Annotated in this window: 108 protein-coding genes, 1 tRNA gene and 4 pseudogenes (2 of these 113 cut by a window edge); 21 read left to right on the plus strand and 92 right to left on the minus strand. The window is 41.0% G+C overall.

What is annotated here, in order from left to right; genetic code table 11:
- The 7 genes and pseudogenes from D0466_RS00275 to D0466_RS00300 all read right to left on the minus strand — a co-directional run.
- Positions 1–202, minus strand: partial view of an ABC transporter ATP-binding protein gene (locus D0466_RS00275; protein ID WP_199484473.1) — the beginning only. 506 nt of this gene lie to the left of the window's left edge; the window shows 202 of its 708 coding nt (coding positions 1–202); it begins with the start codon at positions 200–202; its stop codon lies beyond the left edge, outside the window.
- A gap of 11 nt (positions 203–213) precedes the next feature.
- A complete protein-coding gene (locus tag D0466_RS00280; protein ID WP_117320559.1) occupies positions 214–951 on the minus strand; it encodes an ABC transporter ATP-binding protein in 738 nt (245 codons plus the stop codon).
- A complete protein-coding gene (locus tag D0466_RS00285; protein ID WP_142919860.1) occupies positions 948–1994 on the minus strand; it encodes an ABC transporter permease subunit in 1047 nt (348 codons plus the stop codon). Before D0466_RS00285 ends, D0466_RS00280 begins: the two co-directional genes overlap by 4 nt.
- The gene (locus tag D0466_RS00290; protein WP_117320561.1) at positions 1984–2859 is read right to left on the minus strand and encodes an ABC transporter permease subunit; all 876 of its coding nucleotides are present in this window, start codon (positions 2857–2859) and stop codon (positions 1984–1986) included. Before D0466_RS00290 ends, D0466_RS00285 begins: the two co-directional genes overlap by 11 nt.
- A gap of 85 nt (positions 2860–2944) precedes the next feature.
- On the minus strand, positions 2945–4225 hold the full coding sequence (locus D0466_RS00295; RefSeq protein WP_199484474.1) for an urea ABC transporter substrate-binding protein: 1281 nt from the start codon (positions 4223–4225) through the stop codon (positions 2945–2947).
- 1139 nt (positions 4226–5364) lie between these two features.
- Positions 5365–5487, minus strand: a complete 123-nt coding sequence (locus tag D0466_RS23230; RefSeq protein WP_267897358.1) for a hypothetical protein — start codon at positions 5485–5487, stop codon at positions 5365–5367.
- A gap of 454 nt (positions 5488–5941) precedes the next feature.
- Positions 5942–6528: pseudogene (locus D0466_RS00300) on the minus strand (DUF4153 domain-containing protein); the annotation flags it as partial.
- A 158-nt stretch (positions 6529–6686) separates the two neighbouring features.
- Between D0466_RS00300 and D0466_RS22685 the strand changes: the two are divergent.
- Positions 6687–6895 (plus strand): annotated as a pseudogene (locus D0466_RS22685) (IS21 family transposase); the annotation flags it as partial.
- A gap of 562 nt (positions 6896–7457) precedes the next feature.
- On the opposite strand, the gene D0466_RS00310 reads toward D0466_RS22685, so the two are convergent.
- Entirely contained in the window at positions 7458–7568 is a 111-nt protein-coding gene (locus D0466_RS00310) for a YjcZ family sporulation protein (protein WP_117320563.1), read from the minus strand.
- 603 nt (positions 7569–8171) lie between these two features.
- Positions 8172–8303 (minus strand): hypothetical protein, encoded by a 132-nt coding sequence (locus D0466_RS23235; protein WP_267897359.1) that lies wholly within the window; start codon positions 8301–8303, stop codon positions 8172–8174.
- A gap of 230 nt (positions 8304–8533) precedes the next feature.
- Here D0466_RS23235 and D0466_RS22465 point away from each other — a divergent pair, with 230 nt between their 5' ends.
- Positions 8534–8800: a hypothetical protein gene (locus tag D0466_RS22465; protein ID WP_199484482.1), complete on the plus strand. Its 267-nt coding sequence runs from the start codon at positions 8534–8536 to the stop codon at positions 8798–8800.
- Positions 8801–9115: 315 nt separating this feature from the next.
- On the opposite strand, the gene D0466_RS00320 is transcribed toward D0466_RS22465, so the two are convergent.
- The 10 genes and pseudogenes from D0466_RS00320 to D0466_RS00365 all read right to left on the minus strand — a co-directional run bounded on the left by D0466_RS00320 (position 9116) and on the right by D0466_RS00365 (position 18486).
- Complete coding sequence (locus D0466_RS00320; protein WP_233522476.1) at positions 9116–9370, minus strand: hypothetical protein; 255 nt, start codon at positions 9368–9370, stop codon at positions 9116–9118.
- A gap of 15 nt (positions 9371–9385) precedes the next feature.
- Positions 9386–10114: pseudogene (locus D0466_RS23425) on the minus strand (ParA family protein).
- A 196-nt stretch (positions 10115–10310) separates the two neighbouring features.
- Entirely contained in the window at positions 10311–10481 is a 171-nt protein-coding gene (locus tag D0466_RS00330) for a YjcZ family sporulation protein (protein ID WP_233522492.1), read from the minus strand.
- A 314-nt stretch (positions 10482–10795) separates the two neighbouring features.
- A complete protein-coding gene (locus D0466_RS00335; RefSeq protein ID WP_117320728.1) occupies positions 10796–11317 on the minus strand; it encodes a hypothetical protein in 522 nt (173 codons plus the stop codon).
- Between the two features lie 376 nt (positions 11318–11693).
- Positions 11694–12983, minus strand: a complete 1290-nt coding sequence (locus D0466_RS00340) for an MFS transporter (protein WP_117320566.1) — start codon at positions 12981–12983, stop codon at positions 11694–11696.
- A gap of 145 nt (positions 12984–13128) precedes the next feature.
- Positions 13129–14100, minus strand: coding sequence for a sugar phosphate isomerase/epimerase family protein (locus D0466_RS00345; RefSeq protein WP_117320567.1), 972 nt, complete (start codon positions 14098–14100; stop codon positions 13129–13131).
- 2 nt (positions 14101–14102) lie between these two features.
- On the minus strand, positions 14103–15275 hold the full coding sequence (locus D0466_RS00350) for a Gfo/Idh/MocA family protein (protein WP_117320568.1): 1173 nt from the start codon (positions 15273–15275) through the stop codon (positions 14103–14105).
- A gap of 174 nt (positions 15276–15449) precedes the next feature.
- Positions 15450–16634: a levoglucosan dehydrogenase gene (locus D0466_RS00355; protein WP_117320569.1), complete on the minus strand. Its 1185-nt coding sequence runs from the start codon at positions 16632–16634 to the stop codon at positions 15450–15452.
- Between the two features lie 70 nt (positions 16635–16704).
- A complete protein-coding gene (locus D0466_RS00360; protein WP_117320570.1) occupies positions 16705–17514 on the minus strand; it encodes a sugar phosphate isomerase/epimerase family protein in 810 nt (269 codons plus the stop codon).
- 774 nt (positions 17515–18288) lie between these two features.
- On the minus strand, positions 18289–18486 hold the full coding sequence (locus tag D0466_RS00365; RefSeq protein ID WP_117320572.1) for a hypothetical protein: 198 nt from the start codon (positions 18484–18486) through the stop codon (positions 18289–18291).
- A gap of 300 nt (positions 18487–18786) precedes the next feature.
- Here D0466_RS00365 and D0466_RS00370 point away from each other — a divergent pair, with 300 nt between their 5' ends.
- Positions 18787–19371: a biotin transporter BioY gene (locus D0466_RS00370; protein WP_117320573.1), complete on the plus strand. Its 585-nt coding sequence runs from the start codon at positions 18787–18789 to the stop codon at positions 19369–19371.
- A gap of 21 nt (positions 19372–19392) precedes the next feature.
- Complete coding sequence (bioB, locus tag D0466_RS00375; protein ID WP_117320574.1) at positions 19393–20394, plus strand: biotin synthase BioB; 1002 nt, start codon at positions 19393–19395, stop codon at positions 20392–20394.
- Between the two features lie 230 nt (positions 20395–20624).
- Here the strand turns inward: bioB and D0466_RS21990 are convergent, their stop codons facing one another.
- The gene (locus tag D0466_RS21990) at positions 20625–20771 is read right to left on the minus strand and encodes a hypothetical protein (RefSeq protein ID WP_158555762.1); all 147 of its coding nucleotides are present in this window, start codon (positions 20769–20771) and stop codon (positions 20625–20627) included.
- 365 nt (positions 20772–21136) lie between these two features.
- Here D0466_RS21990 and D0466_RS00390 point away from each other — a divergent pair, with 365 nt between their 5' ends.
- Positions 21137–21691: a TetR/AcrR family transcriptional regulator gene (locus D0466_RS00390; RefSeq protein WP_117320578.1), complete on the plus strand. Its 555-nt coding sequence runs from the start codon at positions 21137–21139 to the stop codon at positions 21689–21691.
- Positions 21692–21786: 95 nt separating this feature from the next.
- Here the strand turns inward: D0466_RS00390 and D0466_RS00395 are convergent, their stop codons facing one another.
- The 34 genes from D0466_RS00395 to D0466_RS00555 form a co-directional block, all read right to left on the minus strand.
- On the minus strand, positions 21787–22707 hold the full coding sequence (locus D0466_RS00395) for an FAD synthetase family protein (RefSeq protein ID WP_117320580.1): 921 nt from the start codon (positions 22705–22707) through the stop codon (positions 21787–21789).
- Between the two features lie 403 nt (positions 22708–23110).
- The gene (locus D0466_RS00400) at positions 23111–24637 is read right to left on the minus strand and encodes a 4-hydroxyphenylacetate 3-hydroxylase N-terminal domain-containing protein (protein ID WP_117320581.1); all 1527 of its coding nucleotides are present in this window, start codon (positions 24635–24637) and stop codon (positions 23111–23113) included.
- The gene (locus D0466_RS00405; protein ID WP_117320583.1) at positions 24634–25554 is read right to left on the minus strand and encodes a polysaccharide deacetylase family protein; all 921 of its coding nucleotides are present in this window, start codon (positions 25552–25554) and stop codon (positions 24634–24636) included. Before D0466_RS00405 ends, D0466_RS00400 begins: the two co-directional genes overlap by 4 nt.
- Entirely contained in the window at positions 25555–25989 is a 435-nt protein-coding gene (locus D0466_RS00410; protein ID WP_117320584.1) for a RidA family protein, read from the minus strand. It lies immediately after the preceding gene.
- A gap of 131 nt (positions 25990–26120) precedes the next feature.
- The gene (locus tag D0466_RS00415) at positions 26121–27563 is read right to left on the minus strand and encodes a purine-cytosine permease family protein (RefSeq protein WP_117320585.1); all 1443 of its coding nucleotides are present in this window, start codon (positions 27561–27563) and stop codon (positions 26121–26123) included.
- A 483-nt stretch (positions 27564–28046) separates the two neighbouring features.
- Positions 28047–29180, minus strand: a complete 1134-nt coding sequence (gene ald, locus D0466_RS00420) for an alanine dehydrogenase (RefSeq protein WP_117320586.1) — start codon at positions 29178–29180, stop codon at positions 28047–28049.
- A 180-nt stretch (positions 29181–29360) separates the two neighbouring features.
- Entirely contained in the window at positions 29361–29552 is a 192-nt protein-coding gene (locus tag D0466_RS00425) for a tautomerase family protein (protein ID WP_117320588.1), read from the minus strand.
- Positions 29553–29637: 85 nt separating this feature from the next.
- A complete protein-coding gene (locus D0466_RS00430; RefSeq protein ID WP_117320590.1) occupies positions 29638–30864 on the minus strand; it encodes a M20 metallopeptidase family protein in 1227 nt (408 codons plus the stop codon).
- Positions 30865–30997: 133 nt separating this feature from the next.
- Positions 30998–31504, minus strand: coding sequence for a flavin reductase family protein (locus D0466_RS00435; protein ID WP_117320591.1), 507 nt, complete (start codon positions 31502–31504; stop codon positions 30998–31000).
- Positions 31505–31584: 80 nt separating this feature from the next.
- A complete protein-coding gene (locus D0466_RS00440; protein ID WP_117320592.1) occupies positions 31585–33111 on the minus strand; it encodes a 4-hydroxyphenylacetate 3-hydroxylase N-terminal domain-containing protein in 1527 nt (508 codons plus the stop codon).
- Between the two features lie 3 nt (positions 33112–33114).
- Positions 33115–34026, minus strand: a complete 912-nt coding sequence (locus D0466_RS00445; RefSeq protein ID WP_117320593.1) for a polysaccharide deacetylase family protein — start codon at positions 34024–34026, stop codon at positions 33115–33117.
- A 16-nt stretch (positions 34027–34042) separates the two neighbouring features.
- Complete coding sequence (locus D0466_RS00450; protein WP_117320594.1) at positions 34043–34468, minus strand: RidA family protein; 426 nt, start codon at positions 34466–34468, stop codon at positions 34043–34045.
- Positions 34469–35146: 678 nt separating this feature from the next.
- The gene (gene pssA, locus D0466_RS00455) at positions 35147–35638 is read right to left on the minus strand and encodes a CDP-diacylglycerol--serine O-phosphatidyltransferase (RefSeq protein ID WP_199484475.1); all 492 of its coding nucleotides are present in this window, start codon (positions 35636–35638) and stop codon (positions 35147–35149) included.
- Positions 35639–36093: 455 nt separating this feature from the next.
- Entirely contained in the window at positions 36094–37272 is a 1179-nt protein-coding gene (locus D0466_RS00460) for a substrate-binding domain-containing protein (RefSeq protein ID WP_117320596.1), read from the minus strand.
- 498 nt (positions 37273–37770) lie between these two features.
- Positions 37771–38742 carry a sugar phosphate isomerase/epimerase family protein gene (locus tag D0466_RS00465; RefSeq protein WP_117320597.1) on the minus strand — a complete coding sequence of 324 codons (972 nt, stop codon included), beginning with the start codon at positions 38740–38742 and terminating at the stop codon, positions 37771–37773.
- A 16-nt stretch (positions 38743–38758) separates the two neighbouring features.
- Positions 38759–39919: a Gfo/Idh/MocA family protein gene (locus D0466_RS00470; protein WP_117320598.1), complete on the minus strand. Its 1161-nt coding sequence runs from the start codon at positions 39917–39919 to the stop codon at positions 38759–38761.
- Between the two features lie 121 nt (positions 39920–40040).
- Positions 40041–41033 carry an ABC transporter permease gene (locus tag D0466_RS00475; RefSeq protein ID WP_117320599.1) on the minus strand — a complete coding sequence of 331 codons (993 nt, stop codon included), beginning with the start codon at positions 41031–41033 and terminating at the stop codon, positions 40041–40043.
- On the minus strand, positions 41014–42537 hold the full coding sequence (locus D0466_RS00480; protein ID WP_325048656.1) for a sugar ABC transporter ATP-binding protein: 1524 nt from the start codon (positions 42535–42537) through the stop codon (positions 41014–41016). Before D0466_RS00480 ends, D0466_RS00475 begins: the two co-directional genes overlap by 20 nt.
- Positions 42538–42584: 47 nt before the next feature.
- Positions 42585–43775 carry a levoglucosan dehydrogenase gene (locus D0466_RS00485; protein WP_117320600.1) on the minus strand — a complete coding sequence of 397 codons (1191 nt, stop codon included), beginning with the start codon at positions 43773–43775 and terminating at the stop codon, positions 42585–42587.
- Between the two features lie 44 nt (positions 43776–43819).
- A complete protein-coding gene (locus D0466_RS00490; RefSeq protein WP_117320601.1) occupies positions 43820–45001 on the minus strand; it encodes a substrate-binding domain-containing protein in 1182 nt (393 codons plus the stop codon).
- A gap of 39 nt (positions 45002–45040) precedes the next feature.
- Complete coding sequence (locus D0466_RS00495) at positions 45041–45847, minus strand: sugar phosphate isomerase/epimerase family protein (RefSeq protein WP_117320602.1); 807 nt, start codon at positions 45845–45847, stop codon at positions 45041–45043.
- Positions 45848–45966: 119 nt separating this feature from the next.
- Positions 45967–46968 (minus strand): LacI family DNA-binding transcriptional regulator, encoded by a 1002-nt coding sequence (locus D0466_RS00500; RefSeq protein ID WP_117320603.1) that lies wholly within the window; start codon positions 46966–46968, stop codon positions 45967–45969.
- Positions 46969–47512: 544 nt separating this feature from the next.
- A complete protein-coding gene (locus D0466_RS21830) occupies positions 47513–47827 on the minus strand; it encodes a hypothetical protein (protein WP_142919861.1) in 315 nt (104 codons plus the stop codon).
- A gap of 156 nt (positions 47828–47983) precedes the next feature.
- Positions 47984–48409 (minus strand): OsmC family protein, encoded by a 426-nt coding sequence (locus tag D0466_RS00505; RefSeq protein WP_117320604.1) that lies wholly within the window; start codon positions 48407–48409, stop codon positions 47984–47986.
- Between the two features lie 138 nt (positions 48410–48547).
- Positions 48548–48988 (minus strand): OsmC family protein, encoded by a 441-nt coding sequence (locus D0466_RS00510; protein ID WP_117320605.1) that lies wholly within the window; start codon positions 48986–48988, stop codon positions 48548–48550.
- A 98-nt stretch (positions 48989–49086) separates the two neighbouring features.
- The gene (locus D0466_RS00515) at positions 49087–50208 is read right to left on the minus strand and encodes an NADH-dependent flavin oxidoreductase (protein ID WP_117320606.1); all 1122 of its coding nucleotides are present in this window, start codon (positions 50206–50208) and stop codon (positions 49087–49089) included.
- A 72-nt stretch (positions 50209–50280) separates the two neighbouring features.
- Positions 50281–50574, minus strand: a complete 294-nt coding sequence (locus D0466_RS00520) for a putative quinol monooxygenase (RefSeq protein ID WP_117320607.1) — start codon at positions 50572–50574, stop codon at positions 50281–50283.
- A gap of 145 nt (positions 50575–50719) precedes the next feature.
- Positions 50720–51115 (minus strand): IDEAL domain-containing protein, encoded by a 396-nt coding sequence (locus D0466_RS00525; protein ID WP_117320608.1) that lies wholly within the window; start codon positions 51113–51115, stop codon positions 50720–50722.
- A gap of 61 nt (positions 51116–51176) precedes the next feature.
- On the minus strand, positions 51177–51596 hold the full coding sequence (locus tag D0466_RS00530; protein ID WP_117320609.1) for an RrF2 family transcriptional regulator: 420 nt from the start codon (positions 51594–51596) through the stop codon (positions 51177–51179).
- Positions 51597–51951: 355 nt separating this feature from the next.
- Positions 51952–52203 carry a DUF2535 family protein gene (locus tag D0466_RS00535; RefSeq protein ID WP_117320610.1) on the minus strand — a complete coding sequence of 84 codons (252 nt, stop codon included), beginning with the start codon at positions 52201–52203 and terminating at the stop codon, positions 51952–51954.
- A 179-nt stretch (positions 52204–52382) separates the two neighbouring features.
- The gene (nspC, locus tag D0466_RS00540; protein WP_117320611.1) at positions 52383–53510 is read right to left on the minus strand and encodes a carboxynorspermidine decarboxylase; all 1128 of its coding nucleotides are present in this window, start codon (positions 53508–53510) and stop codon (positions 52383–52385) included.
- A 1-nt stretch (position 53511) separates the two neighbouring features.
- On the minus strand, positions 53512–54750 hold the full coding sequence (locus D0466_RS00545) for a saccharopine dehydrogenase family protein (RefSeq protein ID WP_117320612.1): 1239 nt from the start codon (positions 54748–54750) through the stop codon (positions 53512–53514).
- An 887-nt stretch (positions 54751–55637) separates the two neighbouring features.
- A complete protein-coding gene (locus D0466_RS00550; protein WP_117320613.1) occupies positions 55638–57002 on the minus strand; it encodes an MFS transporter in 1365 nt (454 codons plus the stop codon).
- A 44-nt stretch (positions 57003–57046) separates the two neighbouring features.
- Positions 57047–58162, minus strand: coding sequence for a 5-methyltetrahydropteroyltriglutamate--homocysteine S-methyltransferase (locus tag D0466_RS00555; RefSeq protein ID WP_117320614.1), 1116 nt, complete (start codon positions 58160–58162; stop codon positions 57047–57049).
- 364 nt (positions 58163–58526) lie between these two features.
- Here D0466_RS00555 and D0466_RS00560 point away from each other — a divergent pair, with 364 nt between their 5' ends.
- Entirely contained in the window at positions 58527–59438 is a 912-nt protein-coding gene (locus tag D0466_RS00560; protein WP_117320615.1) for a LysR family transcriptional regulator, read from the plus strand.
- A gap of 263 nt (positions 59439–59701) precedes the next feature.
- Here the strand turns inward: D0466_RS00560 and D0466_RS00565 are convergent, their stop codons facing one another.
- Positions 59702–60004: an NUDIX hydrolase gene (locus tag D0466_RS00565; RefSeq protein ID WP_117320616.1), complete on the minus strand. Its 303-nt coding sequence runs from the start codon at positions 60002–60004 to the stop codon at positions 59702–59704.
- 159 nt (positions 60005–60163) lie between these two features.
- Between D0466_RS00565 and D0466_RS00570 the strand changes: the two genes are divergently transcribed.
- On the plus strand, positions 60164–61405 hold the full coding sequence (locus D0466_RS00570) for a sensor histidine kinase (protein ID WP_117320617.1): 1242 nt from the start codon (positions 60164–60166) through the stop codon (positions 61403–61405).
- A gap of 4 nt (positions 61406–61409) precedes the next feature.
- On the opposite strand, the gene D0466_RS00575 is transcribed toward D0466_RS00570, so the two are convergent.
- Positions 61410–62462 (minus strand): AbrB family transcriptional regulator, encoded by a 1053-nt coding sequence (locus tag D0466_RS00575; protein WP_117320730.1) that lies wholly within the window; start codon positions 62460–62462, stop codon positions 61410–61412.
- Between the two features lie 284 nt (positions 62463–62746).
- On the opposite strand from D0466_RS00575, the gene D0466_RS00580 reads away from it, so the two are divergent.
- The 4 genes from D0466_RS00580 to D0466_RS00590 are packed head-to-tail and all read left to right on the plus strand — an operon-like array spanning position 62747 to position 64128.
- A complete protein-coding gene (locus D0466_RS00580) occupies positions 62747–63106 on the plus strand; it encodes a CidA/LrgA family protein (protein WP_117320618.1) in 360 nt (119 codons plus the stop codon).
- Positions 63103–63792: an LrgB family protein gene (locus D0466_RS00585; RefSeq protein ID WP_117320619.1), complete on the plus strand. Its 690-nt coding sequence runs from the start codon at positions 63103–63105 to the stop codon at positions 63790–63792. Before D0466_RS00580 ends, D0466_RS00585 begins: the two co-directional genes overlap by 4 nt.
- Before the next feature lie 23 nt (positions 63793–63815).
- On the plus strand, positions 63816–63974 hold the full coding sequence (locus tag D0466_RS22470) for a hypothetical protein (protein ID WP_199484476.1): 159 nt from the start codon (positions 63816–63818) through the stop codon (positions 63972–63974).
- A 1-nt stretch (position 63975) separates the two neighbouring features.
- Entirely contained in the window at positions 63976–64128 is a 153-nt protein-coding gene (locus D0466_RS00590; protein WP_158555763.1) for a Fur-regulated basic protein FbpA, read from the plus strand.
- 388 nt (positions 64129–64516) lie between these two features.
- Here D0466_RS00590 and D0466_RS00595 read toward each other — a convergent pair whose 3' ends face one another.
- Both D0466_RS00595 and D0466_RS00600 read right to left on the minus strand, forming a co-directional pair.
- Positions 64517–64807 carry a Dabb family protein gene (locus tag D0466_RS00595; RefSeq protein ID WP_117320621.1) on the minus strand — a complete coding sequence of 97 codons (291 nt, stop codon included), beginning with the start codon at positions 64805–64807 and terminating at the stop codon, positions 64517–64519.
- A gap of 85 nt (positions 64808–64892) precedes the next feature.
- Positions 64893–66332, minus strand: coding sequence for a pyridoxal phosphate-dependent decarboxylase family protein (locus tag D0466_RS00600; RefSeq protein WP_117320622.1), 1440 nt, complete (start codon positions 66330–66332; stop codon positions 64893–64895).
- Positions 66333–66415: 83 nt separating this feature from the next.
- Between D0466_RS00600 and D0466_RS23520 the strand changes: the two are divergent.
- Positions 66416–66544 (plus strand): annotated as a pseudogene (locus D0466_RS23520) (hypothetical protein); the annotation flags it as partial.
- Between the two features lie 227 nt (positions 66545–66771).
- Here D0466_RS23520 and D0466_RS00610 read toward each other — a convergent pair.
- The 16 genes from D0466_RS00610 to D0466_RS00685 form a co-directional block, all read right to left on the minus strand.
- The gene (locus D0466_RS00610; protein ID WP_233522480.1) at positions 66772–67221 is read right to left on the minus strand and encodes a C40 family peptidase; all 450 of its coding nucleotides are present in this window, start codon (positions 67219–67221) and stop codon (positions 66772–66774) included.
- Between the two features lie 292 nt (positions 67222–67513).
- On the minus strand, positions 67514–69040 hold the full coding sequence (locus tag D0466_RS00615) for a glycine betaine uptake BCCT transporter (RefSeq protein ID WP_117320624.1): 1527 nt from the start codon (positions 69038–69040) through the stop codon (positions 67514–67516).
- A 244-nt stretch (positions 69041–69284) separates the two neighbouring features.
- Positions 69285–71069: an L-lactate permease gene (locus D0466_RS00620; protein WP_117320625.1), complete on the minus strand. Its 1785-nt coding sequence runs from the start codon at positions 71067–71069 to the stop codon at positions 69285–69287.
- A 407-nt stretch (positions 71070–71476) separates the two neighbouring features.
- On the minus strand, positions 71477–72253 hold the full coding sequence (locus tag D0466_RS00625) for an IclR family transcriptional regulator (RefSeq protein WP_117320626.1): 777 nt from the start codon (positions 72251–72253) through the stop codon (positions 71477–71479).
- A 78-nt stretch (positions 72254–72331) separates the two neighbouring features.
- Positions 72332–73108, minus strand: a complete 777-nt coding sequence (locus tag D0466_RS00630) for a fumarylacetoacetate hydrolase family protein (protein ID WP_117320732.1) — start codon at positions 73106–73108, stop codon at positions 72332–72334.
- Between the two features lie 238 nt (positions 73109–73346).
- Positions 73347–75524, minus strand: a complete 2178-nt coding sequence (locus D0466_RS00635) for a malate synthase G (RefSeq protein WP_117320627.1) — start codon at positions 75522–75524, stop codon at positions 73347–73349.
- 286 nt (positions 75525–75810) lie between these two features.
- The gene (locus D0466_RS00640) at positions 75811–77274 is read right to left on the minus strand and encodes an FAD-linked oxidase C-terminal domain-containing protein (protein WP_117320628.1); all 1464 of its coding nucleotides are present in this window, start codon (positions 77272–77274) and stop codon (positions 75811–75813) included.
- On the minus strand, positions 77274–78632 hold the full coding sequence (locus D0466_RS00645) for a (Fe-S)-binding protein (RefSeq protein WP_117320629.1): 1359 nt from the start codon (positions 78630–78632) through the stop codon (positions 77274–77276). Before D0466_RS00645 ends, D0466_RS00640 begins: the two co-directional genes overlap by 1 nt.
- Positions 78633–78634: 2 nt before the next feature.
- On the minus strand, positions 78635–79960 hold the full coding sequence (locus tag D0466_RS00650; protein WP_117320630.1) for an FAD-binding oxidoreductase: 1326 nt from the start codon (positions 79958–79960) through the stop codon (positions 78635–78637).
- 66 nt (positions 79961–80026) lie between these two features.
- Positions 80027–80713 carry a FadR/GntR family transcriptional regulator gene (locus tag D0466_RS00655; protein WP_233522481.1) on the minus strand — a complete coding sequence of 229 codons (687 nt, stop codon included), beginning with the start codon at positions 80711–80713 and terminating at the stop codon, positions 80027–80029.
- Positions 80714–80995: 282 nt separating this feature from the next.
- A complete protein-coding gene (locus D0466_RS00660) occupies positions 80996–83704 on the minus strand; it encodes a M14 family metallopeptidase (RefSeq protein WP_158555764.1) in 2709 nt (902 codons plus the stop codon).
- Positions 83705–83829: 125 nt separating this feature from the next.
- Entirely contained in the window at positions 83830–85338 is a 1509-nt protein-coding gene (locus D0466_RS00665; RefSeq protein WP_117320632.1) for an aminotransferase class V-fold PLP-dependent enzyme, read from the minus strand.
- An 860-nt stretch (positions 85339–86198) separates the two neighbouring features.
- Positions 86199–87332 carry a dihydrolipoamide acetyltransferase family protein gene (locus D0466_RS00670; RefSeq protein ID WP_117320633.1) on the minus strand — a complete coding sequence of 378 codons (1134 nt, stop codon included), beginning with the start codon at positions 87330–87332 and terminating at the stop codon, positions 86199–86201.
- A gap of 15 nt (positions 87333–87347) precedes the next feature.
- A complete protein-coding gene (locus D0466_RS00675; protein ID WP_117320634.1) occupies positions 87348–88370 on the minus strand; it encodes an alpha-ketoacid dehydrogenase subunit beta in 1023 nt (340 codons plus the stop codon).
- A gap of 26 nt (positions 88371–88396) precedes the next feature.
- Positions 88397–89407, minus strand: coding sequence for a thiamine pyrophosphate-dependent dehydrogenase E1 component subunit alpha (locus tag D0466_RS00680; RefSeq protein ID WP_117320635.1), 1011 nt, complete (start codon positions 89405–89407; stop codon positions 88397–88399).
- A 187-nt stretch (positions 89408–89594) separates the two neighbouring features.
- The gene (locus D0466_RS00685; protein ID WP_325048658.1) at positions 89595–91544 is read right to left on the minus strand and encodes a sigma-54-dependent Fis family transcriptional regulator; all 1950 of its coding nucleotides are present in this window, start codon (positions 91542–91544) and stop codon (positions 89595–89597) included.
- A 243-nt stretch (positions 91545–91787) separates the two neighbouring features.
- Between D0466_RS00685 and D0466_RS00690 the strand changes: the two genes are divergently transcribed.
- A tRNA-Pro gene (locus D0466_RS00690) sits at positions 91788–91861 on the plus strand.
- Between the two features lie 61 nt (positions 91862–91922).
- Here the strand turns inward: D0466_RS00690 and D0466_RS00695 are convergent.
- Together D0466_RS00695 and D0466_RS00700 are read right to left on the minus strand one after the other, a co-directional pair.
- On the minus strand, positions 91923–93038 hold the full coding sequence (locus D0466_RS00695; protein WP_117320636.1) for a mandelate racemase/muconate lactonizing enzyme family protein: 1116 nt from the start codon (positions 93036–93038) through the stop codon (positions 91923–91925).
- A 272-nt stretch (positions 93039–93310) separates the two neighbouring features.
- The gene (locus D0466_RS00700) at positions 93311–93502 is read right to left on the minus strand and encodes a hypothetical protein (protein WP_117320637.1); all 192 of its coding nucleotides are present in this window, start codon (positions 93500–93502) and stop codon (positions 93311–93313) included.
- A 575-nt stretch (positions 93503–94077) separates the two neighbouring features.
- Here D0466_RS00700 and D0466_RS00705 point away from each other — a divergent pair.
- Entirely contained in the window at positions 94078–94977 is a 900-nt protein-coding gene (locus D0466_RS00705) for a DMT family transporter (protein WP_117320638.1), read from the plus strand.
- A gap of 233 nt (positions 94978–95210) precedes the next feature.
- On the opposite strand, the gene D0466_RS00710 is transcribed toward D0466_RS00705, so the two are convergent.
- The 3 genes from D0466_RS00710 to D0466_RS00720 all read right to left on the minus strand — a co-directional run bounded on the left by D0466_RS00710 (position 95211) and on the right by D0466_RS00720 (position 98227).
- Positions 95211–96314: an NADH:flavin oxidoreductase gene (locus D0466_RS00710; RefSeq protein WP_117320639.1), complete on the minus strand. Its 1104-nt coding sequence runs from the start codon at positions 96312–96314 to the stop codon at positions 95211–95213.
- Positions 96315–96361: 47 nt separating this feature from the next.
- Positions 96362–96832 carry an SDR family NAD(P)-dependent oxidoreductase gene (locus D0466_RS00715; protein WP_233522482.1) on the minus strand — a complete coding sequence of 157 codons (471 nt, stop codon included), beginning with the start codon at positions 96830–96832 and terminating at the stop codon, positions 96362–96364.
- Between the two features lie 597 nt (positions 96833–97429).
- Entirely contained in the window at positions 97430–98227 is a 798-nt protein-coding gene (locus D0466_RS00720) for a carbon-nitrogen hydrolase family protein (protein WP_117320641.1), read from the minus strand.
- A gap of 508 nt (positions 98228–98735) precedes the next feature.
- Between D0466_RS00720 and D0466_RS00725 the strand changes: the two genes are divergently transcribed.
- The 3 genes from D0466_RS00725 to D0466_RS00735 are packed head-to-tail and all read left to right on the plus strand — an operon-like array spanning position 98736 to position 101082.
- Positions 98736–99656: a polysaccharide deacetylase family protein gene (locus tag D0466_RS00725; RefSeq protein ID WP_117320642.1), complete on the plus strand. Its 921-nt coding sequence runs from the start codon at positions 98736–98738 to the stop codon at positions 99654–99656.
- A gap of 60 nt (positions 99657–99716) precedes the next feature.
- Positions 99717–100043 (plus strand): hypothetical protein, encoded by a 327-nt coding sequence (locus tag D0466_RS00730; RefSeq protein ID WP_117320643.1) that lies wholly within the window; start codon positions 99717–99719, stop codon positions 100041–100043.
- Between the two features lie 25 nt (positions 100044–100068).
- A complete protein-coding gene (locus D0466_RS00735; protein WP_117320644.1) occupies positions 100069–101082 on the plus strand; it encodes a CobW family GTP-binding protein in 1014 nt (337 codons plus the stop codon).
- 32 nt (positions 101083–101114) lie between these two features.
- Here the strand turns inward: D0466_RS00735 and D0466_RS00740 are convergent, their stop codons facing one another.
- Together D0466_RS00740 and D0466_RS22700 are read right to left on the minus strand one after the other, a co-directional pair.
- Positions 101115–101300 (minus strand): hypothetical protein, encoded by a 186-nt coding sequence (locus tag D0466_RS00740; protein ID WP_117320645.1) that lies wholly within the window; start codon positions 101298–101300, stop codon positions 101115–101117.
- 13 nt (positions 101301–101313) lie between these two features.
- Positions 101314–101517, minus strand: a complete 204-nt coding sequence (locus D0466_RS22700; protein ID WP_233522483.1) for a hypothetical protein — start codon at positions 101515–101517, stop codon at positions 101314–101316.
- Positions 101518–101530: 13 nt separating this feature from the next.
- Between D0466_RS22700 and D0466_RS22705 the strand changes: the two genes are divergently transcribed.
- Positions 101531–101758: a hypothetical protein gene (locus D0466_RS22705; protein WP_233522493.1), complete on the plus strand. Its 228-nt coding sequence runs from the start codon at positions 101531–101533 to the stop codon at positions 101756–101758.
- On the opposite strand, the gene D0466_RS00750 is transcribed toward D0466_RS22705, so the two are convergent.
- The 4 genes from D0466_RS00750 to D0466_RS00765 all read right to left on the minus strand — a co-directional run bounded on the left by D0466_RS00750 (position 101755) and on the right by D0466_RS00765 (position 104356).
- Entirely contained in the window at positions 101755–102549 is a 795-nt protein-coding gene (locus tag D0466_RS00750; protein WP_117320647.1) for a hypothetical protein, read from the minus strand. The two genes, D0466_RS22705 and D0466_RS00750, sit on opposite strands and share 4 nt — an antisense overlap.
- Positions 102550–103130: 581 nt before the next feature.
- Positions 103131–103469: a phosphatase PAP2 family protein gene (locus tag D0466_RS23525; RefSeq protein WP_117320648.1), complete on the minus strand. Its 339-nt coding sequence runs from the start codon at positions 103467–103469 to the stop codon at positions 103131–103133.
- 149 nt (positions 103470–103618) lie between these two features.
- Complete coding sequence (locus D0466_RS00760) at positions 103619–103819, minus strand: hypothetical protein (protein WP_117320649.1); 201 nt, start codon at positions 103817–103819, stop codon at positions 103619–103621.
- Between the two features lie 204 nt (positions 103820–104023).
- On the minus strand, positions 104024–104356 hold the full coding sequence (locus tag D0466_RS00765) for a hypothetical protein (protein ID WP_117320650.1): 333 nt from the start codon (positions 104354–104356) through the stop codon (positions 104024–104026).
- A 189-nt stretch (positions 104357–104545) separates the two neighbouring features.
- On the opposite strand from D0466_RS00765, the gene D0466_RS00770 reads away from it, so the two are divergent.
- Together D0466_RS00770 and D0466_RS00775 are read left to right on the plus strand one after the other, a co-directional pair.
- Positions 104546–105097 carry a hypothetical protein gene (locus tag D0466_RS00770; protein ID WP_117320651.1) on the plus strand — a complete coding sequence of 184 codons (552 nt, stop codon included), beginning with the start codon at positions 104546–104548 and terminating at the stop codon, positions 105095–105097.
- Between the two features lie 71 nt (positions 105098–105168).
- On the plus strand, positions 105169–105687 hold the full coding sequence (locus tag D0466_RS00775) for a hypothetical protein (protein WP_117320652.1): 519 nt from the start codon (positions 105169–105171) through the stop codon (positions 105685–105687).
- A 1511-nt stretch (positions 105688–107198) separates the two neighbouring features.
- Here D0466_RS00775 and D0466_RS00780 read toward each other — a convergent pair.
- From D0466_RS00780 to D0466_RS00790, 3 genes are all read right to left on the minus strand, one after another.
- The gene (locus tag D0466_RS00780) at positions 107199–108200 is read right to left on the minus strand and encodes an NADPH:quinone oxidoreductase family protein (protein ID WP_117320653.1); all 1002 of its coding nucleotides are present in this window, start codon (positions 108198–108200) and stop codon (positions 107199–107201) included.
- Positions 108201–108308: 108 nt separating this feature from the next.
- Positions 108309–108614: an iron-sulfur cluster assembly accessory protein gene (locus D0466_RS00785; RefSeq protein WP_117320654.1), complete on the minus strand. Its 306-nt coding sequence runs from the start codon at positions 108612–108614 to the stop codon at positions 108309–108311.
- 30 nt (positions 108615–108644) lie between these two features.
- Positions 108645–109295, minus strand: a complete 651-nt coding sequence (locus D0466_RS00790) for a DsbA family oxidoreductase (protein WP_117320655.1) — start codon at positions 109293–109295, stop codon at positions 108645–108647.
- 461 nt (positions 109296–109756) lie between these two features.
- Between D0466_RS00790 and D0466_RS00795 the strand changes: the two genes are divergently transcribed.
- Positions 109757–111019, plus strand: a complete 1263-nt coding sequence (locus D0466_RS00795) for a YheC/YheD family endospore coat-associated protein (protein ID WP_158555765.1) — start codon at positions 109757–109759, stop codon at positions 111017–111019.
- A gap of 113 nt (positions 111020–111132) precedes the next feature.
- Here the strand turns inward: D0466_RS00795 and D0466_RS00800 are convergent, their stop codons facing one another.
- The 4 genes from D0466_RS00800 to D0466_RS21995 form a co-directional block, all read right to left on the minus strand.
- Positions 111133–112128: a Gfo/Idh/MocA family protein gene (locus D0466_RS00800; RefSeq protein WP_117320657.1), complete on the minus strand. Its 996-nt coding sequence runs from the start codon at positions 112126–112128 to the stop codon at positions 111133–111135.
- Between the two features lie 144 nt (positions 112129–112272).
- Positions 112273–113466 (minus strand): LL-diaminopimelate aminotransferase, encoded by a 1194-nt coding sequence (locus D0466_RS00805; protein WP_117320658.1) that lies wholly within the window; start codon positions 113464–113466, stop codon positions 112273–112275.
- A gap of 291 nt (positions 113467–113757) precedes the next feature.
- Positions 113758–114921: a phosphoribosylglycinamide formyltransferase 2 gene (gene purT / locus D0466_RS00810; RefSeq protein ID WP_117320659.1), complete on the minus strand. Its 1164-nt coding sequence runs from the start codon at positions 114919–114921 to the stop codon at positions 113758–113760.
- A gap of 356 nt (positions 114922–115277) precedes the next feature.
- Positions 115278–115343, minus strand: partial view of a hypothetical protein gene (locus D0466_RS21995; protein WP_158555766.1) — the end only. The gene runs 549 nt beyond the window's last position; only the last 66 of its 615 coding nucleotides appear in the window; the start codon falls outside the window, past its right edge — the gene reads right to left on this strand; its stop codon occupies positions 115278–115280.

The following is a 115343-nucleotide window of genomic DNA, read 5'->3' on the forward strand; positions in this document are numbered from 1 at the left end:
TGTCTTGTTCTTTGAAAAAAATAGAGCCTTCCTTGTTAGGTAAGATACCCACCAATGTTTTTACAAAGGTGCTTTTGCCAATACCGTTTCGTCCAATGATTGATACGATTTCACCTTTTTCAATTTCAATATTAAAATCACGAACAACAATAACTTTTCCATATCCTGAAACAATATTATTGACTTTTAAAATGGCGATCACCCCCTTAAAGTTTAAGAATTGCCTAGATATATATCTACGACATCCTGATTCGCTTCTATCTCTTCAATAGTGCCTTCAGCAAATTTTTTACCTAAATGTAATACCGTGACCTTCTCCGCAATTTTTCTAACAAAATCCATATCATGGTCGATAAAAAGGATTGTAACTCCCTCACGGTTTAATTTCTGGACTAGCTCTGCGGTAAACTCAGTTTCAGTCGGCCCCATTCCTGCGGCTGGTTCATCCAATAATAAGAGCTCTGGTTTACTTGCTAAGGACATTCCGATTTCTAGCCATTGCTGTTGTCCATGTGATAAGTTATTGACGATTTCATACTTTAAATGGATAATGTCTAAAAATCTTAAGAGATTATCAATCTCTTCATCTCGTTCAGAGGATTTCATATGTTTCTGTGCTGAAATTCTCATGTTATCGTAAACAGAAAGTTCTCCAAATACCCCTGGAACCTGCATTTTAATGCTCAATCCCAAATTTGCCCTGTCCCAGTTTTTCATTTTGGTAATGTTTTTTCCATTATAGAAAACCTCTCCTACCGTTGGTTCATAAACGCCCATGATCATTTTGAATATCGTGCTTTTCCCAGCTCCATTGGGACCAATTAAACAGTGAAGTTCTCCCTTTTTTATGGATAAATCGATATTATCTACAGCTTTAAGACCACCAAAATGCTTTCCGACTCCCTTTAAGGTAAGAATAGCATCACTCTTCTCAACCAATCCTTTGCTCATGTAAACTCTCCTTCTGCTTTAACTTGGGTTGCTTTCTTCCTATTAAAAAATAAATTGTCACCTAACTTAAATAAGGAAACAATGATTCCTTCTGGTACGAAAAGAATTACTAGAATCAAAGCAGCCCCTAGAATTACTAGAGCATACTCATTTCCACTTGCAGAAAGGGTTTGTGAAAACCAATAATAGATGAAAGTGAAAATCATCGCGGCTGTAAGGTTCTTTCTTCCGCCTGCAGCGGCAAGTACCACCGGAAGAGTTGCAGCAGTTAATCCAGCTGCGGAAGGAGTCATATATCCTCCCCAAGTGGCATACAGAATCCCACTTAGCGATGCTAAAGCTCCTCCTAATGCAAAAATAAGGGTTTGAAAACGTGGCACATTGTAGCCAAGCAACTTAGTTCTTTCTCGGTTTTCCCGAATAGCAATAGCCGTGTAGCCAAAACGTGAGACAACAAAAAGTCTTAGTCCGATATAGACCACTAGTAGAACAATTAAAATAAAGTAATAAAAATTAACATCCGCTAGAGCGAAAGATCCAAGCGAAATGGTAGGAATCCCATTGATTCCGTTATACCCACCAAGCCCGACAGTCCCGATCTTCCATTGAGATCCTGCTGTCTGAGCCATAAACGTCTCTAAGCTCACGGTTATACACAGCGTAATTAACCCTACAAATACATCGTTGATTCCCCCATAAAACATAAAGTAACCGATTATTCCAGCAACTAGGCCGCCAACAAGTACCCCAAGCAACAATCCAATAGGGGTTATTGTTGAAATACCGCTATTCATGGTAAAAATGGCATAAAAATATCCACCAACTCCAAAAAATGCAGCCTGCCCGAAGCTGAAAATTCCACCATATCCCCAAATTAGCGATAAACTTAGCGTTAGAAAGACCATGGAAATAAAATAAGATAGATTTAAAATCTGATAAGGCGTTACGAATAACGGATATATAAAAAGAAACAAAAATAACCCAATGCCTATTACATTTTCTGTATTTAATTTCATTTTTAAATTTCTCATATCAAATCCCACGCCCACGCATTAATTTTTTTTCAACCAGACCCGAGAAACCTAGAGGCAATAATCGAATAACAATGATGGCAACAACAAGGAGGCCAAGCCTTCCATAAAAAGTTCCCCATAAAATGTCTAAGATGCTATTCACAACGCCAAGAACACCGCCAGATAACGAGGTGCCAATTAATGGATTTGCACCCCCGACAATTACGGTAACGAAGCTTGGCATTAGAAAAGCTGATCCAAATGTCGGGGAAACGGCCATTGTCGGAGCGTATAAACCACCAGTAAGACCCGCTAAAGCAGCACCTAGCATAAAAGTCAGGGAATACATTTTATTGGTATTGATCCCCATTGTATTTGCGATATCATGCTTTTGCATGGTGGCTCTTGAATATAGGCCGAATTTGGTATGCATAAATAACCAATAGATGATCCCTAACATAACTATGGCGATGAAAAAGAGTAGGATGCGGTATGTAGAATAAGTAGCACCAGCAATAGAAATAGATCCTAAAGGAGTAGAGGATCCTTCCAGTGAAGGACCGAATATAATTAAAATCCCTTGGCTTAAAATCATACTGATTCCCCATGTCACTACTACGGAATCCAAGGTTCTTCCATATAAACGGTTAATGATTAAACGATCGACAATAAGACCAAAGACTCCTACACCTGCTGCGGCCAATAATATTGCTAGAGGAAGAGGAACGCCTGAAGCAGTAGCTAAGGTTGTAATATAAGCACCTAGCATAATGAATTCCCCATGCGCTAAGTTAATAATTCCCATCATTCCAAAAATAATGGCAAGACCAACTGCAGAGAGAATTAAAAAAGAAAAATTATTCATAAACTGATAAATCAATTCAAATATAGCCATATAAAACCTCCTAATTAATTTAGGGGCTGGGGAAACTAAAGAGGGGGTCTAGCGCAAACTCCCTCTTTAATTGCCAACCAATCCTTTAGTCCAATGGAGTATATTGCTTAAATTCGTCTTTCTTAGTTAGATCCACTCCCTTTTCTTTAGAGAGCCAATCGGGTACAACCGCTTCCCATTGTTGTGGGAAGGTAATTTTATGCTCCTTATCTGCATAAGCAAGGTATACATTTCTCACAGCATGATGTGTTGCTGGATCAATCTTGGCAGTTCCAGCTGGACCGTCATAGCTTATGCCGGTTTCCAGTGCGTCAATAACAGCCTCAACTTCAGTTGTTCCTGCCTTTTCTACAGCTTCAGCCCATAGCATTACTCCTGTATATTGGGTTTCCGCTTCCATACCCACGTATTTATCATCGGGGAATTTCTTATAAAACTTGTCAACAAACTCCTTTGCACTTGGCAGGATATCGCCTAACTCTTCCATAAATGTAACTGTTACATACATGTTCGCTAACGAAGGAGGATCAAATCTCTTATGTTCATATGCTTGCGCCATATTTACGGTTGTGGCCATTGGAAGTTTAGTGTTTCCTGACTTTGCCCATTGTCCATAGAATGAGGATTGCTCTTGTCCTACCAATAATGTCACAAGCACATCTGGATCTGCCGCCTTTATTCGGCTGATTGTACTAGCAAATTGTGAAACTCCAAGTGGGATAAATTCCTCACCAACAATTTCACCGCCTAGTCTTTCTGTTTCAGTTCGCACCCAATCGGCTGAAATTTGACCAAAGTTATAATCGGCAGCAATTGTATATACCTTTGGACCATATTTTTTAATAACAGCTTCCATTAATGTTCCTATTTGGTGATCAGGAATAGCTCCGGTGTTAAATGAGTATTTACTAGCTACTCCACCTTCATATTGGTTATTGTAAAAATAGAGCATTTTGTTTTTTTCCATAATTGGTCGAATGGCTTCGCGTGATGCACTTGAAAAACCACCCATAACAACATCGACTTGATCTTCTAAAATTACCTTTCTAGCCATTTCCTGAAAACGTTTATTATCTGATTGTGTATCTGGTGCAACAATTTCCACCTGACGACCTAATAAACCGCCATTGTTATTAATTTCTTCAACAGCTAACTGTGCAGCGTGTAATTTTTGAATACCCACTAGGGAAAAATCTCCTGATTGATCTTCAAGAATCCCTATTTTGATAGGTGCATCTTTTTTACTCCCGCCTGCGCCAGATCCAGTAGATGTTTCAGCACTTTGACAAGCTGATAACAATAACATGAAAATCATAGTTAGTATTAGACCTATGTAATTTTTGGTTTTCTTTTTAGTTAAATGCATATTTACCTCCCTAAGAATCCTTTTTTTTATTTTGGTCAGTTGGTCTGACCAGAGGAAATCTCTTAACTAATTCTACTGAAAGTCAACATTAATCATTGGACTATTGGTCAGACCAAAGGCATTGCAATTATCCCTTTTTTACTTGGATTGATGGTCAGACCAAAAGACTTATACTATCACACACCTTCCTTCTTGTTTATGTTTTTATTTAAATTAAATCGCTAACTATATTGTGTATATTCTATATATAATAAATATTTTGAAAATTTAATCATATTATCTATAAAGTTTTTCTGTGTGTCAAGTCAATTTAATCTCTTTTTCTTTTTTATATAGGATTTTATGGGAAATTTTAAAAATTAAATTTTTAAAGGTTATTATAAACATGTTTATAGAAATGAATGTTTTATGTATTTTTTATGTATGATTAGTCACAGGCTTTCACATATCAAGATTAATTCCATTAAGTTGTCAGATTTTCTAACTAAAATAATAAATAAAAAAACTTATTGAAGGGTCCCTGCAAAATTCAAGTTAAAATATTGCATAAAAGTAGTTTTACTATCGAACAGTTGTAGACGAACTAAAAAGAGCATATTTTCACACCCTTAAATGAATGGAAAACATGCTTTTTATCTGTTATGACTCTTGATTTCCTACATCGTATAATTATTACACCTGCTTTAATTTTTCTTGAAGAATAATTTCACATTTCCATTCCTCAAATCGACCCACGTTTGGCACAAATCCCTTTTGATAAATAAGAGGATTTACTTTTCGCATCTCCTCCACTATCTCTGAACTTCTTCCTATAACTTTAGCTAGCCCATAACCCTCTTATGGATAGATATAGTATGTTTCATCTCAAAAAGCTGTATGATGGATTCATGGCATTGATCATTTTAAATCTCCATGCTAACATAGATCCATTCGATTAACAGCTGCGATAATTTAAAAGTATTATTCCAATAAATTATTATTAATATTACATAATACTAAAAATATAAATTTTACATTTTTTTATAATCGACCTGACTGGAACACTTCCCAATAATTGCTCATTATATTTTACGTCCTATGAATAGTCCTTAATTAATTTGATTTGGGTGAATTTTGAAATTCAATGTTTTTAAATCTTTTTATTTCCATCTTCCTGAATCATTTCGGGATAACGAAGACATAGAATCGTTCACTGTTTGCAGTTCCTCAACTTTTCGCCGAAGCTCTTCCTCACGCCTTTTTAAGTCTTGTTCTCTCGACACGTTCCTCCACCTCCATATTCCAGAATTAATATATTTCCTAATTCTATTTCAACACAGAACTGTAAATATCTCTTTTTGGAAAATATCAAATTTATTAAGCATTTCATTAAAATTAAAGACTAAATTGACCGCATTATCCAAAACGGAGTGCTTATTCCATTAATGCCCCCTTTAGTGTAAGTACATCTTTTCACATTTAATCAAACTTAAACTTAAAACGTACAAGTTTAGCTTATCAAAAACGTTTCATATAGTCCTTTTTCGTTGGGCACATGAAACTGGACATATTTTAAAGAATCCAGTTGCAAAAATATATTATGTCTTATAGTTTGAATACTGTATTTTTAACTTTGGTAATGAAAATAAGCCAAAAATATGCAACACTGTATAAAAAGCTGCATAATAACGGCACTAAGGATTTTATACGTTATAGAAGTACATTAACAGAGCCTTTCTAATTAAAAATTATAGGAAAAGTAAATGTAACGAAAGCTGCCCAAAGTCCGTAGACCGGCAAATACTTAGTAACGGCATCTTGGATGGGTGAAGGTCCGGATTTGTGATGTAGAAAACGCATATAGGAGAGCATAATCCAAACCAGATTTACCCAGATAAGTATGTTTACTCATAAAACAGCAAGTCTATTATGCGTAATCCCATAAGAAGAAAGCCTGAACACGATGGCTGACAAAGCCACACTGTCAATGATAAGCGCAAGAACAATTAAGAAAAAATTTATATAATCTCAAATGTTCTTTTTCTCGTCAGAGTCGCTCTCGATAATGGAAAATATGGTAACGGCCAATACAACAGGGAGTATTCCGTTGAAGGCTATCAGGAAATTGTGGTCCAAGAATGGATTTTTTCCTACCCATATAACCGTTATAAGATAGACCAAACATGTGATCATGATAAGAGGACTAAAAATTTAGCTATATATGGTGTAATATTCTTAGGAAGTTTAAGATTCAATGATACCAGGTATGCAGCCACAATAGCGAGAGCGGCAGCACCAAATAAAACGACATTACTAAAATAGAAGTAAAATAGAAGTCTTCTATATCCAAGCGACAATCTAGTAACACGGTGCTAATATAACACCGAGGTAGAAATGCTATTTTAAATATGTTCAATAACGCTTAAATAAAATATGTACATATTTGCTTTCATTTTACATACTAGTCATGGGGTGACTAGCTGTGTATCTATCCTTAAAGATTGATGTTGATTTTGGCATTAAGAGCCTTTTTGACTTGCCAAAATTCAAGCAGCTAATGGAGTATATGAAAATGAAAATTAATAAGAGTAAATTGCAGAGGAACTAGGGGTTGACCGGCGAACAGTTGATAAATATTTAAGTGGTTTTGTCGCTAAGAGGACGAGAAAGAATTCCTCAAAAATTGATGAATAACATGAAGTAATCGCAGCCCTTCTATCAGAGGATTCCAAGATTGATACGCCTTGAATTAAGCGCTACGATTAAAATATTGATCCTGTAGATGGAAGCCCCTAAAAAGCCGGAACTATGATTATTATATTGTAAGGAGTACGCTCACCTTCCAAAATTGGCAAATAGATAAGACCCTTACTTCCTCTTTCCACTTGAGAAGCTTGCTCATTAATTCGTCATACGATAACCCTTTATTCATTCCCACCTTGAACCAACGCAGCGATTCACCTGCCGACAAAGTTAAACCCTAACATACCACATGTCTGAAAGAGCATGACGAAAATATGTAATGTCGCATTCTGTTCCATGGATTGTTTGTATGAAGGGGTGATCCATACAGGAAATTACCACACCATATGTCCCGATTGTAAACAAGGCGTTGGCTTTCACTAGCACTCCCTTTCCAACTGCAGCTCCTGCTAGCACAAGTGTAACTTGCAAAAGGCCCGTGCTTCTTTTCTCATGCAATTCATAAAGCCCGAAACAGGTTTGACCCCATTATCAGGCTTTAAGAGATGAATTAATAAACGCCTCCACAAAATCCTGCGCAGCCAATAATCACCAATAATACGAAGATTACAAGGATAAAAGCAAATTGGCCGCCGTAGCCACCGCCAGTGTACTCACCCATATAGTTAGCCTCCTTTGTGTGTTAGTGGAAAAGCTATCTTACAATTTCTATAGTATGTACAAACCCTGTAATGGACAGGGTAAAGAGTTTGTCCTAATGAAAATGTGTCTTTTCATCAATTGAATAAAAGTCTTTTAAAAAGGCTGTCACTTTGATAGCTTGTACATATTATAAATTAAGCCGAAGCCAACCAGCATATTCGTCATTATTCTCCTTTCCGAAATGGCAAAAAAGAAGCCTGATAATTAGGAATCCCTGATTAATGGGCTTCTTTTGGCAAGCTTATAAAAACTTTATATGGCCGTATCTGGGTTAAAAAGCTAAATCTTTCTAGAGCAAGAAACTATGCTGGAAATTGGATTGAAAGCATTGGATCAACTAAAGCAGTATATCAAGCAAGGAAGCAACTGAGGAACAACTATGTAAAACTGGCCTATTCCATCTTATACAATCAATTGCAAGTGCAACGCAGAAAATTTCTCCCTGAAGATGTGTTTTACAAATAGTTAGAGGAATAACAAGTCCTGGAGGTAGAACTAGTGGTAAAAATTTATGATGCACTTAAACCCATAAGAAAACAACAACAAATTATCAATAACGCATTTAAACCGCCCGCAATCCGTTGAACAAGTCACCAAAACCGACTGATACACCTTGTTGTAATTCCTTTGCCTTCTTTTCCATACTCTTAAGTTTTTTGTTTAACTCCTTAAACCCCTTTAACTTAACAGCCACACTACCGCCTCCTTGTTTATCAGTAAAACAAGTTGAGACAGGATGAAATTCTATATGTACTTAATCCTATTTAATATAAAAAGTTTAGGTGATTTTGTATTTATTTGTTTAAATTGTCAAATAAAACAAACAAAGCAAAAGTGCGTCAAGGACATTTACCTATACACCTTATATAAAATAAACATATCCCTATAGAGAAAGATACTATAGAAAAACAAGGGAGGCCCATTTTGAATCCATATATTTATGTAAATCAAGATGACTACAGACTGCCTTTTGGCGGATTTGGACGGTCCGGTGGTTTCGACGGATTTGGCGGACCATTATTAGGAGGCTTAGCAGGAGGCTTGTTAGGAGGCCTTGCAGCTGGTGCGTTGTTTGGTGGGTACGGCGGCTATGGAGGGTACGGTGGTTTTGGGGGTTATGGCGGCTATGGAGGGTACGGTGGTTTTGGGGGTTATGGCGGCTATGGCGGTGGAGGTTATCCTTTTTATTAACTTAAGCCTTTAAAGAAAAAACACCTACCGTTAGGCACACGCTTAGTAAATACACATTAATTTTAGGAAACACTGGAATAATAGAACTCACCGTAATAATGTGAAAGGTATGTATGGTTTGGGCGCTTATAGAACGAAGGTATTATTCATTCGTTTTGCGCCCTTTTTATAATCCAATACCTTAACAACAGACTTTAACACCAGGATGCTCTTCGTTCATACCTTTTCACACGAACAGGAAAAAGCTCTTTTACCCGATAAAGGGTAATTAAAGCAACCCCTTGTCTATAAAAAGCGTTCGTAATGCATCATTTACTATCTGGATTTTACACCTCGGCCACCATTTTTTGCTAATTGATCAAGTATTTTTACAACTTCTTTCTGCAGATAAATACCTGTCAAAATAGTTTCATTTTCCTTCTTCTTTAGATTGCCTTTAACGAGATTATACAAGTAATCCCCTGATTCTCCTGCTTTAATAGTGGTTTTGGGCGTTTCATTAACAGATTCGTTAACATTAACATTAGCAATATGACCAAAATTAGCTAAGTTTCGGTTCTTCCTGGCCAATCCGTTCGACCTCCTTCAGTAATTCAAAATAACTTTTACTAATGGGTTTTTAAAGTCAGTTAGTGTAGCTGGCTTTCTATCATAAGCAACGCTTGCCGCGAATCTGACAGAACGTAGAATAACCGTTTCAAACATATGTATTCCATTTTCAAAACAATATTTTCTGCACTGCTGCAGCACCTCATCGTGAAGTGTTGTTCTCTGGTACACCAGGGCAGCAACTACCCCTGTAATCTGTAATTTTGGATTGTGCTGCTCTTTAAAATTATGTATAGCATTAAGTATTTTTTTTAAGGATCTCATATTGTAGCCTTCTGGTTGGAAAGGTATCAATACACTTTTGGCATATGAAAGAACATTCCCTTGGACTAAACCTAAGTTAGGCGGGCTGTCTATAAGCACATAATCGTATTCTTATCCAGGATCCCCATCACTTTTTTCAGTATTTTAAATGGATCCGGATATTCTTCGCTGTGTGTTAAAACGTCAAATTCCAAAAAATTCATATCGTCATTCCCCGGTAAAACATCAATATTCGGGTGGATCCAAGTCGTCAACTAAAACATTATATAAAGTCTGTTCAACTGAGTCAGGATTGTTACCTAATGAAACCAGCACATTACCTTGATTGTCCGTGTCGATTATCAAAACTTTTTTGTTAAGACTTAAAGCTCCAGCCAGGTTTGTCGTAATGCTTGTTTTTAATACCCCGCCCTTATTTGTGGGAATAGCTATAATCTGCATAATATCCCCCTTAATTCTGCACGGATAATCACTCTATCGGCATCCTAATAAAATACGCTGGTATTAAAATATTTTAGACAAGCTTCCTACATCAGGAGGACTTTTTTTTACGTAAACACAGAGTTTTGTATGGAGCGCAAAATGAAGTTGCCACTTTACCGTAATAAAAAAAGCCTCTAAAGGAGGCTTTTTCTTTTTAACAGTAGGCTCCGTATCCGTATGCTGGGCCGACTGGAGCAAACCCTCGATAACCGCCACAGAAACATGCTCCTATTATAACTAAAAGCACGAACAGTACAATTATCAATGCTAAACCATTACCATATCCTACTGGCGCTACACCATCTGTCATAGAACCACCTCCCATTATGTTATTGAAAAGGCATTTATACGGGTTACTGCATATTATGTTGATGATAACTAAAGGATACAAATACCTACCAGCTTTTTAAAATGTTTATCCTTACTGGGTAATTACCTATCCCATCCTATTTATGGACACATATACTACTTCTGCAAGTTCGAATGAGAAGGAAGTGCAGAATGGATAGACATTTTTTTGGTGGTTACACAGGAATGATGGGGTATGGGTATCAATAATCTCGTAAGGTTTGACTTTTTAATAATAGTAACCATTAATAGAGCCTATAAGGAGGAGAGATTCATTTTAAAAATCTCTCCTTAAGGATTATTTTTCTCTTCATCCTTCCGCCAAAAAAGGTCGTCTGATGATTTATCTTTGAATTCGTCCTTCCAAAGCAGCAAAACCGCTTTTCCGTCAGAAGGGGTGCCGCTTGGGTAATACATCGGAAAGATGGACCAGAAAAGGGCAATAAATGAAAAATAAACAAACTGATACCACCAAACGCTGGGTTCCAGCACTCTTATATAAATAAGGATATTGACAACACCGATACTTACCGCGTTAAAAATCGCCCCGCCAAGAAAAATAAAAGTGTCGCTAACCCTGCTATTAAACTTAATCTTCTTAAATTCACAGCCGCCTGCCCAAAAGTAATACTGGCGAATTTCGAATTTCCAAAAACTGAAAAGCTTTTTGCCATGCCCAATTACTACCTTCTTCTCTGTTCCTCCAAAAATGGCGACAAAAAACAAATGGCCCGATAAATGAATAATCGTGACAACCGGATAAATCAAGAAAAACGCGAGAAAAAATTTCCAAAAGTCATTAAACCCAAACATGCAAGTACCTCCTAGCTGAAGGCTTTCAGCCCACGGTTTCATATCTACCCGGTGCACATTGATATAACCTAGAATTTTTTTCTTTTTAGGTAAACCCATTCCATCTGTGGAATTCTGCCCATTTGCGCCTGGATTCGTCTTAGAGCAAGGCAAACTCAGCCGAATTGTTCCCGGATCCAGCCAAACAGCATATGAATACAGCGAAATGCCAGATGAAATCTGAATAACTATGAAGATAGTTAATAAAAGCAGCATTTTTTCACACAAAAAACCTTAACGGATAACCGTTAAGGTAAGCTTTGTTCACTATTAAGTTATTACGGAATCTTCCTGGAGGTCCTAACTTAGCGTTCTATAAATATAGTTACTGAGATTCTTAATTTACACTAGCCGTCCTTTTAGTTAGATCTTCTTTACCCTCTGCTTTGTTTTCTTCTTCAGGCAGCTTCATGAATTTCATTAAAACAGCACCACTAAAGTAGAAGATCGAGAATACCCATGCAAGCCCTTCTGCACCAATGCTATTGATGAACAAGCCAACAATTGCCGGTGCAATAAAGTAGGACATTCCCGCACCAAAGCTAACAATTGCCATCGCTGAGCCTTTTTGGTCCGGAGCCAAAGCCGTTACCAGGGCGGAAAGCGGGACGAAACCACAGAGAACGATTCCAAATATGATTGCAACCAATGTCATAGCCCAGAAATTATGTCCTACAACGTGCGGTGTATAAAATAATACGAGAGTCATTACACCACAGCCGACACTGCCAATCCACTGGATCGTCTTGCGCCAACCCAACCATTTGTCACTGATGTAGGGGATGACAAGGTTAAATGCGATGTTTGCCAGCCAGAAGGTTCCCCAAATAGTTAGCCATTCACCGGTTGAATAATTATATTCAGAAGCAAGGTAAAGCGGGAAAAAGATAGGAAGAGCCCCTACACCGACTGAATTGATGATACGCACCAGTCCGCCTATTGCCACTTTTGGTTTTTCGATACAAATCGTAAATCCGCTCAATAAGCTTTTGATTTTTTCCTTTGCGTCACCCTTGTCCTCGCTGACTCTGTCATTGCCGACAACTAAAAGTCCAACGATTCCGCCTACCAGTACCCAGGCAACAGCACTCCACAAGAGTCCCATATACCCAATTTTATCAGTCATGAAAGCCGGGAAATAACTCCCCACTACATATAGACCGCCGCTCCATGCAGCCCAGAAAAGGCCGACTGCTGTAGCCATAATTCGCTGAGGGCTGCGATAAGTTACCCAGACTAAAAATGAATAACAAAAGAAAGGATAGCCAATGCCTCGCAGCGCATAGGTTGGCAGCATCCACTCAAAGCTATGGAGCTTTAATCCCAATTCAATGAAAAGGATCTGGCCAACGAGCCAGGTAATCAAGCCGATAAGCATAACCTTTCTCGGCCCCCATATTTCCGTAAGCACGCCTGAAAAATAGGCGGATACTGCCAATACTGCTCCATACGCTGTAAACAGGGTTGCTGCCTGTTGTACAGTCAAACCCTTTTCAATTAAATAAGGAGATAGCCAAGCATGTTCAAGACCGTCGCCGGCCATAAAGATAAGCATCGCAACAAAGCCCCAAATCATTTTACCCGGAAGGCCCGCCTTATTTTGTTGCTGTTCTGCAATCGCATTCATTTTATTCACCCCAGAATCTCATGTTTTTCTTCTCAAGATGCCTGTTAATAATCCCAATCCTTTTTGCAAGGTGAGGCAGGATACCCTCTTGGGGATTCGAGACAGGCACCCTTTTTAAGGTACCTGTATCGAATCCCCAGAAATATTAGGCCCACCACATTTCCGTTAGCTGCTCTTTGAAAAGTGCTCCCTTTAATAAAGAGATGGCCTTGCCCAAGCCCTCATCTACGGAAGCCAGCATGTCCTCATGCTCAATCGAAATGACATAGTCATATCCAACGGCGCGAAGGGTGCTCACCATGTCTTTCCATGCCTTTTCATCCTGGCCATACCCAACTGACCTAAACGTCCAGGAACGATTTAATATATCACTATAATGCTTAGTATCTAATACGCCATTTACACTTATATTTGCTTTATCCAAATACGTATCTTTCGCATGGAAATGGAAGATCGCTTCCTCTTTTCCAAGCTTTTTAATGGCTTCCACAGGATTGATTCCTTGCCATAAAAGGTGGCTCGGATCAAAATTTGCACCAATGGAAGGTCCCGCTTGCTCTCTTAATTTTAAAAGCGTTTCGGGATTATAAACGACAAAACCAGGATGCATTTCAAACGCAATTTGGTTGATTCCATGCTGTTCGGCAAACTTTGCCTCTTCCTTCCAGTAAGGAATCACTACCTCATTCCATTGCCAATCCAAAACCTCTGTATATTCAGGCGGCCAGGAGCATGTGACCCAGTTCGGAAACTTCGCCTGGGGATGGTCACCCGGACAGCCGGAGAAGCCATTGATGACAGGGACTTCGAGGCGTTCCGCGAGCTTTACAGTTTTTCTCCATGTTTCATGTGCTGACACCGCAACCTTTTTATCAGGGTGAAGCGGATTTCCATGGTTACTTAACCCGCTGATGATCATTCCCCTGCTTTCAACAGCTCGTTTGAAGCCCTTTAATTTTTCCGGGCTTTCCAATAATTCATCAGGATTACAGTGGCTGTTTCCAGGATAATTGCCTGTACCAAGTTCAACAGCCTCTACACCCATCCCGGCCAATTTATCAAGCATTTCTTCAAAAGGAAGGTTTTGATAGAGAACAGTAAATACGCCTAATTTCATGATTAACCCTCCTGCTCTGTCCGGACTTTCACCCATTTTTGTTGTTCGTGGCTTTCTAAGATGGCGTCGGTAATGCACATCGATACATGCCCATCCGCAAAAGTAGCAAAATTAGCCTGATCACATTCAGGGTCTTTTTCGTCCCGAATGAAAGAATAGAAATTCAACATTCCGTTTTTCAACGCATCCGGCCAGCCTTCATTATGTCCTCCAGGATGGTGGATTCCACTTTTTGCTTCAGGCAGGAATAAGGCCGGATCAGCAAGAAGGGTTTCATTTGGTTTATCTCGATGTCCGATCCATAATTGTGAAGGTTCTTCCTGATTCCAGAAAGCAGAGCTTTTGCTTCCATTGATTTCAAAGCTTAGTCTGTTTTTGCGGCCCGCACTTACCTGGGAAACCGTAAACACACCCCTTGAGCCATCTTCAAACCGCACAAGAACCGACGCATAGTCTTCTGTGTTAATCGGAACATCTTCATATTCCACTTCCTGATCTTTTTGTGCGCCAAAAGTCGCTACATTAGATTTGGATTTTTTCCTTACCGGAATGACTGTAGCCAAATCGGCGAATACTTCGACAATTTTTTTACCCGTCACATATTGAACCGTATCACACCAGTGGGAACCGATATCCGCAATTGCACGTGACTTTCCTCCAACTTCTGGAGCCAGCCGCCAGTTAAAATCAGTTTGATACAAGAGCCAATCCTGCAAATAACTTCCGTGCACGAGATTTACTTTCCCCAGTTGCTCATGCTTGACCATAGCGGCTAACTGTTTCACAATCGGGAATTGGCGGTAGTTAAAGTTTACTCCGTGTACAACCTTGTGTTCTTTGGCTAAAGCAAGCAGCTCTCCAGATTCTTCACTGGACATTGCAAGCGGCTTTTCTGATAAAACGTGCTTTCCTGCTAAAATAATTTCTTTATTAATCGCAAAGTGCAGGTGATTCGGGGTACAATTGTGCACGACTTGAATTTCATCGTCTTTCAGCATTTCGCGATAATCACCATAGGCTTTCGGAATTCCTAGTTCAGTTGCCTTTTGTTCAGCTGCCTCCTGGCTTGATTCCGCAAGTCCGACCACTTCCACAAACCCGAGCCTTCTGATGGCTTCAATGTGTGTTGGCCCTATAAAACCCGTTCCAATGACACCAACTTTAATTTTTTCCATGGTTGTCCTCCTTAATTGACGATGTTTATGGCATATTTAACGCGACTTTTCTATACCTTTTGGCCTTTTTAATGAAGGCCGCCGCGAGGGTGCAGCAGCCTTCAAACTTAAATGAGCCAAGAATGAACAATATTTAATTATCCATGATTATTCTAGTTCAGTTTAAAAAACCCCTTATTTTTCCTCTAATTCGTTCACATTTACCCATTGGCCTTTTTCGGCTGATTCAAGAATAGCGTCAGCGATAAGCTCAATACGGTATCCGTCATTGAAGTTTGGAGAGAATTGGGTATCTTCTTCAACAATTGCTTTAAAGAAGTCATGAGTTTCGATGATTTTTGTTTCTCCATATCCGATACCTAATGCAGGAATCGGCCATAAAGCTTCTCCGTACGGTGTAGCGGGACCTGTATATACCGTTCTGAAGCCCTTCGCATCGCTTGGATCATCTGAGAAGCTCACTTGAAGTTCATCACGATTTTCATAGTTGAAGAATAAAGAACCTTTAGTCCCATGGATTTCAAAAGTCAGGAAGTTATTGCGTCCCCAAGCATTACGGGTTGCTTCAATGGTTCCGATTGCACCGTTTTCAAACTTGACCATTGTAATGACCTCATCATCCACATCGACTGTGCCTTTCGGTACGTCTGCGCCACTGTTTTTCACAGTACCCAGCTTGTCAATGCCACCCGTTTGCAGTGGTCTTTCCGGAATCCATGTTCTAGTGAGGGCGTTTACATCTGAAATTTCGCCAACCAGGTACCGTGCAAAGTCTACAACGTGTGTACCGATATCACCCAGTGCACCCGAACCGGCAATTTTCTTTTGGAAACGCCAAGATAGCGGCGAATTCGGATCGGCAGACCAGTCTTGCAGATATGTTCCACGGAAGCTAAGGATTTCTCCGATTCTTCCTTCTTGAATGTATTTTTTCGCAAGCGCAACAGCAGGAGTTCTTCTGTAGTTGAAAGCAACCGCATGTTTAACGCCTGCAGCCTTAACTGCCTCTAACATTTCTTTAGCTTCTGCAGCACCCAGCGCCAACGGCTTTTCAGAAATGATATGCTTGCCTGCTTTTGCTGCAGCAATCGCAATTTCAGCATGTGTATTGTTTGGAGTTACAATATCAATTACATCGATTTCCGGATTGTTTACTACCTCTCTCCAATCGGTGGAATAATGTTCAAACCCTAATCTTGCAGCTGCATCTTTGGCCAATTCTTCTTTTACGTCAACGACTGTGTGGCGGTGAGGGATCGCGGGAGCAGGCCAAAAGAACATTGGCATTGCTGCATATGCAAGTGAGTGCGCTTTCCCCATGAATCCTCCGCCGATCATACCTACGTTTAATTTTTTCATTTTCGTTATCCTCCTAAACTTGAATTAATATTTCTAAGTACTTTTAAACCGCTTTCAAAGCCTTGCTAATTTATTTCTCGTATTTTGATAAAAACCCTCGGCTGATTTCTGCACCTTTTTTAGGATCTGAATAGCTGTCAAGTTCAATGGTAATCCAATCATCATAATTATTTTCGTTTAACAGTTTGACCATTTCATCGAATTTTTGGTGTCCTTCTCCTAATGGCAAAAATTCTCCGTTCGCATAATCCTTGAAGTGCACGTATTTAATCCGATCTGCGTACTTTCTGATAACTTCCACCGGATCTCCGCCGCCTGCTTCGATATGAGCCGTATCCGGACATAAATTAATTTTTGTCAGGGCCATGAGCTTGTCCAGTTGGTCGGGAGCTTCCACATTTGTTCCTAAGTGCGGGTGATAGCTCGGGATGAGATGATTCTTTTCTGCAATCGCTGCCACTGTATCGAGGGCATTCGCCAAATCTGCGTAATCGCTTTCTTTAATGCCATTGCCACGGACAGCTCCTCCGCCGATAACCAGATGTCTTGCACCTAATTCAGAAGCAAGAACGGCTACTTCCTCAATTTTTTGCAATTCTTCTTCCAAAACATCCTGGTAGATGAAATTCGCTCCGGTGTATACACCGATGAACTCCAAAGAATATTGTTGAAGCAATGCTTTGAACTCTTCTTTTTTATCTTTATATTCCATTAAGTTTCCGTCGAAAATTTCAAACCCTTTGTACCCAGCTTCCGATATATCTTTCAAGGCTTCTTCTGTAGAGCCATTCGCAAGATAATAGAGATCCTTTATCGATGTAACCCCGGCCGGATGTCCTACAACACCGCCCCATGTATTGGTTTGATAGCCTAGTTTCATTGTTCTAATCCTCCGTTTCCAATTCATGTTTTAAGTACAAAATATCCTTCTCCAGTATTTCTTGGTATTAAAGTATGATTCTTACTTACTAGAAATACTAATTTTACTTGTAATCGATTACATCTTTTAATAAATAATATCAAAAATCTATTAATTTTGAAAGCATTTAATCTTCTGTTTTCTGTAATCGATTACATCATTGAATAAAAAAACCTTATGCTTTATAAGGTTTTCTATTCATTTGACTACGTTATTAGTGTAATCGATTACATTGTAATTTTCAACTCTTTTAAACTATTTTTTAATTTCTCATAGTTAGTAGTGATAAAATAAGTTAACACTTTAACTAAGGGCGTCAATTACATTCTACAATAGCTTTTCTGTTTGAATGACCTGGTACCCTCGGACATGCGGCTGTCGTTGGTTTTCTTCATGCATTCTTTAGCGTAAAGCGAAGTAGTCAGTGTTCTTATCCTCCCAATATCCAATACCTTCAATGGGAGAGCAGAATCTTCTAATTTAACCTTAAGGTTTAGTGTTGACATAATTTGTGAACTGAATTAAAAAAATTCGCTTATTAATTTAAAGCCAAGGTTTATCATGCTTTTCACAAATTTGTCCCAACCAAGTTAAATTACGACGACATCATCTATTCATTGGTTCCTTATCTTAACCATCCCCTGTGATACAGCCCAAACCGTTCGTTCATCGCAGAATCAACATTTTCACTTGACGTTTTGTTTGCCATGCCTTCCTAACCTCGACCTTAGTTTTTCACCATCGCCTCGTCCTGTTCCTTAAGTAATTCAATACATCAAGGGCACTCTTTACATCGTCCAGTGTGTTTTTCACTGTGCATATTTCAGTCTGATCGTTCCCATTATTTAACCGCCCTTTTATGTCAGATAATGTACTTTCGAGTTTATCATAAACCTCTTCCCCTTTAGCCAATAAAATAGTTGAAAAATCCACGATCCGTTCACCTCTGCATGAAAATATATAAAGCATTTATTTACGCAAATTCAGTTCTTTTGATTGAAATATAAAAAATATAGTAATTTTCATTTTCATTTATTTTTTTAAACCTGCTCAAGCAATTACACGAAAACCTCAATAAATGAAAACAAAGACCTACTCAGTTTTCCAACCAAATGCCTAAAATTGGCTGCTATAAATTTATATATGTAAACCATATATAAAAACTAGTTGACATTATTTTTATAATTCTATTATCCTGAATTTATAAAAAACTTTTCTGGAGGAGACAATTTCATGAAAGGCAAAATGAAAACAATTGATTTAACCCTGGTTGCCGTATTTGTGGCTTTGATGGCAGTTGGTGCCAATACGTCGTTCCTCGTAGTGGGTGGGGTTCCCATTACTTTACAAACCTTTTTCGCCATTTTGGCCGGGGCGATTCTAGGGAGCAGGCTTGGTGCCATTTCCATGGTTGTATATGCGCTGGTCGGAATGGTTGGGGCTCCTGTATTCGCCCAATTTACCGGCGGCATCTCCATCATTATAAAACCTACTTTCGGCTTTATCATTTCGTTTATTTTCACAGCATACATCGTTGGAAAAATGGTGGAAAGAAACAGAAGCTTGCCAAGTTATGTGACTGCTTCTTTAGTGGGTATGACAGTCAACTACTTATTTGGAACGAATTGGATGTACTTTGCTTATGATTTATGGGCGGGTGCTCCGGACGGATTCTCCTATAAAATGGCTTGGTTGTGGATGGTTGCGCCGCTGCCAAAAGATATCATCTTATCTGTATGCGCAGCATTTTTTGCCCACCGGATGGAGAGAACCGTGTTATCGAGAAGCACGTTCAGAAACGTAAAAAAAGCAGCCTAATTATGAGGGGAGTAATTTGGAATGGGAGATTGGAATCAGCTTGCATTAAGAGTTTTGGATGGCTACGAACTGACCGATGAAGAGGCTTTATCGATTTTGGAAAGTCCTGATGAACAGCTTCTGGAACTGCTACAGGGCGCCTATACCATACGCCGCCATTATTACGGCAATAAGGTAAAATTAAATATGATCATCAACACAAAATCCGGGCTGTGCCCAGAGAACTGCGGCTACTGCTCCCAATCCAGTGTATCCACAGCGCCGATCGAGAAATACCGCATGGTTGACAAGGATTCCATTTTAAAAGGCGCCGAGCAGGCCTATAATCTTAACGTGGGTACATATTGTATCGTGGCGAGCGGAAGAGGGCCCAGCAACAGAGATGTCGATACCGTCGTTTCAGCTGTAGAGGAAATAAAGGACAAATACAATCTGAAAGTTTGTGCCTGCCTTGGACTTCTAAAGCCTGAACAAGCAAGCAGGCTGAAAGAAGCAGGTGTTGACCGCTATAACCATAATATAAACACTTCAGAAAGCCACCATGAATCCATTACAACCTCCCATACTTACCAGGACAGGGTAAATACCGTGGAACTTATTAAAGAAGCGGGAATATCCCCTTGTTCAGGGGTTATTGTAGGCATGAGGGAAACCAAACAAGATGTCATTGACATGGCAAGAAGTTTGCGGGTACTGGACGCGGATTCCATCCCTGTTAACTTCCTCCATGCAATTGACGGGACACCTCTGGAAGGAACCGATGAGCTGGAACCAATATATTGCCTTAAGGTACTCTGCCTGATGCGTTTCATCAACCCGACAAAGGAAATACGCATCTCCGGAGGAAGGGAAGTAAACCTCCGAAGTCTGCAGCCGCTGGGACTTTATCCGGCAAACTCCATCTTTGTTGGAGATTACTTGACAACTGCCGGACAGGAAAGCACAGCTGACCATCAAATGCTTAAGGATTTAGGTTTTGAGATTGATTTCGTGAGGGAAGAAACAAATGCTGTTTTGAGCTAATGAATACCGGCTGCCGGAGAATTTCCGGCAGCCTTTTCCTTTTTAATATAAAATACATTTTGAATTTCGCCAGTGTCATCTGCAGCTCCTCGCAAGATGGGAAAACGCTTGTGCGGAGGATGAGACTTCTTCCATTGTTGCCAGGGATTCCTGGCTTGTCGATGCGGTTTGCTGGCTTGCACCGGCGCTCTCCACCGCAGTTGCTGTTTATGTATCCATTGAACCCACGGTCAGCCTGCTGCCAGTGACATTTGCTGGACGGCGGCTGAAACCTCTTGTACCTTGCCTGAAACGCTTGACACTGCCGTCTCTATTACTGAGAATGCTTCACTCACCTTTTCGGTGACAGAACCCCCCCTCCACTTTTTCAGTGCCACGGTTCATGGGAACCACAGCGTTTTGGGTTTCTTTTTGTTTATAATACTGAGGCAGGGTAAACAGCTTTTCATATGTGGTCCTAAACAGCTCATTTAAATCTTTTTTTACTTCGAGGGTTTTAAGGTCTTCTTCCCTTTGTACCATTTTTTGGAAACATTGTATTTAGGGGAATTCCGTGATTTTGTCTGCAAAGAAACCCAGAAAAAAATGCCGAAATATTTGTTGTGGAAATAAAAAGCCCTCACCCAAAAAAATATATTGCTATATTTAAATTTTGCGAAAATTCGTCAAAGCATTTGACTTTTCTTACAATAATACTTAGGATTATAAGTAAACAACTGGAAATTTTAAAAAGGAGGGAAAAGTGAGTAATCGTAGATCAACTCTAACTCGTGACCATATCTTATTGGAAGCCTGCCGACTTGTTTCAAGGGATGGAGTTTCAAATTTAACCCTGGAAAAAGTAGCGAAAGAAGCTGGTGTCAGTAAAGGGGGATTGTTATATCATTTTCCGTCGAAAGAAACCCTCATAAAGGGAATGATTGACGATATGTTAAAAAGGTCCTACCAAGACATCGACTATTATTTATCAAAAGAAAACGATGAACCAGGTAAATGGCTGCGGGCCTTTATCCAAACAACCTTTAAGGAAGTTGGCCGAAAAGACTTAATCAGCCCAGGTTTAATGTCTATGTTGCTTGCCAATACAGAATTACTAGATTCCTGGCGAAAAACATACGCTGATTGGACAGAAAACATAGAAAATGATAATCAGGATTTACTTATTGCTTCTATTGTTCGGTTAGCATGTGAGGGTTTATGGTTTACCGATTTACTTGGTTTTTCTCCAGTGCAAGGAGAGTTTCGCCAACAAATCCTAAACACCTTAGTCGAATTAACAAAGAAAGATCACTTATAAATATTACAATAGTTTTTTATAGTAAAAAATGGACATCGCCTAATCTAATTAGACTAGGGGATGTCCATTAACAATTCCAAACGATGAAGAGCATTCTATGCAAGTGTATATTCAAACATCTGGCTTTGATATTTGTTAATTATATCTAGAAATTCAATGCCTATCATCGTATTTTCCGCAACTATTCCCCTTGAATTGGTCATTTCCAATTCAAGTTGATCCGGTTTTTCAGAATATACCGTTCGTGGTTTAATCATCAATAGACCACTGCAAGTTCCTCGTTCAGTATATACCGTGACCTGAAAATGCCCTTTTTCAGGAAGCAGATAAGGTTTTGGGACCATGATTTTTACTATGTCTTTCTCTGATGCCCGTTTATCCTGAGCTAATCCTATGCTTTCTCCTTCTATGTAATATGGCCGTCCCAGCAACTCATTTACAACAGATACATTTCCTTGCTTTACATATTCCCGGATGAGCGTACTTCCTACCTTTGCATCATAGCGTTTTATGGGATTTATTATATATACTTCAAATCGGCCTCTACTCCACTGTTTCATATACTCGGGAGTCCCCGTTCCTTTTGATCCAAATTTATAATCAAAACCTGCTACAACATGCTTAATCTTTAATGGGATTAAAAAATTTTCTATGAAATCTTGGGGTTGTACTCTAGAAAGGGCTGGGCTGAATTGTACAACATAGGCTATATCAACTCCCATTCTTTCTAAGATTTGAAGTTTATCTTCCAGAGGGGTTAAATAGCTTGAATATCCACTTTTACCTAATACTTCCCGAGGATGGGGATGAAAGGTCATTACACCGCTTGCCAATTTTTTGTTTTTAGCATGATGAATGGCTGTTTCAACCACTTTCTGGTGCCCTAAGTGGACTCCATCAAAGTAACCCATAGCAACAGAGGATGGATCATATTTTTTCGATAAATCCAACGGGTAAGACAAATAACATACCTTCATTATAATCACGTCCTTTTTAGTTATTCCTGAAGAAGTCATTCTAAACTGGTAAAGAAAAAGGACAAAAAGAAGATCATGCCAACCCTGCCTCTGTCCTTTTATCCGAAAAGTAAGTTATACAACTGATTCTTGTTTGCTGAGTTATCTGTAAAACTTCCAACTAGTGATAAAAACGTAGCCAGAGGTTGGTTTGATCCTCCCAATAAAGCATGCTCCCTAATCACCTTTTTCGATTTCTCATTTTTATCAATTTCCACAAAATAAAACCGCCCCTGTTTTTTAAATAGATCGGTTACTTGTTCTACAGCGTCTTCCTCTTTCCCGGCTTTACTGTAGAAAATCTATAATGCTATTTCAAGATTGAAAGATTTATATCGGAAGGAAAAGAGCCTGCCTATCTATTATGATAAGGCCCGCCCTTCCGACCTGTACTTTCTAAACTTTATTTTAAATCATGTTTATATAAAGGTTTTACCTCTCCATTAGCTCTTGGTAATTCGAGATAATCACGGATAAAGTTAGCTGGCTCTGTACGATCATAAGATCTGTAAAGCTCAGACCGGATGATCGGAGCATTCGTAGCATTTAGGTTTTCAAACAAACCAACCCTGGAAGCATGGCTTGAACAAGTAAGATCCCAGATGAAGTTAAAGAATTTGTTTTTCTCACGAGCCGTAACACCAGCTCCAGGCAGATATTCTTCCAGTTTTGCACCGATTTCCGGATGGTCCCAGACCTTGCTCGGGAAGCGGCTGATTAGTCCCTGTCCGCTCATATCGCGAAGGATGTGCATGATTCGCGGATAGGTTTCGATTGAATATAAACGTCCTGCAGTTAAGAATCTGGTAGATGGAACTAACACACCATTCCACATCTCTGATTCTTCTTCAGCAGCAATAATCGCCGCTTTTAAATTAGAAGAATAAGTGATCACTTCTGCCACGGCATCCCTGACTCCCTGGAAGGAATCGATACCTAGGACATCAACGATCGTTTGCACTGCTCCCACCAACATTTCTGCACGGTACATCAGGCGGCCCAATATGTGCCAGTGGAATAGAGATCCTGAAACTCTATATAATCCTAACATCTTCATGTTATAAAGGCTGAAGACATATTCGCGTGGCACGAAAACATTATCAAACAAGATCATGTTATCAGTTTCCTCGCCGCGTGAATCGATAGGGTGGTCTTCAAAACTGGAATCAGGAGAAGTGACAGGCTCCCGAAGCACTAAAGTTATTCCAGGTGAATTCAACGGAACTGCACACCAAAGTGCTGCTTCCGGCTCTAAGTTAGCGGATGTAGCCGTTGAGATTGTTGCAAAGTGTGCTTGGACTCCTACAGATCCAACTGGTTTTGCGCCGCTTAAAACTATACCGTCCGGACGTTCTTCTACCACCCTTAAAGTACCTTTTTTCTGTGAAGGAGGCAAATTTTTATCTGTTTGGACATCTGGAATCAAATCTGCACTGATAATATTATGTTTCTGGCTAAATTCAACAAACCTTCGTACGTTTTGTGCATATTCAGGGTTTTCCTTTTCAATTTTATCAATAATGGAAAGGAAACCCATGGCCATCATGGAGCCGTAGTCATTTGGGCGGCCAAAGACGCCAAGAGTGCTGTAAGTACTCAACTTTAACATTTCGCGTCGAAGTTTATAGTCCTCTTTCGTTTTAGGAACAAGCCAATTAGTACTATATCTTTTGCCATCCTCTGGACTTATAAAAGTCGTAATATCCCTAGTGGCAGGGTCGAATTGCATATCATATATCTTCGCTAAATTTTCCACGCCACGCTTTATGGCAGGATGATTCGGTACATCACTCACTTCGTTTCCCTGGGAATCTATGACTCTCCTACCGTCTCTCAAGCTTTCTTTGTATTGCTCACCCGTCATTAAATGAGGCTCAGTTCCTTTGCTTAATACTTCCTTAAGTTTGTTTGAAGTCGTGATTACACTCATTTTCTTACCCCTTCCAATCTAAATGAATTTAATTCAGGAATCCGGCCGTTGTAATAAGGAAGCTGTACTTCACGCGGATTATATGTTCCGTTATCGATGCACTTTCTGACGTGCAATGCGATTTCTTCCATAGTCGCAAACCACACATTCCCTTTATCCATCATATACTGGATCATTTTATCGATTCTGCGGCATCTGGCTAACCTGCCTGATAAGAAAGGATGCCATACCGAAACCCACATGCCCCCAAATTCCCATGCAGCTTCAAATTCATCGATCCACACTTCCATGGCACGGTCTGGCGATTGGATTGGCATATCGTACGCGAAATCAGGATTGTGTGCGTACTGCGGCCAATCGTCCATAGCCCAATGAGTTGGCAATTCTATAACTTCATTAGATCCTTTACCTTTTAGAACATACGGTACGTCGTCTGCCATCAACGACGAGTCGTATATGAGCCCCTCTTCTGCTAAATAATTAACCGAATTTTTAGAAAAATTCCACCAAGGTGCTCTCCATCCTGCCGGTCGTTTCCCTACATGCTTTTCGAAAACTTCAATGCTGCGTTTAAACCAATACAGCTCTTCTTCTTCAGGCAGTTCATTAGGATGCTCATGCAAGTACCCATGATGAGCGATCTCGTGTCCGTCTTTAAGGATTGCTTCCACATAATGAGGATAACGTTCAATATTCCAGGCTGGAATGAAGAAGGTTTGTTTAATGCCATACTTTTTATACATATCAAGAATGCGGGGGATTGCCACCTCGTCATACCTTACCCAGGAATTTGATGAAATTTTTGTATCCGCTTTATCAGGATGATCTAAATGCAAGATGCTGTCGGTATCGACATCGAATGTAATGGCAACTGCGCATTTTGCCCCGTTAGGCCATGGAATAGGATTTTTTATCATTTAATTCTCCTCCTCTATGATTGCGATAGCTTCTATTTCTATTAATAGATCTTCCCACATAAGACCAGAAACACGAATGGCTGTTCCAACAGGACCCGGGTCAGCTAAGTATTCCAATCTCACTTTTGTCATCTTCTCCCAAAATTCTGTTGTCTCATTTTCATTACCTTTATATACATAGTAAGTATTTAGCTTTACGATATCTTTTATGTCAGAGCCCACTTCATTTAAAACCTTGCGAATATTTTCAAAAACCGTTCGGGTTTGCACTTCTATATCCCCTACACCTATAATCCCGTTTTCATCAGCGGAGATTTGTCCACCGACAAAAACCATGTTTCCAACCTTCCATCCTTGGGAAAAAGGTACCGGCATACTCCAATCCCAGTGGCCTTTAGGCATTATTCTCGTTTTTTCCATAATTGTCTTTTCCATAATTCACCTCAATTAGTACTTTGATTTCATTCACCGATATATTTAATCTGTAAGGAATCTGAAATGGTGTCCCAACAACCACCTCCTTAAAGGAAACTAAACGGTCGTTCCATATAACTTTCTCTCAATAGTTAAATTGTCTTTTCTACATTTTGTTCAGCTTCACTAAGTGCACTGCCATTTGTGATGCTGTTCTTGACCAGAAAGTAGTATAACACTGCCCCAACAATCGCCGATGATATGAAACTGACATCAATTCCTCCAAAAGAGTTTGCCAACGGCCCCACAAAGACAAGAGTATTAGTAAATAATAACCCTACGACTACTCCAATGACCCACGATAGAACGGCCGGAATATTATAACCCTTGGAGTACCAATACAATCCGCCTTTTTCTTTGTGTAATTCCAATGCTGAATACTGGCCTTTAAACAGGTATAGTCCAATTAATTTAATTGATAGCCATGGAGAAACAGCAACGATGATAAGGGTAACGAATGCATTGACAACATCAACTAGATCATAGACAAATACCGCCAAGAAAGCTGCAATGATACTAACCACGCTGATAATGATGGTTGTCATGATTCTATTCAATCCCCAGCCAAGTGTTTCTAACCCCAGACCTGCACCATATATTGCAAAACTTCCTTGTGTTAAACTTCCAACTATTCCTACTATAATCAATGGAAGGACAAACCATGTCGGGGACATTTCAATCATTCCCTGAACTAAAGGGGTATCAAGGCTTTTAAACATCGTGGTGAAATAGGCTGCAGTGATCATGGTAATCCAACAACCAACGAAGATCCCTGCTCCGGTTCCTAGCATGACAGACCGGGAACTAGTCGTTGTTGGGATGTATCGAGTATAGTCATTGATGTAGGGGACTAAAGAAACCGGGATAGATAGTGCCACACTGGCTGATAAAAGCCATGTAGCCCAATATCCCCCAAGGAGATAATCACCACCCTGGTAGGTTGCATCAAATTGAGGCAGAAACACGAAGATTGATAAAATTAGTGTTGCGCCAGCCACAACCGTTCCAAATTTTTCTATTTTGACAACGATTGAATGTCCATAAGTCGCAACAATACTGATAATGATTCCGATAATCAATGCACCGATGATGAGACTGATATCTCCCTTCGGCAAACCGAATAATTTATTTCCGCCATGTACAACGGATTCAGATCCGGTCCAAAGCACCAAGGCATAAAAGCCGATCCCCACGACTATCGTTAATATAGCCCCTATGGCTCTTCCTTTAGTGCCAAAGTGAGCACCACTGCTGACAATTCCATTCGTTCCAGTTCTTTGTCCAAATAAAGCTATTGGAGCTACTATAATGCATCCAACCAAAAGGCCTACAGTAATAGCAAAAAATGAATCCCACCAACCCATTCCGAACAAAATGGGCAGGGCGCCAATAAGCATGATCGGATAACACGTTTGCGCACCGGCTAAGACAAAGAATACATTCCATGGATTTGAGTGTCGTTCTGATTCAGGAATAAAATCAATACCTTGAACCTCCAGCTTACTTTCCTGCACAGAATTACCATTTACTTCCATACCCTTCACCCCTACTTATAAATTGGTTCAAACTTTAATAAAACAAAATTCTGTAAATTCTGTAAATTCAGTCTAAAGTGACCGTCCGGACTGTAAAGCAATAGGTAAAAGAATCTAAGCGACAAAAGGTTCAAACTCCGCTGTTAATTAACTGCTTTAAATTGGTTTATTACAACAAAGATCTACACCACCTATCGTATTATTATTCTGAATTATTAAACTATTAAAACCGTCTAGACTGTACAGTTTGATGCAAAAAATAATTTCATGGGTTACAACTTCCACAACTATAGGTCTTTTTCCTCCCTTTTTTTCAATATTTTTTTCAACTGAACAAACAGAACTTCGATCATTTTTGTTACCGTCTGTACCGTATATTTATAAGTGTAAATTATTCTTTTTATCTATGTTTACTTAGTGTAAGATCTTCTTACATATTTTTTGATCTTTTTGAATCTTTTGTCAGCATTTTCATACATATTTTTATATACATGCTGCTTGCTTTAGAAGGAAATCACCAATACTTTCGTAACTGTATCCAAGAGAATCCGCTACAGCTTTGTATGTTACTGACCCATCAACTACGTTGATTCCTTGAGCGATTGCACTATTTTCAAGAGCTGCTTTCTTATAACCTTTGTTTGCAATTTCTAAAGCATATGGAATAGTTACATTAGTCAAGGCAATCGTGGATGTGCGTGAGACCGCACCAGGCATATTCGCAACAGAATAATGAACGACGCCATGTTTTACGTAGGTCGGGTTACTGTGTGTCGTAACACGGTCGATGGTCTCAATGGAACCGCCTTGATCAATGGCAACGTCCACGATAACGGATCCAGGTTCCATTAATTTCACCATATCCTCTGTTACAAGGTGAGGTGCGCGTGCGCCTGGAATAAGGACTGCACCGACAAGAAGATCTGTATCCTTCACTGCTTTGGCAATGTTATAGCGATTGGATACAAGCGTTTGTACACGTCCTTGGAAAATATCATCCAGGTATCGGAGTTTATCAAGGCTTATATCAAGCAATGTGACTTGTGCACCCATTCCAAGTGCAATTTTCGCTGCGTTAGTACCAACAATGCCTCCACCGATTATAGTTACGCGTCCTGATTGTACCCCTGGTACACCCCCAAGCAATACTCCTTTTCCGCCATTGGATTTCTCAAGAAACTGGGCGCCAATCTGCACAGCCATTTGGCCAGCGACCTCACTCATTGGCGTTAAGAGCGGGAGAGCACCGTTGCTTAATTGAACCGTTTCGTATGCAATGGCAGTTACCTTAGTGTTCACCAGTGCTTTTGTAAGTGCAGCTTCTGGGGCCAAATGAAGGTAGGCAAACAGTATAAGTCCTTCTCTGAAGAACTGAAATTCTTCTTGAAGCGGCTCCTTTACTTTCAATACCATTTCGGCACCCCAGGCTTGTTCAGCTGTTAAAACGATCTCTCCTCCTTGTAGTAAGTATTCTTCGTCATTATAGCCGCTCCCAATCCCAGCCCCGCTCTGCACCAGTACTTTATGCCCTGCATCAACAAGTGCCGAGACCCCTGAAGGAGTTATGGCTACCCTTCTTTCATGATTTTTGATTTCTTTAGGTATTCCGATAATCATAGAATTTATTGCCCCCTATTTATTAGAAACATCTTTGTAAAGAAATATCCCTGATTTCATATTAATTGTATTCTGAATTTTCTTCATTATTAGAAAACACAAAAAGTTAGGCTTTTGTTGGTGAAATTTCACAAATGATCAAATTCACCTGAATCCATACCCCTATTAATAATAGCTAAATCATTCTTCTAGGTAGGAAAATAATTCTCCTTTTTTCCCGTAGTTATCCTTCGAAAAATCCTCAAAAAAAATAAAGATTACATTGGGATCGACTTCGAAAGTTTCTGAGATTACATTAGTCAGCTTTTTAACTAAAATCCGTTTTTGTTCTACTGTTTTTCCTTCAATGTTTTTAATTGTGATAAATGGCATAACGGTGTCCCCTCTCAATACAGCTTTGATTTCATTACCTTTGAGTATGAACAATGTATTTATAGCTTTTTATCAAAACGTTTTTTTATTTTTGCGAGAGTTCTCTTTCTTTACTTGATATTGACTCTAAGTTTCCTGGTGCTAAATTCTCTGAAACGAGGGAGATAAAAAGTTTTCCAATAATAAGCATGGCTTGCTCATCAACATCGAACCTTGAATTATGATGTGGATATGTGGCCTGAATTTGCGGATTTCCTCCACCAACGAAGAAAAAGCTTCCCGGTACCTTTTGCAGATAATAGGAAAAGTCCTCGCCTGCCATGATCGGTGCTAATTTTTTCACTTTATCCTCACCGACTATTTTTCTTGCTATATTTTCTACCTTCCTTGTTTCTGCAGCATCATTTAATACAGCTGGATATCCCCTGATGAAATCATATTTTGCTGTAGCCCCGGCACCTTCACATGTAGCGGCTGCAATTTGCCCGATGGAATCCTCAATTAAACCCCTGACACTCTCATCAAAGCTCCGAACGGTCCCGGTGATGTTTGCAGATCCTGGAATAACATTAAACGCCTCTCCTGATTCGAATGTCCCAACTGTTACAACGGCAGGTTTAAGCGGGTCTACACGGCGACTTACGATTTGCTGCAAATTAAGCACCAATTGGCTTCCAACGACCAATGAGTCTACAGTGGCATGTGGAGTTGCTCCATGCCCTCCCTTACCAATGATTTCAATCTCAAACGAGTCCATGGAAGCCATCATTGGGCCTTCTCCAACACCAACAGTGCCAATCGGTTCAGGGGCCCATACGTGCGCGCCGTATATCACGTCCACCCCGTCCAAACAACCATCCTCAATCATTGATTTAGCACCGCCAGGAATTTTTTCTTCCGCAAATTGATGGATAAATACTACGTTCCCCTGAATTTCATTTTTTACTTCGCTAAGTACCTTCGCCACTCCCAATAATGCCGCTGTGTGAATATCATGTCCGCAGGCATGCATTACACCTGGAACTCGCGACTTGTAGGATACATTCTTTTCATCCTGAATGGGCAATGCATCGAAATCTGCACGCAGCGCTACTGTCTTGCCTGGTCTTCCCCCTTTTAAATAACCAACAACACCCCTGCTCCCAACTCCTGTTCTCACCTCTAAACCCAGACCAATCAAATAGTCTGCGATTTTTTTGGGAGTGTTGATTTCTTCAAATGAAAGTTCCGGATACATATGAAGGTCTCTTCGAAACTCTACCAATTCTGGATAAATCCCATGTAATTTTTTAAATAAATGTTCTAAATTCAATCGTGACAACTCCTTTTTACTAAATCTTTATATGAAGCTAGCAGTTGTATCAGAAAATTCTCAAAGAAAAAGGACAAAAAGAAGATTTAGGTTAATCTTTCCATTGTCCTTTTAGTTTTGATGTTAATAGCATTTACACAACTGTTTCTTTTTGTTCCGTCTTATCCGTAAAACTTCCAAATTGACGGTGGAAATGTAATAATGGCTGCTTAAATTCACCCATTGTCACATGTTCAACCAATCCAATGAATATGGTGTGATCGCCTGCAACAACAATGTTATCAACTTTGCAATGTACATGCGCCAATGCGTCTTTGACCATATGGGTTTTTCCTGTTGGATCAAAGTCTACAAAGTCTTCAAAGAATTTAGGTGTACCAGGTTTCGCACCAGCTTTTGCTATGTCTGTTTGATCATTGCTTAATATGCTGACACCAAATCGCTGCTGTTTTTTTATCGCCTCAGTGCTGACGTTTTTTGTGAATAAACTGATCATCAGCAACGGAGGCTCCATTGATATCGAACAGCATGCACTAACGGTCGTACCCCATGGACGGCCGTCCACTTCTGCTGTAACTACTGTAACTCCTGTAGCCAAACGGCCCATGGATTCTTTGAATAAATCAGTAACTTGTTTCATTTCTCTTCCTCCTTACCAGAGTGATATTTCAAAGGAGAATGGCCTACAGCTGCGGCCCATTATCTGTTCTTGCTGAATGGTTATTTTAAATCGGTTTTGTATAGTCTCTTAATTTCCCGGTTCACTTCAGGCAGGCCAAGATATTCACGCACATGGCTGACCGCTTCGGACCGGTTATAGGATCGGTAAAGCTCAGATTGGACGACTGGTGCATTTGTAGAATTCGTATTTTCGAATAAAGCGACCCTTGATGCATGACTGCTGCAGGCAAGATCCCAAATAAAGTTGAACAAAATGTTTTTCTCTCTGGCTGTTACGCCTGCTCCAGGCAAATAGTCTTCCAGAATAGGGCCCAATTCTGAGTGTTCCCACACCTTGCTTGTAAAGCGGCTGATCAATCCCTGTCCGCTTATATCCCTCAGTATGTGCATGATTCTTGGATAAAGAATAATGGACTGAAGTCTGCCTGCTGTTATGAATTCTGTCGAAGGCACTAGAACGCCATTCCACAGCTCCGCTTCTTCCTCAGCTGCCAACACGTGCGCCTTAAGCGATGCCGAATAAGATATCACTTCTGACACTGCGTCTCTGACACCCTGGAAGGAATCTGTACCAAGAACATCGACAATGGATTGCGCTGCACCAAGGAAAATTTCAGCGCGGTACATAAGGCGGGAAAGAATATGCCAATGGCATAAAGCGCACGATTCTCTATATAATCCTAACAGTGTAGTATTTCTTAAACTGAATATATATTCACGAGGAATGAATACATGATCAAAAATCATCATGTTATCTAGTTCCTCACCATGTGAGTCAATAGGATGGTCTTCAAAATTGGAGTCAGGTGAAGTTACAGGTTCGCGCAATACCAGCGTCAGGCCAGGTGAATTGATTGGAACAGCACACCAAAGTGCCGCATCAGGATCTAGGTTTGGAGATGTGGCCGTCGATACTGTGGCAAAATGCCCTTGTACTCCTACAGACCCACATGGCTTTGCCCCACATAAAACTATACCGTCCGGACGTTCTTCTACAACCCTTAAAAGACCCTTTTTCTCACTCGGCGGTAAATTTTTATCAGTTTGGACATCCGGTATCAAATCGGCACTCATGATATTGTGCTTTTGGCTAAACTCTATGAATCTTCTTACATTCTCTGCGTATTCAGGGTTCTCAGCTTCAATCTTATCAATGATTGAAAGAAAGCCCATTGCCATCATCGAACCATAGTCATTAGGGCGACCAAAAACTCCAAATGTATGAAAAGTGGAGAGACGCAACATCTCGCGGCGGTGTTTTAAATCTTCTTTCGTTCTTGGGACTAACCAGCCCGTGCTATATCTTTTTCCATCCTCGGGATTGACAAAAGTGGTAATGTCCCTTGTAGCAGGATCGAATTGAGAATCATAAACCTTGGCTAAATTATCAATTCCCCGTTTAAGGGCAGGATGAACGGTGACGTCCGGAATTTCATTGCCCTGGGCATCAACGACTCTTCTGCCATCCCTCAAGCTTTCCTTATATTGCTCGCCTGTCATCAAATGAGGTTCAGACCCCATGCTTAGTACTTCCCTTAGTTTATTGGACGTTGCAATTACAGTCATTGTTTAAACCCCTTCCATTGTGTTTGATTTTAGTTCAGGAATTCGTCCATCATAATATGGAAGTTCAACCGTGCGCGGTTTATAAGTTCCATCCTCAATGCATTTTCTAACATGCAAAGCAATTTCTTCCAAAGTGGCAAACCACACGCCGCCTTTTTCTTGCATATACTGGATCATATTGTCGATGCTTTCACATCTTGCCAGTCTCCCAGAGACAAAAGGATGCCATACAGATACCCACATTCCCCCATGCTTCCAGGCAGCTTCAAATTCAGACATGTATACTTCCATGGCACGCTGCGGGGAGTTGATTGGCATGACATATCCCAATTCGGCATTATGGGTATATTGCGGCCAATCATCCATGGCCCAGTGTGTCGGCAATTCTACAATTTCCCCTGATTTGCCTTTTAATATATATGGAATGTCATCACCCATTAATGTTGAGTCATACAAAAATCCCTCTTCTGCTAAAAATTCCAGGGAATGCTTAGAGAAATTATACATTGGTGCTCTCCAGCCTCTTGGCCGCTTTCCCGAAAACTTTTCGATCACTTCTATACTTCGTTTAAACCAGTACTGCTCTTCTTCCGCTGACAATTCATTTGGGTGTTCATGCAAGTATCCATGATGGCCTAATTCATGGCCATCCTTTAGTATTAATTCTACTGTCTTTGGATATCTTTCAATACACCAGGCCGGTACAAAAAAAGTTTGTTTGATATCATATTTTTTGTACATTTTAAGGATGCGTGGAATAGCGATTTCATCATACTTCAACCAGGAAGTAGTTGAAATTCTTGTATCTGCTGTGTCTGGATGAGCTAAATGGAGTATGCTGTCAGTATCCATATCAAAGGTAATGGCAACCGCACATTTGGCACCATTCGGCCATGGAATAGGGTTCTCTATCATTTTTTCTCATCCTCTCTTATTTATTATCTGGAATCACGGCAATTGCTTCTATTTCTATTAAAAGATCCTCAAACGCAAAACCGGAAATACGAATGCCAGTGCCTGCAGGACCTGGATCAGAAAGGTATTCCATGCGTACTTTAGTCATCTTTTCCCAAAATTCAGTTGCTTCGTTTTCATCGCCATCAAAAACATAATAGGTATTTAGTTTGACAATATCTTTTAAATCAGCACCAGCCTCGTTTAATACTTTTCGAATATTTTCAAAACAATTTCTCGTTTGAGTTTCAATATCGCCAACACCTATTGTTTTACCGTTTTCATCAGCGGAGATTTGTCCCCCTACAAAAATAAGGTTCCCCACTTTCCACCCCTGTGAAAACGGAACAGGCATACTCCAATCCCAATGATTTTTTGGCATAATTCTTGTTTTTTCCATCATTTCCACCTCATTTGTTATTTTTTAATAGCACATGCCTAAAGCTTGGGCGTTTCTCCACCAAAATTTCCTACCCCACCCTCTTTCAAATCTGTATCAAACAATATATATATGCTGTAAAACAGCTACTTACTAACAAATCCCAAAAAATGATTAAAAGAGTTTACTGGTGTCATAAGTTCCAGTTTTGATTCGGCTCTGATAAATTCAGTTCCCATAATTAAAGACACAAATTTGATGACCAACAGTCAATGACGGGAAACTATTATCAACGAAACCTTGAAATTAGACCAGCCCGTCTACAAAAACGCTGGTATTCGAAAATAATAGTCTTGCGATCACTGCTGCTATGCATGGTTATTGATGCGGATTATTAAAAGAACATTTCAATAAGCCAAATACATCAATATGATTGAGTGGTTAAGAATAAAAGAAATAGGTGATGAAAGGATTCAGTAGAAGGGATTCCTCAATGAAAATACAGTTGCGGAATCTTTTTTATGTGAAAAGACAAGGAAGTTTAATTAAATTTCTGAAAATTAACTATTTTCAAATTTAATATACCGTCTGGACTGTTTATTTGTCAACAAATATTTTTTGCCGATAGTCTCTTACTTGAATGGTATAAAGAAATCAGCCCGCTATTACGAACTGATCACCATATCCCGATTTCGCTTATTGTTATAATTTGTTTACCCGTATAGGACTCACCATCAATACAGCAAGTAGGATTGTAACATAGGCATTGCTGTAATGAAACGCACCCATCAGAGCCATGACGAGCCCGGCAAAAGTAATCGGGATGCCGATAAAATAACCAAATGTTGGATTTGCATTGAATCTCGCTAACCTTAAGGCTCCCATTGTTGGATAAATCATAAATGCAAATGACGTTAACCAGGAATGTGGCGCTAATGTATAAAATATTAATATAGGCGCAACCCCAAAGCTGATGATATCTGCCAAGGAGTCCAACCCTACCCCCAGTTCGCTATTTACTTTAAGCCTTCTCGCAATCCGGCCATCAAACAGATCTAAAAAAGCAGCCAGAAATAGTAACATCGCTGCTAGCCTCAGGAATCCATTCATATTCGCTGTGATTGAAAAAATGCCGCATAATAAATTCCCTAAGGAGAATAAGTTCGGGATTGTTTGGACGAGTCTTTTGGACACAAAAGGGCCACCTTTCAACATTACAGGAAACTAATATTTTCTTAGGTTACCTATTACTGCCCTTAATATACGCACATTCATATTTCAGCAAATCAGTTACCACCCTCCTAAATACTCCCACAGTTCGAATATGACAATCGAAAATAAAAAAGGATAACTCTTTGGTTAAAAACAAGTTCCCCCAAAAAAAAACAATTTCTCTGCGTTTCTAATTTATCTTTAACGACACCAATAATTTATGTAACCCCATTTTTTTAGATTGATTGTATGCTTAAAGCTCGTTAATCACACTGAAGGAATAACCTCGCTACCAGCAGAAAATCCATTACTATGTTCGTAGGCTCCTTACGATTTACATGCCTTACTTCCAGCAGCTTCATTAATATTCAACAGTAACACAAAAAAGGCTGCTCAACCTGAGCAGCCTTAATAGTTAACACGATGTAAATCCTTATTTATTGTTTTGCAGCCCCTTGAATGGAGTCAGGTGCATCTGTATGGTACACAAGCTTCCATGCATCAAGGATATTATCACTGGTTACCTTTAATGCAGGCACTGCCACATACGCCGGAGTCTCTTTGCCAAGAAGCGCATGACCGGCTAAAATAGCCTCTGCAATACCCTGGTCAAAAGGAAGCTGAGCCCCCAGACCTTTAATAATTCCGTCAGAAGCAATTTCAACAGCAACGTTTGTTCCAAGATCGATTGTTGTTAAAACAATATCTTTGCCAGATGTTCGAACGGCAGACAATGCACCTTCAGCCGGAACATCCCATACTGCAAAAATCCCATCCAGATCAGGATTTTTTGTCAGCATTCCTGATGCAACTTTTTCCCCTTGGTTAGGATCAGTGATACCGCCGCGGGCAACAATTTTCATATCCGGATACTTTTCTTTTAGCGTAGCTTCAAATGCATCTGTACGCTGTTTTGTTACAAAGAAATCCGCGTCATGGAAAATAACTCCGATTTTCCCTTTTTTGTTAAGCTTTTCAGCCATGATGTCTGCAGCCTGTATCCCATTTCCGTAGTTATCTGCAGAAACAACACTTATATAATCCTTACCGGCTTTAAGGCCGCTCGGGGCATTATCCATGAATACCAGTTTTACACCTGCCGCTGCAGCTTTTTTGTACGCATCAGCCGTAGACACGGGATCAACAGGAATACTTACGATAATATCAGGTTTTTTTGCTAAAACAGTTTCGATATCAGAAACTTGTTTTTCCGCCTTGAATTGAGCATCCGTGACCGCTACAACCTTGATTCCCATTCTCTCAAACGTTGCCTTTAAGCCGTTGATTTGAGCTGTTGCCCAGTCATTGCCCGCATAGTGCATTACAAGCGCGGCAGTATATTTACCTTCTTTAATTTTTGCAATTTCATCTTCTGTAAGCTGTAATGTTTTTGCTGAAACCGCTTCTTCACCATGAGGTCCCTTACTTTGGATTTCCTGGTCTCCAGGAATATCCGGATTGATGGTGATTGGACCACTGGAAGAAACATCATTTCCAGTTTTTACTCCCTCTTTTTCTTTATCTTCAGAACTGGAAGAGCTTCCTTGACTGCAACCCATTAGGGCAAGGCTGCTAACTATCAGAATCATAATAAACACGGATAATACTTTTTTCATAAATAACCCCCCTTTTCTATTTAACCCAATGTTCATCCAATGCCCCTTTTTATTCTTGAAATATTACGGCCCAAGCTGAATTATGTAACCCGGATCACCCCCCTATAAAGTTCTCTAATGTGTAACCGATTACATTTAATGATGTCACAATTACCTGATTTAAAAGTAAAAGCCTGTCCACCTTATAAATGCAAACTAGTATTTGTAGGAGTAGGCGTTGTACCTTGCTTGTTATTCACCTAAATCTTCAACTATTTAAATAATATATTCTATAATAGGCGATTCTCGTAAAATAGAACATAGCGGGCAATTTATCAATAGCAAACAATTATAGTCCTCTTTACCTATTTGGATTGTAAACGATTACAATAACGAAATCAATAAGTTTTCTAAAAATTTTAAATTAAATTTTTCCATTCAAATTAATAAGTCTTTCGTTTCTCCTAATCTAATAAAGGACAGCTTAAACAGGGTAATATCCTAACATCATGATACTGTTTAAGCCCACCACATATCTGACATTTCCTCTTTAAACAGGATTTTTTTTAACAAAGCAATTGCCTTGCTTAAACCCTCATCTGTAGAAGCCAGCATATCTTCGTGTTCAATAGAGACTACATAATCATATCCAACGGCACGAAGGGTGCTGATGATATCCTTCCACATTTTTTCGTCATGGCCATAGCCGACTGATCTAAAGGTCCAGGACCGGTCCAGAATTTGGCTGTAATGTTTGGTATCCAGTACGCCATTGATTTTTATATTCGCTTTGTCAAGATAGGTGTCTTTTGCATGAAAATGGAAAATTGCCTTCTCACGGCCAAGCTTTTTAATGGCTTCAACCGGATCGATTCCCTGCCAGACAAGGTGGCTTGGATCAAAATTAGCACCAATGCTTTCTCCTGCCTGTTCCCTTAACCGCAGTAATGTTTCAGGATTATAAACAACAAATCCAGGATGCATTTCAAAAGCGATTTGAGTTATACCATGTAAATTGGCAAACTGTGCTTCTTCTTTCCAGTAAGGTATTACTATCTCTTTCCATTGCCAATCCAAAATATCTAAATATTCCGGAGGCCAAGAGCATGTGACCCAGTTTGGATATTTTGCGTTCCCATGGTCACCAGGACAACCCGAAAAGCCATTTATGACTGGAACCTCCAATTTCTCAGCTAACAAGACCGTCTTTCTCCATGTTTGATGTGCAGCTGTTGCAACCTTTTTATCAGGATGCAATGGATTGCCATGACAGCTTAAACCGCTGATACTTATTCCTCTGCCTTCGAGAGCCCTTTTAAACGATTTGAACTTTTCGGGACTTTCCAGCAGTTCATCCGGATTGCAATGGCTGCTTCCCGGGTAATTCCCTGTTCCTAATTCTACTGTTTCGACGCCCATGCCACTCAATTTATCCAACATCTCCTCAAAAGAGAGATTTTGATAAAGCGGTGTGAACACACCCAGCTTCATAGTCTGCACCTCCTGGTTACTTATTAACCTTTACCCATTTTTGATGGGCATTGCTTTCAAAAATAGCATCATTTATACGCATGGACACATGTCCATCCTCAAAGGTGGCAAAATCAGGCTTATCCTTAGCAGGGTCTTTGCCTTCCCGAATAAAGGAGTAAAAATTCAACATCATATTTTTGAGGGAATCAGGCCATCCCTCATTATGGCCTCCTGGATGGTGTATCGACCCTCTTGCTTGTGATGTAAATAATGCTGGATCGGCTAAAAGCACTTCGTTCGGCTTTTCTCTATGTCCAATCCACAATTTTTCCGGTTCCTCTTGATTCCAGAAAGCAGAGCTTTTACTCCCATCTAGCTCAAAGCTAAGCCTGTTTTTTCGGCCGGCACTTACCTGGGAAACAGTGAAAACTCCCTTCGTACCGTCATTAAAACGAATAAGTACAGAAGCACAATCCTCTGTTGAAATTGAAACATCCTCATAATCCACTTGTTCACTGCCTTGGGACCCAAATGTGGCAACATTTGATTTAGGTTTCTTTCTAACAGGCAGAACCGTGGAAAAGTCAGCAAAAACCTCTACGATTCTTTTTCCTGTTACATACTGGACTGTATCGCACCAATGGGAGCCTATATCCGCTATTGCCCTTGTATTTCCGCCCTGCTTGGGATCCAGCCGCCAGTTAAAGTCTGTTTCGTACAATAACCAGTCCTGCAGATAGCTTCCATGTATAAGATTCAATGTTCCAAATTCCCCGTTTTGAACCAGCGCCTTTAAGTTCCTGATGGTTGCATGCTGACGATAATTAAAATTAACGGCATGGATAACCTTATGTTTTTTTGCCAAATCAAGAAGCTCGGCAGACTCTTTGCTATCCATCGCCAGCGGCTTTTCAGACAGGACATGTTTACCGGCTAAGATGGCTTCTTTGTTGATCTTGAAATGAAGATGATTCGGTGTACAGTTATGAATCACCTTGATTTCATTATCATTCAATAATTCCTGGTAATCTCCATAAGCCTTGTCAATATTAAGCTCGGCTGCTGCCTTCTCGGCCGACTCCCGGGTGCTGCCAGCAATGCCGATTACATCCACGAAACCGAGCCGCCTAATAGCTTCAATGTGAGTAGGACCGATGAATCCTGTCCCGATGATGCCCACCTTAATTTTTTCCATTCATGAATCCCCACCTGCTCAAACAGTTTTCGGTATTTTAAAAATGACTGGCTCATTCGCTTCCTAATATAAGTTACGAATGAGCCAGCACACTCTTATCCAAGATTTTTTCCCCGGACTCTTACTTTTTAAGCGTCTTTCTTCCGAATGCCACTGCAATAATAATGATAAGTCCTCTTACAATTTGCTGCTGGCTGACGTCAAGGCCCATAATGATCAAGCCATTATTAATAACACCCATCATTAAAGAACCAACCACTGTACCAATTACAGTTCCTACCCCACCTGATAAGGCTGTTCCGCCAAGAATTACGGCAGCAATAACAGATAGCTCATCGCCTTCACCGAAAGTAAAGCGGCCTGCGTGCATGCGTCCGGCATACAGGATTCCTGCAAAGCCTGCCATCAATCCAGTTCCAATAAATACAAGCAATTTAACCTTACCTGTTTTAATCCCGGAAAACTTTGCGGCATTCTCATTACCGCCGGTTGCAAGTGTCTGGCGGCCAAATGGTGTCTTGCGGAGCAGGATATGCCCAATCACTGCTACAATAAGTGTCCAAATCAGTAAGATTGGAATCGGTCCAATATCCCCGGAACCAAAAACATAGTTAAATGTAGAATCCACAATTGGAACAGGAGCCGTGTCTGTAATCCACATTGCCAAACCTTTTACGATCCCCATCATTCCAAGAGTTACCAGGAAAGATGGAATCGAGACTTTTGTGATAAGCAAGCCATTGACCAATCCAATAACCAAACCTGTTGCTAAACCAACGACCAACCCGCCGATTAATCCATATCCCGCCTGTAATGCCAAGGCTGCTGTCAATGCGGAGAGGGCAGTTATGGAGCCTACAGAGAGATCTATCTCCCCTGTACTGATCACAAAGGTCATGGCAACAGCCATGATTGTAATCATTGCCGACTGACGTGCGATATTCAGCATATTATTGGATGTCAAGAATCCATCATCGAATAACATAATGGAGAAATATATAAGTACGCCCACAAAAGCAAAATATACAATATAGTTGCGCCAGTCAAACGTCTTTCCTGTTTTGTATGTTGTTGTATTTAATGAGTTATCGACCTTAATATCCTTGGATTGCATGTTGAAGCTCCTCCTCCGAATTAATCTCCCTTCTATCCAGTTCCTTCACCACTTTCCCTTCATGAAGTACAATGACTCTGTCACTTACCGCCATAAGTTCAGGGAGTTCAGATGAAATAACTATGACTGCTTTGCCGCTGTCAGCAAGTTCGCGAATAATATCAAGGATTTCTGTCTTTGCCCCGATATCCACCCCGATTGTAGGCTCATCCAAAATAAGAACCTCAGGGTCATTGGCCAGCCATTTTGCCAGCACAATCTTTTGCTGATTCCCGCCTGATAAAAGCCCGGCAGTTTTGAAGATGTTATCGGTTTTAATTTTCAGCTTGTTAACTAGTTGATTCGACAGCTCGTTGGCCTTGCGTTCATCAACAAAGAGTCCTTTTTTCACTTTTGAAAGGATAGGCAGAATCATATTATCCTTTACGCTGTGTTCAAGGACCAGTCCCTGCATCCTTCTGTCCTCCGGAATAAGAGCAAGTCCTGCTTTTACTGCGTCCTCAGGGTTTTTGATGTTCTGTTTTACTCCATTTATTTCGATTTCACCGCTGTCTATAGAATCGATTCCAAAAATCGATCGTGCAATCTCTGATCTTCCGCTTCCCATCAAACCTGCAAAACCCAGAATTTCGCCCGGTTGAAGCGTAAAGCTGACACCATTCACTTTTGAACCAGACTTCAAGTTGTTCACTTTCAGAATAGGCTTTGCATTTGTAGAATAAGAGCGTTCCACCCATTCAAACGCCTTATCCATTTCAGCCCCTACAATATGCTGGACAACGGTTTCCATACCAATATCTTTAATATTTTCGGTAACTGCGTTTTTCCCATCACGTAAAATAGTGATCCGGTCACACACCTGAAAAATTTCGTCCATACGATGTGATATATATATAATCGAAATTCCCTTGCGCTTTAGTTTCTCGATAAAAGAAAAGAGAACTTCCGTTTCCTTCTTGGTCAGGGAGGATGATGGTTCGTCCATGATCAGGATTTTTGCTTCCTGCGAAAGTGCTTTGGCAATCTCGGTCATCTGCCAGTATCCGACGCCAAGATCCTGGACCACATCATTTGGATTGATGTCCACTTCCAATTCCTCTAATAAAACCCTTGTTTTTTTAATGCCTTCTTTATCATTGAGCATTCCAAAAGAATTCTTTGATTCTCTTGTCAAAAAGATATTTTCTGCAACCGTTAAGGTCGGTATTAAGCTAAACTCCTGAAAAATCATGGAGATATAATTATCCCGTGCATCCTGCATGTTATTAATCTCTACTTTTTTCCCATCTATGAAAATTTCTCCGCCATCTGCCTGATAGACTCCTGTTAGCGTTTTCATTAATGTGGACTTTCCAGCACCATTTCCTCCCATTAAGGCATGTACCTCGCCTTTTTTGACAGAAAAATTAACTGAATCTAAAACAGTAACCCCATTAAATGATTTTGAGATATTCTTCATCTCAAGAATAGGCTGTTCCAATTCATTCACCTTCTTTTTTAACAAAGGCTGCTCCAACGAGCAGCCTTTATAAAATTGTCATTTATATAAAATCACTGTCCAACTTTTACTTCAGATTTATTAATGTTTACCCATTCGCCTTTTTCAGCTGATTCCAGGATTGCGTCTGCAATAAGCTCAATACGGTATCCATCATCAAAGTTCGGTGAAACATGTGTATTCTCAACGATCGCTTTAAAGAAGTCATGAGTTTCAATGATTTTTGTTTCTCCGTATCCGATGCCTAGTGCAGGAATTGGCCAGAGTGCTTCCCCATATGGTGTAGCAGGTCCTGTATAAACGGTTCTGAAGCCTTTTGCATCACTTGGATCGTCTGCGAAGCAAACCTGAAGTTCATCACGATTTTCATAATTAAAGTATAATGATCCTTTAGTGCCGTGGATTTCAAATGTCAGGAAGTTATTGCGGCCCCATGCGTTTCGGGTAGCTTCAATGCTTCCAATTGCACCATTTTCAAATTTCACCAATGTAATGACTTCATCATCGACATCTACTTTACCTTTTGGTACATCTTCACTACTGTTTTTAACGGTTCCTAATTTATCTACCCCGCCTGTTTGGATCGGCCTTTCAGGAATCCAAGTTCTTGTTACTGCATTTACATCTGAAATTTCACCAACAAGGTAGCGGGCGAAATCTACAACATGTGTTCCGATATCCCCCAGGGCGCCTGACCCGGCAATCTTTTTCTGGAAACGCCATGATAGCGGTGAATTTGAATCTGCAGACCAGTCTTGAAGATAAGTTCCCCGGAAGTTAAGGATGTTTCCGATTCTTCCTTCTTCAATGTATTTTTTTGCGAGAGCAACAGCCGGTGTTCTTCTATAATTGAAGGCAACCGCGTGTTTAACTCCAGCAGCTTGAACCGCCTCTAGCATTGTTTTGGCTTCTTCGGCACCTAATGCCAATGGTTTTTCAGAAATAACGTGCTTCCCTGCTTTTGCAGCCGCAATCGCAATTTCTGCATGCGTATTGTTTGGTGTCACAATGTCGATAACATCGATTTCCGGATCATTGACCACTGCTCTCCAGTCAGTAGAATAGTTGTCAAAGCCCAATTTTGCAGCAGCGTCTTTTGCGAGCTCCTCTGTTACATCCACTACTGTGTGACGGTGCGGGATTGCCGGCGCCGGCCAGAAAAACATCGGCATTGCTGCATATGCAAGCGCATGAGCTTTCCCCATAAATCCTCCGCCGATCATACCTACGTTAAGTTTTTTCATTGTCTGTGTCCTCCTAATAATCAATTTATTATTGTATGAAGCTACTAATTTAATGCCTTTTGAATGGTTTCAGGAGCATCCTCCCTGTAAACCAGCTGCCATGATTTCAAAACATTTTCCTTTGTAACACTCAGGGATGGCACAGCTACATATTCCGGCGCTGATTTGCCCAGTATTGCATATCCGGCCAGTATTGCTTCTGAAACACCCTGGTCATACGGCAATTGAGCACCAAGGCCTTTCACAACACCGCCAACCGCAGTCTCCAATGCCACATTTGTACCTAAATCTATTGTTGTAATGACTAAATCTTCACGGTCAAATATCCTGGCTGCAGCTAACACACCTTCCGCCGGGACATCCCATACCGAGAAGATCCCGTCCAAATCCGGGTGTCTTGTCAGCATGCCTGAAGCTACCAGTTCTGTTTTATTAGGATCTGTTATTCCGCCACGGGCAACAATTTTAATGTTTGGATATTTTTCTTTGATTCTTTTTTCAAATGCTTTTGTCCGCTGTTTCGTAACAAAGAAATCAGCTGCGTGGAAAATGACACCGACTTTCCCTTTTTCATGAAGTTTTTTGGCCATAATATCCGCAGCCGCTACTCCATTGCCATAATTATCAGCCGAGACAACGCTTACATAATCCTTGCCAGCTTTTAATCCTGAAGGTGGATTGTCCATAAATACCAGCTTTATTCCGGCCTTTGCTGCTCTTTTGTATGCGTCTGCAGTAGAAACAGGGTCTACCGGTATGCTAACAATTAAATCTGGGGATTTTGCCATTACAGTTTCAATATCCGACACCTGCTTTTCAACCTTGAATTGAGCGTCTGTAACAGCTATTACTTTTATCCCCATCGTTGCAAATGTTGCTTTCAGGCCGTTGATTTGTGCATTGGACCAGTCATTCCCTGCGTAATGCATAACAATTGCGGCTGTATATTTTCCTGCTTTGATCTTCTTAATTTCTTCCTTAGTGAGTTTCAAGGTTTTGGCAGACACAGCCTTTTCCCCATTTGGACCTCTACTTTGAATCTTTTGTCCGTCGGGAATCTCCGGATTTATCGTAATCGAGCCGGAGCTGTCCGTTGTTTGAACCGTTTTCGTTACTGAGCTTGTCTTGTTATTGCCCGAATCGGAGGATTGGTCCTGTACACACCCCGAAAGGATTAAACCACTAACGAGAAGAGCGATTGAAGTCATCGATATCAGCTTTTTCATGTATAGCCCCTCTTTTTTAGGAATAAAATCAGTCTATTTTCATTCAAATTGTGACAGGTATTTGCGGCTGATTTCAGCGCCTTTTTTTGGATTCTCATAACTGTCTAACTCTACAGTGATCCATCCATCGAAGCCTGATTCTTTTAAAATTGTGATCATTTCATCAAACTTTTGATGTCCAGCTCCTAAAGGAAGGAACTCACCGTCTTGAAAGTCTTTAAAATGAACATATTTGATCCGATCAATGTATTTTTTTATTACTTCCACCGGGTCACCGCCGCCAGCCTCAATATGCGCAGTATCAGGAACTAGATTGATAGTGGTTAATGGCATTAGTTTATCGAGCTGGGCTGGTGATTCAACATTCGTCCCCAAATGGGGGTGGTAACTCGGAATCAAATTGTATTGTTCAGCAATTTGAACTACCTTGTCCAGAGCTGCTCCGAGATCTTTATAATCGCTTTCTAATATACCCTTGGCACGGATGGCTCCTCCACCTACAACAAGATGCTGGGCTCCAAGTTCAGAAGCCAGGGCAGCTGCCGCTTCTATTTTTATTAGCTCTTCTTCTAGAATATCAGGAAAAATAAAGTTCCCTCCTGTATATACTCCGATGAAATCAAGAGAGGTTTCTTCCAGCAGGGCTTTAAATTCCTCTTTTTTATCTTTATATTGCATTAAATTCCCATCAAATATTTCAAACCCTTTATACCCGGCTGCACTTATGTCCCGTAATGCTTCCTCTGTAGATCCGTTGGCAAGGTAGTATAGGTCTTTCACCGAAGTAACGCCTGCTGGGTGTCCGACTACTCCTCCCCAAGTATTGGTTTGGTATCCTAATTTCATTTTGTATTCCCTCCATTAAAAAGTGTCAGAGCCTTGCAATTGGTTTTTGTTAAAACTCCCCTTGCTGAACCCCATCACCTCCCTGATGTTCAACATTGTAATCGATTACAAAATATTGATTATGATAAACATTTTTTGCTCGATTCTCTTACAATCAACTTATCTTCTAAAATATATTGATTCTTATCAAGTTCATCCTTGTTGATTAATTTAATTAATAATTCGATTGCTTTTTGACCAATCTCATATGATGGCTGGGCGATTGTTGTCAGGGCAGGTTCAAAAATGGAAGCGAATTTAATGTTATCAAACCCAACAACCGAAATGTCTTCTGGAACCTTTAAGCCTTTTGATTTAATGGCTTTTATTGCGCCAATCGCCATTTCATCGTTTGCGGCAAAAATAGCTGTCGGAGGAACACCCAATGCCAGGAATTTTTGCATTACATTACAGCCGCTTTCAAATGAGAAGTCTCCTTCCTGCACCAGAAGCGAGTCTAGAGGAATGCCATGCTGGGCCATTGCCTGCTGGAAACCTTTTAGGCGGTCCCTGCCTAATACACTGTCAAAGGGGCCCGTTATAGTGCCGATCCGCCTATGGCCTAAGGTTATCAGGTGTTCCGCAGCTTTTCTTGCACTGCTGACATTATCAATCGAAACAGTTGGAATTTCTGATCCTTCGGTATATTCACAGGCTATGACAACAGGATATTGTTTCGCTATATCTTCAACAACTTGTCCATCAACCTTGGCTGTCAGCAAAATCATGCCATCTGCTTTTTTCTGTCGAAGTATATTTAAGTATCCGCTTTCACGCTCTGCATCATTTAGGGTATCCCCCAGTAAAACCTGATAACCGCTGTCAATGGCCACGGATTCTATGCCTCGCAGTACTTTGGAAAAAAAAGTATTCGTTATGTCAGGGACAACGACGAGTATCGTTTTGGTTTCCGATCTTCTAAGCTGCCTTGCCAGAATGTTAGGTTGATAGTTCAGTGACTCGATCGCTTTTAAAACTCTTTCAGTTGTATCTTTTTTCACAGTTCCTGAGTTGCTTATCACCCTGGAGACAGTGGCCGTGGAAACGTTTGCTTTTTTAGCGACATCGACTATCCTTACCATAGGTTACTAAATTCCTTTCAGTGTTTCTATGCATCTTATATTGAATTTGTCTATCTGATGAATTCATTGTAATCGATTACATTTTGAATAGCAACAATTTTATTGATTTTATTAAAATTTTGTAACTAATGAAATTCATTTACATACGGGCTAGGATATGATGTCGGTAAAATTATTTTGTTTACCTGCTCTCTCTTAGTTTCCTCAATTGTCATAACGTTATTTCCAGGTCTGAACATTACCAATGCAATCGACTGTACATGTGTGGTTTGGGCCTGACCCCTAACTGGTTATTCGCACAGCATGGAACAAAAGAAGATGATCTGTCCAATCGTCTAGCAGCATGTAATTTATATGAAAACTGTACAATGAAATCAACACATTTTTCCATAATCACTCTAGGTTGAAAATATCTACATTGAAAAGGAACGCAGCGCTCCGTTTTTTCAAGGGGGGGCAGACCCCTCATGACAATTTTTCTTGTTTACACCTATCTAACTGTGATTCAGGCTGGTAATTGTTCCTTATTGTTTGTGTTTGATATTTAAGATTTTTGACCTTGTCCGCTTGTCGCCCAGTGCCTGGAGTCTTCAGCCTTGGCGTTTCCACGTGACAGAAAGCCAAGGGCGATGTACGTCTGTCCCAACCCCCATTGACCGCTGTCTTCCATACTCATGCCCCCAAATAAAGAAGCCAGATTTGCGACCTCTTCTTCTTTTTCCCTCAGGCGGTAAACCGGGATTGAACAGTATCGGGCAAATTGGCAACTGATAACTGTACAAGGATTAGGATATGAAAGTGTTCCAGTCCTGGGTTTCGACCAGGATAAGGTGAAGGGAATCCTTGCCTTCCGGAACATGTAAAATTTGCTGCGATGGTTCCCATCGGCCGCGCTGCCGGTGGGTTTACCCTCATCACCGTTATGGATTAGATAAGATTGTAACCTATCACTGAAATTTAAGGTTCATGCAGCTAAAAGAGGGGATGGCTTAGCCATCCCCTATCTTCAAAGTAATCATATATCTTTCTCGCCTTCGACTCCATTAAGAGAATAGCTCACTGAAATTTCTGCATTCAATGACTGTGAAACCGAGCAGTACTTATCTTTTGATAACTGAATCGCCCTGATGACTTTATCTTCAGGCAGCTCACCTTCCAGAGCGTAATGAATGTGCACATCGGTAAATCTTTTCGGATGGTCTTCAGCCCTTATCCCTTGAACCTCCATATGAAAAGAGGCAGGGTTCAAACGCATCTTTTGCAAAATAAGAATAATATCGATCCCTGTACAGCCTGCGACTGCATGTAAAAGCAATTCTGTGGGTCTTGCCCCACTGTTTTGGCCGCCTGCTTCTTCTGCTGCATCCATTGTAATTTGATGCCCTGAAGGTGTGATACCGGAAAAAGCAAGGTCCCCAGTCCATTTTACCGTCGTTTTCACACTGATCCATTCCTTCCTATTCGATATCCTTTAATATGAACCGCCTTTTATTGCGGTATTTTCTACGTTTATTTTTTTATAAAAAAGGCAGACCCGCCAATGATAATCATCTAGTGTCTGCCTTCTGTTCATTGTCTTTTATGCTTTTGACCATTTTGTTTCAATTGGAATGCCTGCCGCTTCAAGGGTAGCATAGATTGGACATCTGGAATCGGTGATTCTTTGCAACTCATTGATACGTTGCTGCGGTTCGCTTGTTTTCACTGTTGCGGCAATCGTTACGCTCTGAAAATATGGCTTAACATTCGGATCACCCATGAATCCACGGCGGTCCAATACCGCCTTGATATCAAATTCTATTCCTTGCAGGTCGAACTCCATTTCTTTCGCCACAACATTGGCGACGATGTTTTCGCATCCTGAAAGTGCACTTAGTAGTGTTTGCAGCGGATTGGGACCTGAATCCTGGCCGCCCATTACAGGCGGTTCATCTATGGTAAGTGTGTGCTTACCCGCCTTAGTGATGGTTTGTAATCCCTTTGAAGATCCGGTGACATGAAAATTTATGATATTTTCCATTTTTGCGTTCCTCCTAGTTTAGGCTGTTAAGCTTTGACCGCATCACACTCATTGTTTACCATTAACGGTTATATATTCCCATTTTTAGGAGATCGTTCTTAAACCCCTGGGAACCATCCAGGTGTATTCACGATAGCTTGCCACAGCGGATCTGGTATGACAAGCTGCTGCTGGGCATCCTTATCTATTTTTGTTTTGATTTCCGATTCCCTGCCTTGCTCCACCTTCTCCACCCAGTCCGGATCAATGATGATTTCACGGCCCAATGCCAAAAGAGGTACTCCGGTTTCAAACGCTTTTATTGCATCATCTGCTGTAAGGATTGAGCCCACTCCTATTACCGGAACACGCTCTCCTGCCTTTTCGAGGATCAGTTCGATACGCGGACGCTTATCTTCTACACCTCGTCTTGGGACAGACCAGAAATCCTGCAGTGAAACATGGAGGTAATCAAGACCCTTATCTGCCAGAGCATCGACAAATGTTAAGGTATCTGCCATCGTAATGCCTGGTGTTTCAGGCTCCTCCGGTGAAAATCTGTATCCAACGATGAACGGTTCTTTTGCATGCTCTGAAACTGCCTTCTTCACTTCATCAATAATTGCCATCGGAAATTTCATGCGTTTTTCCAGGCTGCCGCCCCACTCGTCTTCGCGAATATTGGAATGCGGCGAGAAAAATTGTTGAATCAGATACCCGTTCGCCCCGTGAATTTCAACACCGTCATATCCTGCCTTAATGGCACGGCGTGTTGCTTCTCCAAAGTCATGGATAATCGATTCGATCTCAGCCTCGGCCAGGGCCCGGGGAACAGTTTGTCCTTCTCCCTCCGGAGCCACGGCGCTGGCACTGACAGTTTCGCCATTCGGCACAAGCTCTGGCGGACACATACGGCCGCCGTGGAAGATTTGCAGGATCGCTTTTGCTCCTTCTTCCTTAATGGATGTGGCCAATTGCCTTAAACTTGGTATCAGCTCGTCCCGGTCAGCACCGAATTCACCATGGAATCCTTTGCCGTTTTCAGTTACATATGTACAGGCTGTTATGACCATTCCGACTCCCCTTGAACGGCGTACATAATAGTTAACTTCGTCCTTAGTAACCGTTCCGTCAGGATTTGAAGAAAAATTCGTCATAGGTGCCATAACCAGGCGATTTTTCAATTGAATGCCTTTGCGCAAAGAAATGTTGTCAAATAATGGTGCATACTTCTTATTCATTATGTAAATCCCTCCAGATAGTAATAACGGTAATCAACAATAAAAACCTGAATCGCTCTTTAAAAGCAAAGGTTAGAGTTTTTCTGTTGCCAAATACTTTTCTACACGTACAGGTTCAAGCAAGAATGGTTGCAGGTTTTTCACAAACAATTTAAAATGCTCAGTTTCCTCATGTGACACAATTGCTTCTGCGTCTTTCCATACCTCTAAAAAAACAAACTCATTGTCACGGCCGCTATCCTCCAATAATTGATAGCTAATATTTCCTTCTTCACCCCTTGAATGTAAAACTACTTGTTTCGAATGTTCAAGAAAAGCTTCCCGTTGACTTGGATCAACCGTAAAAAAGGCATGAATGATAATCAAGTTCGTTCCTCTCCTCTTTTCACAAATATTCATTATATTTTTCTTTCCCTTAAAGGTTAATGGAAACCCTCAAACATTAGCTAAAGGAAACCGTTAAGGATTCATGAAGGAGGATTTCCATCGGTATTTCATGGTCCCTGAACTACTAGTGCCCTGTATCAAACTTTTCCATTTTAATGATATCAGCAGGATATACAATATTGATAGTGGACTCCTTCTTTGGTGCCTTCCGGAGTTCATTCAATTTAGCCGTTAATTGGGTAAACCATTGTTCATCCTTGGTCAATAACGCAACGTCAATTAAGTCCAGCAGCTGTTGTTCATTCATTTTTTGTGATACAGACAGCTTTTCAACTGATTTGTTTTGAAGGCTTATCGACTTTCCAATTATTCTTTCATTATCGCTTTCAATAACGAATACTTTTACTATTCCCTGTAAAACATCTACAGATTCGATATATCCGGTCACCAATTCTCCTTCCTTGGACTTCCCCATGACCCAATCACTGGTTTCAAATTGATTTTTTCCGTTCATTGCCATTGGTATTCACCATCCCAATAATTGTTATAAAAATAGTTACAGTTTATATAAACAAATAAATTCAACGGGTTTGTTTAATTTTTTCTAAAACAGAACGTAACGTAATCTGATCCAGGTATTTCTCTAAATGACTTTCAGCATCACGGAAAACTTGGTCCATTACAGCCTGTGTCCCGGAAGAAATCGGACAAGCTTCTTCCGGATTTCCTGTACACCAGTTTGGTTTTAAAGACCCGTAAGACACCGAGCGTAAAACTTGTGCCAATGTGGCTGTTTCCGGGTCGCATTCGAGGATGTACCCTCCCCCAATACCCTCCTTGGTCTTAACTAATCCATTTTTTCGCAAGCATCCCATAATTTTGCGGATTCTTGCCGGGTTTGTCGAAACATTTTTTGCAATCGTTTCGCTGCTGGCCATATGGTCGGGTAAATAGGCTAAATATATTAAACTGTGAACGGCTATCGTAAACTCACTATTCACCAGGGTCTGATCCTCCTTCAGAAGATTACTGTAATATTATTATTTACAGTTTAGAAAGGCAACTAAAGTGCTCACCGGCATTTCGGGTGCCCCACACATTTTTAAGCGATAGAAACTATCAATCGTCAATTGCTTCCGAATAAGTTGATGATGTTGAAATTGGATAAACAGCTTTATCGGGGGGTTTTGGATTAATCGGAGGGGAAACTTATCACAATTAAATAAAAATTATAGGAACCGGAAGTATTAAAAAAATCCAGCAGACACACTGCTGGATTGATCGTTTATGTATAATTTATTTCTATTTAGAGTTGAATAAATTGCAGGAAAATCATTGTCTGCTTGCTTAACAATATTAAGCATTATCTTTAACTTGTTGTATATAAAATAATTCCTTATAATCAGGCCATCTCATTTTACGTTTCAGATATTCACGAAAGGAATAACAGTTTTTTTCTTCAGGTTGATTGTAAATGGACGAAACAAAATCTTGCAAACGAACATGAACCTTAAAATAATAATGATTGTTTTTTTCTAATACAGGGATTTCAGTCACTTTTACCATCTGTCCACCAACATTTTTGAATTCCAGCGTCTTATACAACAAAATACCATCTTCTTTTTATCAGTTTTTTATATTATAACTCATTTCAATTTTGAAACGTCTAAATATTTTAAAAAAGCAGAAAAAAATGTTGAAGAAAAAACCAGACTCATGTTTTTAGAGTCCGGTTCAATTAAATGTATTTTCTGTTGGGCAGCATCCAGCCTGTTACAAAGATCTTTTTATGCCAGTCTCATCTTAAAATCTTGATAGCCAAATTCCCGAACGACTTGACAATCACCATCTTTGTCTTGTACTGCAATGGCTGGCAATGGCATGCCGTTGAATGTGTTGGTTTTTACCATTGAGTAGATCGCCATATCTCCAAAAATCAACCTGTCGCCGCTCTTTAATGGCTCATCGAATGAATAATCTCCTATGACATCGCCTGTAAGGCAGGTTTGCCCGCCAAGCCGGTATGAAAATGGCTTCTGGCCGGCTTCGCCTGAACCAAGAAGTGGTGGACGATATGGCATTTCCAATACATCAGGCATATGACAGGTTGCCGAGGTGTCAAGAATGGCAATGTCCATTCCATTTTTATGGATATCAAGTACAGATGTGATCAGATAGCCTGCATTAAGCGCAATGGCTTCTCCTGGTTCAAGATATACTTCTAACCCGTATTTATCCTGCATTCTCTTAATACAAGCTTCAAGTGTTGGGATATCATAATCTTCCCTTGTGATATGGTGACCACCGCCAAAGTTGATCCATTCCATTTGCGGCAGCCATTGTCCAAACCTTTCTTCCACTGCATTTAGAGTTGTCTCTAAATCGTCCGAGTTTTGCTGGCAAAGGGTATGGAAGTGCAGACCTGAGACTCCCTTAAGCAAATCTGGACGAATATCTTCCTGTTTTACACCGAATCTGGAACCTGGTGAACATGGATCATAGATTTCATGTCCAACTTGTGTGGAGCATTCAGGGTTGATGCGCAACCCTACTTTCCTCCCGGCTTGAAGAGCTTTATCTTTGAATTTTTCCAGCTGTGAGAAAGAATTAAAGATAATATGGTCACAGATGGATATAATTTCGTCGATCTCATCTTCACGATAGGCAGGGGCAAAGACATGATTTTCTTTGCCCATTTCCTCATAACCCAAGCGAGCTTCAAATATACCGCTCGCCGTTGTGCCACTCAAATATTTACCAATCAGGGGATACATGGTTGTCATGGAAAAAGCTTTTTGTGCCAACACAATCTTTGCTCCTGTACGCTGCATGACGCCATTCAGGATTTTTAGATTTTTTTCGATGAGAGCTTCATCGACTACATAACAAGGTGTTGGCAATTCTTCAAACCGCATTTTAACGGACGAGCTCCACTTCTTTTGTTTTTGCAGGCTCATCATCAACAAGCACTGGATTAAAGTCTTCTACCCATGGAAGTCCCCATTTGTTTAACTCTTCCATGAATGGATCCGGATTAAATTCTTCAATATTGTATACGCCCGGTTTGTTCCACTTTCCAGTCAGAATCATTGCTGCTCCAATCATTGCAGGAACGCCTGTTGTATAAGAAACGGCTTGAGAACCAACTTCTGTATAGCATGCTTGGTGGTCACAAACATTGTATACATAGTACGTTTTATCTATGCCGTCTTTTTTTCCTCTGAAGATACAGCCAATGTTTGTTTTTCCAACTGTACGTGGTCCCAGGGTTGCTGGATCCGGTAAAACAGCCTTCAAGAATTGAAGCGGAATGATTTGTTGTCCTTCGAACTCAATTGGTTCAATGGAAGTCATTCCTACATTTTCAAGGGCCCTTAGGTGAGTAAGATAGCTTTCGCCGAATGTCATGAAGAAACGGATGCGCTTAAGCCCTGGCATGTTTACAGCAAGAGATTCAAGCTCTTCATGGTAAAGCAAATACATATCCTTTTCGCCAACTTCAGGGAAGTTATAAACGCGTTTGATTTCCATTGGTTCCGTTTCGACCCATTCACCATTTTCCCAATATCTCCCGTTTGCAGAAACCTCGCGGATATTGATTTCAGGGTTGAAATTGGTTGCAAAAGGATAGCCATGATCCCCGCCATTACAGTCAAGAATGTCGATATATTCAATTTCATCAAAATGATGTTTCAGCGCATAAGCAGAGAACACACCTGTTACACCTGGGTCAAATCCACTGCCTAAAAGAGCTGTAATTCCGGCTTTTTCGAATCGTTCACGATAGTCCCACTGCCACTTGTATTCAAATTTTGCTGTATCTTCCGGCTCATAGTTTGCTGTATCCATATAGTGTGTTTTTGTTGCAAGACAAGCATCCATGATCGTTAAATCCTGGTAAGGCAATGCTAAGTTCATCACGATATCTGGTTTTACTTCTTCAATTAAAGCAATCAGCTCGTCAACATTGTTTGCATCAACCTGTGCAGTCGTAATTTTTGTCTTGCCGCCGTCCAGTTTTGCTTTTAACTCATCACATTTAGATTTTGTACGGCTCGCAATACAAATTTCTTCAAATACCTCACTGTTTTGAACACATTTATGGATGGCTACTGATGCCACACCGCCAGCCCCAATAATAAGTGCTTTTCCCATTCTATTATCTCCTAACTATGTAGATTTTTTTAAGCAAAAAAGAATACCGTAACAACGGAGTATCTGCCACTTGCGCGTTTGCAGGAAAGGATGCCTTGTTGTAACTTCCTTAAAACAAAACAAAAAAAGCAAGTGCAAAAAACGCATAATCGCGCATCACACTTGCTTTAGATATAATCATCAATATTAAATAAGCACAGGTACTCCATAACAAAAGTAAAACCATAAAAATACTGGGAACTTTTGTAGGAAAGCTCTTTAATATTCGAATATATCAATAATGGATCAGAGTCTATATAGCAAATAATTACTTTTTCCACTCTTATTGACCGTTTCACAAGTTGATGTGCAAATGCACTGGTTGTAAAGTAACCAACTTATAAAATTTGAGCTTTTAACTCAATCAATAAGGCAACTAAAGTTGCCGATCGGCATTTGACCCGGCTGTCCGTATGGCCTTAACATCCCTAGTGGAAGTGGTCAAAAATTATCTGCATGGAAAGATCCAAATACTTCGAATAGCGGCTTTCCAAATTACGCATCTCCTATAATATCACATACATTATATATAGCAATAAAAAAATTTAAATTAATTCTTAAAAATATGACATAAGACACTTCAATGGCTTGTGAAAGCAGTTTCCAAAGTGGTGATGGCGTACCTGGTAATCTATAAAGGTTATTACATTAAATATCCTCGATAAGAAATGCTTGACTATTTAAAAAACCATTAATGAATATTCGCCATCTTAATTGGCTTTTTAAATTCATCCTATGCTTATCAAAAAAGTTCCGTTTAGAAAAAAATGCTCCCTTTAAAGGAGTCAGATTTTTATTTTTCACCTGCCTTCCAAAAGGGGAGCATATCATATTAATATGAAGTGAATTTAAATGCTCTCATTCTCAGTCTCTTTATAGCTATTGGATGGGTTGAGGATTCTGTCAAAACTCCCATATTTCTCTTGAACTAATAATAGGGCTATTCCCCCAATAATACTCGGGATCGCAAATGCCATGAACGCATTTTGAGGTGCTAGATTAGTTGCCAGCAAGAGACCGATAATGAGGGGTGCCAGTATTGCTCCTATCCGTCCAATCCCAACTGTGACACTAAGACCTGTTGTTCGGATTTCCTGAGGATAAAATTGAGATATATATGGATTCACAAGATTTTGCGTTCCGCCTGTGCATGCGCCGCCAATTGCGATTAATACATACAACAAAAGTAGATTAGACGTTACACTTAATGAGACAAAACAAAAAGCCCCTATTAAAAACATGAACAATAGTACTTTTCGATGCCCCAATCGATCTACTAAATAACCACCCAGTAAAGAACCTCCAATTTGTCCGATACCTAACACAAGGCTGAATGACAAGCTTGAAGTGATTCCATACCCGGATCCCTGCATAATTTTTGGAAGCCATGTATTCAGGCCATAAATCATAAGCAGACAGCTAAACACTGTTATCCAAAACGCTAATGTACTAACACCTCTATTGTCTGCAAATAGCTTTTTGGCAGTAAATCCTTTTGCGCGTTCTTTAATACTTACATATTCAAAATCGTCTGTTGCTTGATAATTACCCTTAGGATGGATTTTGTTTAGAATACTTGCGATTTTTTCACCTTGGTTACGAACAATATGAAAGGATAACGATTCGGGAAATTGTTTAAGAAATAATGGCAGTGTAATTAGCGGGATAATCCCTAAACAATATAAGAATCTCCAGCCTAGACTTTCCATTAAATACATACCCGTCAGTGAAGCTATTATAGTCCCTATTGAATATCCACAATACATTGCCGCTACAATCAGTGCTCTGTTTTTTTTAGGTGAGTATTCCGTCATTACGGCAATTACAGCTGGCATTAATCCGCCCATCCCTAGAGCTGCAATAAAACGCATAATCGTAAAAGTGAGGGGATTTGGTGCCAAACCAGCCAAAAGAGAGAATACACTGAATAAAAACATACAAATGGCCAATATTTTTTTCCGACCAATAATATCGGAAAACGATCCGAGTAAAAAGGAACCAATCATCATACCAATAAGAGTATAACTGCCAATAGCCCCTGCCTCTACAATGGTTAACTCGTATTCATCCATCATCATTGGCAATCCTATACCGTATAAAGCAATGTCAAAACCATCAAAGGCAATTGCATAAAAACACCAAAGAAAAACTAACAAATGAAATCTATTAAGCTTACTTTCAGCTATTACATGGGAAGTCTGAACAAGACGCATCTCATTCCTCCTTTTGGTCTTTTTTGGTCTTTAATAAATTTTACTTATTTCCACACTTCCCTCGAGATCTCCACAACATGCTGAAGTTTTGCCCATTGTTGTTCCTCTGTCAATAAGTTGCCTTCTTCCGTTGATGCAAACCCGCATTGAGGACTTAAGCATAGCTGATCTAAATTCACGAATTGTGCTGCTTCTTCAATTCGCTTTTTAATTTCATCCTTGCTTTCTAATTCACCAAATTTTGAAGTGACCAAGCCCAAAACTATGTTTAAATCTGATCTATTTACAAAACGAAGTGGTTCAAACCCGCCTGAACGATCATTGTCATATTCCAAGAAGAAACCATCAATATCTAAATGTCCAAATAATTGTTCTGCAACCGGTTCGTATCCACCAGAAGAAATCCATGTTGAGCGGAAATTCCCACGACAAATATGCATCGTTATTTTTAAATCATCCGGTCGATCCGCTATTGCTTTGTTCAGGGTATGTAAATACATTTTGATTAAGTGATCAGGATCCGTTCCTTTTGCGCGAAGCTGTTCTTTTTGTTCCTCTGAACATAAATAAGCCCAAGAAGTATCATCAAGCTGCAGATACCGACAACCCGCATCATAAAAAGCTTGTATGCCTTTTTTATATGTCTTGGCTAAATCATCAAAGAATTCTTCTTCATCCTGATAGACTGACTTATCAATCTCTCCACGGAAATGAAGCATACTGGGACTTGGAATTGTAAATTTTGCTACATGGTCTTCAGCTACTCGGTGAAGATATTTATAATCTTCCAGCATAGGATGATTTCCAAAGTCTAATTTGCTTGTTACTTTAATCCCGCGGGATTTTGTTTGTTTTTGTTGAAATTGAATTCCGTTTCCTGACCAAAATCCATCAACCCCAACTAAATTTTCCAGGAAATCAAAATGCCACCAAGCTCTTCGAAATTCTCCATCAGTAACGGCCTGAAGGCCTGCGTCTTTCTGTTTCAACACAATTCTTGCAATTTCCTCATCTTCAATCTTACGTAATTGTTCTAATGATATCTCGCCATTAGCCCTTTGCAGGCGCGCTTTTTTAATTACATCTGATCGCAATAAACTTCCAACTTGGTCTGCACGAAAAACCATGGAATGGTTTTTAGATTTATTTAGTGTTTGCATAAAAAATCACTCTTTTCATTTTTATTTCTTTGATGTTTGTATCCTATCATGTTTAAAGTGATATAGTGTAACTGATAAAAGCAATTAGTTGTTATAACTAAAAGCTATATCGACTATAGTCATTCATTTTGATACATCACCTTTTTTAACAATTCCTCTATTTCTAGTAGCAGGTCCAGCTTATTTTGCTCACCTAAAAAAGACCACAAGAGGTAAACGGGGTTTCGTAGTAATATAACAGCGTCATATTTAATTGAAATTCATATCGGGTTAAGGGTAGAATAACGAAATAAAAATAGAAAAGGTTTCTCATCCATACATATCAATGGATTTATAAATCGATTGGAAAGGATAACGAGGGCGTATGAAGTTGCAGCAGTTGAGATATTTCATTGAAATTGTCATGTGTGGTTCTATTAATGAGGCTTCTCGCAGATTATATATATCGCAGCCAAGTTTATCAAAAGCAATAAAAGAACTTGAAAAAGAAGTAGGCATTTCCCTTTTTACCCGTACATCCACCGGTATTACGCTTTCATCAGACGGGGCTGAGTTTCTTGGGTATGCCAGGCAGGTAGTTGAACAAGTTGAGCTGCTGGAGCGCCGCTATTTCAATACTGCTCCGTCCCAGCAACTATTTTCTATCTCAACACAGCATTATGCGTTTGCTGTTAATGCATTTGTAGAAATGATAAAAAAGTATGGAGCAGATAAGTACCAATTCACTATGAGGGAAACCAGAACGTATGAAATCATAGAAGACGTCAAGAATTTACGCAGTGAAATAGGTATTTTGTATATTAGCCCCTTTAATGAAAAAGTGATGATGCAGCTGTTAAAGGAGCAGGGGTTAGTGTTTAACGCACTTTTTAAGGCAACTCCCCATATCTTTGTGAGTTCTCAGAATCCTCTTGCGAATAAGGCATCAGTCTCTTTAGAAGATTTACAAGATTATCCGCGTCTAAACTTTGAACAAGGTGAATTTAATTCGTTTTATTACTCTGAAGAGATTTTTAGCACTGTTCCTAGTAAGAGAAGCATCCAGGTCAGTGACCGGGCAACCCTGTTTAACTTATTGATAGGGTTGAACGGCTATACCATATCCACCGGTATTCTAAGCGAGGATTTAAATGGTTCAAATATTGTATCTGTTCCGCTTGAAGAAGGAGAAATGATTACAGTGGGCTGGGTCGTGCATAAAAAAACACAATTGAGCACAATGGCTAAATTGTATTTGGAGGAGCTTAATCAAATCATTGATTTTTATGTAACTTGATAGAGGCAGATGTTTATAGGTTATATGTAGATAGGTTGGAATGGAATTCATATTTTCTTTATTTTATATCCGCCGATTATACTGTGATAATAATTCGGCCCGTGGGGAACGAAATCTGTTCGGACTGCTTTTCTTTCCATGTACTGCAGTTTCTCATGTTCATTGTATCCATATCCAGCTAGTTTCACTGCTTGTATGTACCTGATATTAATTCGGAAATTGAATCCAGGGAAATACGACATATTCCGGACAATTTTTCCCAGTTAGGGACCAGCTCGGACAGCTGCCAGATAAAGTCCCACTTCTTCATGTATTTCCCTGATTCCTTGCTCAGGCCGTTCACCCGCCTCCAAATGGCCTGCAGCCGTGATATCCAATAAACCTGGAAAGATATACTTTCTCCAATCCCTTTTCTGGAACAAAAGGAATACAGCCCCGTTTTCGATTTGGTAAAACCAGCAGTGAAAGGATTTGTGCCAATACCCTTTTTGATGGACTTCCCCTCTCTCGCAAACATCTCTATGATTCATTTCACTGTCATAAATATCCGGAATCTCTGTTCCCATATCATTTTATCTCCCTAAAATATACGGTTTGATATAAGTTGTTTATTCCCAGCATATCCTCCAGAATGGTTTTAAACATTGGAACAGTAGAAAAATCACATGCAGATTTGCCGGTTATCATATAAAATATTGGAAACAAGTATTTGAGGCGGTGAAACTATGGAAATGACCAAGCAGCTGTTACTCAATCTTTCTCTATTATTAGTGATCCTTTTCTTTTTTCAAATCCATTTGGATCGAAAGGATATCAGTGAGTTACCCCGTCGCCTCTCCATGTATTATTTTATGCTTTCTATCTTAGTGTGTATATTTCTGACAAATAAAGTATTTGAAAATTTATATTTTGATCTCAGGCAGGTTCCTTTGATTGTTGGTACACTTTATCTCGGAACAGGCTGGCAGCTCCTGTCCGTAATCATATTGGCCCGCAGTTTATTGGGAATCGATTTGGGTTTTTGGATTTCGGTGTCCATTTTCACTCTTTTTACCCTTTTCTCCTGTTTGGGCCATACTTTTTTCTTAAGACAAAAAAAACATCATCGGATGCTTGTCTCCGTTTCATACTCAATAGGGCTGTCATTAATGATTATGGGAGCTACCAGCTATTTCTTCGGTATATATCATAGTATTGAAACGTGGATCGGGTTCGTGTTTATTCCTGCAATTTGCACATTCATTATGGCTTACACAATCGAAACGATAAACAGGAATTTGTATCTTCGCCAACAAATTGAAAAAACGAAGAAGATGGAAGCCGTCACGCATATGGCAGCTGCCATCTCCCATGAAATCCGCAATCCCCTGACTTCTGCAAAAGGGTTTGTTCAATTTGTGTCAGAAGACGATAATCTTGCGCAAACACAAAAGGAGTACCTTTCGATTGCATTGCAGGAGTTAAACCAGGCAGAAACGGTCATACGCGACTATCTGACGTTTTCAAAGCCCTCCATTATTTCCGTTGAAGAAATAAACGTGAGCGAGGAATTAAATAATACTTTGAAAATATTACAGCCGCTTTCTAATCTGAATTCAGTCCAGGTGAAGACCGATTTGACATTGCCGGGACAAATTCAGGGTGACCGGCATAAATTCCATCAATGTTTCTTCAATATTATTAAAAATTGCATCGAGGCAATGCCTTCCGGCGGGCAACTATATGTAAAGACTATGAATAAAGGCACAAATATCTTGATAACGATTTCGGATACAGGGGTCGGGATGTCCGAACAACAAATCCACCGCCTTGGCGAGCCATATTACTCTACTAAAGAAGGAAAGGGAACCGGCCTTGGCATGATGGTTGTATACAGTATCATTCGGGCAATGAATGGAACGATTTCGGTCAAAAGTGAAATCAATAAAGGGACAACGTTTTTGATTTCCTTTCCCCGGAAAGTATGACCCGTTACAAATGCATTTTTGCCCGTTTTCTGTTAAAAAACCATTTCAATATGCCAGGAACAAAAAGAATGATAAAAAGAAGCCTAATGAATTGCAGGGAGCTGACAACAGCCGGATCGGCACCTACGGAGTTTGCGGTGAGAACCATTTCCACAAGTCCTCCGGGTGCAAAGCTTAATATCGCCGTTGTAAGCGATAGCGGGGTGAGCACTGAAAATAAATACCCCATCCCAAAAGACAGGAAAATCAGCAGGATTGTCAGTCCAAAATAAATCCCGCTGTATTTTCCTCCAAGCTTTAAATCCTTAACCGTTATTTTGGTCCCCATATTCGCCCCAACGGTAATTTGCGCCGCCACCAGCATCCATGATGGAAACATCCCCAAGCTCACTCCGCTTACACCCAGGATGGCAGTGATGAATAACGGCGCTATTACAAAAGAAGCGGGCAGCTTATTCCTCAAAATCCATGCCAGGGCAATTCCCGGAATATAGAATGCATACCTCCAAACGTCTGTACTTCCTTGCCTGCCAATCATTTGTACGGCATCTGCACTATCTGAGACAAAGAGATGGATGACAATGAACGGGACTAAAAAGACTACGGTCAATAAGCGTATGGTTTGAAATACGACGACCATCGAGGTATTGGCTTTCAGCGACTCGCCTGCTGCGACCATTTCAGGCAAGCCTCCCGGGATGGAGCCCAGTACACTTGTCACGGGATCGACTTTAATATATTTCGTGACAAATATACTGTTAACCACGCTTAATGTGATCAATAACAGCGTGAGCATTATAAACGGTATGATATATGGAGTAACAGTAGTAAATGTCGCTTTTGTAAACGATTGGCCAAAATAGATGCCCAGCACGCATAAGCCCGCATTTGTGAAAAAACGGGTCGAGACCAAACTCCGCTTAGTCCCCGATTTCCATAAGATCATTATCGTCATTGGCCCAAGAATCCAGGGCAGGGGCCATTGAAAAAGGAAAAATAGATACCCTCCAATGAAAGCTATTAAATACGTTTCTATTAATTGTGCACTATTTTTCATATGAAATACCTCTATAACCTTTCCAATTCCATGGGCGGACAAGAATTGGATATTCCACCCATAACCGTTTTTCTTTCCATTATAAATCACTTCCTTACCGTCAACCAGCTATTAAGCCGATTATCAGATTTGCAGCTGTTTCTTTCTTATCCTCAAAGTCAGCTTTTCTTACCAAATCCTAATTTATGACCAAAAAACATTGTCAGGAATTCTTACATTTTTGCTGAAGTCCTTCAAAAAGTGTTTTATTCTAAAAAAAATCAACCAGGGAGGGAACAAAATACATGCCATGGATCATTCAGCTATGTATCATTACAGGGTTTCTCCTGCTTGGCAAATTTTTCGGCACAATATTTCACCTTCCGATTCCGGGAAGCGTGATTGGAATGATTTTGTTGCTTGGGGCATTGATTGCCGGATTGGCGAAGTTGGAATGGGTTGAAAAGGCCGCTGCTTTCCAGATCAAACATTTGACTTTGTTATTTGTGCCGCTTGTTATCGGGTTGTTCCTATCCCCGAACCTAATACCGCTTTTTGATTGGAGTTTTATCGCGGCTTTAATTGTCAGCAGCTTATGCTGCCTGCTGGGAACTGCCTTTTCTGTAGAGTGGTTTGAAAAACGCAAAAGGAGGATCCACAAATGATTTCTTTGCTGGGCAGCCTTGTCTTTTGTATGGCGTCAACCATTATATGTTATATGATCAGCCTGAAAATATACCGGAAGTATAAAAAGAATTGGCTGAACCCCTTATATACTTCCACCATCTTCATTCTGGCGTTTCTGCTTTTATTCCATATTCCATACCAAGCATACCAGCAGGGAAGCTTTATTTTCGAGCAGCTTTTACAATTATCGATTGTGGCTTTTGCCGTACCGCTATATAAGCAATGGCCGTTATTGATGAAAAACTTCAAGAAAATTTTTTCAGGAGTGCTCGCCGGGACAATATTGGGCATTTTGTCTGTTTTCCTAATGTCCCAGCTATTTCATTTTAACCATGAAGTGTTGGCTTCCTTGATTCCGCGTTCTGTAACGCTTCCAATCGCATTATCTGTTTCAAACGGCCTTGGGGGCGCTACTACAATCACGGTGTTCTTTGTCCTATTCTCCGGTCTGTTTTCTGTAATATGTGGACCGCATTTGCTTAAGAAGGCCGGGATTACCAGCAAAGCGGCCAAAGGGCTTGCAATGGGCACTTCCGCCCAAATGCTTGGTGCCAACCGTTCACTCCTTTGGGGGGATGAGGAAGGGGCGCTGGGATGCATTGCGATGACAACCTCGGCCATATTTTTGTCCGTAATGCTGCCGCTCCTCCTGATTCTGATCTAAAAAATGCGAAAGAAGGCAAGGCGATGAAGTATGACTCTAAAGAAATCCGGTTAGCGGAAAAAATCATCCAGTTGGATATTTTGAGGGACCAGCTTCTTGAGGAATTGATGGAGTTGGCAGGAACCCGAACCCATGAGCTCTTAAGAACCGTGCAAAATGACGGAATTAAAGGAGTGTCCTGACATGTCAAATCAACTGCATACTGCGATTACAAAAGTGAAAAAATACTACATTGAGAAACTTTTGCACGCAGGGGCTTTCAAACAAACCGACCGGCAGATATACAGCTTCACTTTAAGCGAGCTGCAAAACCTGTGCCGTAAAATCAAACGGTAATATAAATGGATTATTTCCAATTGCCTTCTCTTGTCAGACTCATCTTACTGATGGAATATATGGTTAAGCTCGATAATAGAATGAAATATTAGAAGAGTTGGCATTCTTAGTGTATGAAAAAACTAAAAGAATTCTGGCAGTCCAGGACGATATGCAAGGCCGTTCTTATTTTACTAGGTTTATGATCTAATAAAAGCAAATAATATAAAAAAAGGCTTTGAATTAATGAAGAGGCGGTCCCAGAGAAAACTGCTGGCACCGCCAAAACATAATATGGACAACAAACCAGGGGATCTCACCATATGTTTGTATGATTACAGAGCCAGGCACTTATGGGGAATGCCTCTTCTTGATTCCATTTAGGTTTGGAATCCGAATCCATTTGAACCTAAATTTCAATATCCACCCCAATGCTGTCCACTCTGCCGACATCTTGTATGAATGCAGCGACAGCCTGGTGTTCCTCATTTGATACATATGCATCAAGGGCTGCTTTGTCTTCAAATCTTACCACTAAAACTACCTGGTATTCCTTGCTTTTCCCTACATTCAAGCCTGCCTGCAGGTCCACAATCCCTGTAAGATGATTTTTTAATGCTTTAAAGCGGGTGACCACTTCCTGCAGTTGTTCTGCAGTTGTCGTTTCCGCAAATTTAACGAGTACCGTACGATGTATCATATGTATCCCCTTTTCTTCTATTTATGCTATCTTGCTAATTCTATCTAACTATTATGAAGGATGCAATTTTGTTACCCTTCACCATTTATTTTGTTAATAAATTCTTATTTTCCAAATAAAAAAGGTCGATTTTGCCAAATATTTCATCTATCGTTTCCTCATTTGTATAAGGATTTAGCAGTACAGCCCGGAGCCAGCGGCCTCCTCCTAACACAGGCAATGAAAAAAATATATTATGTTTTAATAGGAAGCTTTGCAACTCGGTATTCCATACATCAAGCCTTTCCTCAGAAATGAATTCAGGCCTCCCCCTAAAGCAGCATACATTCAGCCGGGGCTCAGCTGCCAGCTGCAAGTATGGCCTCCTCCTGATCTGGTGCACAAAGTATTGGGTTTTCGCCATACCGGAATGTATAAGTTCTTCATACCCTTCCACCCCGATTTGCTGGAAGGATAACCACAGTTTTAAAACATCTGCATGGCGTGTTCCCTGCACACTGATTTCCCCTAGATTAATAGACTCGCTGTCATTCATATATGGCGCGGAAATCTGAAAGTCCTCGTGTAAAATTTTTTCTTCTTTAAACAGGACAATGGCGCATGCTTTTGCTATGTACAGCCATTTTTGCGGATTGAAAGTGATCGAATCTGCATTTTCAATCCCGGAAAGGTATTGCCTAAAATCCTTTGAAAAAACAAGGGCGCCCCCATATGCAGCATCGACATGGAACCAAATATTATGCTTCTTTGCAATAGAGGAAAGCTGTTCTAAAGGGTCTATGCTTCCTGTTACGGTTGTTCCTGCTGTCGCCACAATAGCAAAGGGGAATTGCCCTTCATCATAAGCATTGCAGATTGCGTTCTCCAAATCATCCGGACACATTTCAAATTTAGCATCCACCTTGATGGCGATTACCGATTCTGTCCCCATCCCCAAAAGCATCGCCGCCTTTTGTATAGATGTATGGGCCACTTCAGAAGCAAGAATTACCGGTTTATTCTTTAATGAAACCAGGCCTTTTTCTTTGACTTTTAGCACATGATTTCTCGCTGCAGCCAGTGCTTGAAGATTCGCCAGGCTTCCCCCGCTTACCATCACCCCGCCTGCATTTTGCCCATAGCCAAACCTTAATGCCATCTCTTTGATGACCTGCTTTTCCATTTCCGAAAAAGCCGGGGACATTTCATGGCTGAGCATATTGTTATTCAGCGATGAACTAATCAGGGTTGCAAGAACCGACATCAATGTCGGAATGGAGTCCATATGTCCGATATACTTCGGATGGTAAGGATTCATCGAGTTGCCCAGAATTATTTTTATTTGGTGCAGGATTTCCTCAACCGAAAGGCCTTGTTCAGGCATGTTACTGAAGCTGGTAATTTCATGTTGTGGTAAAACGGGGTGTTGTTCAGCCGATGAAAAATAAGAATGAACCAGTTTCATTACCTTGTCAGCGATTATTTGTACATCTTCCTTATTCGTCCCAGCCGGGTCTATAAATATAGTTTTTGCCAAGAAAAACATCACCTCTCCTGAATTCCTTCATGATTCATTATATTATTTATTTTAACAATTTTGTAAAATAACGGTAGAATGAAAAGACTTACGTATCCTTGGAAGATGCCATCAACAGCTGGCTGACAACCACGACTTCCTTGGGAATCAGGCCGAAAAAAATGGCAGTTATAAAATCTACGCTCCTATCTCACTATGGCTTAGACGATCTTTTCGGATGAATGTACGGAAAATAAGACCCTTATCTCAAAGGAGATTTACGAAAACACACTGAAAAGATGGCGAAAGAATTGGCCGGACGTGAAGATTATACCTTGGAAAAAATGCCACGGCGCTAATAACCAAATTCAGGGTCGTGTTCCTCTATCTTCTCAGCACTATAAAATTTGGGCATAAAAACTGCACCCGATTATATAATCGGGTGCAGTCAACAATGGTTCTAATTCTTTTATATACGTTTTGCTCCAATGAACTTTGGTTTCCAGTAAGAATTATTTGTATAGAAATAAGAAACGCCTTTTGATGAAGAAGAGTTGATTACTTTTCCGCTGCCTACATACATGGCAACATGGGTTGCTCTTGATGCTCTATTTGGTGCATAAAACAGCAAATCTCCCGCTCTTAATGAACTTGAGCTGACACGTTTCCCTGTTTGTTGCATTTGTGCGGCTGTTCTTGGAAGAGTCTTTCCAGCCTTGGAAAAAGAATATTTAATTAAACCTGAACAATCGAAACCGCTAGGCGAGATGCCGCCCCATCTGTATTTAACTCCTAAATTGCTTTTGGCAACTGAAATTGCTTTATTATGATAAGTAGCCGCTTCACTCATGGTTGGTGCAACAGTGGCAGTGGCTATGACAGATGCGATAGAGAATGCTGCGATAATTTTCTTGAACAATTTATATTCCCCCTGGTGTGCTTTGCTAAACTTAGTTTACTGAAAATTGTTGACAATAGCATCACAGGAATATTACAGGTTTATTACAAATTAAATCAAAAATAGGCAATCTTCAACATAAGTACCGTTTGTTGGATGCAAGCTTTTGAACCTTGTTGCTTCAATAGTAAAAAATTAGCATCACCTAAATTAAGGTCAGCACACGCATATTAAATCCGATTTCTTACAATGCCATGAAATGTGTCTACCTACCGAGAACGCAGGGTTCCTATGGTTGCTACAGGCGTCCATTTCAGTCGTTTTTTGTCGGTTTTTTTGTCCGGGGTCTTATATATAATCCTAACTCTTTTCTTTCTTTCATAAGCGATTTATACAAGGAAATCCCCATCAGGATCATGATAGCCGAGAAAGGTAAGGCGGCTGCAATCAATGCATTTTGGAGACCTTGCAGTCCCCCGCTGTATAACAGGATGATGGCCACTATTGATTGCAATATCCCCCATGTCAGTTTTACTGAGTTGGGAGGTGTCAACGAACCAAAAGTTGTTTGCATGCCCAAAACAAAAGTAGCCGAATCAGCTGATGTAATGAAAAAGGTTCCGATTAAAACCACAGCAATAATTGAAAGAATATCGGATAGTGGAAATTGGCTGAACATGCCAAATAATACTTCCTCAGTTGCGAGTTTTGTTAAATCTACATTGCCTGCTTGTTGGACATCAATGGCGGAGGTACCGAAGACAGCAAACCATAAAAAACTTACCAATGCTGGTAAAAGCAACACACCAAGCAAAAATTCCCTAATAGTCCTTCCACGCGACACGCGAGCTATAAAAATCCCTACAAAAGGAGACCATGAAATCCACCATGCCCAATAAAAAATAGTCCAGCTATTGATCCATTCACGATCTTCAGGTCTTACAGGTGCCATTCTGAAACTCATCTGAATGATGTTTTGTAAATACGACCCAAGTGTATCCGTGAACAAATTTAGTATAAAGATGGTGGGACCTACAATAAACATAAGTAAAAGTAATCCAATTGCTAACGCGATATTCGTGTTACTCAGATATTTAATCCCTTTACCTAGACCTGACCACGCAGAAATCATGAAAAATATGGTGACAACCCCTATGATAATAACCTGAACTGTGAGATTTTTAGGAATGCCAAATAAATAAGCTAACCCTCCATTAATCTGAGCAGCTCCGAAACCCAAAGTGGTTGCAACTCCGATAACAGTAGCAAGCACTGCTAAAATATCAATTATAATGCCAATTTTTCCTTTTGCGTACTTCCCTAATAATGGCGTCAATGTTGCGCTTATCAATCCAGGTTCATTTTTGCGGAATTTAAAATACGCCAAAGCCAGCGCAACGAGTGCATAAATCCCCCAAGCGTGTATCCCCCAGTGGAAAAAAGAATATCGCATAGATTCTTTAATAGCTTCTTTTGTACCGGGTTCCGCAAGCGGCGGGTCAGAAGCGAAGTGGGATAGCGGTTCCGCAGCTCCCCAAAAAACAAGCCCTATTCCCATGCCGGCGCTAAATAACATAGCAAACCAAGAAATGGTGGAATACTCTGGTTTTTCATCAGGTTTCCCTAATCGAATCATCCCCAACGGGCTCACTATTAAAAAGATACAGAAAATCACAATGGCAGAAACTAATATTAAATAATACCATCCAAAACTGGAAGTTATCAAATTCCCCACATTTGCTGTTGCTGTTTCGAACCACTCCGGAAGTGATACTCCCATTATGACTAAAATAATTAAAAACACCACAGAGATCCAAAATACATTTGATATTTTCTTCATTCTATTCCCCTTTCCTTTAATGAATTTGATGGCAGATACGGCCTAAACTTTAACAAAAATAAATTTTGTTTACAAATATTTATCCTTGGTTATCAGCTCTCCTGCCCACTTATTTTTCCAGATTCACACTTGAAAAACTATGCCATAGGCTGGCAAAGGAATGCCTTTAATGTAAGTTCAAAACATGAAAAAGGATGGCCGAGGCCATCCTTTTTCATGTTTTATCCTTAACAGCAGAGCTGCCTTACTTTGCTGATTTCAATGGTGCAGTATGAGACAGAAGCAGATTTGCCCGTTTTCGATTCGTTGCAATGATATATATTGCAGCAATGGCAATGCCCAGAGCTACAAAGGAACCAATATTAAAGATTCCCTTTTGCGAGTACCAAACAATGGAGTATCCGACCGATCCTGCAAGCAATGCATAATATGCGAACGGGAATAACGTTTTCCTGATGACGGCTCCCTCCTTGCCGACCAGGCCGACTACAGCTGAGGCAGCCACGACGTTATGTACGCAAATCATATTTCCAGCGGCTCCGCCTACCGCCTGAAGGGCAACGATCCAGGTGGCATCCACACCGATTTGCGTCCCTACATTGAATTGGAATAAAGCAAACATCATATTACTAACCGTATTACTACCAGCGATAAATGCTCCCAAACCGCCAATGAAAGTGGCAAAGAATGGCCAGAAATCACCCGCTAATGCTGCCGCTCCATTTGCAAGTTCGATTGGCATACTCTTAAACCCAGCTTCACCGCTTCCTGTGTTGATAAATACTTGAACCATCGGAACAGTAAAAATGAGGGCTGTTGAAGCAGCAAGGGCTGTTTTCCCTGATTGTGCCCACGCGTTTTTGTATGCGCTTCCACCCATGCCATGGATGAAGAATGTAATAATCGATACCAGAATAAAGATGGTTCCCGGCAAATACAATGGTTGAAAACTTGCTGTGATGGCCGACCCAAAAATATTTTCAAATTTGACGGTCCATGATTGCAGCCAGCCTAATATCGGAAGCGTTTTTAATCTGGATAATACTAAGAAAACACCGACTAAGATATAGGGTGCCCACGCTCGGACCATACTCATATTGCCGCTCTTATGGGCAATATCCTGGATTTCGAGCTTACCAGTCCATTCAGGATCCCATTTAGATTTTTCTTCAAAATCCCAAGCTTCTTCTTTTGGCATAAGGAAACCTTTTTTAGCTGCAAAAACTACGATGGCCAATCCAACTAAACCACCAACCATTGATGGAAATTCCGGACCGAGCACATTTGCAACAATTACATATGGAACCGTCATGGCAAATGCCGCAAACAGGGCAAATTTCCAAACCTTGATCCCCTCTGTAAAAGATTTGTTTTTCCCGAAGAAACGTGTCATTAACGCTACAACGAATAATGGTACAAGAGTCCCGGATATCATATGCAGTATCGCTACTTTACCGGCGATGTCCGTAACTAAAGCTAAAAAGTTATTTGTAATGCTTGCGTCAGCCGACAGGCCCGTTTGAACTCCAACCAGCATTGGCGTTCCAACAGCCCCAAAGGAAACAGGCGTACTTTGAATGACCATCCCGGCTACTACTGCTGCCATCGCAGGGAATCCTAGTCCAACTAATAACGGGACCGCTACAGCTGCAGGTGTACCAAACCCAGATGCACCTTCAATGAAAGAACCGAACAACCACGCTATGATAATAACCTGAATGCGCCGGTCTTGCGAAATATCGGTAAATCCCTGGCGAATCGTCCTGATTCCACCGCTTTCCTGCAGAGTATTTAATAGTAAAATCGCACCAAAAATAATGTACAAAAGCGTTCCCGCTACAACTAGCCCATTAACGGAAGCGGCCGCTACTGTTGACCCAGGCACCTTCCAAACGAATAAAGCAAGGGCAAGGGCGACTAAATAAGAGAGTGGCATCGCTTTACTGGCAGGCCATCTCAAGCCCACAAGAAATATTGCAACGGCAAGAATTGGTAAAAGAGATAAAATAGCTAACATTCCTGTACTCATAAACATAATCCCCCTTTAGCGTGTCATCAACTTACATTATTTCCTATTAGTCAGTCTTTTTATGGTAAGCAGGTCATATGATGACTGTGTTGTATACAGATATTCTAAGAAGTAACTAGACTAGCATTTGTGAGCGGTTTCAATGTAGAACGACCCTCACTTTAGGAAAAAGAATGCATGGTCATCAAGCATATATTAAAAGTATCTCCCTCCCTCTGATTATATGAAGAAAACAACATGGATAAAGTATATTGTTATATAACGATAAATTCATGTTGTATAACAAGTGCTAACCCTATTATACAAAGAGTACCTTCACAATTACAACAATTTTTAGAAAATTAAATTTATAAAATATAAAAAAATTGCCCGACATTTCTTTTTTACAAAGAAGTCGGGCAATTTCCTTAACTTATCCTGCTTTCGTATCCAAGCCTTGCTGAAATTTGCTTGCCAAAATGAAGCATCCGCTCTTGAAGATGATCCAATCGTTCATCGGTCATGCGCATGGTTGGTCCGGATATACTTGCAGCCGCAATCACTTTTCCCAGATGATCAAAAATCGGTACAGCAATGCAAGTAATTCCGTGTTCATTTTCTTCCAGGTCAAGAGCAAAGCCTTTTTGTTTCACATATTTTAATTCCTGCAGAAAAGTTTCTTTTTCCGTAATCGTTTTGTCTGTATGTCTCGGCAATCCCTTTCGTTCAAGGATATCCGATACAATACCGGCTGGCAAATGGGCAAGGATGGCCTTTCCCACTGATGTACAGTGCATTGGAGCCCTTTTCCCGACTTTCGAATGCATGCGCAAGGTTTCGTTTCCTTCCAGCTTTTCAATGTAGACGACTTCTCCCTGGTCATATACCACGAGATGAATCACTTCATTTGTTTCACTTTCCAACTCCTGAAGAAAAGGCATTGCTTCAGTACGCAGATCAATTGATTCCAGCAGCTTAGAACTAATTTCCAGGAATTTGTATCCCAGCTTATAGCGACCGGTACCCGCATCCTGTTCAATGTATCCATATTGGACCAGTGTAGACAGGATCCGATAGACTGAGCTTTTGTTAATATCTATTTGCTTGGCGATTTCCGTTACGCCCAGCCCGCCTTTTTTCAGGCTCACCAGTGTAATGATATCCAATGCCCGGCTCACGGATTTTACCATATTTTCTCTATCCATCATTGTTCACCTCGGAGGTACTCAGCATAATACATGCTATTATAGCATATCCCTTTTACCGGGCATTTGGCATATCGTTTACGCTTTTGTGCTTTCTTTCACAGCGGCGAAAGTATTGCGGAGAGCGCCAATCTCTTTGATTTCACAAGAAATTTCGTCACCGGTCCCAACCAGCTCTGCACCGACAGGGCTTCCGGTCAGAATTACATCTCCCGGTTTAAGTGTAAGCACATTAGTAAGATAAGATATCATTCTTCTTATCGGGATAATCATTAATTCAGTGGCGCTGTTTTGTTTTTCTTCACCATTGAGTTTTGCTTCCACTCGAACCTGGAAAGGATCCAGCTCCGTTTCAATTACCGGGCCTAAGGGCGTGAAGGTGTCAAAGGATTTACCAATTGTCCAATGGCCATCCTGATGGAAGAATTGAGGGGCGGTAACATCATTTCCGACGGTATACCCAAACACATAATCCAGCACTTCTGACTCAGGGACATTTTTTGCTTCCTTTCCAATGACGATGGCCAATTCGGATTCGAATTTCACTTCATCGATTCCTTGCGGGATTATGATTTCTTCCTCAGGCCCAATAACCGATGATGTAGGCTTGAAGAAGAATACAGGGATGTCCGGAAGCTCAGACGGCAGGTCTTCCACTTTTGACACATAATTGGCACCGATTCCAATGATTTGGTTCGGTAAAAGCGGGGCCAGAAACTTTACTTCAGATTGAGTAAATGTTTCCCCCGTGTATTGCCAATCGGCAAACATATCACCTGAAATTTCTTTGATTGCCTCTCCTTCTACTATACCGGTATAAACCGTTGAATTATGCATAAATCTTGTGAATTTCATCTCAGTCCATCCTCTCAAAACTATGTTTTCTAATTCCTTTTTCCAGTTGCGGTCCACACCGATTTTTAAAGCAGCTTTATACACTATTGATATCCCGAGTTGAGTACCTCCAATTCAACAGGTAAAAAACTCCCTCGTGCTCCTTGCCTGTAACAAGAAACAGAGGAACCAAACGTATAACATAGGCTGACCCCTTATTTCCTGAGTCAGCCTATGTTTACTCTGCAGCGTCTTTTATTTATTGCTTTACGGCAAACTTAGCCTTTGCTTCGATACGTCTCTTGTGAAGGATTGGCTCCGTATAGCCGTTTGGCTGGTCATATCCTTCAAATATAAGGTCACATGCAGCCTGGAAAGCTACTGATCCGTCATAATCTGGAGCCATATTTCGGTAGAAAGCATCCCCAGCGTTCTGCTCATCAACAACTTTAGCCATTCGCTTTAAAGATTCCAGTACCTGTTCTTTTGTGCAAATGCCATGATGCAGCCAGTTAGCCATAATCTGGGATGAAATTCTCAAAGTAGCGCGGTCTTCCATTAAACCGATGTTATTGATATCAGGCACTTTTGAGCATCCGACACCCTGTTCCACCCAACGGACAACATATCCGAGGATACTCTGTGAATTGTTATCCAACTCTCGCTGGATTTCTTCCGGGCGCAGTGCTGAATTTTTTGCCACCGGGATTTCCAGGATATCATCCTGAAGCTCCACTTTTTCACCGAGCTTCTCATTTTGCACCTGTCTAACGTCAATTTGATGGTAGTGCAAAGCATGCAGCGTAGCACCGGTTGGCGATGGCACCCAAGCCGTATTGGCGCCTGTTTGAAGCTGGGCTCCTTTTTGTTGAAGCATCGCTTCCATCATATCAGGCATTGCCCACATTCCCTTACCAATCTGCGCACGCTCCTGGAAGCCGCTTGTAAGTCCGACCTGAACGTTGTTTTGCTCATAGCCCTGTAGCCATTTAGATGCTTTCATTTCACCTTTCGGAATCATCGGACCTGCTTCCATGGAAGTGTGGATCTCATCGCCGGTACGGTCGAGGAATCCGGTATTGATAAATACTACCCGGTCCTTAACCTTGCTGATGGCAGCCTTCAGGTTCAATGTAGTCCGGCGCTCTTCATCCATGACCCCGATTTTTAGGGTGTTTCTTTCAAGCCCCAGCATGTCTTCCACGCGGTCAAATAACTGATTCGCAAATGCTACTTCCGCAGAGCCGTGCATTTTCGGTTTAACAATATAGATTGAACCTTTTGTTGAATTTTGGTATTGTCCGTTTGCTAACAGAGTGTGTTTTCCGATTAAGCTGGTAAGGACCGTATCCAAAATTCCTTCTTGGATTTCATCTCCATTGGCATCCAAGATCGCATTGATTGTCATTAAATGCCCCACGTTGCGGACAAACATAAGTGAACGGCCGCGAAGCGCCAATTCTTCACCAGATGGGGATGTGTAGATGCGATCCGGGTTCAGTGTCCTTTTCATTTGTTTATCGCCTTTAATGAAAGTAGAAGATAGGTCACCTTTCATTAGGCCTAGCCAGTTCCTGTATACAAGCACTTTATCTTCAGCATCAACAGCAGCCACGGAGTCTTCGCAATCCATGATTGTAGTCGTGGCGGATTCCAACAAAATATCCTTCACCCCGGCTTCATCTGTTTTGCCGATTGGATGGTCCCTGTCAATTTGGATTTCAAAATGCAGGCCGTTGTTTTTGAGCAATAAAGCGGAAGGATTTTGCTGATCTCCCTGATATCCTGCAAATTTTTCTTCTTCCTTCAATCCTGTCGTTTCATCATTTTTCAGGGAAACAGACAGCTTGCCATCTGCAACCGAATAACCTACAGCATCTTTATGGGAGGCGCCGTTTAAAGGGGCTGTTTGATCGAGAAAATCCCTGGCAAATGCGATTACTTTTTCTCCGCGAACTTGGTTATAACCCCCACCACGAGTGGCTCCGCCTTCTTCACTGATTGCGTCCGTTCCATAAAGCGCATCATACAGGCTTCCCCAACGCGCGTTTGCAGCATTAATGGCATAACGTCCGTTATTCACCGGAACAACCAATTGAGGCCCTGCCTGGTAAGCAATTTCATCATCCACATTTTGTGTCGTAATCTTGAAATCCTCAACTTCGGGTTCCAGATAGCCGATTTCCTGAAGAAATGACTTATATGCGGCGAAATCGAAATCTTTATTTTCACGGTGCCAGGCGTTGATTTTGGCTTGGATTTCATCTCGGATTGCCAACAATTCCTTGTTTCTTGGGGTTAAATCGGCTACGAGCTCTTCAAAACCCTTCCAGAATTTCTCCTGATCCAGACCGCTTCCAGGAAGGGCCTCTGAATTAATAAAATCATAGAGTTCCTGGGCTACTTGTAGATTTCCTGTTTTCACATATTGAGTCATAGATACGCTCCTCCTCTTGAGATCCAGTTTTTAACAGTGTTTTAGTTAACGTGTTATAAAGAATGGTCAATAACAACTGTTTGTTATTACAAAACACCGTTTCAATTTATTCGTTTAAAAAAATGATAGCATGTTGTATAGCGGAAATTCAATAATTTTCATAAAATTTCTTAAACTTCCTGATTTCTTTACATGCCTGTAAAGTTTTTATGTATTCCCTTAAAACTTAAATCTGCCAGGGGGACCAATCTCCTTTAAAGGGTGATACCCCTGACACTATGACATTCTAAGAAATTGCCGCTTCTTTCTCTTTCAAATCCCGTTTTATTTCCACACAGCGTCCCGGCATTGGGAACAGCTTGCCGGCATTCAATAGATTATGAGGATTAAATACTTCCCTAATATCTGTTTGAGCGTTAATTTCTTCGTCTGAGAATACAAAGCGCATTTCCTCGCGCTTTTCAATGCCAACACCGTGTTCACCGGTGATGGTGCCGCCGACATCCGCACAAACCTGCAGGCAGGCGCTTCCTGCTGCCAACGCCCGGTCACTTTCACCAGGCTTTCTTGCATCGAAAAGAACGAGCGGATGCAGATTTCCGTCCCCCGCGTGAAAAATATTAGCAATACGCAGTCCGTATTCTTCACTTATTTTATTGATGTTATTTAATACCTCAGGCAGTTTGCTCCGCGGTATGACACCGTCCTGTACCAAATAATCCGGCGAAATCGCACCCATTGCGCCAAATCCTGTTTTGCGGTTTGCCCACCATCTCCCTCGTTCTGCCTCGTCCTTGGCTGCCCTGACTTCCCGGACATTCCTGTTTTTACATACCTCGAGGATGTGGTTGATTTGCTCATCAAGGCCGGCAGCAATTCCGTCCACTTCAATAAGAAGGACCGCTTCAATGTCGCGCGGGTGGCCTACAGGAAAAGCTGCGGCTTCCACACCCTCTATCGCCACTTTATCCATCATTTCGAGCGCTGCAGGAACAATCCCTGCGGAAATGATGTCGGAAACAGCCTGGCTTCCATCCTCAACCCGGTCAAAATAGGCCAGAACGGTTTGCTTCGCTTCTGGATTTTTCAAAATTCGTACGGTTATTTTTGTGACAATGCCCAAGGTTCCCTCTGACCCTGTGAGAAGGCCAAGGAGGTCATAGCCAGGTGCATCAGGTATCCCGTTAGTGCCGATTTCCACGATTTCACCGTTCGGCATGACAACCTCAAGTCCAAGAATATGGTTCGTGGTAACGCCATACTTCAAGCAATGGGCGCCGCCGGCATTTTCAGCGACATTTCCGCCGATGGTGCAGCAATATTGGCTGGATGGATCGGGTGCATAATAATAGCCTTTGTCGGCAATGGAATTGGTCAGTTTTAAATTGACAAACCCTGGTTCAACCACTGCCCGCCGATTTTCGAGGTCTACACTTAATAACCGTTTCATTTTTACTAAACTAATAATTACTTCCCCATTTAGCGGAATGGCGCCGCCGCTTAAGCCCGTTCCGGCTCCTCTGGCCAGGAATGGCAATTGATTCTCGGAACAATATTTTACGAGGTTTGCAACTTCCTGGGTATTTTTGGGGAACACCACCGCTTTTGGCAAATGCTTGTGAAGCGTGAAGCCGTCACAATCATAGGCAATTAAATCTTCTGTATGATATAAAATCGAACGCGCATCCCCGATAATGTTTGCGAGATTGATAATATGTTTATCTTTTGATTTGATTCCCTTTACCGCCATCAATGCCCCTCCTTCTTGCCGTCCTCTTTTTGATAGGCCCAATCCAGCAGCTGGACCGTATGCACTACTTTTTGGTTTCTTCCCTGTTTTTGAACGCCCATTGCCATTTGCAGCATGCAACCCGGATTGCCCATGGAGATCATCTCAACATCTTCAGGAACATTTTGCATTTTGTTTTCAAGAACTTCCGACGCCATTTCCGGATTCGTAATGTTGTAGATTCCGGCACTCCCGCAGCAGCGGTCCGAATTCGGCATGTGCACCATTTCCACACCCGGAATATTAAGCAAGAGATCCCTCGGTTCCTGGCGTACACCCTGGCCATGTGCAAGGTGGCATGCATCATGGTAAGTGATGCGAGTGTTCAATTCTGCTTTCGGTTTTTCATAGCCTGTATCGTGCAGGTATTTCGAAATATCTTCCACTTTTGCTGCAAACTCTTCTGCTTTTTCATGCCACTCAGTGTCCACTTCGCGGAACAATTCACCATATTCCTTCAGCATACAGCCGCATCCGGCAGCGTTTACTATGATTTTATCAGAATCTTTAAATGCTTCGATGTTTTGTTTTGCAAGCTTTCTTCCTGTTTCACGATCACCCGCGTGAACATGGAGCGCACCACAGCATGTTTGGTTTTTCGGGATGGTTACATCATTTCCGTTCCGGGTTAATACATTTATTGTTGCTTCATTAATATCGCTGAACATCACGTCCATTACACAGCCTGTCAAGAATGAAACTTCAGCCTTTGTATCCCCTTTGGCTTTGATGACGTTTTCATTTTTATATTTTTTACGGACTGGTTCCTTCACTTCAGGCATGATTGCTTCCATATCAACCAGGTGCTGCGGCATGATATTAATCAGCTTTGTCTTGCGGACGACCTTTTGCATGCCGCTCTTTTGGTAGAACCTAAGCAGGCTGCCGACTGAATTCAAACGGTTTTGATGCGGGAACAAACCCTTTAAGACCACCTTGCTTACTGTTCCTTTCCAGCCCGTCAATGGCATTGCCTGGCGGATCTGGCCACGGGCTTCTTCAATAAGGCCGCCCACATCAACATCAGCTGGACAAGCGGTGGTACAGGCACGGCAGTCAAGACATGCAAATACCGGATCCATAAACTGTTCATTGACAGCCAGTTTTCCTTCTGCAACCGATTTAATCAAATGGACCCGGCCCCGTGGAGAATGCTGCTCCTGGCCTGTAATTTCATAAGTCGGGCATGACTCCAGGCACATTCCGCAGTGGACGCAATCTGCCCACTTGTTTTCATCCGGATGGTCGCTCCACAGGTAGTTGCTTAAGCCGGTTGTGCAGGCAGGGTCTTGCTTTAAATCCACTTCTTTTACACTCATAATTAAATCCCTCCCACGAATCGTTTTGGATTGAGAATTCTGTTCGGATCAACCTTTGTTTTGATGCCTTCCAACATGAAGAAATGCGCCGGTTTGTCGCCCCATACGCTGACTTCCTTGCGAAGGGCAAATGGCAAATGTTTGACAACCACATATCCGCCCAGCTTCGTGATGGCATCTCTTACCTCGTGTATCGCTGAAACGACGTCTTCACCAGCCCCTTTAAGATTGACCTGGCATAATCCATGACCAAGGCCTCCGTGAGCTTCTACGAGAAGATTGTGGGAGTCTCCGAGAATCTGGCTTTCTTTCAATACATTAAGAACATCAAGGTTGATGACTCCGATTTTCAAGACAGCGTTTGTTTCTTTACTTCCGCCATGCGCCGCAGGATAAGGTGCGATTGAATAAAAATTATCCCAAAAACGTTGTGCATGCTCCTTAATCAGAATTTCCAATTCAGAATTATCCGGCTGGATGTTTCTAACAAACTCCTCCTGATAATGGACAGAGTTTTCCACATCCTCAAAGCCAATTGCTAATGTGTATCTGGTTTTCCCAGTCAATCTCTCTGATAAGGATGGGCTCATCAGTTCAAGTGAAACGGGCTCCATCATTGAATCCAGAAGCTTGATGGCAAACGCGCGTATCTGCTCGAAATTCCCCTCGGGGAATGACAGTAGGATAAGACTTTCATACTTTGGCAGCGGGCGGAGTTTTATGGTTACTTCAGAAACAACCCCCAACGTGCCCATAGAGCCGATAAATAACTTGTTCATATCATACCCGGCAACGTTTTTCACCACTTTTCCGCCTGCACGGATGACTTTTCCATCAGGGTACACAATCCGGAGCCCTATGACGGCATCCCTTGCGGATCCATAACCAAGCCTCTTGGGACCGCTTTCATTCGAAGCAATGATACCGCCTATTGTTGATGATTCCGGTACAAAAGGATCCAGCGCAATCTTTTGTTTATACTGTGCCAAATAATCCTGCAGCTCCGCAAAACACGTGCCCGCTTTCACTGTTAATGTCATGTCTCCGGGAACGTGTTCAACAATTCCTTTATATTCAGCTAATGAAAGCAGGATATCTGCGGATTCAGTCAAGCCGCCAAATCCTTTTTTTGTCCCGGCGCCTTCTACATATATTGTTTTGCCGTTATCGTTAGCGTATTTTAAAACGCTGGCAATCTCTTCTTCCGATTTTGGAAAAACTGTCACCTGGCCGCTGTTGCCAAGGGGATGGCTTTGTTTTCCCCCTTCGATGACTTGGTCCTGGGGTAAAAAAGATTGTAATCCTGTTAAAAGATCTGCTGTTATCAAATCAGATACCTCCTTGTTGCGTAATAACAAACAACGTTTCTTCGAATTCGCAAAAAAAGTCTTAGTTTATGGGTTCTGCAGTACAAGGCTTTGTGACAATTCTTTCTCGACAAAATCCAGATGTTCAATCATCCTCTGCTTTGCAATGCCAGGTTGTGCTAGCTTAATTGCTTCATAGATGCTCTTATGTTGTTCTGAGATGGTCTTAACCGTTGTAGGGTTTATTTGGATATAGTTATGAAAGTCAATCATCGCTTTTTTCATCATCGTTGATATGAATTGGATTAACTGGATGATGATTTCGTTTCCAGTGGCTTTTGCTATCGCAGCATGGAGATTGTAATCAGATTCCCACCCATTATTTGATTGATTATAGAGAATTTCTTCGATTACTTTCAAATCTTCCTCTGATCGGTTAAGCGCTGCCATTTCGGCGATGCCAGCCTCTAAAATCTTCCGGACCTGAAACAGTTCCCTAATGTCCCTTGAGCCTGGGAGCGACATTGGATTCGTAAATAATTTTGTCGAGTCGAATCCACAAATATACGTGCCCTCACCCTGCTTTACATAAACAGTGCCTTTCCCCTTAAGCGTTGTAATTGCATCACGGACGGCTGAACGGCCCACCCCGAACATTTCACAAAGCTCACGGACGGAAGGAAGCTTTTCACCTGCCTGAAACTTACCTGAATCAATCATCTCTTCAATATGTTCCACAACAGCATCCGAAACCTTTTTCGTGGAAATTTTCACATTTACACGTCCACCTTTCCCCTTTCAGACATCACATATCTGACAAGTTGCTGTTACTATTTATTAAAACATTTTAAGATGAACTTTTCAATAAGTTTTCTGAATTTATTGTATATTACAGCAAGCAGTCCCCATTCCATAAACGGATTAACGCGCCGGGGGACTGCCCCCAAATGGAATACTGCTTTCTCACGTTGCATAAACAAAGCTCTGCAGAGGCTTCTCTACAGAGCTTTGTTTTCATTGTCTACATTATTTAGTCCACTTAATCTTGCTATAAAATTAGCGCTTAGATCCGTAAATGCTGTTGGCCAGCAGCCTGTAACTGTATTGAGGGTGGTCTTTGTTTGTGATGTCGTTTGCAAAGAGAGTGATATTGCCTTTTGTGATGGCAATCGCCTGGCCTTTTAAGGCATCATGCTTCGGCCACCAGCCGGAGATGAAGAAATTACTCTTTGCATTCACTTTAGCCAGAACCGTCGCGTCACCAGGTATAGATTTAATCCATGAGCCTGTAGCAATGTACAGCTTTTCCTGCTTGCCATAACCTGCAGTCAAAGGATTATTCCCGATTACGTCCGCCCAAACGAGGCCTTCGTGGTAAGCACGGGAACCGGTTGTGGTTGCAACATCAAATCCTGGAAGGAGATTGGATTTTTTTACAAAGTCCAATGCTGAATATCCGATGCCGACATAAGGTTTACCGGCTGAGATTGCTTCTTTATCCCCAAGGCCGGAATCGTCGACGATAACATCAGCCTTGGCTAAATCATTCTCTATCGTGAACCCAAGCTGCCCGAGGACAAATTTCGTCTGCCCGCTTCCCGCGTTAAACACCTTTGGCTGGACAAGCTTTTTCGTTTTTCCTTTTCGATCATAAGTCGTTACATCTAAATAATATTTATTTTGGACTAGCGCCAGGTCTGCCTTTTTCAGAACGAAATCACCAATGCTGTAGCCTTTGCCTGCTACTGTTAGCTGTCCGACGGCCTTGTTTTGCTTTAACAGGGAATTGACCGCCTTCACGGCTTCGTTATTGCTGTTCTTGACAACATAATAGTCAGATTTGGCCGGAGTGGCAGTCTTCGGAAAAACAACCTTTTGCACAGGCGCAGTTTTTCCTTTAAAAGCGGACTCCACACGAATTTCATGGGTAGTGAATCCGCGCAGATCCGGGAAGTTATTAACAACTTCCGCATACATTTCCTCCCACTCTGATAGGTCTTCCCCTTTGAATAATACAGCATTTGCAAAGCCGCGCAGCGCCTGATGCATATTCACAACGTACGTACCAGCAGGGTATTTCACTTTTCCGACTTTCGTTTCAGTCTTAAGCTTGTCAACCTTGATGCCGTTGCGCAATAAATACTCTGCCATTTTATGTGCTTCGATCACATTTTTTTGCAAACCTTTTGAAGCAGGTATTACATAGTATTCCGGGAAGAAATTTTCGTTTTTTCCGCGCGGACGGCCGATTTCTTCACCTTCCGGATTTTCCAGCCATTCATCCACACCGCGGTCATCTTCACCTGCAACACCGCGCGCATAGATCTCCAGCTGATTACGGAACAGGCGACTCTTATTGTCTGCAGCGTATTTCACGCCAGCTAGCCCAGCATAAACAAGCGCTTTATAAGATTCACCGTTCAGGTCAGGGATTTCAACAGTATGGCCCATGGCTCCGTGGAACATGGAGAAAGTTGACGTATAGGAAGGTGTGGCATCGTCAAACTTATTCGGCCAATCTTCAAGGGGAATCAAGTAACTGTCATAATCCGTGTTTGCAATCCCCGCCTTCCCCATTTCATGGGCATTCGGCAGCATTCCATCCATTAGGAGGTCATACTCATAATTCGGGTTATGCGGCGGTGTACAAGGTTCGATGACGAACTCATTATAGAAACCGTGGAAATCTATCAAAGATATCGGTGCCCACTTCGCAAGCCCTCTTGAAAGAGTTTGAGTTTCAGTCTGTGTTTGGTACGTATTATCCCGGTTCAAGTCAAAATCGTTCACATTGCGGCGCGTATTATGGAAGCGGCCATCCGGATTTTGGGTAAAGTTGAAAAGTAAAATGACGTTATCCAAGGTTTTGTCCACGTTTAAAGTTACGTTCTTTTCACGGCCTTGGGCATCGGTAGTTTTATAGGTTGTTTCATCCTTCGTTGCAAATGTACGGTACATTTCTACGATTGCATCCACACCTGGCGATTCATCCGGATGGATGTTGTTAATCCAGACCGGCACCTTGTAGTTTTTCAGCTTACCCTGTTTCAGCTTTTTCTTCATTTCTTCAGGGTTATCTTTTTTCTGCTGGGCAACTTCTTTTAAATATTGGTCGACGGATGCCTTGTCCTTTCCAATGACGACAAAATGCATCGGGCGGCCTTCCACTGACTTGCCAAGCGGTTCATAAGATATGTATCGTCCCTTTTTTGCTTCTTTTTGGATTTTGTCAATCTCAGGTTTGATCTCATCCCATTTCAGGTATTCATCATATACGTTTAATTTTAAGGAAGTTTTTGCCGTATTATTTTTCCCACTGTCTTTCACAGCTAAATCATAATGGTTGATAAGCTCAGGATACAGGACACGCAAGCTGCGCGGTGATACATCATTGGTACCATAAAGCAAATCGAAATGAAGTGTTGCCTTGATTTTGGTAGAGTCACCGACAAACGCAGGAGCTTCTTTCATTGTAATATATGAATCTCCTGAATAAGCTTTCGCTGCGGGATCCCACTTTTTCCATTGGTCAAGCGGTTTATCTCCTAAGGTCCATTGAAGATTGCTAAGATCATCCGGCCTGTAGCCAAAGTCTACCGTGACTTCAATGTCGCGGGCTTCTGTCATGGAAATGTTAGGGTTGCTGACTGTCAGGGCAGCCGTATCCGGTTGGGCCTCAGTTGTCGTTACCGCCTGAGCCGGTGTTAATAAGACAGAAAAACTCAGCAAAAAGGCAAGCAAGACTGATACACTTTTGTTCTTCATGCAACGCATTCCTCCTTTGAAATTCGAAATTATTAAAATAGTATCACAATTCTACCAGAAAAGGAATACATTGCTAATTTCTCAAATAAAATAGCGGGACTAATAGCCCCGCTTGCCCATATAAACTATGGGGCATGTAAATCGAACATTTCTGCCGTCATGTCCCGTTGATCATGCACGTAAAAATAATCGTTGCTCTTCGGGTCATATCGATAATCTTTTTCCCACTCGTTGCTGTTTTCCACAATCTGCTTTACGGAAGAGACAAAGTTATATACTTCTTCATTTGTCATTGTGGGATGGACGGAAACACGGACCCACCCTGGTTTTGCAGACATATCTCCGTTGTCAATCTGATCAGCGATCGAATTGGACGTTTTTGCATCAATATTCAGCAAATAATGCCCATAGGTGCCGGCGCAGGAACAGCCTCCCCTCACCTGGTAGCCGAACCGGTCATTCAAAAGCTTGACTAGTAAATTATAATGAATTCCCTCAACGATAAAAGAGACGATCCCGAGCCGTTCCTGTATATCACCTTCAAAAACATGAAGCCCCGGTATTTTTTTCAGGCCTGGAAGGAGCACTTCAATTAATTCTTTTTCCCTCTTCTGCATATTTTCCGTTCCCATTTGTTCTTTTAATCTTATTGCTAATGCTGCTTTGATAGTTTGCAAAATTCCTGGTGTCCCGCCGTCCTCGCGGATTTCTATATTGTCATGGTACCTGCGCCCTCCCCATGGGTTAGTCCATTTGACTGTCCCGCCGCCGGGATGATCAGGTACTTTGCTCTTATATAACCGTGAATCAAATATGAGTACACCACTGGCGCCGGGCCCGCCCAAAAATTTGTGAGGTGAGAAAAAGATTCCATCAAGTTTTTCCAATGGATCTTCCGGGTGCATATTAATTGTTACATATGGTGCTGACGCGGCAAAATCAATAAAGCATATCCCGCCGTGTTCATGCATCTTCCTGGCTAAGTCGTAATAGGGTGTCTCGATGCCTGTTACATTGGAACAAGCGGTAAAAGAGCCGATCTTCACTTTCCTGTTCGCATAACGGGTCAGGAGGTGTTCCAAGTGATCCACATCCACATTTCCATTGGCGGCGGGCCTGACAATTTCGACGTCTCCTATGGTCTCCAGCCATGAAGTATGATTTGAATGGTGTTCCATGTGGGTTATAAAAATAATGGGCCGGTTTTCGATTGCAATTTTGCTTTTACAGCTTAATATTCCTGGCAGCTTTACCCCTAAAATTCTCTGTAATTTATTTACGACAGCAGTCGTACCGGAGCCATCCGTAATAAGAATGTCATGTTCATCCGCATTGACGTGTTCTTTGATAATTCTTTGTGACTGTTGATAAGCGAGGGTCATGACGGAACTGGTGGAATTGGACTCCGTGTGCGTATTGGCCATATATGGACCAAAGATTTCACTTACTTGGTATTCTATCGGCCTATAAAGCCTTCCGCTGGCGGTCCAATCTGCATAAACCATTTTTTTCATCCCGTAGGGTGTAGTAATCCGGTAGCCGTTTCCGATAATATGCTTCCGAAACTTTTCAAAATAGGCTTCAAGTTCTCCCGCAAAATGATACTCATGATCCCCAACTCGTACTGTTATCATCCAGCCTCCCCCCTCCGATGCGTGCCTTTCAATATATTAAGCTATGCATACATGTACGCTAGGGTTCATGATGGTGAAATTGGATCCCGCCTAACGAGAAGATTTTTTGGTTGCTCTTTTGGAAAGCTGTAGTTAAAAAATTGTGGAAAGATGTGTCGATGATTCAGCTGGATCCTGAGGTTGAGGGATTGAGAGATTCATGCTGGAAACAGGCTTAACCCGAATGGAAGCTGCGCGGCAGTTGAGAAAAAAATTTAGATGAAATTTGGGATGTGATTTATGAAAAGCACAATCCTGCAACTTAAACAGCCTAATACCTTGAAATTTAGACAGGAGACTTCATCCATTGGTCTCTATTATTATTTCACCCAATTTAACTAATTGTATAAACTAGATATTCATTTTTACCATTTCCCCTGGTTGAATGGATCCATAACATGTCTCTATTAGACGTAGGTTTTTACTTGTCCATGCCTCCAATGCAGGGCGGCTTAGCATGATGGAATTGATAGTATCTTAACTTCGCTGATATATCCGAGAATTCGATGATATATCCGAGATATCGCTGATATACCCAAGATTTCGCTGATATACCAGCATGCGGCACTTCAAGTATATAGATACCACCATGTATTTCATCCTGTGCCTATAGCCGGCAAATGCAGGTTTACAGCGATTTTGCTATATTAAACAAAATAAGTATAAAAAAGAAATATCCAATATTCCTGTCAATTGTACTTGGACTCGCTGTATTTGCGATTGAATCAATTCCTGGGGATGCAGACCAGATAGTTGTAAAAAGAAAATACATAAATAAAGCCCCAATCACGTAAGGAATCGGGGCTTGTTTTCATCGTCAGCTATTTCGCAAACACTTCTTCCAACAATTTAGCTGGATCTTGAAGATAGCCAATGAGAGTCTGCAAGAACCTGGCGGCTGGTGCTCCGTCAATGGCCCTGTGGTCAAATGTCAAGCTGAGAGGAAGCCTTTTTCTTTCCCTCACTTGTCCGGATTCGAGCACTGCGTCTGTTTCAATCTTTCCCACACCCAGTATGGCAGCCTCAGGCTGGTTGATGATTGGGGTAAAAAATTGGATACCGAAGCCTCCAAGGTTTGTTACGGTAAAGGTTGCACCTGACATTTCTTCTGCTGAAAGCATTTGTTGTTTAGCTTTTTCAACAATCTGGCGAACTTGGTCTTTTAGCTGCATTAAACCTAATTCGTCCGCATTCTTGACTACCGGGACAAATAGCCCTTCGTCTGCATCCACCGCTACACCAAGATGCACCTTGCCGTACTGGTGGATTTCTGCCTCAAATACATGAGCGTTCACATCAGGATGTTCCTGCAACGCCTTCGTGGCCGCAAATAATAAAATATCATTCCAGCTAAGATCGCCTTGAATCCTTTTTCTCTCTCCATCCAATAACGTGACATCCGCCCATGCTGTCTCTGTCAGCTGTGCAGTTGAATGTAAACTACCTGACATCCGCTTTGCGATTGTTTTCCTGATCCCGGCAAGCGGGATCACTTTATAATCTTTGCCAGTACTTTGCTGGGCCTGTTTTCGGACATCTTCTTCTGTCGGAAGCCCGTTTTTGCCTGTTCCCTTTACAGATGCGAGATCCACACCAAGCTCCCGGGCTAATCGGCGTATCCGGGGTGACACCCTCACAAACTGTGGTTTTTCCTGTTCTTCATATGGTGCTTGTTGGTCTGCAGGAGCCATTGCCTGTTTTTCATTCACCACGGATTCTACCCCGGTTGCAAGGGTTGCCAATACATCTCCCACTGAGGCAACGTCACCTCTTTGAACCAGGATCTCATTCAGTACACCACTTTCTTCCGCTTCAATTTCAAATGTAGCTTTCTCAGTTTGTATTTCTACCAGGACATCACCCTTTTCCACTTTGTCCCCTTCCGACTTAAACCAAAACACAATGAGGCTTTCCACCTCTTCGTCAGTCGTTTTCGGCAATTTTACTTCATGCATGGCAGCTTCCTCCGTCTATTCTTCGTTTACTAGTTTAATTGCTTCACGGTAAATTTTGTCCGCATTCGGAAGTACGAATTGCTCTAACGGACGGCTGTACGGAATAGGGACGTCAGGAATTGCAATCCGTTTCACCGGGGCTTCGAGATCATAAAGCGCCTCTTCTGCAACAATCGCAGAAATTTCCGCTGTAACTCCATAAGATAAATAATCCTCGTCCGCCACAATTAACCTATGGGTTTTCCTGACAGATTCCAGGATTGTTTCCTTATCGATTGGAGCCAACGATCTCAGGTCAATGACCTCAGCCTCAATCCCTTCCCTTGCAAGCTTCTCGGCAGCCTCCAATGCATAATGCATCGTCATCTGCAGCCCGACAATCGTTACGTCCCGTCCTTCCCGGACAACGTTCGCTTTATCCAATGGAACGGTATATGCTTCTTCCGGGACATGAGAAACGGAAGCATCCAGCTGATCCATCCAGCCAAGTCCCTGAAGGGTTTTGTGGAACATGAAGACGACAGGGTTGTCGTCCCTGATTGCTGAGATCATCATTCCTTTTAAATCATGCGGAGTGGAAGGCGCAACCACTTTCATTCCCGGGAGGTGGGCAAATGTAGCATATAAGGTTTGCGAGTGCTGAGCCGCGTCGTTATAACCCCCTCCAACCGCGGTCATTAATACCATTGGGAGCTTCACATTCCCTCCGGACATATACTGGATTTTGGCCATATGATTATATATCTGATCCATACAAACACCAAAAAAGTCCACGAACATTAACTCCGTGATTGGACGAAGCCCTTCCGCCGCAGCCCCGATTGCAGCCCCGATAAAGGCAGTCTCTGATATGGGTGTATCCATGACACGATCGCCACCGAATTTTTCAAACAGCCCTTGGGTGGAGCCAAATATTCCCCCATATTTGCCGACATCTTCTCCCAATACGAATACATTTGGATCCCTTTCCATTTCCAAATCAATTGCCTCAGCCATCGCCTTATTTCCGGTTAACATCCGTTTTTTTACCGCTTCCATTTTCTAACCCCTTTCTTGATAATTTCTTATTTTGAAAATACGTCTTCCAATGCTTCTTCCGGTTTTGGATACTCACTTTCCCGTGCGAATGCATAAGCTTCATCCACTTCTTTTTTTGCTGTCGTTTCCAGCGACTCTATCTCCTCTTCAGTGGCGATGCCCTCTACTATCATTAATTCTCTTAATTTCATGATCGGATCCAGCTTTCGGAGGCCAGGCACTTCTTCCATGTCGCGGTACAGTTCAGGATCACCCTGGAAGTGTCCCAGATGGCGGTGTGTCTCAATCTCGATAATGGTTGGACCGGCACCGCTCCTTGCCCGCTTGACAGCTTCTTCAGAAACCCTGTACATCTCTAGCGGGTCATTGTTCGCAACATATGCCCCTGCAATCCCGTAGGCAGCTGCACGCTTATCATTCGACTCGACTGCTGTTGAATCGCGCTTTGATACTGATATGCCATATGCGTTATCCTCCACAACAACGATCAATGGCAATTTCCAAACAGCAGCCAAATTCAAAGATTCATGGAATCCGCCTGCATTGGCGGCTCCTTCCCCAACGAAAGTAACGGCAACCCAGTCCTTTCCTTTCTTCTTTGCTGCCAATGCTGCCCCCACCGCATGAGGAATGCCGGCTGCAATGATCCCTCCGCACGAAAATTTGACATCAGGATCAAATAAATGCATATGGCCTCCTTTTCCTTTTCCAAGACCGGTTACCTTCCCAAACATCTCAGCGGTCATCCTCTTCAAATCCACACCCTTTGCAATGGCATGATGATGCGGGCGGTGAGGGGAGGTTACCGTATCTTCTTTTTGAAGATGGGCACAAATTCCCACAGCAGCGGGTTCTTGTCCGGTACTTAAATGCATTTCCCCAGGAACTGGGCCTGCCCCAATATTAAAAACCGGTTGTTTCCCTTCGTTATACGCTTCCACCATCGTATCTTCGAAATAGCGGCTTTTGACCATTGTTTCATACATCCATTTCAGCTTTTCAACGGGAATAGTAACCTTTTCGCTTGTCAATGCCATGGAAGAATTCCTCCTTTTGTTTCAAAATTGGTTTCAACAGAATATATTGCAATTTTCATGCCATGTTGAAAACGCTTACTTTTTTGCCCTCAAAAAAAGAAACTGTCCCATTTTGATGCATTTCGTACCAATTATGGTGGCACAGTTGCATCAAAATGGGACAGCGTTTTTGACCAAACGAAATACACTAACGAATATTGTACCGTTTCATTTGCCGGTATAAGGTACTTCTTGAAATCCCAAGGCTTTCGGCTGCCCTGGTAAAATTCCCGTTAAATTTCGTTATAGAATTCAGTAATGCCTGTTTTTTAATTTCATCCTTTTTTGGCAGGTGGATCGGATCCTGCTGGATCATTATTTTCTTGCCTTTTATTTCTTCAGGAAACACTTCTGTAGTTAGTTCTCCTTTTGTCGATTTTAAAATGGCGCGTTCCATAATATTTTGAAGCTCACGGACATTTCCTGGCCAATCATATTGCACTAACAAGTCCATCACTTCAAAAGGAATTTTTGGAATCACTTTTTGCATGCGAATAGCAAGCTGCCTTGAAAAGTATTCTGCCAATAATGGAATGTCATCCCTGCGTTCTCTCAAGCTTGGCACTTGAATAGGCATAACGTTTAAACGGAAATACAGATCCTCCCGAAAATTCCCTCTTAGAACTTCCTGCTTTAAATTTTTGTTGGTGGCAGCAATGATCCTAACATTTACCGGCATTACCTTGGAGCCGCCGATTCGGACAACCTCCCGATTTTGCAATACCCGAAGCAGCAGGACTTGCATTTCCAGCGACATTTCACCAATTTCATCCAGAAATAAGGTTCCCCCGTCAGCCAGTTCAAACTTGCCGGCATTTCCTCCTTTTCTTGCTCCCGAGAATGCCCCTTCTACGTAGCCAAACAACTCGCTTCCCAGTAAATCCCTAGGAATTCCACCACAGTTAATTGCCAGGAAAGGGTTTTCCCTTCGGTTGCTTTCATTGTGAATTGCCTGTGCCAGTAAGTCTTTTCCGGTACCGCTTTCTCCCATAATGAGTACGCTTGACCCAGAACGGGCTGCCAATTTCGCCTCCTCCAGGCATTGGGCGAACCGCTCATTTTTTCCCTTTATATCATCAAAAACGACCTTAGCACGGTTTCCGGATAAATGATTGACAAATTGGCGGACCTTTTTTATCCCTTTAATTGTTAATAGGGATCCAATAACAATATCTTTTCTTACAATCGGCTTTGCATTTAATAACACAGAAATTTGGAGGCTGGTATTGTTAAGCCTAAGTTTCATTTCCCTGTCATTGATCACCTGATTTGCCATAAGGAATGTGCCAAATGTTTTATTCTCGAAGATTTCTGTAATTTTTTTTCCTTCGATTTCACCCGGAAGTAAACCAAGCATTTTCTGGAGTGTCTTATTTGTTTTTATGATGCTGCCTGTTTCGTTCATGATAATGATTCCATCACTTAATGTGTTGGTTGTTTCTTCTAAATAACTTTTCATTAGTTCATTCTTTTCTGTTTTTTCATTTAACTGCAGTTCATTTTCAATCGCTTTTACCGTTGAAACGACCATGCCGAGTGTATGTGGATGAACTTTTTCAAAAGGGCCGGAAATGTTTAAAACACCGGTAATTTCACCATTAGGATCATAAATCGGGGAAGCGGAGCAGGTCCATGATTGTGTTGCTTTGGTATAATGCTGGCAGGAAAATATCTGGATGGAAGATCCTTCTTTGATGGATGTGCCGATTGCATTGGTTCCCACAGCCTCTTCGCTCCAATCGGCCCCCTCTATAAACTGAATTTTCTCCGCCTCTTTAAGCGGGGCGTCATCCCCTATCACCTTCATCAAGCAACCGTTTTCATCGCATAGAATAACAAGAAAGCCAGATCCTTTTACAAGAGAATAGAGAGTATTCATCATCGGAAGTGAGATTTTGATTAAATCTTGCTTTCTCCTTATCAATTCATTGAACTGCCGTATCGATAATCTTCCTTTCCCAACGGTCTGGAAAGGGTCTACATTGAAGTTTCTTGACCGCACCCATGATCTTTCTACAACAGGGTCTGCTTCCGGATGGAATTTTCCCTCTTTGACAAACATTTCCCACATATCGCGCAAGAGCTCTTGTTTCTTCACATTTTTCCTCCCCTTTAAGAGTAAATAAGAAATGGAAGATGGAATTGCTTATGTAAGCAGATTTTACAGTAAAGGAAAGTCCGTTTTGTTTCTAAATGGAGGTAAGAGGAAATAATCATCTATTCATATTATAACTATTACCGGCGGGGTATTCAAAGAATTCTGAAAACTTTAATCAAATTACTAAAGTAAATTAAATAAATAAAGTTGTATATTCATGGTAAAATGGTAGAATACAAATAGCGGGATGTAGCGTAGCTTGGTAGCGCGCATGCATGGGGTGCATGAGGTCGCAGGTTCAAATCCTGTCATCCCGACTCAAACGACGAAAAGGTGTGGAAATTCCCCACACCTTTTTCTCGCTGCACAATGCACAACTCAATAAGGAGACCCATCCCAAAGATATGCCTTTATTAAATCTGTATTTAACATTACACCAATTCCGGTTCCATTTGGAATGTCCACCCTGCTATTTACTGGCTTTAAAGGAATGAGTTCAGAAAAGGGGTTCTCCATAACATCCCATTCGACCGGTTCAATTTTACTCCCATCCATTTTACTCCAGGAAGACAGGCTTGCTTGTGCAAAAAGGGTGTATAATCTCGAAAGTGCCCCGTCAAAGCTATGCGGGGATACTCTGACTCCAAAATGGCGGGCTAGCTGCTGGCTATCCCGAAAATCCTCCAGGCCATTGCCATGCAAAATATCTGGCTGGATGATATCTAAGGCATTCTCATAAAGCGGCGGCAAGAATTTTTTTGCACTTTTGATATTCTCGCCTCCTGCAATAGGCACTGATAAAATCGCACGCAGTAATTTATATTCAGGCAAGTTATCTAAAGGCATCGGTTCTTCCAGCCAAAGCAGGTTTGGCCAGTTTGAAAAATAACGGTCCCACTTACGGGCCGTTGCCATATCGTAGCTTTGGTTGGCGTCAAGAATTAACTGCACATTTTCCCCGAGCGTCTTTTGCAGTCTCTGAATATGGATTAAATCCTCTTGAAATCCCCTTCCGCCTATTTTCAATTTTATTGTGTCAAAGCCTTTTGAAATCGTTCGCTCAACCAGACTGAGCGAACGGTCCATCCAATCTTTGCTGTCAGAATATGATTGGAACGAAGCGTATACCGGAATACTGTCTCTAAACTTGCCTCCCCACAGATCACATATTGAGAGATTCGCATACTTGGCTGCAATTTCTGTTAATGCCATGCTTACTGCCGCCGCTGCGCGTTGATGCCATTTTTTTATCGTGTTCACTATTTGCAGCCGATCCGTTGCACGTTTTCCTACTAGGTATGGAATAATCCTTTCATTGAAGCCTACATGTAACGTAGGAAGCCAATCAATACATTCCCCCCAGCCATCTATACCGGATTTCGTGATAATGCGTATCAGATAACAACTTCTATATTTCTTATATCCATTTGCATCACCGTATGGTTTAGAAAGTTTATGAAGTAATGGGTACGTTTCGATTCGTTCAATTTGCATGTTTTATCCACCTGAAAAAGTTTTTTCAATAAAAGAGACCGCATTCCATATCATACAAGCCGAAATTGTATCCTCTTGAAATCATAATGCAATACCTATACCGCATAGACCTCGTAACAATAATATACTTGGTTGAGCAGAAATCAGGACTAATCGTCCAATGATTGATATCATCCAGACCGAAATCCCCGGGTTTTAGTGCTAGGGATTTCGGTAGGTAAAATATTTTCTATCGATAACATTGGAATTGATGATTGGCTAGTACTTTTATGTTAAGGCCTGTTTCCACCAGCTGGCGGATTGATCATAGGGCCAACAGGAGGCCCGGACGACGCTGAATTAGTGTCTTCAGTATCATCGGGCCTAATATCAGTATTATCTAATTGTGTTAGTGAGTGGAAGGAATCGTTCCAACTAATATCAACAGTACTGTTTGAATGTTTTTCAGGTGTTTCTTGGCTCAAATCATATCTCCTCCTTCTGGTGTGAATCCTTTTTAGTATGTTGCATAACGGTTATTAAATTCCACCATTAAATGTTAAAGCTCAACTCACCTTTGCTTAATACTTTCGTCAAAACTCGAGCAATAAAATGAATAAGTAGATATTGAGGAACAAAGAAATAATGTAGTTGCCAATAATACTGAAATAAAGGAATTACCGCAGACTGTGCGCATATTTTTCGGACCATTTCAAAGAAGCTATGATGGAGAAAATAAATTACTGATGTTACGCGTTTAGTTTACTCCACGACACTTCCAAAGCTCAGCGTTGTAGATTGGTTGGCAAAGGGGGGTATTGATTTTATTTACCAGTCTAGCAATAAAGCAAATATGAAATGCCACAATGAAAATAATAAGCCATGCCCACAAAGTCCCCCCTCCTCTTTCACATGTGCCAATTTATAGCCAGCTTTTCTCAATTTACGCTTCCCTTCCCGAACAAGAAGAAAAGATCTGTGAATGGCTTGAGCATTTATCTTGTTTTAATAATTTGTCCAGGCGTATCATTGTTTGGGTACATAAAGGAGGGCATGAACCATGAAAAAACTTACACGAACACATACAATCATGCTGCTGGCTTTTCTCGTTATTGTATGGGGTGTCAATTGGCCGTTATCAAAGATGGCACTCAGCTATGCACCACCCTTATTATTTGCCGGAATCAGGACCCTTCTGGGCGGTCTTATTTTACTTGTATTTGCACTTCCAAGATATAAAAGCCTCCGATTTAAGGAAACATGGCATATTTACGTCGTTTCTGCTTTTCTTAATATTATTCTCTTTTACGGCCTCCAAACGGTAGGTCTTGGTTCTGCCCCGGCAGGATTGTTTTCAGCGATTGTATTTATTGAGCCGATTTTACTTGGAATTTTCTCTTGCATATGGCTGGGAGAAACAATGTATAAGTTAAAAATCATCGGATTGGTGCTTGGGTTCTCAGGAGTCGCAATTATAAGCGCAAGCGGATTTTCAGGCAATATATCGGTAATTGGCATTATTCTTGCGCTGGGTTCCGCTTTAAGCTGGGCATTAGGCACAGTTTATGTTAAGAAAACAAGTGATCGTGTTGATTCTATATGGATGGTAACATTCCAGCTAATTATTGGCGGTATTTTCCTATTAACTCTCGGTAGCGGCTTCGAAAGCTGGTCAAACATCCATTGGGAAATGCCGTTTACAATAAACCTCCTATTCATCTCTACCTTTGTAATTGCATTTGGATGGCTGGCATTCTTTACACTTGTCGGCTCTGGGGAAGCAAGCAAAGTCGGATCATTCACATTCCTGATTCCGCTTATCGCAATTCTGTTCAGTTCTTTCCTTTTAAACGAGCATATTACATTGAATTTATTAATCGGCCTGATACTTATCGTAATCAGTATTTTGTTTGTTAACATCAAGCTAAAATCACAGACGGGGGCTGGCGTGGGATTATAGTTGATTCCACCAGGCTGCAGCAAAATTTCTTCCAGTTCTAGACGGAGAGACCGATCTTGCGCAATGCCATATAGAAATTTCTGAAATTCGAATGAACAAAATAAATAATAATTAGTCGGCGACTAGGATAAATAAAATAATTAGTCGGCGACTAGGATAAATAAATTAAAAAAGATAATGTCCGCACTTTCGTACGGACATTATCTTTTGATCGTTCTCGTTGATATTATTTTTTAATTACATTCGTGATCTTTTAAATTTGCGATAGGAAGTAAATGATTTTCAGCATTGAATGCCGCTAACTCCTGATTACTGTTTACTTTATTAACCCAATCTTGGTTAGCTAGAGCCCCTTTCCCAAGGCTAATAATATCCGCATACCCCGACGTGATTATTTCTTCTGCTTTTTCTGGGTCCTCTAGTGATCCATTTGCGATTACCGGGACCTGCCCATACCGTTTGGCAAGTTGTACCAATGTAGAACTGGAATCATCAAATGCGGGCTCATATGCCTTTGGTTCTGTTATATGTATAAAATCGGCTCCTGCATTTGCTAAATTCTTAAATATGATTTCTGCATCTGCTTCTTTACCGGTCCATTTATGGTTTGCGTCGTTTACTTTCGCTTGTGAGATTCTGATACCTACTGGAAAGTCCTCACCAACTTCATTGCGAATTTCTTGAAGGACCTCGACTAAAAGTTTTACCCGATTTTCTGTAGATCCCCCATATTGATCATCTCGGTGGTTTGTATAATCAGTTAAAAACTGATCAAGTATATAACCATTGGCTCCATGTACCTCGACCCCATCAAACCCAGCCTGCTTTGCATTCTTTGCAGCATTGACAAAACCTCTTTTAACGTCATCGATATCATTTAGGCTCATTTCCTCTGGTACAGGAAACTCCCCTTCGCCCCTGTAAAAAGTTAACTGAGTACCCTTTGGCTTAACAGCTGAGGGCCCGATGGAGATTTGTTTATGGATATTCCCCTGGGATAAAGCGCCAGCATGCATCAGTTGGCAGATAATTTTGCTGCCTTCTTGATGAACACTTTCAATTACTTCCCGCCAGGCATTGGTCTGTTTGTCATTTGAAATGCCAGGTTGAAAAAGGTATCCTTGGCTATACTGATCATCAGGATAAACTCCCTCAGTTATTAACAGAGAGAATCCACCCTTTGCAAACTTTGTATAATACTTAACCATTTCATCTGTTACTAACCCGTCTGCTGTAGCACTGACGCGCGTCATGGGTGCAAGAGCTACACGGTTCCTTATCTTTAAGCCCGCTAAATCAAATCCGGAAAAAAGGGTTTCATAATTTTTAGTTTGCATTTAGTACCACTCCTGCCTCATTCAATTTATTGTTCAAACTGTATCATTTAAATCATAACATCTCCACTATTTGGGCCTAAGGTTTGTCCAGTATAAATATTCCCGTCCGGATTTGCAGCTAACATAACAGCAGTCGGTGCAACTTCCTCTGGCTTTCCGAATCTCGGAATGGCAAGCTCTGAACGTTTTTGTATCTTCCATTCTTCACTTATCCCGGCCACCATTTCCGTTTCCACCGGACCAGGTGCTATACAGTTTGCCGTGATTCCATATTGACCCGATTCCAGTGCGATTGACTTTTTAAATCCTATCACGCCTGCTTCTGCAGCGGCATAATGGCTTAATTCTGCTCCACCTTTCTGTCCAAGCTGTGAAGATGTATTAATGATTCTGCCATTTTTTTGTGAAATCATATATGGCACAACATATCTTGTTGTCAAAAAGACCGATTTCAAATCCACCTCAATCATGCGGTCCCACACCTCTACACTCATCTCCTGAATCAAGCTTTGTGTCAAGATGCCCGCATTATTGACAAGAATGTCGATACGGTCAAACCGTATTCACCGTGGCTGCAACCAGCTCTTTTACGATATTTCCGTCCGTTATATCACCTTCCGTAACAATTACTTGAATACCATACTCACTTAATTCGCTTACCAGTGTGTCTACCCCATTTGATCCCCTTCTTAAAATTTGCAGGTATATTCGATATACTATTGCAATAATTATGCAAGTTTTATAATTATTGAGAAAAAATCAACAAAGTAAGAGGATGTCGCGGTTTAGTGCTTTTTCTATTTTTACAATCCCTGACAAAGATCTAAAGTTAACATAAAAAAATGCATATTTGCATTGAGGCATATGCAAATATGCAAGTTTATCTCCTGCTGTAAGCAACCGCAATCAAATGTGAGATAGTTTAAGAAACTTTTTTTGGACATTTTAGAATATGCAGGCTCTAGTTCAAGGAACAGCGGTCAGCATAACATGGTTTTTCCACTGCTTCTTCACTGCGGGAAACCCCGTTTGACATTTCCTGTGATCATTGTAATATCAAAAAACAACCCGACGATTAATTTTTAGCTTTTACTATAATAAAATAACAGTAACTTCTACATAAAAAGCTTGCGGTTCAAATCTCTCAAATATGGAATTTCCCTCCTTTGCTGAACAACTTCATTGATGTCAATTTCAGCAATGATCACATCATTCTCTTGTGTTGCCTGAATCAAAACTTCCCCTTTAGGGTTTATGATACGGCTATGTCCGCCAAATACCGTTTCGCCCTTCTCGGTACCGGTCCGGTTAGCTGCAATTACATAACAACCATTCTCTAACGCACGTGCTCTTGTAGCCAATTCCCAGGCATATAATCTAGCTTGTCCGAATGCAGAAGGATATACGATAATGTCGGCACCTTTTAACGCAAGAGTCCTGGCCCCTTCAGGGAAGCCGACCTCATAACAAATTTGCATTCCCAAATTTCCCCACTCTAGTTCAAATACAGGCAAATTGTCTCCTTTTGTAAACCTAATATTTTCATGATCCCATAGATGGGTTTTACGATAGGTCCCAACAATGCCTTCAGTGCTTGTGACAATACTGGTATCATAAACGAGACCTTTTTGTTTACCCTGTTCCATGATACAGCCGACAAGAGTAATATTTAATTCTTTTGATACTTCAGCCATCCAATTTGTTGTTTCTCCTGGAATTGTTTCTGCCAAAGAAATATCATCTTCCTCTGTCCTGTATCCAGTATTAAACAGTTCAGGGATAACTACTAATTTTGCACCCTGCTTTACCGCCTTTGTAATCAAATTATAAGCTCTTTCTAGATTAACCTTCTTGTTTCCTAACTCACAATTCATTTGAATTGCAGCTACTTTAAAACTATTTCGTGCGGCCATCTTCTCACTCCCTGCATGTATGATTATTATTTTCTATGCAATTATTATGCCAGTTATAATAAAAGCTGCATTTTTTAATTTTCTGTAACTATTGGATTCAACTAAATGGAATGCGCCAGACGTAAGAATTGCATCGATTCTATTATATAATACAAATGACATAGGGCTGCCTTGTTTGGTTTTTAGTCAGCCCGCAAGTAGAGATTCAATCGGCATACCTGTTCCCCCTAAGTTCTTTATTAATATTAGATTATTAGTGTTCATACCAAGTATATAATTTGGAATTTTCCGATACAATGCAATTAAGCATTTAAGTATGCGGATTTGAATAACTTTTATAATATACGGAAAGTTATTAACTTTTTGTCGATTATCATGTAAGCTTTTTATGTGGGCTTTAACGCTTTACTGCACACACTTTTTCATATTTTCCGTTTTTCTTTTGAGTTTGGCACACTTTTTGCATTGTTAAGGAATGATATTCAAAACTTACAAAGGAGTGTTTTTCATGGCAAAAAAAGAAATTTTAGTTGCTTATGGGGTGGATGTTGACGCAGTTGCTGGGTGGTTAGGTTCATATGGTGGAGAAGATTCTCCAGATGATATCTCACGTGGTTTATTTGCAGGGGAAGTTGGGTCTCCTCGACTATTAGATCTATTTGATAAATATAACTTAAAAACAACATGGTTTATTCCGGGTCACTCTATTGAAACTTTTCCTGAGCAAATGAAGGATGTCCATAATAGGGGGCATGAAATCGGTGCTCATGGTTATTCACACGAAAATCCAATTGCTATGACTCGGGAACAAGAGGAAGCGGTCCTGTTAAAATCCATTACACTAATAGAAGAATTAACCGGTAAAAAGCCAACTGGATATGTTGCTCCATGGTGGGAGTTCTCAAACGTTACCAATGAACTTTTACATAAGCATGGCATAAAGTATGACCATAGTTTGATGCACAACGACTTTTCACCTTACTACGTTCGTGTAGGTGACAGCTGGACAAAAATCGACTACCGAAAACAGGCAGATGAATGGATGAAGCCGTTGCAACGGGGTAAAGAAACAAGCTTAATTGAAATTCCTGCTAACTGGTATTTAGATGATCTGCCACCAATGATGTTCATTAAGAAATCACCTAATAGTCATGGATTTGTGAATCCTCGTGATATAGAACAAATGTGGAAAGACCAGTTTGATTGGGTATATGAAAACATGGATTATGCTGTATTTACAATGACCATTCACCCGGATGTGAGCGGCCGCCCGCAAGTTTTAAAAATGCATGAACGCCTGATCGAGTATATCAACACACATGAAGATATCAGATGGGTTACCTTCGATGAAATTGCTGATGATTATGCCAAGCGAAACCCATTCAAAGGTGGGAATGATGAAGCTGCTGCTTCAAAAGAAAACGAATAAAACGAAAAGGAGGACGCTGTTTGCGTCCTCTTATGAGCTCTTAAAAAGGAGGTTCTTAATATGTGCGTTCTTTGTGGGGAATTTGTCATGCAAGTACATTGGACAGATCAGGCTTCTGATGACTCCAGCCAGGTCATTGTTGGTGATCAGCAAAGAGACAGACAAAGGACCCGTATTCATCGAACAACTCTATGCAATGAAATCCTGCGTTTCTACCAATTAACATTAGAAGAATGGAATGGCAGTAAATTTATCTTGAGAGACCCCAAAGGCAATCAGGAAATTGTTCATGACCTTGGCACGCTTTGGTATACTGCCGAAAAAATACTAGGTTATGCGATTGACCCTCTAGATCCATATTTACTTCAAAAACTTCAAAATAAATAGAGTCATAGAAAAAGGAATGACCTTTATGAACAATATTTATAAGACACCAATAACCGTCGTAACCGGCTGTTTAGGAAGCGGTAAAACGACCTTACTTAGGAAATTATTAAAAAAACCCGAGCTTGAAAAAACTGCAGTCATCGTTAATGAATTCGGTCAAGTGGGCCTGGATCACCATTTACTACGAAAAACAGATGAAACTACCATTTTACTGAAAGGTGGCTGTATTTGCTGCAATAATCGCGAGGATCTGGAAAACGAATTAAAATCGCTATTAAATTTGGATCAGAAACAAGAAAAATTCAACAGGGTAATAATTGAAACAACAGGCATGGCTGATCCGGCACCAATATTATTCACAGTTCTAACCAACCCAATTTTGCAGCATCATTTCTACATTGAGTGTGTAATAACAACAGTTGACGCAAAAAATGGTTTATTACATATAAAAAATAATCCTGAATTATTAAAGCAAGTAACAGTGGCAGATAAGATTATTTTAACAAAGACGGACATTACCCCTCCTAACCAAAAAGAGGGGGTTATTGAACAATTAAGAATAATTAATCCTGCAGTTGATATTATTGAAGTTGTCAATGGAGATGCAGATGTCGGGATTATTGAGGCCAATTCGAATAGGCCTTCTATAGACTCCATGTTTGAAAAAAAGGATAAAAAGATTAACAAAAACCATTACTCTTCCGATATACAATCTATTTCATTTACGTTTAATAAACCCCTTGATTGGACAGCGTTTGGATTATGGCTCAGTGCACTGCTCCATGCCAATGGTGAAAATATCATGCGTGTTAAAGGTCTGTTAGATGTCGGAGAAAAGGGACCAATTGTTCTAAACGGTGTTCAACATATCATACATCCCCCAGATCATTTAAATGAATGGCCAGAGGGTGAGAAACAATCGCATCTTATCTTTATTCTGAGAGTGATTGATCCTGATTCCATTTATAAATCGCTTAAAACCTTTCAGAATTTCCTCGGTTCGGATTTTGAATTATTAGAACTAAACAAGGCTCTTTGATTGGAATCGTATTTGGATCGGTTAACCTGCCTTCACATGTATTTATGCTTTATGGTCTCCTCGCTCCATGAGCGGGGATGTTTTGTAATAGGCAGGAATATATTTGCAAAATTTGAATTTCCCAGTGAACTGTATCCTGTTCCAAAATCGTCCATACTGATTTCAACCCCAATGTTTTTTAAGTTATGTAAGATATCATAGGAGTAGTCCACATCCATGGCTTTAGCTAAGTCATTCCTTCTTGAAATGCCTTCCGCCTTCCGCCACTAACAATTCTGTAAAATTTTTATGTAAAATATATATTCCATATTCTTGAATTGCTAAGAGCGCTGCAAGTATTCCATGCATTTTATCTTTTAACCCAAACCCAGCCGGCCGCTTATATTCGACTATCCCGAGCATCTTTTGCGCACAGACATCAGAGTCTTCTAACAATATCTCCTCCCTTATTCAACAAACGCTAGAGGAATCCAGCCGCTTTGTTGACTCGATGAATAAAGTCAAAGAATCTGCTGAAAAGGGATTAAGTGTTGTGGATCATTCGAATAAGGTATTTACAAATATTTATGAAACAACCCGAGAGGTTGCTGCCCAAATCCAAAAAATTTCTTCCTTATCCGAAGAACTGATGGTTTCTGCTGAAAGAGTAAAAGCTCCCTATGGAACTAATGTTTAGCTATTCCAAAATATTTCTGCAAGTTCCTTGTGGTACTGGACTTTAAAAGTCTTATTTAAGACCCCATAAAAGTATCCATATGTGTTTTTAACCTGATTCTTTTTGATTTTTCTTACCAGTATTTTAAATGACTGGATGGCCGATTTTAATATATCCCCTTCAACTTTATTTTTATTGGCAGTAATTTTCACCAGATTCCAAAGTTCTTCAATGACCATCGCATCATTAAAGAAATACTTTACCAAATTTATGAATTCTTTCGGGATGCGGTTAGTTACAAAGGAAGCATCCAATGGCTCCTCATACTTTTCATTCAAAATTCGATCACTTTTTTGAATAAGTCTATTTGGTTCATTATTACGTTTATTGTTATTATTATTGCTAGTTTTAGTAGGATCAATAGATTTAGGGCAGTTCAATTGTTGCTGGTTGGGTGGTTCAAAACGATTGAAAACATAAATATTGGCAGACTGTGATCCGTTCTTTCTCTCTGTTTCATGGACGGCTAACAGCCGAAGTTGTTTTGCCTTCCCAACCATACGTTTAAAGGTGGACCTTGAAATGCACATGCCGGCCTTTTCATGCGTAGCGGACACAACTGTCCCAATTTTAGCATGGCAAACTCCGACTATCTTTGCAGAAAATCGGATTAAACGCTTTAACGCGGCCAGTTCAGATTTGGTAAATTCCTTTTTCACTTCAATCATCCACTGTTCAATCTGGTTGTTAAAATCCTTCAAATTCTTGAATTGGGATAGCTCCCTAAAATTTTCTATATTTCCCGATTTCATTTCTGTGTCCCCCCGGAAACCTAACACCCTACTCACCTTGGCATTCCCATAATAAAACCATCATTGTGTTTATCCTGAAAGGAAGGTTGGATGCGGAATTTCGTTTTGATTTATATCCATTCACCTTCTTTATATCTTCGAAAGGGGGAAAAGTAGCATGGGGTTAAAAATTTTTTTAATAAATAGAGGGGAGCGCCATGTAAGGCATTCATTTTTCGGGACGTGAATATTAAAAAGAATTAAAATGAGGTTTGTCCTTTGGTAAACTGAGATTGTGATAACAGAGCAGGCTGAGAAAAGTCGTAAAGTCGCGAAAAAAATGAACAAGCAGCCCGCATTGAAAAGATTACTACCGTTTCTGGACAGATTCTCATAGAATTTCTCCAGAATAAGTGTCATTATGAACAAATTATTTCGGGCTAAAGAAAAAGACTCACTAAGAAGCGATATAGTGAGTCTAAATAGCTTAAAATATATAATAATTTGTATAGGAGCACTTTAGTTGCGCGTTTCTTCGGTAAGCCCCTGCCCGGCAGATGAATGGACAGTTTGATACCGCTGATGAAATCCAATAGAAGCAGTTAGCCAGAAGGTGCTGAGAAAGTATCCCGCCAAGATATCACTGGGATAATAACCCCCATGTAAATCCGGCTGATTCCGATTGATAGGATCATCCCTATACAAAAGGTAGTCACAACAACGCGACCGAGTTTTGAGGAAATTTTGCTACAAAGTATGAATAATAAGAAGCCATATAAAGCCATAGCCATTGTCGCGTTGCCACTTGGGAAGCTATAACCGCTTGCCTCCAAAAAACGATGCAGATCCGGAAATGACCGCTTGTAAAATCCTATGTAATTAGAAATATCTTCCTGTCGCGAATTATTATATGTAACTCCATCACGTTTATCTAGCATCATTTTCCAAAGTCACGCAAACCTCTGCTCACTCCTTACCTCGCGAACGTATACCATAGTTTAGTTATTAACCATAATGATAGATAGTATGTGCCACACGTGTGCCGGGGTACTGTGTGCCTGAGACGTGTATGACATCTTATAAATACAAATCAGATTTTAAACCGGTTAACCGCTTCCTGTAAATCATCAGCTAATTTATTTAACTCATTGGTTGACTGGGAAATTTCCTCCATGGACTGTAACTGTGTTTCCCCTGAAACCGCCACCTGTCTGGTGTGTACAGCCGATTGATTTGCGATACTGGCCATGTCTTCGACGGAAGCAGAAATTTCCTCGGCACTTGCTGACATTTCTTGTGATATTGCAGCAAGTCGAAACCAAAAACCCCGGTTCCATCCGCAAAAGCTGAGGCAATGGTGATAACCGGCTTCCCCGTAAAAGCGTCAATATAGGGCGGAGTAACAATAGCTCTCCGTTTTTTTCCATTGCCTGCTTATACCATGGCCTGTCCCTTGGGTCGTAATCATCCGGCAAATCGGCTCGAGGTTCCATAATTATTGTTCCTTCTCATAAACTGACAGCAATCCTTCGGTAGAGGCTTGAAAATTCTTTAATTGCTTGTGAGCCTCTTTGTATGACCGATCAATAAAAAGACTTTGGTTGAAGGCACCCGACAAAAAAACTGCTTGTTCCATTTTCGGCTTTATCGTTACATCGAGCAATTCATTAAGAATCTCAACATTTTCCGTTGCATTCGAAATCATTTGGGTCTCCACATAGTTTCTGGCTGTTTGATAAGAAGATATTCCAATCAAAATACTCGGTACCAGCAGCATCAACGCAAATGATAAAATAAGTTTATTTTTCAAAGAAATCTTTTTAAACATTTTGTTCCCCCATTGGATGTATTTAATTGATACTGATAGCTCCTTCAGTGAAAATATTACAAACAAAAAATCTGGGAAAGGTGAATACCCGATTGTTATGGAACAAATTTGGTTAAAAATAGAAAAATATCTTGTTGGAACATAAAAGCTTTATTAATATGGGGTATATACCAAAAAGGGGGAAAAAGAATGAAGAAAAAGTATTTGGCTGTATTGCTGACGCTGTTATTAGCTATAAGCAGCTATCCATTTTCGGCTTCAGCGGCATCATCTACGTCCATTTTCAAATCAAAATATCCAAAAGAAACGATTCTTTCATCAGTGACAGTTGACTTGGATAAAGATCGTAAACAAGAAACTGTCATCCTCTCTAAACAGGGAAATTTTTTTCTGATAAAAGGCAAGACAGTAAAAAAGGTAGCCAAAGGAATTAAAACAGATCCAGGCTGGTCTCCAGCTGCTAAATTAACTGTTTTCAATCCAGCTAAAGGAGAATATATGATCATAACAAGATATTATTACCCGCCAGGCAATACACAAATTGCCGTGTATAGGATGATAAAAGGAAAACTAGTCAGAATCTTAAATGAAACGGGAGATTTAGGTGTTGGTATTTCTAAAACCAAGATCAACCAACATTGGAAGAAGTATCGAAGTGGAGGTGGCTGGGAACCAGTGACTACGGTACATACTTGGAATAATGCAAAGAAAAAGTTTGTCGCTTCAGGTGCAAAAAATTAATAAAAATACCGGCGAGATAAAGGGTTAATCATGATTTAATAGTCCATATAAACTTTTTTGGAGGAATGAATATGAAAGTTTTTAATCGTATCATTGTAATTCTATTTATATTAACATTATTTGTTTCCATCAATGCAGAGAGTGCTTCGGCAGCTACATATGTTGATAAGGATTTTGCAACGCTAGCCAAAAAAGGAAAGTTAAAAGGTATCTCTGGTAACATAGGGATGACATACGGTTCATTGAAGAAGCTGGGAAAGGGTTCCATCGCACCATCTGAGGCCTTTCTCTTTCACGTTACTAAAAAAGCAGATTACGCTTTCTTTTACGAAAATTCCTATACTAAAATTGGCACCAGTCAAAAAGTTGCGCTGATTCAAAGAGAAATACCAGGTTATATTACATCTAAACAAATGCAAAAATATTTTGGTAAGCCCGTAGCAAAAAATGCATATAAAGCAGGCAAGTATTATATTCGTATTCATAATAATAATCCATCGAAAGGTAAAGTGTCTGTTCAGGTTGGTACAAAACGTGGTATAAACTCTTGGTATACCAGTGATGAGGATGGGATTTACCATATTAAATAAAATCAGATGTCTTCAAGGTGCACATTTCCAAGATCAGGACTTAGTAATTTGTACCTACTAAGGGACCATCCAACATCCAAGAACTTACTACGGGATATGGACAGAGTGAGTGTGAATTCAAAAGTGACAACACTTTGCTTTCATGACTCGAGACACACTCACGCTTTATTTATTTAACAATCGCGTCAGACACGTTCTTAAACCACACCTATTCCAACTATATATTTTAACCCGGTTATTCAAAATGGCTTAAAACGCAAATTAGCGGCTTTGAAAAGTATCTGACTTGTATCGCCAGCAATAGTGGTCTGTCTAAAAGTATATAACTATATGTCATCTATAGCTACATAGCATAAATCCTGTTTATTCCATTTTAAAACCTCCCATTCTGATAATAGTGTTTTATAACTAGCTTCCTCATGTTTTACATTGCAATAAAGGGTGCTCAAAAATTTGAACACCCTCTGAAAAACTTGTTGAACTTAACCCGAGAAAGAACAAAACAGAATAAATTAAAAAAGCTTCTCAAAGGGAGGAGCTTTTTAGCATTCAGAAATTGAACTAGTTCTTATTTTTTATTTCTAGCATAAATGATATTAAATACAGGTTTGGATAAATCAATGATTTTTTTCATTTGAGTTTACCTATAGAAATCATCTTTATTAATTGTTTCCCTTTAGATCAATTTATTTATCGATTTCTCAATTGGATTCGTAATGGGCCATTTCGTGCCCTAAGCCTTCTTTCCAATACTTCTCAGCTTCTTCTTTAGTCATTTTCCGCCAAGTGTCTAGAACTTCAGACATAAGGTAAGACCCTCACCGCCATTTGTGATCAATTCCAGCGCTTTGTTATATAATCCCTCATTTACCTCTTCTTTATTCACGGATGTTATTAATACCGACCATAATTCCTCGTCGTCAGACTGTATCTCAAAATCATTTTTAATTAGTTGTTTAGTAAAGATAATTTAAAATGTTAAACCCGATTATTTTATTCAAAAGAGGGTAGTGTTGACGAGACGCTAATTGTCTGCCATATACGTTTGACTAATAAAATAACATTCGCTTAACAATATATTGCTGATCTGAAACTTTGATTTCAATATTAAAGTAAGTACCGGCTCCCTTCTAGCTCGTATATCGAGTATTGTTCTTTTATCCCCTTTGTACCTACCTGGATTTTCTCCATTGCCAATTGCTACTCAACATTTTAGAATGGTTTATTAGAATTGCATGAATGAGTGAAAAATGACAGCACCCAAGCTTATTTTTTCAGCAGGTGAGGTTATTACTCTTACTGTCTGTCCAAGTTCATTTTTAACGATTAAGCAGTGAATATGCAATACGTACAAAAAGTGGCTACTCCCATAATACTAAAAAGGCTTAAACCTTTTTATATCAAAGATTTAAGCCTCCATTGAATAGTGAACCTGTGAAGGGGCCTCAAACCCCTGACCTCACCCTGTCAAGGCAGTAGTCATATTTAGATACATTTTGTTCAAATGGTGGTTATTCTTCCCCGCCAATCCTCACAATCATCCTGCCCCTCGCCTGCCCCTGCAAAATAGTCTGCAAAGCCTCAGGCACCTCCTGAAGGGTAATCTCCTTCCGAATCTTGTCCAGAAGGTTCTCTGGCTTCAAGTCCGTAGCCATCCGCTCCCATAGCGGTTTACGCACTTCCATCGGGCAATATACGGAATCGATTCCCAGCAGGTTCACACCGCGGAGAATGAACGGGAATACGGACGTCGGAACCGAGGTACCGCCTGTTAAACCGCTTACAGCAACCGATCCGCCATATTGGATCTTGCTTAGGACAGCTGCAAGTGTTTCGCCGCCGACCGGGTCAACTGCGCCTGCCCAGAGCTGCTTATCAAGCGCACGGAGCTTCCCTCCATAAACATCATCCCGGGAAAGGACTTCTTTAGCGCCTATTTTATGTAGATAATCATGTTCGCTTTCTTTTCCGGTACTCGCTGCGACATTGTATCCTCTTTTTGCCAGCATGGCAACAGCGACGCTTCCAACTCCCCCGGTTGCTCCTGTTACCAGCACAGTCCCTTTATCAGGGGTAAGGCCTGCATTTTCCAATTGCTGGACAGATAGTGCAGCTGTAAAACCGGCTGTTCCATAAGCCATCGCTTCCTTTAAGCTCAATCCGTCAGGAAGGGGGACAATCCACTCTGCTGGGATACTGGCATATTCGCTATAGCCGCCAAAATGGGATACGCCAATTTCATAGCTTGTGGCGATGACTTTATCGCCTTCACTGAAACGCGCATCTGTCGACGAAACCACGACCCCTGCCAAATCGATTCCTGGTATAAATGGATACGACTTCACAATATTCCCCTTAGGGATGGATGCAAGCCCGTCTTTATAGTTGACACTGGAGTACGCGACTTTAATCACCACTTCTCCTTCGGGCAGATCATTTAGTGCAAGGTCTTGGATGTTTACGGAAAAATCATCTTCTGTTTTATTGACAACCAATGCTTTGAATTGTTCCATTTACCTATCACCCTTCCACTTAGTCTCATTTTTACGATAGCAAAGTTATGCAAAACGGTCAAAAAAGAAAAACAGCCAGGAGGTATTTTTCCTCTTGGCTGCATAGGATTAATGGTGATGGCCTTTATTTTCCTTGAAGGGATTCGTGATTTCAAAGCCTGCCTGTGGCACGTAAAAGTATTTGATCCAGACACCATCCAGGAAATCTTCGCGTTTATCCACGATCACATCGATGCCTTTATCGGTAGAAACGACTTCATCGTGTTCTGTAGGTGTATCGAATTTCCAATCATAATGGGCATGGTCCCCGTGATTCAAAGTAACATAAACACGGACCATCTTTCCTTCCGCTTCTTCAGTGCCCAGCATTTCTTTTAAAACCTTTGCTGCATTGCGGTTAATTTTCACTCTCATAATGGTACCTCCATGATCTATAAAGCTTTATTAGCAAAACCCGTCAATTCCGCAGGTCAATCCTTGCGGGAAGTCGTCCGGGGGCTGTTTTTTCATCTCTTCTTCAATAACCTTCTCCAATCTCTCTTTGGAGACAATGCCTGAAATTTTGGTGTCCCCGATTACAAAAGTAGGAACAGCTTGAATTTCCGCTTGTTTATAGGCATGATCCAAGGCTTTTTGATGGACATCTTTGTATTTTCTTGTTTCGAGGATGTTGCTGAACTCCTCTTTATCCAGGCCAATCTCCCCTGCTAAATCTGTAAGGACACCGATTTCGCCAATATTCTTTTCCTCCTGGAAAAAAGCCCTTAACATCCGATCATTGTATTCATTCGCTTTGCCCTTTTCTTTAGCATATTGAAAGCCTTCAAATGCCAGGTGGGTGTAAGGCTGCGGTGACACGTTCGGCAACACGATTTTGACGCCCATTCTTTCTGCCATCGGATAAACAGATTGTTTCCATGTAGTTTGCAGGTAATCTTCTTCAGGACGCAAGGTTCGGTTTGGCTCTGGCCGAAGCTCGAACGGCATCCATTCAATTTCTACATCTTTCCCTTTTACAGCTTCCTCCAAAGGCTTCTCTGCAAGAAAGCAGAAAGGGCAGACATAATCTGAATATACTTTTATTTTCAACGACACGGTGCAACCCTTCCATCCTTATAGATTTTTTTCGATACCTATATCTTATACTCCTATAAGGATAGGATGTCTAATAACTTGCTTCATATGCCGTGTCGCAATTTGTGAAAAAGCGGCAAAGTGCTGTTATAAAACCATACAGACATTTATGGAACCCCCTGCCCGAATAACCGCCGCGATTACTATAGTCAATGGCAACGCCTCCTAAGCATACCAATAGGCTAGCCTCCATCAGTGTTCGTTGTTTTCACGAAACAATAAATACAAGGCTGATATGCATCCATAATTTCAAACGAAAACCAATCACGTATACATATCATACAGTAAAGTAGCAAGCGCACTATTTTCATCATGATTTTAAAAAGGAACGAGATCGGGAAACACGCATAAAAGAATGAGAAAGGATTTATAGATACATGAGGATAAAATGGTTATCTAAAGGAAAAAAATATCAGGTACTTGTGAACAGCTCAACGGCCAGGCTTCTTAAAGCCCGTCCAGTCCTACATTTTGGCCATTTCCGTCAACAAATGGAAGTAAGAGTGGTTGAGTCAATGGAGAATGAATCAATCGGTTTAAGCTCTTCTTTGTCGAGGAGGGCATTGATTCCCACTGATATCCCATATGAAGTCCATGTAACCGGAAAAGACCTCCACATTGGACCGGTAATCGGTTTAATGGTAAAGAAACACGATGGCCCCATCCCCGATCGGTTTTTAAAGGAATTGGAAGTGCGGTTTAAATTTTACGATAACATAAAAGGCCTTATATATGTATTTACCGAAAATGATATTGATCCTGACTATGAAACGATCACTGGCTATTACTATGTACCGAACACTAAAGCACGTAAAACATGCTGGCAAAAGGGTGAATTTCATTATCCTGGAAGTATTGTAATTAACAGGACCGGGATAAGCCGTTCTATGTACCATCATTTAAAAGATAGAATTGGAAACACCATCTTTAACTCTTTCAGTTTAAGTAAATGGCAGCAATATCAGGTTATAGCTAAAAGTAAAAGCCTTCTAAAATTTGTTCCGGAAACTGTTTTATTTGAGGACATGGAAAGCCTAAGGAAGATGTTGGACCTCCATGGATCTGTATATCTAAAAGCGAAGCGCTCCAAACAAGGCAGGGGAATAATGTTTGTACAAAAAACTGGTGCTGGCTACTTGCTAAAAAACGAGTTCATGGTTGAGTATCATTTTCAACAGTTTGATAAGCTAACAAGGTATCTTAGGAAGCAGATCAACCAGCCATACCTTATCCAACAAGCGGTGCCTGTCCAATTTAATGGCCACAACATCGATTTTCGCATTTATTTGCAGAAAAATCGCAACAAAAAATGGGTGAGTCCGGGCATTACAGCCAGGATTGCCAAACCGGGCAGCATTATTACCAACAGCCGAAACAGAGAGAAGGTATTATCGGGTACTGAAGCATTAACAACTTATTACGGATTGACAGAACCCCAAGCCAAGGCGATGGAAGAGAAAATGGTGAACATCTGCAAAGAAACCGCCTATCTTGTTGATCAAGAGGATATTCATTATGGGGACGCAGCTTTCGATATAATTGTCGATAAAAAGCTGGGTATATGGATCCTGGAATTTCAAGGCGGATACTCAGTTGAGAAAAAAGTGAATGAAATCCCGCCGGATATTTTTGAGCGAATCGTCGGGACTCCGTTCGAATACGCAAAAACCTTGGCAGGATTTTAAATTTTTTTACTATGGATGGCTCCAGAAGAGCGGAGCCATTCCGTGAAAAATATATTCCCCGGGTGTCAATTTTTTGCGGCCAAAATGACAACCAAAAAATATTTAATTATTGTTTATTTTATTTCCTTAGTGTCAGCCGGAAATACAACACCGATTTGTTTTCGGACCTCATCAAGAATTTGCATGGTGATCAATGAATTTTCGAATGTATTTTTTTCTGATTCGGTTTTTCCTGCCCGGATCAGATCTGCAAATTCCTTTGCTTCATAGTACATGGCATTGCTGACCTGTTCCCTGGTTATATCCTCTTTAGACCCATCGCGGCGGAGGATTTCGACTTTTTCCTGGGTGGAGATCCTGTCAATTCTGATATTACCGTCTTCTCCCTGTATTTCCGAAGGCAGGCTGGAGTCCGTAATTTTCGAATACGTGACCACTGCTTCCATATCCTCATATGTAAAAATGGCACTTCCTTCCCCGTCGACTCCAGTTTCAAGCATTATGCCGGCTGCCTGGACTCGTGTTGGTTTTCCAAACAAGGCAACCATCGGATAAATACAATAAATACCGATATCCATCAGTGCCCCATTGGAAAAGTCAGGTTTGAATGCATTCATTATATTCCCTGCTTTATAAGCGTCGTATCGGGATGAATATTGGCAGTAATTCGCAAAATATCTCCGCACCTTGCCAATCTTGTCCAAATTTTCCTGGACACTTTGGAAGTTTGGAAGGAAAGTTGATTTCATGGCTTCCATAAGCAGCACGCCATTTTCTTTCGCAGTCTGCACCATTTGCTCAAGTTCACACGTGTTGGAAGCAATCGGCTTCTCGCATAATACATGCTTTTTATTTCTTAAGAACAGCTGGGCCTGCTCGGAATGCAGCGAATTTGGGCTGGCCAGATAAACGGCATCGATTAAATCGCTCCCCGCCATGCTTTCTAAATCCGTGAATGTATATTCCACCCCATATTTGGCTGCAAATTCCTCAGCTTTATCACTTGTCCGTGAATAGACCGCATTTAATGAAAAATCATCAACCAGGCTCGCAGCATCTAAAAAAGCCTCTGTAATCCAATTGGTACCTACTATTCCGAATCGCACCATCTTGTTCACTCCTCTTTCGTCAGGCAGTACACCCTATTTTAAAAAGAAAGTACCCTGGTTTGCAAGGCTTGAGATGGTTTGTTCTATTAGGCCCCTACAACAGAAGGGCAAACCGCTATTTCCGCGTAAGAAATTGTACGAAATTTATCGTTCCTGAATAAGGCTGGGAGCTGCCTTACTATTTAAAAAGGCTTGAATGCGTTCCGCAGCAGCTGCCAACCGTTCCGCTGGCTGCACTAAAGCCATCCGGACGTATCCTTCACCTTGTTTTCCAAATGCATCACCCGGAGTGACCGCTACTCCATGCTCAATCATCTGAAAGGCAAATTCACGGGATGACCACCCGCCGGGAATTTTAGCCCAGAGGAACATCGTAGCTGCTGATTTCGGTACATCCCATCCAGCTCGTTGAAGACCTGATACTAGCGCATCGCGGCGGTCCTGGTATACATCCACTTGTTCTTGAAGGAATGAATGGTCTGAAGTAAGAGCAAGCTCAGCTGCTTTTTGTATCGGATAAAAAATGCCGTAGTCGATATGGGATTTTAATGTCCCCAAGATGTTAACGGCATCAGGATTTCCGACAACATACCCGATGCGGCAGCCTGCGATATTGAAGGTTTTCGAAAGGGAATTGAATTCGATTCCGACCTCTTTCGCTCCTGGGACCGACATAAAACTAATCCTCGGGTTTCCATCAAATATCAATTCAGAATAAGCAAAATCATGTACGACCAGGATGTTGTGAAGCTGTGCAAATTCGACAACCTGTTCAAAAAAGGTTTGATCCGCTAAAGCGGTAACCGGATTGCCAGGATAGCTGATGATCATCATTTTCGTTTTTTTCAATATTTCTTGTGGAATATCTTGAAGCCTTGGCAAATAGCTATTTTCGGCTGTTAAGGGCATGGGGTAAATGTTTCCCCCGGCAAGTGCGACACTCGCTTCGTAAATAGGATACCCTGGATCAGGCACTAAAACGTAGTCGCCCGGGTCAATCATCGCCATCGCTAAATGGGCAAGCCCGTCCTGGGAGCCCATCAACTGCAGCACTTCATGGTCGGCATCCAGCTGCACTCCATAACGATTTCTATAAAAGTACGAAACTGCTTTGTTGAATTCAAGGGTTCCTTTAAGAGTATACCCGTATTTGGTTGTGTCCCTTGCATGATCCACGAGGGCTTGCACAATAAAAGCGGGCGGTGGAAGATCAGGGCTTCCTACGCTTAAATCGATTACATCCTTCCCTTGTTTGATTGCTTCTTGTTTTCTATTGGCCAGCTCCGTAAAGATTCCGGTTGTGAAATTCCTCATTTTTTCTGATGGAATGATATTCATGTGTATCCCCCTTATCTGTTGATTGACAGAGAAACAAACGCTTATCCTTTCATTTCTTCCTCTAATAATCATGATTATAGCAGGAAAAATACTTCTATTTACGAAATAGGAAGATAATTTTGAATTTTGATTCTGCAAATTGATTTATCTAAGATTAGCTGATATATGTTACATTTCGCTGTTATTCTTGGATTAAGCTGATTTAGCTTAAATCTAGGTATTATATTTTAATTTTAACTGATTTGGTAAAATGGTAAAAAAACCCTCGGAAATCATTCCAAGGGTTCCCCACTACTCCTTACTTTGCACAAATAATTGATTCAATGCGTTTTTGGCATTTTTCCGCGCTTTTTCCGTACTGTCGGCAATAGATAGGGCAACGGCGACCCGGCGACCGACTTTTGTCACTGGTTTTCCAAACACACGGACCTGCGTGTTAGGTACCGCCAGTGCCTGATCCAATCCTTCAATTTGGTAATCAGTAAGCTCTTGATCTGCCTTAAGCGGACGGCTCGCACCAGGGGAATCTAGTGTAATTTCAGGAATCGGGTATCCCAATATGGCGCGGACATGCAGGGCAAATTCTGATAAATTCTGTGTAACCAGCGTGACTAATCCTGTATCATGCGGGCGTGGGGAAACCTCACTGAAATAGACGTTATCACCGGACAAGAAAAGCTCCACACCGAAAATTCCATATCCGCCAAGCTCATCGGTGATCGATCTGGCAATGTTCTCCGCTTCCCGGATTTGTTGTTCCGTCATTTCATGAGGCTGCCAGGACTCGATATAATCCCCATCCTTTTGAACATGGCCAATTGGTGCACAATACGCCGTCCCATTCACAGATCGAACCGTTAGGAGCGTGATTTCCGAATCGAATTTTATAAATTCTTCAATAATGACTCTTCCGTTTTGAACCCGGCCGCCTTCCTGGGCAACCTTCCAGCAATCCTGCAACTCCGCTTCAGACTGGCAGACACTCTGTCCTTTTCCGGAAGAACTCATAAGAGGCTTAATGACACAAGGAAAACCAATTTCCTTAGCCCCTTGTACAAACTCGTCATATGTATCTGCAAATTGATAGTTGGCAGTAGGAAGTTTAAGCGTTTCAGCAGCCAAACGGCGTATCCCTTCCCTGTCCATCGTCAATTTGGCAGCACGCGCTGTTGGGATGACCCGAAAACCTTCTTCTTCTAATTTGACCAGTTCAGAAGTAGCAATGGCTTCGATTTCCGGAACTATTAAATCAGGATTTTCTTTTTCAATGATCTCCCTGACTTGCTGCGGGTCCAGCATATCAATCACATAGCTGCGATGGGCCACCTGCATGGCCGGAGCGTGTTCATACCGGTCAACAGCCACTGCCTCAACACCCAGTCTCTGTGCTTCAATAATTACTTCTTTTCCTAACTCACCTGAACCTAATAAAAGGATTTTTTTTGATCGATACATATGGCCATATTCCCCCTCTATATAACTCACAACCATTATAAACGAATTATTATTGAATTAAAACAAAGTTTTATTCGTCTTTCTGTCATTTTATTAGGTTATTTATTTATATTAAAGTGAACAAATCCCCAATTTCCGCATAATCAAATGAATCCCTAATTAGTTTTATAGTAATTAACTAGCAACATAAAAAATAGCGCCTCGTTTCAAAAGCAATCATCAGTGTTTCATAGTTTGTTGAAATTGTTGCTTTACTAAAAACATCATGATATTGAATGAAACAATCAGAGGGAAATTCAATCTATTCCTGGCTCCGTTCATGCCTTCCACGGGCGCTATTTACTAACTCTTCCAGTCTAAAGTGTTACATAATTAAAACCAGAACCTGCCTCGGTCTCTGTACCTATCTCGATCTCTGTCTC

Origin of the sequence: Peribacillus glennii (assembly GCF_003429105.1) — a bacterium.
GTDB classification, from domain to species: Bacteria; Bacillota; Bacilli; order Bacillales; family DSM-1321; genus Peribacillus; species Peribacillus glennii.

Bases quoted from the DNA above. Each gene is read 5' to 3' on its own strand.
- D0466_RS00340 (WP_117320566.1), bottom strand. From the start codon at position 12,983: ATGAATGCGATTGCAGAACAGCAACAAAATAAGGCGGGCCTTCCGGGT.
- D0466_RS00590 (WP_158555763.1), top strand. From the start codon at position 63,976: ATGTCAAATCAACTGCATACTGCGATTACAAAAGTGAAAAAATACTAC.
- D0466_RS00800 (WP_117320657.1), bottom strand. From the start codon at position 112,128: ATGGTGCGATTCGGAATAGTAGGTACCAATTGGATTACAGAGGCTTTT.
- D0466_RS00515 (WP_117320606.1), bottom strand. From the start codon at position 50,208: ATGAATAAGAAGTATGCACCATTATTTGACAACATTTCTTTGCGCAAA.
- ald (WP_117320586.1), bottom strand. From the start codon at position 29,180: ATGATTATCGGAATACCTAAAGAAATCAAAAATCATGAAAGAAGGGTA.
- D0466_RS00395 (WP_117320580.1), bottom strand. From the start codon at position 22,707: ATGACTTCTTCAGGAATAACTAAAAAGGACGTGATTATAATGAAGGTA.
- D0466_RS00510 (WP_117320605.1), bottom strand. From the start codon at position 48,988: ATGGAAAATATCATAAATTTTCATGTCACCGGATCTTCAAAGGGATTA.
- D0466_RS00460 (WP_117320596.1), bottom strand. From the start codon at position 37,272: ATGAAAAAAGTATTATCCGTGTTTATTATGATTCTGATAGTTAGCAGC.
- D0466_RS00310 (WP_117320563.1), bottom strand. From the start codon at position 7,568: ATGGGTGAGTACACTGGCGGTGGCTACGGCGGCCAATTTGCTTTTATC.
- D0466_RS00465 (WP_117320597.1), bottom strand. From the start codon at position 38,742: ATGAAGCTGGGTGTGTTCACACCGCTTTATCAAAATCTCTCTTTTGAG.
- D0466_RS00415 (WP_117320585.1), bottom strand. From the start codon at position 27,563: ATGGAAGTAAATGGTAATTCTGTGCAGGAAAGTAAGCTGGAGGTTCAA.
- D0466_RS00400 (WP_117320581.1), bottom strand. From the start codon at position 24,637: ATGAGTGTAATCACGACTTCAAACAAACTTAAGGAAGTATTAAGCAAA.
- D0466_RS00675 (WP_117320634.1), bottom strand. From the start codon at position 88,370: ATGGAAGCGGTAAAAAAACGGATGTTAACCGGAAATAAGGCGATGGCT.
- D0466_RS00625 (WP_117320626.1), bottom strand. From the start codon at position 72,253: ATGGATAGAGAAAATATGGTAAAATCCGTGAGCCGGGCATTGGATATC.
- D0466_RS00645 (WP_117320629.1), bottom strand. From the start codon at position 78,632: ATGAGTGTAAAAGAAGTGGATTTAAAGCAAGACCCTGCCTGCACAACC.
- D0466_RS00710 (WP_117320639.1), bottom strand. From the start codon at position 96,314: ATGCAAACTAAAAATTATGAAACCCTTTTTTCCGGATTTGATTTAGCG.
- D0466_RS23525 (WP_117320648.1), bottom strand. From the start codon at position 103,469: ATGATGCTAGATAAACGTGATGGAGTTACATATAATAATTCGCGACAG.
- D0466_RS00740 (WP_117320645.1), bottom strand. From the start codon at position 101,300: ATGGATGTGGACTACTCCTATGATATCTTACATAACTTAAAAAACATT.
- D0466_RS00290 (WP_117320561.1), bottom strand. From the start codon at position 2,859: ATGGCTATATTTGAATTGATTTATCAGTTTATGAATAATTTTTCTTTT.
- D0466_RS00355 (WP_117320569.1), bottom strand. From the start codon at position 16,634: ATGAAAAAATTAAACGTAGGTATGATCGGCGGAGGATTCATGGGGAAA.
- D0466_RS00785 (WP_117320654.1), bottom strand. From the start codon at position 108,614: ATGAGAGTGAAAATTAACCGCAATGCAGCAAAGGTTTTAAAAGAAATG.
- D0466_RS00695 (WP_117320636.1), bottom strand. From the start codon at position 93,038: ATGCAAATTGAACGAATCGAAACGTACCCATTACTTCATAAACTTTCT.
- D0466_RS00470 (WP_117320598.1), bottom strand. From the start codon at position 39,919: ATGGAAAAAATTAAGGTGGGCATCATCGGGACAGGATTCATCGGTCCT.
- D0466_RS00705 (WP_117320638.1), top strand. From the start codon at position 94,078: ATGAAAAAACTTACACGAACACATACAATCATGCTGCTGGCTTTTCTC.
- D0466_RS00620 (WP_117320625.1), bottom strand. From the start codon at position 71,069: ATGAGTACAGGAATGTTAGCTATTTTATCTCTTTTACCAATTCTTGCC.
- D0466_RS00615 (WP_117320624.1), bottom strand. From the start codon at position 69,040: ATGAAGAAAATATCAAATGTATTTTGGATCTCTGTGGTGTTTTTAATT.
- D0466_RS00440 (WP_117320592.1), bottom strand. From the start codon at position 33,111: ATGACTGTAATTGCAACGTCCAATAAACTAAGGGAAGTACTAAGCATG.
- D0466_RS00635 (WP_117320627.1), bottom strand. From the start codon at position 75,524: ATGACTCAATATGTGAAAACAGGAAATCTACAAGTAGCCCAGGAACTC.
- D0466_RS00370 (WP_117320573.1), top strand. From the start codon at position 18,787: ATGAAAGGCAAAATGAAAACAATTGATTTAACCCTGGTTGCCGTATTT.
- D0466_RS00775 (WP_117320652.1), top strand. From the start codon at position 105,169: ATGAAAGTTTTTAATCGTATCATTGTAATTCTATTTATATTAACATTA.
- D0466_RS00425 (WP_117320588.1), bottom strand. From the start codon at position 29,552: ATGCCATTTATCACAATTAAAAACATTGAAGGAAAAACAGTAGAACAA.
- D0466_RS00585 (WP_117320619.1), top strand. From the start codon at position 63,103: ATGATTTCTTTGCTGGGCAGCCTTGTCTTTTGTATGGCGTCAACCATT.
- D0466_RS00490 (WP_117320601.1), bottom strand. From the start codon at position 45,001: ATGAAAAAGCTGATATCGATGACTTCAATCGCTCTTCTCGTTAGTGGT.
- D0466_RS00560 (WP_117320615.1), top strand. From the start codon at position 58,527: ATGAAGTTGCAGCAGTTGAGATATTTCATTGAAATTGTCATGTGTGGT.
- D0466_RS00665 (WP_117320632.1), bottom strand. From the start codon at position 85,338: ATGATAACAGTACGAGTTGGGGATCATGAGTATCATTTTGCGGGAGAA.
- D0466_RS00445 (WP_117320593.1), bottom strand. From the start codon at position 34,026: ATGATAGAGAACCCTATTCCATGGCCGAATGGTGCCAAATGTGCGGTT.
- D0466_RS00565 (WP_117320616.1), bottom strand. From the start codon at position 60,004: ATGGGAACAGAGATTCCGGATATTTATGACAGTGAAATGAATCATAGA.
- D0466_RS00475 (WP_117320599.1), bottom strand. From the start codon at position 41,033: ATGCAATCCAAGGATATTAAGGTCGATAACTCATTAAATACAACAACA.
- bioB (WP_117320574.1), top strand. From the start codon at position 19,393: ATGGGAGATTGGAATCAGCTTGCATTAAGAGTTTTGGATGGCTACGAA.
- D0466_RS00345 (WP_117320567.1), bottom strand. From the start codon at position 14,100: ATGAAATTAGGCGTATTTACTGTTCTCTATCAAAACCTTCCTTTTGAA.
- D0466_RS00555 (WP_117320614.1), bottom strand. From the start codon at position 58,162: ATGCAAACACTAAATAAATCTAAAAACCATTCCATGGTTTTTCGTGCA.
- D0466_RS00525 (WP_117320608.1), bottom strand. From the start codon at position 51,115: ATGGCAATGAACGGAAAAAATCAATTTGAAACCAGTGATTGGGTCATG.
- D0466_RS00405 (WP_117320583.1), bottom strand. From the start codon at position 25,554: ATGATAAAAAATCCTATTCCATGGCCTAACGGGGCAAAATGCGCAGTT.
- D0466_RS00730 (WP_117320643.1), top strand. From the start codon at position 99,717: ATGTGCGTTCTTTGTGGGGAATTTGTCATGCAAGTACATTGGACAGAT.
- D0466_RS00550 (WP_117320613.1), bottom strand. From the start codon at position 57,002: ATGCGTCTTGTTCAGACTTCCCATGTAATAGCTGAAAGTAAGCTTAAT.
- D0466_RS00725 (WP_117320642.1), top strand. From the start codon at position 98,736: ATGGCAAAAAAAGAAATTTTAGTTGCTTATGGGGTGGATGTTGACGCA.
- D0466_RS00485 (WP_117320600.1), bottom strand. From the start codon at position 43,775: ATGAAAAAACTTAACGTAGGTATGATCGGCGGAGGATTTATGGGGAAA.
- D0466_RS22470 (WP_199484476.1), top strand. From the start codon at position 63,816: ATGAAGTATGACTCTAAAGAAATCCGGTTAGCGGAAAAAATCATCCAG.
- D0466_RS00330 (WP_233522492.1), bottom strand. From the start codon at position 10,481: ATGGGAGGTGGTTCTATGACAGATGGTGTAGCGCCAGTAGGATATGGT.
- D0466_RS00780 (WP_117320653.1), bottom strand. From the start codon at position 108,200: ATGGAACAATTCAAAGCATTGGTTGTCAATAAAACAGAAGATGATTTT.
- D0466_RS00660 (WP_158555764.1), bottom strand. From the start codon at position 83,704: ATGAAGAACAAAAGTGTATCAGTCTTGCTTGCCTTTTTGCTGAGTTTT.
- D0466_RS00360 (WP_117320570.1), bottom strand. From the start codon at position 17,514: ATGAAACTAGGCTATCAAACCAATACATGGGGCGGTGTTGTAGGACAT.
- D0466_RS00495 (WP_117320602.1), bottom strand. From the start codon at position 45,847: ATGAAATTAGGATACCAAACCAATACTTGGGGAGGAGTAGTCGGACAC.
- D0466_RS00765 (WP_117320650.1), bottom strand. From the start codon at position 104,356: ATGTTTAAAAAGATTTCTTTGAAAAATAAACTTATTTTATCATTTGCG.
- D0466_RS00280 (WP_117320559.1), bottom strand. From the start codon at position 951: ATGAGCAAAGGATTGGTTGAGAAGAGTGATGCTATTCTTACCTTAAAG.
- D0466_RS00805 (WP_117320658.1), bottom strand. From the start codon at position 113,466: ATGAATATCATTCCATCAGAAAAAATGAGGAATTTCACAACCGGAATC.
- D0466_RS00770 (WP_117320651.1), top strand. From the start codon at position 104,546: ATGAAGAAAAAGTATTTGGCTGTATTGCTGACGCTGTTATTAGCTATA.
- purT (WP_117320659.1), bottom strand. From the start codon at position 114,921: ATGTATCGATCAAAAAAAATCCTTTTATTAGGTTCAGGTGAGTTAGGA.
- D0466_RS00735 (WP_117320644.1), top strand. From the start codon at position 100,069: ATGAACAATATTTATAAGACACCAATAACCGTCGTAACCGGCTGTTTA.
- D0466_RS00545 (WP_117320612.1), bottom strand. From the start codon at position 54,750: ATGGGAAAAGCACTTATTATTGGGGCTGGCGGTGTGGCATCAGTAGCC.
- D0466_RS00500 (WP_117320603.1), bottom strand. From the start codon at position 46,968: ATGGTAAGGATAGTCGATGTCGCTAAAAAAGCAAACGTTTCCACGGCC.
- D0466_RS00720 (WP_117320641.1), bottom strand. From the start codon at position 98,227: ATGGCCGCACGAAATAGTTTTAAAGTAGCTGCAATTCAAATGAATTGT.
- D0466_RS00570 (WP_117320617.1), top strand. From the start codon at position 60,164: ATGGAAATGACCAAGCAGCTGTTACTCAATCTTTCTCTATTATTAGTG.
- D0466_RS00410 (WP_117320584.1), bottom strand. From the start codon at position 25,989: ATGGAAAAGACAATTATGGAAAAAACGAGAATAATGCCTAAAGGCCAC.
- D0466_RS00335 (WP_117320728.1), bottom strand. From the start codon at position 11,317: ATGTTTGGGTTTAATGACTTTTGGAAATTTTTTCTCGCGTTTTTCTTG.
- D0466_RS00630 (WP_117320732.1), bottom strand. From the start codon at position 73,108: ATGAAATTCACAAGATTTATGCATAATTCAACGGTTTATACCGGTATA.
- D0466_RS00575 (WP_117320730.1), bottom strand. From the start codon at position 62,462: ATGAAAAATAGTGCACAATTAATAGAAACGTATTTAATAGCTTTCATT.
- D0466_RS00450 (WP_117320594.1), bottom strand. From the start codon at position 34,468: ATGATGGAAAAAACAAGAATTATGCCAAAAAATCATTGGGATTGGAGT.
- D0466_RS00350 (WP_117320568.1), bottom strand. From the start codon at position 15,275: ATGGAAAAAATTAAAGTTGGTGTCATTGGAACGGGTTTTATAGGGCCA.
- D0466_RS00600 (WP_117320622.1), bottom strand. From the start codon at position 66,332: ATGTTTTTCTTGGCAAAAACTATATTTATAGACCCGGCTGGGACGAAT.
- nspC (WP_117320611.1), bottom strand. From the start codon at position 53,510: ATGCGGTTTGAAGAATTGCCAACACCTTGTTATGTAGTCGATGAAGCT.
- D0466_RS00580 (WP_117320618.1), top strand. From the start codon at position 62,747: ATGCCATGGATCATTCAGCTATGTATCATTACAGGGTTTCTCCTGCTT.
- D0466_RS00680 (WP_117320635.1), bottom strand. From the start codon at position 89,407: ATGGCATTGACAAGCGAAAAGGTTACTATTCCCGTTGAAAAGCTGAAA.
- D0466_RS00435 (WP_117320591.1), bottom strand. From the start codon at position 31,504: ATGAAACAAGTTACTGATTTATTCAAAGAATCCATGGGCCGTTTGGCT.
- D0466_RS21830 (WP_142919861.1), bottom strand. From the start codon at position 47,827: ATGTTCCGGAAGGCAAGGATTCCCTTCACCTTATCCTGGTCGAAACCC.
- D0466_RS00670 (WP_117320633.1), bottom strand. From the start codon at position 87,332: ATGCATGAAGTAAAATTGCCGAAAACGACTGACGAAGAGGTGGAAAGC.
- D0466_RS00750 (WP_117320647.1), bottom strand. From the start codon at position 102,549: ATGAAATCGGGAAATATAGAAAATTTTAGGGAGCTATCCCAATTCAAG.
- D0466_RS00595 (WP_117320621.1), bottom strand. From the start codon at position 64,807: ATGATACATCGTACGGTACTCGTTAAATTTGCGGAAACGACAACTGCA.
- D0466_RS00760 (WP_117320649.1), bottom strand. From the start codon at position 103,819: ATGTCAGCAAGTGCCGAGGAAATTTCTGCTTCCGTCGAAGACATGGCC.
- D0466_RS00640 (WP_117320628.1), bottom strand. From the start codon at position 77,274: ATGGCGGTAAAGGGAATCAAATCAAAAGATAAACATATTATCAATCTC.
- D0466_RS00295 (WP_199484474.1), bottom strand. From the start codon at position 4,225: ATGCATTTAACTAAAAAGAAAACCAAAAATTACATAGGTCTAATACTA.